At 65.8% G+C, this 115343-nt stretch carries 93 protein-coding genes, 1 tRNA gene and 2 other RNA genes (2 of these 96 running past the window's edge); 52 read left to right on the top strand and 44 right to left on the bottom strand.

Annotated elements, in window-relative coordinates:
• The 3 genes from IEV83_RS06130 to IEV83_RS06120 form a co-directional block, all read right to left on the bottom strand.
• Positions 1 to 883, bottom strand: partial view of a sensor domain-containing phosphodiesterase gene (locus IEV83_RS06130; RefSeq protein WP_181759334.1) — the beginning only. Its footprint begins 1766 nt before the window's first position; the window shows 883 of its 2649 coding nt (coding positions 1-883); the start codon lies at positions 881 to 883; the stop codon falls past the left edge of the window.
• 100 nt (positions 884 to 983) lie between these two features.
• Positions 984 to 1595, bottom strand: a complete 612-nt coding sequence (locus IEV83_RS06125) for a helix-turn-helix transcriptional regulator (protein WP_181759333.1) — start codon at positions 1593 to 1595, stop codon at positions 984 to 986.
• 673 nt (positions 1596 to 2268) lie between these two features.
• Entirely contained in the window at positions 2269 to 3399 is a 1131-nt protein-coding gene (locus IEV83_RS06120) for an MFS transporter (RefSeq protein ID WP_209002997.1), read from the bottom strand.
• A 116-nt stretch (positions 3400 to 3515) separates the two neighbouring features.
• On the opposite strand from IEV83_RS06120, the gene IEV83_RS06115 reads away from it, so the two are divergent.
• The gene (locus IEV83_RS06115; protein WP_181759331.1) at positions 3516 to 4328 is read left to right on the top strand and encodes an AraC family transcriptional regulator; all 813 of its coding nucleotides are present in this window, start codon (positions 3516 to 3518) and stop codon (positions 4326 to 4328) included.
• Positions 4329 to 4399: 71 nt separating this feature from the next.
• Here the strand turns inward: IEV83_RS06115 and IEV83_RS06110 are convergent, their stop codons facing one another.
• Positions 4400 to 5296, bottom strand: a complete 897-nt coding sequence (locus tag IEV83_RS06110; protein ID WP_181759330.1) for a hydrogen peroxide-inducible genes activator — start codon at positions 5294 to 5296, stop codon at positions 4400 to 4402.
• Between the two features lie 134 nt (positions 5297 to 5430).
• Between IEV83_RS06110 and IEV83_RS06105 the strand changes: the two genes are divergently transcribed.
• The 10 genes from IEV83_RS06105 to IEV83_RS06060 all read left to right on the top strand — a co-directional run bounded on the left by IEV83_RS06105 (position 5431) and on the right by IEV83_RS06060 (position 20889).
• Complete coding sequence (locus IEV83_RS06105; protein ID WP_181759329.1) at positions 5431 to 6900, top strand: catalase; 1470 nt, start codon at positions 5431 to 5433, stop codon at positions 6898 to 6900.
• A 148-nt stretch (positions 6901 to 7048) separates the two neighbouring features.
• Positions 7049 to 8137: an acyltransferase family protein gene (locus IEV83_RS06100; protein ID WP_181759328.1), complete on the top strand. Its 1089-nt coding sequence runs from the start codon at positions 7049 to 7051 to the stop codon at positions 8135 to 8137.
• 269 nt (positions 8138 to 8406) lie between these two features.
• Positions 8407 to 9492, top strand: a complete 1086-nt coding sequence (locus tag IEV83_RS06095) for a DUF2336 domain-containing protein (protein ID WP_181759327.1) — start codon at positions 8407 to 8409, stop codon at positions 9490 to 9492.
• A gap of 306 nt (positions 9493 to 9798) precedes the next feature.
• Entirely contained in the window at positions 9799 to 11970 is a 2172-nt protein-coding gene (locus IEV83_RS06090; RefSeq protein WP_181759326.1) for a mechanosensitive ion channel family protein, read from the top strand.
• 76 nt (positions 11971 to 12046) lie between these two features.
• Complete coding sequence (locus IEV83_RS06085; protein WP_181759325.1) at positions 12047 to 12628, top strand: dihydrofolate reductase family protein; 582 nt, start codon at positions 12047 to 12049, stop codon at positions 12626 to 12628.
• Positions 12629 to 12692: 64 nt separating this feature from the next.
• Positions 12693 to 13703, top strand: coding sequence for an ArsR/SmtB family transcription factor (locus IEV83_RS06080; protein WP_181759324.1), 1011 nt, complete (start codon positions 12693 to 12695; stop codon positions 13701 to 13703).
• Position 13704: 1 nt separating this feature from the next.
• Entirely contained in the window at positions 13705 to 14619 is a 915-nt protein-coding gene (gene metF, locus IEV83_RS06075) for a methylenetetrahydrofolate reductase [NAD(P)H] (RefSeq protein WP_181759323.1), read from the top strand.
• Positions 14620 to 14626: 7 nt separating this feature from the next.
• Complete coding sequence (gene metH, locus IEV83_RS06070; protein WP_181759322.1) at positions 14627 to 18358, top strand: methionine synthase; 3732 nt, start codon at positions 14627 to 14629, stop codon at positions 18356 to 18358.
• 160 nt (positions 18359 to 18518) lie between these two features.
• Complete coding sequence (locus tag IEV83_RS06065) at positions 18519 to 19136, top strand: FMN-dependent NADH-azoreductase (protein ID WP_181759321.1); 618 nt, start codon at positions 18519 to 18521, stop codon at positions 19134 to 19136.
• 673 nt (positions 19137 to 19809) lie between these two features.
• Positions 19810 to 20889: a DUF2336 domain-containing protein gene (locus IEV83_RS06060; protein WP_181759320.1), complete on the top strand. Its 1080-nt coding sequence runs from the start codon at positions 19810 to 19812 to the stop codon at positions 20887 to 20889.
• Positions 20890 to 20904: 15 nt separating this feature from the next.
• On the opposite strand, the gene IEV83_RS06055 is transcribed toward IEV83_RS06060, so the two are convergent.
• The 4 genes from IEV83_RS06055 to IEV83_RS20415 all read right to left on the bottom strand — a co-directional run bounded on the left by IEV83_RS06055 (position 20905) and on the right by IEV83_RS20415 (position 24730).
• Complete coding sequence (locus IEV83_RS06055) at positions 20905 to 22164, bottom strand: amidase (RefSeq protein WP_181759319.1); 1260 nt, start codon at positions 22162 to 22164, stop codon at positions 20905 to 20907.
• A 69-nt stretch (positions 22165 to 22233) separates the two neighbouring features.
• Positions 22234 to 23292 carry a polyphosphate kinase 2 gene (ppk2, locus tag IEV83_RS06050; RefSeq protein WP_181759318.1) on the bottom strand — a complete coding sequence of 353 codons (1059 nt, stop codon included), beginning with the start codon at positions 23290 to 23292 and terminating at the stop codon, positions 22234 to 22236.
• A gap of 189 nt (positions 23293 to 23481) precedes the next feature.
• A complete protein-coding gene (locus IEV83_RS06045; RefSeq protein ID WP_181759317.1) occupies positions 23482 to 24018 on the bottom strand; it encodes a BA14K family protein in 537 nt (178 codons plus the stop codon).
• Positions 24019 to 24133: 115 nt separating this feature from the next.
• Entirely contained in the window at positions 24134 to 24730 is a 597-nt protein-coding gene (locus tag IEV83_RS20415) for a BA14K family protein (protein ID WP_244628073.1), read from the bottom strand.
• A gap of 207 nt (positions 24731 to 24937) precedes the next feature.
• On the opposite strand from IEV83_RS20415, the gene IEV83_RS06035 reads away from it, so the two are divergent.
• Together IEV83_RS06035 and IEV83_RS06030 are read left to right on the top strand one after the other, a co-directional pair.
• Positions 24938 to 25702, top strand: coding sequence for a HugZ family pyridoxamine 5'-phosphate oxidase (locus IEV83_RS06035; protein WP_181759316.1), 765 nt, complete (start codon positions 24938 to 24940; stop codon positions 25700 to 25702).
• A 94-nt stretch (positions 25703 to 25796) separates the two neighbouring features.
• On the top strand, positions 25797 to 26693 hold the full coding sequence (locus IEV83_RS06030) for an alpha/beta fold hydrolase (RefSeq protein WP_181759527.1): 897 nt from the start codon (positions 25797 to 25799) through the stop codon (positions 26691 to 26693).
• A gap of 8 nt (positions 26694 to 26701) precedes the next feature.
• Here IEV83_RS06030 and IEV83_RS06025 read toward each other — a convergent pair whose 3' ends face one another.
• From IEV83_RS06025 to IEV83_RS05995, 7 genes are all read right to left on the bottom strand, one after another.
• Complete coding sequence (locus IEV83_RS06025) at positions 26702 to 27181, bottom strand: DUF2269 family protein (RefSeq protein ID WP_181759315.1); 480 nt, start codon at positions 27179 to 27181, stop codon at positions 26702 to 26704.
• Positions 27181 to 28482, bottom strand: coding sequence for an SDR family oxidoreductase (locus IEV83_RS06020; protein ID WP_181759314.1), 1302 nt, complete (start codon positions 28480 to 28482; stop codon positions 27181 to 27183). The genes IEV83_RS06025 and IEV83_RS06020 overlap by 1 nt, the downstream gene beginning before the upstream one ends.
• 173 nt (positions 28483 to 28655) lie before the next feature.
• Complete coding sequence (locus IEV83_RS06015) at positions 28656 to 32258, bottom strand: hydantoinase B/oxoprolinase family protein (RefSeq protein ID WP_181759313.1); 3603 nt, start codon at positions 32256 to 32258, stop codon at positions 28656 to 28658.
• A 196-nt stretch (positions 32259 to 32454) separates the two neighbouring features.
• A complete protein-coding gene (locus IEV83_RS06010) occupies positions 32455 to 33768 on the bottom strand; it encodes a TRAP transporter large permease (RefSeq protein WP_181759312.1) in 1314 nt (437 codons plus the stop codon).
• 6 nt (positions 33769 to 33774) lie between these two features.
• The gene (locus IEV83_RS06005; RefSeq protein WP_181759311.1) at positions 33775 to 34308 is read right to left on the bottom strand and encodes a TRAP transporter small permease; all 534 of its coding nucleotides are present in this window, start codon (positions 34306 to 34308) and stop codon (positions 33775 to 33777) included.
• Between the two features lie 73 nt (positions 34309 to 34381).
• Positions 34382 to 35377, bottom strand: coding sequence for a TRAP transporter substrate-binding protein (locus tag IEV83_RS06000; RefSeq protein ID WP_181759310.1), 996 nt, complete (start codon positions 35375 to 35377; stop codon positions 34382 to 34384).
• Between the two features lie 73 nt (positions 35378 to 35450).
• Positions 35451 to 36710, bottom strand: a complete 1260-nt coding sequence (locus IEV83_RS05995) for an NAD(P)/FAD-dependent oxidoreductase (RefSeq protein ID WP_181759309.1) — start codon at positions 36708 to 36710, stop codon at positions 35451 to 35453.
• A 193-nt stretch (positions 36711 to 36903) separates the two neighbouring features.
• Between IEV83_RS05995 and IEV83_RS05990 the strand changes: the two genes are divergently transcribed.
• Entirely contained in the window at positions 36904 to 37446 is a 543-nt protein-coding gene (locus IEV83_RS05990) for a winged helix DNA-binding protein (protein WP_209002995.1), read from the top strand.
• 22 nt (positions 37447 to 37468) lie between these two features.
• Here IEV83_RS05990 and IEV83_RS05985 read toward each other — a convergent pair whose 3' ends face one another.
• On the bottom strand, positions 37469 to 39535 hold the full coding sequence (locus IEV83_RS05985) for a putative bifunctional diguanylate cyclase/phosphodiesterase (protein ID WP_209002994.1): 2067 nt from the start codon (positions 39533 to 39535) through the stop codon (positions 37469 to 37471).
• 152 nt (positions 39536 to 39687) lie between these two features.
• Here IEV83_RS05985 and fumC point away from each other — a divergent pair, with 152 nt between their 5' ends.
• The 5 genes from fumC to IEV83_RS05960 all read left to right on the top strand — a co-directional run bounded on the left by fumC (position 39688) and on the right by IEV83_RS05960 (position 44158).
• Positions 39688 to 41115 carry a class II fumarate hydratase gene (fumC, locus tag IEV83_RS05980; RefSeq protein ID WP_181759308.1) on the top strand — a complete coding sequence of 476 codons (1428 nt, stop codon included), beginning with the start codon at positions 39688 to 39690 and terminating at the stop codon, positions 41113 to 41115.
• A gap of 93 nt (positions 41116 to 41208) precedes the next feature.
• The gene (locus IEV83_RS05975) at positions 41209 to 41910 is read left to right on the top strand and encodes an SDR family oxidoreductase (RefSeq protein ID WP_181759307.1); all 702 of its coding nucleotides are present in this window, start codon (positions 41209 to 41211) and stop codon (positions 41908 to 41910) included.
• 13 nt (positions 41911 to 41923) lie between these two features.
• Positions 41924 to 42625, top strand: coding sequence for a J domain-containing protein (locus IEV83_RS05970; protein ID WP_181759306.1), 702 nt, complete (start codon positions 41924 to 41926; stop codon positions 42623 to 42625).
• A gap of 9 nt (positions 42626 to 42634) precedes the next feature.
• On the top strand, positions 42635 to 43399 hold the full coding sequence (locus IEV83_RS05965) for a peptidoglycan recognition protein family protein (protein WP_181759305.1): 765 nt from the start codon (positions 42635 to 42637) through the stop codon (positions 43397 to 43399).
• Positions 43400 to 43660: 261 nt separating this feature from the next.
• A complete protein-coding gene (locus tag IEV83_RS05960) occupies positions 43661 to 44158 on the top strand; it encodes a lytic transglycosylase domain-containing protein (RefSeq protein ID WP_181759304.1) in 498 nt (165 codons plus the stop codon).
• Positions 44159 to 44201: 43 nt separating this feature from the next.
• On the opposite strand, the gene IEV83_RS05955 is transcribed toward IEV83_RS05960, so the two are convergent.
• A complete protein-coding gene (locus IEV83_RS05955) occupies positions 44202 to 44912 on the bottom strand; it encodes a pyridoxamine 5'-phosphate oxidase family protein (RefSeq protein WP_181759303.1) in 711 nt (236 codons plus the stop codon).
• 90 nt (positions 44913 to 45002) lie between these two features.
• Between IEV83_RS05955 and pdxR the strand changes: the two genes are divergently transcribed.
• The 24 genes from pdxR (at position 45003) to IEV83_RS05840 (ending at position 78777) form a co-directional block, all read left to right on the top strand.
• A complete protein-coding gene (gene pdxR / locus IEV83_RS05950) occupies positions 45003 to 46463 on the top strand; it encodes a MocR-like pyridoxine biosynthesis transcription factor PdxR (RefSeq protein ID WP_209002993.1) in 1461 nt (486 codons plus the stop codon).
• A gap of 32 nt (positions 46464 to 46495) precedes the next feature.
• Positions 46496 to 46899: RNase P RNA component class A (gene rnpB, locus IEV83_RS05945), an RNA gene on the top strand.
• 368 nt (positions 46900 to 47267) lie between these two features.
• Complete coding sequence (gene mraZ / locus IEV83_RS20030; RefSeq protein ID WP_209002992.1) at positions 47268 to 47729, top strand: division/cell wall cluster transcriptional repressor MraZ; 462 nt, start codon at positions 47268 to 47270, stop codon at positions 47727 to 47729.
• 2 nt (positions 47730 to 47731) lie between these two features.
• The gene (gene rsmH, locus IEV83_RS20025) at positions 47732 to 48751 is read left to right on the top strand and encodes a 16S rRNA (cytosine(1402)-N(4))-methyltransferase RsmH (RefSeq protein WP_209002991.1); all 1020 of its coding nucleotides are present in this window, start codon (positions 47732 to 47734) and stop codon (positions 48749 to 48751) included.
• A complete protein-coding gene (ftsL, locus tag IEV83_RS05935) occupies positions 48738 to 49112 on the top strand; it encodes a cell division protein FtsL (RefSeq protein WP_209002990.1) in 375 nt (124 codons plus the stop codon). The genes rsmH and ftsL overlap by 14 nt, the downstream gene beginning before the upstream one ends.
• A 9-nt stretch (positions 49113 to 49121) precedes the next feature.
• Entirely contained in the window at positions 49122 to 50831 is a 1710-nt protein-coding gene (locus IEV83_RS05930) for a peptidoglycan D,D-transpeptidase FtsI family protein (RefSeq protein WP_181759301.1), read from the top strand.
• A gap of 79 nt (positions 50832 to 50910) precedes the next feature.
• Positions 50911 to 54522: a UDP-N-acetylmuramoylalanyl-D-glutamyl-2,6-diaminopimelate--D-alanyl-D-alanine ligase gene (locus IEV83_RS20395; RefSeq protein WP_181759300.1), complete on the top strand. Its 3612-nt coding sequence runs from the start codon at positions 50911 to 50913 to the stop codon at positions 54520 to 54522.
• A gap of 13 nt (positions 54523 to 54535) precedes the next feature.
• Complete coding sequence (gene mraY / locus IEV83_RS05920; RefSeq protein WP_181759299.1) at positions 54536 to 55621, top strand: phospho-N-acetylmuramoyl-pentapeptide-transferase; 1086 nt, start codon at positions 54536 to 54538, stop codon at positions 55619 to 55621.
• Between the two features lie 4 nt (positions 55622 to 55625).
• Positions 55626 to 57026, top strand: coding sequence for a UDP-N-acetylmuramoyl-L-alanine--D-glutamate ligase (murD, locus tag IEV83_RS05915; RefSeq protein ID WP_181759298.1), 1401 nt, complete (start codon positions 55626 to 55628; stop codon positions 57024 to 57026).
• A 1-nt stretch (position 57027) separates the two neighbouring features.
• Complete coding sequence (locus IEV83_RS05910; RefSeq protein ID WP_181759297.1) at positions 57028 to 58185, top strand: FtsW/RodA/SpoVE family cell cycle protein; 1158 nt, start codon at positions 57028 to 57030, stop codon at positions 58183 to 58185.
• A gap of 2 nt (positions 58186 to 58187) precedes the next feature.
• A complete protein-coding gene (murG, locus tag IEV83_RS05905) occupies positions 58188 to 59348 on the top strand; it encodes an undecaprenyldiphospho-muramoylpentapeptide beta-N-acetylglucosaminyltransferase (RefSeq protein WP_181759296.1) in 1161 nt (386 codons plus the stop codon).
• Positions 59345 to 60763 (top strand): UDP-N-acetylmuramate--L-alanine ligase, encoded by a 1419-nt coding sequence (gene murC, locus IEV83_RS05900; protein ID WP_181759295.1) that lies wholly within the window; start codon positions 59345 to 59347, stop codon positions 60761 to 60763. Before murG ends, murC begins: the two co-directional genes overlap by 4 nt.
• The gene (gene murB / locus IEV83_RS05895; protein WP_181759294.1) at positions 60760 to 61746 is read left to right on the top strand and encodes a UDP-N-acetylmuramate dehydrogenase; all 987 of its coding nucleotides are present in this window, start codon (positions 60760 to 60762) and stop codon (positions 61744 to 61746) included. The genes murC and murB overlap by 4 nt, the downstream gene beginning before the upstream one ends.
• Entirely contained in the window at positions 61739 to 62668 is a 930-nt protein-coding gene (locus IEV83_RS05890; protein ID WP_181759293.1) for a D-alanine--D-alanine ligase, read from the top strand. The genes murB and IEV83_RS05890 overlap by 8 nt, the downstream gene beginning before the upstream one ends.
• Positions 62656 to 63567, top strand: a complete 912-nt coding sequence (locus tag IEV83_RS05885; protein WP_209002989.1) for a cell division protein FtsQ/DivIB — start codon at positions 62656 to 62658, stop codon at positions 63565 to 63567. The genes IEV83_RS05890 and IEV83_RS05885 overlap by 13 nt, the downstream gene beginning before the upstream one ends.
• Complete coding sequence (gene ftsA, locus IEV83_RS05880; protein WP_181759292.1) at positions 63564 to 64886, top strand: cell division protein FtsA; 1323 nt, start codon at positions 63564 to 63566, stop codon at positions 64884 to 64886. Before IEV83_RS05885 ends, ftsA begins: the two co-directional genes overlap by 4 nt.
• A 100-nt stretch (positions 64887 to 64986) precedes the next feature.
• The gene (ftsZ, locus tag IEV83_RS05875) at positions 64987 to 66783 is read left to right on the top strand and encodes a cell division protein FtsZ (protein WP_181759291.1); all 1797 of its coding nucleotides are present in this window, start codon (positions 64987 to 64989) and stop codon (positions 66781 to 66783) included.
• Positions 66784 to 67073: 290 nt separating this feature from the next.
• Complete coding sequence (gene lpxC, locus IEV83_RS05870; RefSeq protein WP_181759290.1) at positions 67074 to 68030, top strand: UDP-3-O-acyl-N-acetylglucosamine deacetylase; 957 nt, start codon at positions 67074 to 67076, stop codon at positions 68028 to 68030.
• Positions 68031 to 68307: 277 nt separating this feature from the next.
• Entirely contained in the window at positions 68308 to 69180 is an 873-nt protein-coding gene (locus IEV83_RS05865; RefSeq protein WP_181759521.1) for an outer membrane protein assembly factor BamD, read from the top strand.
• Positions 69181 to 69282: 102 nt separating this feature from the next.
• Complete coding sequence (gene recN / locus IEV83_RS05860; RefSeq protein WP_181759289.1) at positions 69283 to 70956, top strand: DNA repair protein RecN; 1674 nt, start codon at positions 69283 to 69285, stop codon at positions 70954 to 70956.
• 164 nt (positions 70957 to 71120) lie between these two features.
• Positions 71121 to 73271 (top strand): NAD-dependent DNA ligase LigA, encoded by a 2151-nt coding sequence (gene ligA, locus IEV83_RS05855; RefSeq protein WP_181759288.1) that lies wholly within the window; start codon positions 71121 to 71123, stop codon positions 73269 to 73271.
• Between the two features lie 134 nt (positions 73272 to 73405).
• Positions 73406 to 75871: an ATP-dependent helicase gene (locus tag IEV83_RS05850; RefSeq protein ID WP_181759287.1), complete on the top strand. Its 2466-nt coding sequence runs from the start codon at positions 73406 to 73408 to the stop codon at positions 75869 to 75871.
• 113 nt (positions 75872 to 75984) lie between these two features.
• Positions 75985 to 77811: a cation:proton antiporter gene (locus IEV83_RS05845; protein WP_181759286.1), complete on the top strand. Its 1827-nt coding sequence runs from the start codon at positions 75985 to 75987 to the stop codon at positions 77809 to 77811.
• A gap of 75 nt (positions 77812 to 77886) precedes the next feature.
• Positions 77887 to 78777 carry a 50S ribosomal protein L11 methyltransferase gene (locus tag IEV83_RS05840; protein ID WP_181759285.1) on the top strand — a complete coding sequence of 297 codons (891 nt, stop codon included), beginning with the start codon at positions 77887 to 77889 and terminating at the stop codon, positions 78775 to 78777.
• Between the two features lie 120 nt (positions 78778 to 78897).
• On the opposite strand, the gene IEV83_RS05835 is transcribed toward IEV83_RS05840, so the two are convergent.
• Entirely contained in the window at positions 78898 to 79122 is a 225-nt protein-coding gene (locus IEV83_RS05835) for a hypothetical protein (protein ID WP_181759284.1), read from the bottom strand.
• 243 nt (positions 79123 to 79365) lie between these two features.
• Here IEV83_RS05835 and IEV83_RS05830 point away from each other — a divergent pair, with 243 nt between their 5' ends.
• Positions 79366 to 81180 (top strand): aminopeptidase P family protein, encoded by a 1815-nt coding sequence (locus IEV83_RS05830; RefSeq protein WP_181759283.1) that lies wholly within the window; start codon positions 79366 to 79368, stop codon positions 81178 to 81180.
• 52 nt (positions 81181 to 81232) lie between these two features.
• On the opposite strand, the gene IEV83_RS05825 is transcribed toward IEV83_RS05830, so the two are convergent.
• The 5 genes from IEV83_RS05825 to IEV83_RS05805 all read right to left on the bottom strand — a co-directional run bounded on the left by IEV83_RS05825 (position 81233) and on the right by IEV83_RS05805 (position 85606).
• Entirely contained in the window at positions 81233 to 81535 is a 303-nt protein-coding gene (locus IEV83_RS05825; RefSeq protein ID WP_181759282.1) for an AzlD family protein, read from the bottom strand.
• Positions 81532 to 82263 (bottom strand): AzlC family ABC transporter permease, encoded by a 732-nt coding sequence (locus tag IEV83_RS05820; protein WP_181759281.1) that lies wholly within the window; start codon positions 82261 to 82263, stop codon positions 81532 to 81534. The genes IEV83_RS05825 and IEV83_RS05820 overlap by 4 nt, the downstream gene beginning before the upstream one ends.
• 66 nt (positions 82264 to 82329) lie before the next feature.
• Complete coding sequence (locus IEV83_RS05815) at positions 82330 to 83205, bottom strand: AraC family transcriptional regulator (protein WP_181759280.1); 876 nt, start codon at positions 83203 to 83205, stop codon at positions 82330 to 82332.
• Positions 83206 to 83289: 84 nt separating this feature from the next.
• The gene (locus tag IEV83_RS05810; RefSeq protein ID WP_181759279.1) at positions 83290 to 84933 is read right to left on the bottom strand and encodes a chloride channel protein; all 1644 of its coding nucleotides are present in this window, start codon (positions 84931 to 84933) and stop codon (positions 83290 to 83292) included.
• A 178-nt stretch (positions 84934 to 85111) separates the two neighbouring features.
• A complete protein-coding gene (locus IEV83_RS05805) occupies positions 85112 to 85606 on the bottom strand; it encodes a thioesterase family protein (RefSeq protein ID WP_181759278.1) in 495 nt (164 codons plus the stop codon).
• Between the two features lie 202 nt (positions 85607 to 85808).
• Here IEV83_RS05805 and IEV83_RS05800 point away from each other — a divergent pair, with 202 nt between their 5' ends.
• Together IEV83_RS05800 and IEV83_RS05795 are read left to right on the top strand one after the other, a co-directional pair.
• Positions 85809 to 87221 (top strand): FAD-binding oxidoreductase, encoded by a 1413-nt coding sequence (locus IEV83_RS05800; protein ID WP_181759277.1) that lies wholly within the window; start codon positions 85809 to 85811, stop codon positions 87219 to 87221.
• 46 nt (positions 87222 to 87267) lie between these two features.
• Positions 87268 to 91146 carry an AsmA family protein gene (locus IEV83_RS05795; protein ID WP_308683728.1) on the top strand — a complete coding sequence of 1293 codons (3879 nt, stop codon included), beginning with the start codon at positions 87268 to 87270 and terminating at the stop codon, positions 91144 to 91146.
• A gap of 21 nt (positions 91147 to 91167) precedes the next feature.
• On the opposite strand, the gene IEV83_RS05790 is transcribed toward IEV83_RS05795, so the two are convergent.
• From IEV83_RS05790 to ssrA, 4 genes are all read right to left on the bottom strand, one after another.
• Entirely contained in the window at positions 91168 to 91413 is a 246-nt protein-coding gene (locus IEV83_RS05790) for a ribbon-helix-helix domain-containing protein (protein WP_181759275.1), read from the bottom strand.
• 11 nt (positions 91414 to 91424) lie between these two features.
• Positions 91425 to 91625, bottom strand: coding sequence for a DUF4169 family protein (locus IEV83_RS05785; RefSeq protein ID WP_181759274.1), 201 nt, complete (start codon positions 91623 to 91625; stop codon positions 91425 to 91427).
• A gap of 27 nt (positions 91626 to 91652) precedes the next feature.
• The gene (locus IEV83_RS05780; protein WP_181759273.1) at positions 91653 to 92264 is read right to left on the bottom strand and encodes an SspB family protein; all 612 of its coding nucleotides are present in this window, start codon (positions 92262 to 92264) and stop codon (positions 91653 to 91655) included.
• 185 nt (positions 92265 to 92449) lie between these two features.
• Positions 92450 to 92839, bottom strand: a transfer-messenger RNA (tmRNA) gene (gene ssrA / locus IEV83_RS05775).
• 122 nt (positions 92840 to 92961) lie between these two features.
• On the opposite strand from ssrA, the gene IEV83_RS05770 reads away from it, so the two are divergent.
• Positions 92962 to 93480: a YHS domain-containing (seleno)protein gene (locus tag IEV83_RS05770; RefSeq protein ID WP_181759272.1), complete on the top strand. Its 519-nt coding sequence runs from the start codon at positions 92962 to 92964 to the stop codon at positions 93478 to 93480.
• 95 nt (positions 93481 to 93575) lie between these two features.
• Positions 93576 to 94370 (top strand): thymidylate synthase, encoded by a 795-nt coding sequence (locus IEV83_RS05765; protein ID WP_181759271.1) that lies wholly within the window; start codon positions 93576 to 93578, stop codon positions 94368 to 94370.
• Positions 94371 to 94422: 52 nt separating this feature from the next.
• Here the strand turns inward: IEV83_RS05765 and IEV83_RS05760 are convergent, their stop codons facing one another.
• The 5 genes from IEV83_RS05760 to IEV83_RS05740 form a co-directional block, all read right to left on the bottom strand.
• A complete protein-coding gene (locus IEV83_RS05760) occupies positions 94423 to 95184 on the bottom strand; it encodes an ABC transporter permease (protein ID WP_181759270.1) in 762 nt (253 codons plus the stop codon).
• Positions 95181 to 96107, bottom strand: coding sequence for an ABC transporter ATP-binding protein (locus tag IEV83_RS05755; RefSeq protein WP_181759269.1), 927 nt, complete (start codon positions 96105 to 96107; stop codon positions 95181 to 95183). The genes IEV83_RS05760 and IEV83_RS05755 overlap by 4 nt, the downstream gene beginning before the upstream one ends.
• A gap of 157 nt (positions 96108 to 96264) precedes the next feature.
• Positions 96265 to 98124 (bottom strand): sensor histidine kinase, encoded by a 1860-nt coding sequence (locus IEV83_RS05750; protein ID WP_181759268.1) that lies wholly within the window; start codon positions 98122 to 98124, stop codon positions 96265 to 96267.
• Positions 98125 to 98267: 143 nt separating this feature from the next.
• Positions 98268 to 99041: an extensin-like domain-containing protein gene (locus IEV83_RS05745; RefSeq protein ID WP_181759267.1), complete on the bottom strand. Its 774-nt coding sequence runs from the start codon at positions 99039 to 99041 to the stop codon at positions 98268 to 98270.
• A gap of 115 nt (positions 99042 to 99156) precedes the next feature.
• Positions 99157 to 99232, bottom strand: a tRNA-Lys gene (locus IEV83_RS05740).
• 577 nt (positions 99233 to 99809) lie between these two features.
• Between IEV83_RS05740 and IEV83_RS05735 the strand changes: the two genes are divergently transcribed.
• The 3 genes from IEV83_RS05735 to IEV83_RS05725 all read left to right on the top strand — a co-directional run bounded on the left by IEV83_RS05735 (position 99810) and on the right by IEV83_RS05725 (position 104132).
• The gene (locus IEV83_RS05735) at positions 99810 to 101576 is read left to right on the top strand and encodes an acetolactate synthase 3 large subunit (protein WP_181759266.1); all 1767 of its coding nucleotides are present in this window, start codon (positions 99810 to 99812) and stop codon (positions 101574 to 101576) included.
• A 17-nt stretch (positions 101577 to 101593) separates the two neighbouring features.
• A complete protein-coding gene (gene ilvN / locus IEV83_RS05730; RefSeq protein ID WP_181759265.1) occupies positions 101594 to 102166 on the top strand; it encodes an acetolactate synthase small subunit in 573 nt (190 codons plus the stop codon).
• Positions 102167 to 102584: 418 nt separating this feature from the next.
• Positions 102585 to 104132, top strand: a complete 1548-nt coding sequence (locus IEV83_RS05725; RefSeq protein WP_181759264.1) for a 2-isopropylmalate synthase — start codon at positions 102585 to 102587, stop codon at positions 104130 to 104132.
• Positions 104133 to 104237: 105 nt separating this feature from the next.
• Here the strand turns inward: IEV83_RS05725 and IEV83_RS05720 are convergent, their stop codons facing one another.
• Entirely contained in the window at positions 104238 to 104780 is a 543-nt protein-coding gene (locus IEV83_RS05720) for a GNAT family N-acetyltransferase (protein ID WP_181759263.1), read from the bottom strand.
• Positions 104781 to 104991: 211 nt separating this feature from the next.
• Positions 104992 to 105921 carry a tRNA (adenosine(37)-N6)-dimethylallyltransferase MiaA gene (gene miaA, locus IEV83_RS05715; RefSeq protein WP_181759262.1) on the bottom strand — a complete coding sequence of 310 codons (930 nt, stop codon included), beginning with the start codon at positions 105919 to 105921 and terminating at the stop codon, positions 104992 to 104994.
• 35 nt (positions 105922 to 105956) lie between these two features.
• Between miaA and serB the strand changes: the two genes are divergently transcribed.
• Entirely contained in the window at positions 105957 to 106856 is a 900-nt protein-coding gene (gene serB / locus IEV83_RS05710) for a phosphoserine phosphatase SerB (RefSeq protein WP_181759261.1), read from the top strand.
• Positions 106857 to 106988: 132 nt separating this feature from the next.
• Here serB and IEV83_RS05705 read toward each other — a convergent pair whose 3' ends face one another.
• The 10 genes from IEV83_RS05705 to ilvC form a co-directional block, all read right to left on the bottom strand.
• The gene (locus tag IEV83_RS05705; protein ID WP_181758572.1) at positions 106989 to 108482 is read right to left on the bottom strand and encodes a DegQ family serine endoprotease; all 1494 of its coding nucleotides are present in this window, start codon (positions 108480 to 108482) and stop codon (positions 106989 to 106991) included.
• A 125-nt stretch (positions 108483 to 108607) separates the two neighbouring features.
• On the bottom strand, positions 108608 to 108793 hold the full coding sequence (locus tag IEV83_RS05700; RefSeq protein WP_181758573.1) for a DUF2065 domain-containing protein: 186 nt from the start codon (positions 108791 to 108793) through the stop codon (positions 108608 to 108610).
• Positions 108790 to 109713: a protease modulator HflC gene (hflC, locus tag IEV83_RS05695; RefSeq protein ID WP_181758574.1), complete on the bottom strand. Its 924-nt coding sequence runs from the start codon at positions 109711 to 109713 to the stop codon at positions 108790 to 108792. Before hflC ends, IEV83_RS05700 begins: the two co-directional genes overlap by 4 nt.
• Entirely contained in the window at positions 109713 to 110891 is a 1179-nt protein-coding gene (hflK, locus tag IEV83_RS05690) for an FtsH protease activity modulator HflK (protein WP_181758575.1), read from the bottom strand. Before hflK ends, hflC begins: the two co-directional genes overlap by 1 nt.
• Positions 110892 to 111126: 235 nt before the next feature.
• Entirely contained in the window at positions 111127 to 111969 is an 843-nt protein-coding gene (gene fghA / locus IEV83_RS05685) for an S-formylglutathione hydrolase (RefSeq protein WP_181758576.1), read from the bottom strand.
• Positions 111970 to 111994: 25 nt separating this feature from the next.
• Positions 111995 to 112432: a GNAT family N-acetyltransferase gene (locus IEV83_RS05680; RefSeq protein ID WP_181758930.1), complete on the bottom strand. Its 438-nt coding sequence runs from the start codon at positions 112430 to 112432 to the stop codon at positions 111995 to 111997.
• 77 nt (positions 112433 to 112509) lie between these two features.
• Positions 112510 to 112932 (bottom strand): helix-turn-helix domain-containing protein, encoded by a 423-nt coding sequence (locus IEV83_RS05675; protein WP_181758577.1) that lies wholly within the window; start codon positions 112930 to 112932, stop codon positions 112510 to 112512.
• A 90-nt stretch (positions 112933 to 113022) separates the two neighbouring features.
• Positions 113023 to 114135 carry an S-(hydroxymethyl)glutathione dehydrogenase/class III alcohol dehydrogenase gene (locus IEV83_RS05670; RefSeq protein WP_181758578.1) on the bottom strand — a complete coding sequence of 371 codons (1113 nt, stop codon included), beginning with the start codon at positions 114133 to 114135 and terminating at the stop codon, positions 113023 to 113025.
• Between the two features lie 148 nt (positions 114136 to 114283).
• The gene (locus IEV83_RS05665) at positions 114284 to 114838 is read right to left on the bottom strand and encodes a dihydrofolate reductase (protein WP_181758579.1); all 555 of its coding nucleotides are present in this window, start codon (positions 114836 to 114838) and stop codon (positions 114284 to 114286) included.
• Positions 114839 to 115194: 356 nt separating this feature from the next.
• A protein-coding gene (gene ilvC / locus IEV83_RS05660; RefSeq protein WP_181758580.1) for a ketol-acid reductoisomerase crosses the window boundary here: on the bottom strand, positions 115195 to 115343 show its 3' portion. Its footprint extends 871 nt past the window's final position; the window shows 149 of its 1020 coding nt (coding positions 872-1020); the start codon falls outside the window, past its right edge — the gene reads right to left on this strand; it ends in the stop codon at positions 115195 to 115197.

Below are 115343 nucleotides of genomic sequence, written 5' to 3'. Positions count from 1 at the left end.
CGTCGGAAATCCGGTTCTCGTCGTAGCGCATCCAGCGGCCGTCCTTCAGCCGCTGCTCGAAATGCGTATGCGGAGCCCGGTGATGGGCGAGCCGGCGGCGCAGCCATTCCTCGGGGTCGTCGATCTCCTCCTGATGCAGGCCGCTTTCCACGCAGCGGCGGGTGGCCTCCTCGAAGGAGGTGCCCGGGGTCAGCAGACCTTCGCTTTCGGGATAAAGCTCCTCGAAAACCCGGTTCCACAGCACGACCTTGTCATCGGGATCGCAGAACAGGACCGCGCCGGGCATGATGTCGAGCGCATCCTGAAGCCGCCGCCGTGCCTGCTGCGCCTGTCGTTCCGCCCAGCGGGCCTTGACTTCGGCCTGCCGCAGGATGTGTTCCTTGCGGGTCAGCTCCAGCCGGTCGGTGGCCAGCCGGCCAAGGGCTTCGAAGGCTTCGAGGGTGCGCGCCGGGACCTCCGGCCGGGTCGACCGGTCATTGACGCAAAGCACGCCGATGACATAGCCATCCGGCGCGATCAGCGGAGTGCCGGCGAAGAACTTGAGCTCCGGATGAAGGGTCAGGCAGGCGTTTGCGGAAAAACGCGGGTCCGTGCTGGCGTCGGCAAGAATGAGCGCCCGGCCGCCGGCGATGGCCGCGTCGCAGCGGCTGCCAGCCCTTGGAAACGTGGTAAGGTCGGTCCCCGAGCCCGCCAAGACGCGGTAGGAGCTTGCCTCGGCCATGGCGATGAGGCCGACCGGTGCGTCAAACAGGGTCAGGGCGAGGGCGAGGATATCCTGCAGGCTGTCGCGGAGCCGGTCGCCACCGGAAAGATACGCCTGATGCCGGGAGGAGGTCTCCGCTTCTTGTCGGTTCGCGGCAGCGGGATGTGCCGTTCGTCTCATCGGTGGCAGCCTTCCTCAAAACAGTCAGTTGGCACTATCCTGGGTTGCTCTTAAGAATGTCTTGAGCGATTGGCGGAGGGGCCATCGGTTCGGTTTGCGGTCAGGCGAGGCGGGCCAGGAGCAGGGAAAGTTCATTGCGGCTCGCGACTTCGAGCTTGGCGTAGATGTTCTTGCGATGTGTGCGCAAGGTGTTGACGCTGATCCCCAGGGTTGCGGCCAACTCGGCTTCCCTCAACGGCTGGGTCAACAGGGCCGCTACCGTGCTCTCGCGCCGGGTCAGGTTGAAGGCGGAATGCAGGCGCCGCTCCAGATTGGGCAAGGGGCCGTCGAGACGCGTCAGGATCAACAGCACGTCGGCTCCTCCCGGAGCGGCCGGCGGGTGGCAGTTCAGAAGTTCGCCGAACATTGGCCGGTTGCTGTTGAGGCTCCGCGGCACATGGAATTCGCACGGGGCGATGGAAGCAGGGGGCTCTGGCCGGAGGGCCTTTTCCAGGGCGTCAAGGAATGTGCGCTGGGTGAGGGGATGGGCGAATTCGAGCCGTTCGCACTCGGCGAACAGATTGGTCGCCTGACGCAGGACGTCCCGGGCGGTGTCGTTGACGGCACGCACGGTCGCTTCCGCATCCAGAAGAATGGCGGCGCGTGCCTGGCGGTCCAGGACCTTGAAAAGAACGGCGTATCTCTGGTGGGCAGCGGAGGCTATCCCGGTCATCGGTCGCGCGCCTCCCTCGGCGAGCACAGTGGGGGTGTCGGCAGGTGTCGGGCAAGCGGGGAGACAGGGGCAAGGACGGCGGCGAGCCTATTTCGCCGGCAGTCCGAAGCTGATTGCAGGCGCTGAGGCCGCTGATCACCAGGCATGAAAGATATCCGTCCGTATGGCGCGAAAGCGCCAGTGAGGATCCCCGTGGGGGCCGGCTGGAGGCCGGGGGCTGGCAAAGGCTTGCCCGATGGGAACCAATGAATATTGTCGTTTATACTGAGGGTGATGAGGCCATTGCGCAACCGTTTATGCACGCGCGCAAGGGGCGAAGTGCCGGGCCTTGTCAGCCGGGTGGTAAGGCGACAGTGGTGAGGTCTCAGCCTGAAGCGAAAGGCCGGAAGGGCGACAGGGGGCGGGTAGCGAGGCCAGGGCTCTGGCCTCTTTGGCTGGCACCTCACCGCGAGGGGAGCGAGGTTCCCTGGCGCGGTTTGTCTGCCGCTTGAGAGCGCGCAGCCTGGTTGTACCTGTCGCGCAAATGCCCTGCTTCACGAAAAACTCCAGGTTCGCCCGGAGCCCGTTTGGGACTTTGCCAAGGAACCTTTCCAGATGACCTGGGCGGTAAATGAACAGTGCCGCTTTGGCGGACCAATCCGATTTCGAAGCGCACGGGATGCAGGAGCATTTTTCATGTCACCGTGCGTACAGCAGCCTTTTGCCAGTCACCTGCAGCCAGGGCAAATGCGCAGATACCCGAGACCGTGAATACCGCCCCGAGGTCTTGCACGGCACCTGACACCAACAGCCCTCCGCCGATGAGCAGATAGTAGATCAGTCCGAAAACCGCCCCTGCAGTTCCAAGACAGGTCGAATAGGCCTGCAGTGCCGGTGCAAGAACATTGGGAACGGCAACGGCGAAGGCAAAGGAGACGATTGCGACTGGTGCGACGAACAGAATGCTGTCCTTGAGCCCGGTTACCAGCAACCCGCCGATCACGATCAACAGGCAAGACGCCAGGACCAGGCGCTCTGGCCGCCAACCATACTGCAACAATGCCCGGTTCGACATGGCACCGGCCAGCGTTCCGGCGGTCAAGACCACACCACTGTATCCGATGGTGATGGTGGCATGTCTAAGTTCTTCAAAGTGGAAGGGGGCAAGCTGATAATAGCTGAACAGGCACAGGTTGAGGAGAGCGATCAGACTTGCGGACCGCCAGATGTGCCCGTCGCGGATCATGTCCGCTATCGTCGCCCGTAGAGAGGCGGGAACATGCTCGCGGCGGCGGGTCTCGGGCAAATTCACCGCTGTCCAGATAAAAAGACAGAGAGCCAACGCAGCAAGGCCGATGAAGACACCTTTGTGAGATGCCAGTCCGGTCATCACCGCGCCTGCTGCCATTCCCAGCGCTGGGCTGATAGCGATTGCGATACCAGCAAGGGAGAAAACGCGCGTCAGTTCTGCTCCCTCGAAGCGATCGCGCAAAATGGTCTGGGTTCCGATAGAGCCAACTGCCGCACCAAATGCCGACACGATCCGGGCCGTGAGCAAGGCCGTAAAGCTGGAACTCAGGAGCGCAACCAGCGTGCCCAGGCCGTAGACGGCCAGCCCCAGAAGCATCGAGGGTCGGCGTCCCGCCAGGTCGCACATGCGTCCCCAAAAAACGACGCCTGACGCAAATCCCAGGAAATACAACGAAAGCGTCAGCGTGGCGGTCGATGTGGAAACGCCATATGCCTTTGCGATGCTTGGCAGCGCAGGGCTGTAGATGGTTTCAACCACTTGCGGAAACATGAGGAGTGCGACCGCAAGGAACATGTTCGGTCTTCCGGGCATAATCCCTCCTGGAGGCTTGCAGGAGGTCTCCCCATAGCTTTAACGATGCTGGTTGGTTATAAACATTCAGACAAAAAATTTCTCAAATCGGACAAATCGTGGTGTGGCTCGCTCAGGATTCCCAATTCGACCCTGACAGCGTCTGTCAGCCGGTCTTTGGCATTGCCGCCAGAGATCTATCGCATCATGATTCAGGCTTGCATGCGCATCGGGTGGCGCAACTTCTGTTTGCCCGCAGGGGCTGTATGACGATCACCCTTGAAGCGAAGCTTTGCCTTCTGCCGCCGACCCGTGCAGTCTGGATCCCGGCAGGTTTGGTACACCGCGCTCAGATGAGGACGGCGGTTGATTACCGGTCGGTCTATTTCCGCCCGCCCTTTGCGCAGGATATGCCGTCGCAGATCGAAGTCTTCGAAGTTTCCGATGTTCTGCAGGCAACGCTTGAACGCATCGCGGTGGCTCCTCTGGATGTGGACTGGACCATGGGCGCCGCCAGGAACTTGCTTGCCGTGTGCATGGATGAGATCCGGAGAGCTCCCCGCGTTCCCACGCTTCTGCCATTGCCATCCGATCCCCGGTTGGCGCGACTGGATACCGCCAGCCTGCCACCGTCGCTTGGGCAACTGGCGTCTGACGTGGGAGCGGGGGAGAAGACTATCGGGCGGATATTCCGACGCGAGACAGGTATGTCCTATCAAGAATGGCGGCAGCAGTGGCGCCTGTTGAAAGCCTATGAACTTCTATCGGCCGGCACATCTATTTCATGTGTTTCGCAAGAGTTGGGCTTCGCCGGCGACAGCGCGTTTATTTCCTTCTTCAAACACGCGGCAGGCGTGACGCCGAAGAGATATGTGCGATCCTTGAACCCTGGTGCCAACGCTGCCGCGACGCAAGAGACGGGAGCGTTCTGACCGTTTGGCGCGGGGGAATGGGGCCTTCGTTGTTCCCAGCAACAGCCAGGCGGTTTTCCTCCGAAATGTCTCTAGTTGGCCGGATCGAGCGCGGCCGTCACGCAATCGCCAAGGGCGAGAAAATCCTGCTTGCGGGGCGAGGAGCGGCGCCAGGCAAGGCCCACGGAGCGGCGCGGCTGCGGTTCGGTGAAGCGCAGCAGGGCCACCCGGTCGTCGCGGACTTCAAGCGGGGCGCAGATTTCGGGCAGCAATGTCACCCCATATCCGGCGGCGACCATCTGCATGACGGTCGACAGGCTGGTGGCGCCGAAGGTGGAGCGGGTTGAGGGCCGCAGTCCCTCACAGTAGTTCAGGGCCTGATCGCGCAGGCAATGACCTTCCTCCAGCAAGAGCAGCGAACCGCCGTCGATGGAGGCCGGGTCGACCCGCTGGCGCTCGTCCAGCTCGGGCGTGGCGCGCACGGCCAGAAGGAAGCGGTCGGCAAACAGAAGCCGCGTCTCCAGATCGGGACCGCCGACGGGCAGGGCGGCAAGGATTACGTCCAGGTCTCCCTGCTTCAACTCGGCGACGAGCGCCTCGGTCAGGGTTTCGCGGATCCTCAGATCGACGTTCGGGTAGGTGCGGGTCAGGGCAGGCAGAATGCGTGGCAGCAGATAGGGGGCGATGGAGGGGATGATGCCGAGGCGCAGCGTTCCGGTCAGCACCTCTCCGGCATGGCGGCCATAGTCGATCAGGTCGCGGGTTTCAGACAGGATGCGGCTGGCGCGACGGGCGATCTCCTCTCCCTCGGCGGTGAGCCGCACCGCATTCGGGCGCCGTTCCACCAGGGCGATGCCGAGGGTGGTTTCCAACTCCTTGATCTGCATGGACAGGGCCGGCTGGGACACGGCGACGGCTTCCGCCGCGCGGCCGAAATGGCGGTGGCGGGCAAGTGCCTCGAAATAGCGGAGTTGGCGGAGTGTGATCATGATGATCAGATAAACTTATCAAGGGGCGATTTCAATGCGATTGGTTCTGATCATCATGCCTATGCCATGGTTGTCCTCGCAAGATCAGGGACGCGGCCAACTGGGGGCAGCGCCCGACATGAGGGAGACTGACCATGAGTGACAAGCCCGTTTTGACGACGACGGCCGGTGCGCCGATCTCCGACAACCAGAATTCCCTGTCCGCCGGTCCCCGCGGGCCGCTGCTGATGGAAGACTATCAGCTCTTTGAAAAGTTGGCGCATCAGAACCGGGAGCGCATTCCCGAGCGGGTGGTGCATGCCAAGGGCTGGGGTGCTCATGGCACCTTGACGATCACCAATGACATCACCCGCTACAGCAAGGCGAAGCTGTTCGCCGAGGTGGGCAAGAAGACCGAGATGCTGGCGCGGTTCTCCACGGTTGCCGGCGAGCAGGGGGCTGCGGATGCGGAACGCGACGTGCGCGGCTTTGCGCTGAAATTCTACACCGAGGAAGGCAACTGGGATCTGGTCGGCAACAACACGCCGGTGTTCTTCATCCGCGACGGCTACAAGTTCCCCGACTTCATTCACACCCAGAAGCGTCATCCCAAGACCAACCTGCGCTCGGCAACGGCGATGTGGGACTTCTGGTCGTTGTCGCCGGAAAGCCTGCATCAGGTGACGATCCTGATGTCCGATCGCGGGTTGCCGCCAAGCCCCCGGTTCATGAACGGCTACGGGTCGCACACCTACAGCATGATCAACGCGGACAATGAGCGGTTCTGGGTGAAGTTCCACTTCAAGACCATGCAGGGGCACAAGTTCCTGACCAACGAAGAGGCGGCCCAGGTGGTCGGCTCCAGCCGCGAGAGCTATCAGGAGGACCTGTTCGGCGCCATTGAGGCGGGCGACTATCCGAAGTGGCGCATGTGCATTCAGGTGATGCCGGAGGCGGATGCGGAAAAGACCCCGTACAATCCGTTCGATCTCACCAAGGTCTGGCCGCATGGCGACTATCCGCTGATCGAGGTCGGCATCATGGAGCTGAACCGCAATCCGGAGAACTATTTCGCCGAGATCGAGCAGGCGGCCTTTTCCCCGTCCAACAAGGTGCCGGGGATCGGTTTCTCGCCGGACAAGATGCTGCAGGCGCGGGTGTTCTCCTATGCGGATGCCCATCGCTATCGGCTCGGCACCCACTATGAGGCGCTGCCGGTCAATCGGCCGAAATGCCCGGTGCATCACTACCACAAGGACGGCAGCATGAATTTCTTCGGTCAGCAGACCGGGAATGTCGATGCCTATTACGAGCCGAACTCGATGAACGGTGCGGCCGAGGATCCGGCCTACGCCGAGCCGCCGCTCGCCATCTCCGGCGACGCGGAGCGCTACAATCACCGGGACGGCAATGACGATTACGTCCAGGTGCGGGCGCTGTTCAACCTGTTCGACGAGGGCCAGAAAAGCCGCCTGTTCTCCAATACAGCGGCGGCGATGCAAGGGGTGCCGCAAGCGATCATCGATCGCCAGCTTGGGCATCTGGACAAGGTCGACAAGGCCTATGGAGACGGGGTGCGGGCGGCTTTGGCCGCTGCGGCGGGCGCACGCGACGCGGCCGAATAAGCCTGGGCGAAAGACCCTGTTCCTTCTTCCGAACCGCGGCGGCGCAAGCTGCCGCGGTTTTCGGTTGAGGCGCCTTTAAGTTTTGGCCGCGACACTGGCCGCCATTCGCGACATTGGTTCTTGTCGCGGCAGGCGGGAGGCTGTGTCCATGGCGGTGAGTGAACGGCGACCGGGGCTCGATCTTCTGCGCGTTGCCGCCGTCGCGGCGGTTGCCTGGTTTCACTTCGCCTTCCGGATGCAGGTCACCGGCGAGGCGGGGCCGGCCGATTTCGGCGAACCGGGCGGTTTCGCGCGCTACGGCTATCTCGGTGTCTCCGTCTTCTTTGCCATTTCCGGCTATGTGATCAGCATCTCGACCGAAGGGCGTAGCGCCTATGGGTTCGCGGTCGCTCGCTTCGCGCGGTTGTGGCCGGGCTTCGTCGTCTGCATGAGCCTGACCGCGCTGGTGACGCTCTTGGTGCCCGGGCTCGGTTTTCCGATCACGGCCGCGCAGTACCTCGCCAATCTGACCATGGTGGCGCCGTTTCTCGGCCAGCCGTTCATGGATGGCGCCTATTGGTCGATCGTGGTGGAGATCCTGTTCTACGGCTGGGTGGCGCTGCTGATGGCCTTCGGTCTCTGGCAGCGCTGGCCGGTGGCCATCGCCATCGTCTGGCTGGTGATTGCCGCGCTCGACCAGGCCGCGATCGGCAGTGGCCTTCTGCGCAAGCTGTTCCTGACCGATTTCGCCGGGTTCTTCGTGTTCGGCATGATGTTGCGGGCGGCGGAACGCCAGGTGCCCGGCGCGCGGGTGGTGCTGGCCGCCGCGCTGGTGCAGGCGATCTCCGGCGGTGTGCTGTTCGCGGCGCGGTTGCCTGCCGTTTATGGCGGGGAGCCGTTCGATCCGCTGACGGTTGCCGGCCTCGTTCTGGGGGCGTTGCTGCTGTTGTCCGGATTGTCGCGCCTGCGCTTGCCGGACGGGGTGACGGCGGCCGCTGGCGTGGCCGGGCGGATGACCTATCCGCTCTACCTGCTACATCAGCACATCGGCTATGCGGCGTTTTTCCTGCTTGGGCCGGTGCTGGGCGGCGCGGCAACGGCAATGGCGCTGGCCGTGGCGCTGGGCGGTGCGGCGCTCATCATCACCGGGAGAATCGAAAAGCCGGCGGCCCGCGCGGTGCGGCGCGGCGGCCTGTGGCTGGGAGAGTGGGCACAGGTGCGCGCCGCGCCCCTGCTTGTGGTCAGGCGCCGCCGCTGAGAGCCTGCGCGAGCCCACCGGCGGCGCTCCTTCCGATGCTTTTGGTGCGGGGTGACCTGCCCTGGTTGTTGGTCAGGTGTCTCTCCGTACTTTTCCTTAATTCATTATCATTTTATGCAACTTTAAGAATATCTCTTCTAAGGGTGAGGTCAATTTTAAGTCTGATTTCATTTAAAATGATCGTTAAATTTCAGCTTCTCCTGTGAATTTTCATTCACGTGTTTTATGTAGTAATGACATTGTGATTCTTCGGCTCTCAGGATGATACGATGTCGAACCTACCTAATACGGAGTTGGTGAACTTCGAAGCGCTGGCGCGGGACGGGGATATGTCGCGTCGCAATGAGCTGGCGCAGAACGTTGCGGCATTGTTTTCGCTCACCTCGGAAAGTTGCTCCGACGAGCAGATGAGAATCTACGATTCCGTGTTGCACCGTCTCTCCGAGATGGTCGAGACGCAGGCGCGGGAATTCATGGCCCGGCAACTGGCCTCGCTGCGCCGGGCTCCGGAGCAGACCGTGCGCCGGCTTGCCGATGACGAAATCGGTGTGGCCCGTCCCCTGCTGGAGCGTTCGACTGTTCTGCGCGACCGGGATCTTGTGCAGATTGCCGAAAGCAAGGGCGATGATCACCGGTTGGCGATTGCCGCGCGCGAGGTGCTGTCCAAACTGGTCACCGATGTGCTGGTGAAGACCGGCAGCGCCGGCGTGCAGCGGGCGGTGGCCGCGAACGAAGGGGCGAGCCTGTCCCGCGCGGGTGTGGACCGATTGCTGGAAGCCTCGGGGCTCGATGAGGAGTTGCAGCTTGCGCTGGCCGGGCGCGGGGATCTGGGCGAGGCGGATATCGCTGCCCTGGCCTCCTTCGCCAGTGAGCGGGTGCGCGTGCGTTTGTTTGGGGGCACCGGCAAGGATGGTGAGGATGGCTTGCCGAAGGCGGCGCGGATTGCCGCGCAGCGTCTTTCCAATGACTATTGGCTGAAGCGCTACGATTTCGAGACCGCGATGGGGCGGGTGAAGGCCTTGGCTCGGGGAGAGGGGATCGACGAGGGGACCTTGCTGCGGTTCATTGACGAGGACCGGTTTGCCGAGGTGGTCGCGACCTTCTCGATCCTGGGTGATATCGGTCTTGAAGAGGCGATGCACTGGATGGTGCGGATCGACACCGATCCCTTCCTCATCGTTGCTCGGGCCTGTGGGCTTGCATCGGAAACTGTTCAGAAGCTTCTGGCGATCGGTCCCTGGCGGTATCGGCTGCCGGACGAGCAGCGGGAGCGGGCCGTCACCCGCTACCGGACACTCAACGCCAAGTCGGCCAGGCTGTTGCTCGACCAGTGGCGCGGTCGGATCGCCTGCTAGGGATCCGACTCATTTACGGGTCTGGCCCCGGGGGGCGCCTGCCCGATGTCGTTGAATATTCACACTGAAGAGCGGTCTGATAACCCTTTCTTCAGGCGTTTTTTCTACGCCTGACGCGACGGCGTGTGCAATACTGGATTGCAACGCCGAACGTTGGGGGTCGTCATGACATTTTTTCAGCACGTCTTCAGTGGCTGTCTACGCAAATTGCCGATAGCGGCGGTGGCGTTTACTTGCTCGCTTCTTTTCCTGATGACGACTGGCGGCCCCCTTGTGGCTCAGGAGGCGAAGGGCGCGGGTACCACGATGCCTGCACCCTCCATGCTCCCCGGTGGCGGCGAGCAGATGAAGCTCATTTTTCAGGTTCGGGACGCGCTGGAGGGCACCCTGCGATCCGCCGGGAACTTCTCGGATCTGTCGGCATCCGTTCTCCTTTCCCAGTCTCCCGATGGCACGCTTGGCTGGCTCGGAACGGTCGTTCTGGTGTTGGTCCTGTCGGCGGCCATCGGCCTTGCGGCGCTGCATCTGTGCGAGCGCTGGGCGCGGGCCCGCTTTCTCCGCCTCTATGATGCGGCGCCGCAGCACCGGGCGGGAAAGATCGGCTACCTGCTCAGCCGGGCGCTGAGCATGGGGCTTGGCGTTGCCGCGTTCGCGCTCGTGTCGGTACTGATCGCGCTCCTGCTCGTCTCCGGCCATACGCCGAGCAGGGTCTCGGTGTTTACCGGGCTCGAAGCGGTTCTTATGTTCCTGCTGCTGCGCATCGTCTTTCTCAATGTGCTGGCGCCAGACCGTCCCGCGCATCGAATGGTGGCGATGGGCGACCGGGATGCCCATGGCCTGTATCGCTGGCTGATGGGCGTGTCCTTCATCACCTTCGCCGCCATGGGCGTGTGCAACTGGATGGCGGCAATGGGCCTGGAGGCGAGTGCGCACAAGCTGGCCCTGATCGGCACCGTGACGCTGAGCTGCCTCCTGCTGGCCGTCGTCGTTGTTCTTTATCGCCGTCCGCTGGGGCGGCTCCTGGTGGGAAATCCGCACGCGGAGGCGTCGGTCATGGGTTGGCGCCGGGTGGTGGCGCTGCTCTGGTTGCCTCTGGTGCTGGTGTATTTCCTCGCCGCCCTTGCAATTTCGGTGGTGCGGGTGCTGCTGGACCAGCCGTCCGCGCTCGGGCTGGTCGCCGCGCCGGTGATGGCGGCGCTGCTCGGCAGCGTGCTCTACGGGGTCCTTGTTCTCTTGATCGACCGGTGGCTGCTGCCGCGCCTCGATACCGAGACGGCCCGCCAGAAGTTCGAGGCGGATGTCGCCCGCGCCAGCGAGACCGCGCTGGGCGAGGGGGAGGAGCCGTCAGAGGCGACACAGGCGGAGGCGACACAGGCGCAGGCACAGGCGGAGGCGCTGGATGCGGAAAACGCCCGCTCGCCCTACCGGCATTTGCTCGATCATGGCGCGGCCATTCTTTCCATTGCCGTGGCCGTCGGTTTCCTGTTGATGCGCTGGGGCGTTCCGCTGGCGGATGACCGGTTCCTGGTGGCCAACCTGTTCGAGATTTCGCTGGTGATCTTCGCCAGCTACATGGCCTATCACGCGGTGGCGATCACCATCGACCGGCAGATCGCCCGCGAGACCGGTGGCAGCAATGGAAAGCCGGACGAGGACACGGGGGAAGTCGGTGGCAAGGGCGAGACCCGACTGGCCACCCTGCTGCCGCTGTTTCGCAACTTCCTGCTGATCACCATTGTCGTGATTGCCGCCATGCTGGCCCTGTCGGAGCTGGGAGTGAACATCGCCCCGCTGTTCGCCGGTGCCGGCGTCGTCGGACTGGCGGTTGGCTTCGGCGCGCAGACCCTGATCCGCGACATCTTTTCCGGTGCGTTCTTCCTGTTCGACGATGCGTTCCGCAAGGGCGAATACATCGACATCGGCAGCGTCAAGGGGACCGTCGAGAAGATCTCGATCCGCTCCATGCAGCTGCGCCATCACAATGGGCCGCTCAACACGGTGCCCTTCGGCGAGATCCAGTTCGTCAAAAACTTCTCCCGCGACTGGGCGGTGATGAAGCTGGCCTTCCGGGTGACCTATGACACGGACGTGGAACGGATGCGCAAGCTGATCAAGAAGTTCGGCCAGGAGTTGCTCGAGCACCCCGACTACGGCCCGAAGTTCCTGCAGCCGGTGAAGTCGCAAGGGGTGACGGCGCTTGAGGATTCGGCGATGATCGTCCGGGTCAAGTTCATGACCCGCCCGGGTGACCAGTTCGAACTGCGCAAGGTGGTCTATGCCGGCATTCGCGACCTGTGCGAACGCGAGGGCATCCACTTCGCGCACCGGGAGGTGACCGTGCGCGTGTCGCAGGATCCGGACGATCCACGTCAGTTCTCCGAGGAGGAGAAGAAGGCGATCGGCGGAGCCGCCCTGCCGGTGATCGAACAGCAGCAGGCCGCCGGGCAGGCCAGCGCTGCGAACAACGATGGGCGATGACGGGCGCTGACCCGGCCGGTGGCGTCTCCCCCCGCACCGGTCGGGATGCCGGGGAAAGGGGGGCGGAGGGCTGGAAATGCGCAAGCTTGTCCTGTCGATGGTGATCAGTCTCGACGGGTTTGTCGATGCGCCCGGCGGCGAATTCATCGCACCGGACTGGTCGACGGATCTCGATGGCTGGACCGACAGCATGGTGGCGCGGTTCGATACCCTGCTTTATGGGCGGGCCGCCTGGGAGATGATGGCGGCCCATTGGCCGGCCGCCGCCCGGGAGGCCGCCGCCTCGCCGGCGCAGCAGCGCCTCGCCGCGTTCATGAACGCCTCGCGCAAAATCGTCTTCTCCCGCCGGCTGAAGGATGCTTCTGCCTGGGAAAACTCGTTCATCGCTTCCGCAAACCTCGCCGATACGGTGGCTGCGGAAAGGGTCAGGCCGGGCCGGGACATGGTGATTTTCGCCGGGGCAAAATTCGCCCAGACGGCCATCCGCGCCGGGGTGGTCGACGAATACTGGCTTCTGACCTTGCCCATGCTGTTCGGCGGCGGGTCCCGGCTGTTCGAAGGGCACTGCCAGCGCGAGCGGCTCGCCCTTCTGGAGGCCCGGTCGCTGGATACCGGGGCGGTGTTCACACGTCATGCGGTGGTGCGGCCGGAGAGGTGACGGGGTTGATTTCCCTTCAATTTAGGTATAAAGATATCTTTATATCTTCCTGAGGGGTTCTGAGATGAACACAGCACCGCTGTTGAGCGCGGACCAGTTGCTCGCGGGCCTGCGCACGGTCGGCGAGGAGACCCGGCTTCGCCTGTTGGCCCTGCTGGCCGATGGCGAGTTGACGGTCAAGGACGCGACCGCGATCCTCGGGCAGAGCCAGCCGCGTATCTCCCGCCATTTGAAGCTGCTCACCGAAGCCGGTCTGGTTCAGCGCTTCCCGGAAGGGGCCTGGGTCTACTACCGTCTTGGCGATGGGCCGATGGGCGACCTTGCCCGGTTGCTGCTGACCCGGCTCGATCCGGAGGAGGCGTTGTTTTCCGCCGACCGGGTGCGTCTTGCCGCCACGCGCCGGGCGAAGGCAGAGGAGGCGGCGGCCTATTTCGCCAATCGCGCCAAGACCTGGGATCAGGAGCGCTCGCTGCACGTGCCCGAAGAGGCGGTGGAGAAGGCGATCCGCGAGGCGGTCGGCACGCGCCCGTTCGATGCGATGCTGGATCTGGGCACCGGCACGGGCAGCCTGCTGTCTTTGTTCTCCGACCAGTATGCCCGTGCGCTGGGGCTCGATGCCAGCCATGACATGCTGGCGGTGGCCCGCGCCAATCTGGACCGTCAGGGGTTGCGGCATGCACAGGTGCGCCACGGCGACATCTATGCGCTGAACGTGCCCAAGGAGAGCTTCGACCTGATCGCCATCCATCAGGTGTTGCATTATCTCGATGACCCGGGCCGGGCGATCAGCGAGGCTGCACGGGCATTGCGCCCGGGCGGGCGGATGCTGATCGTCGACTTCGCGCCGCACGGGCTGGAATTCCTGCGCGATACCCATGCGCACCGCCGGCTCGGTTTCGCCCAGGATCAGATGCGCCGCTGGCTGCGGGAGGCGGGGCTCGATCTGGTGATGACCCGCGATCTCGTTCCCGACAGTCACGACAAGGAACACCTTACCGTCACCATCTGGCTGGCGCGCGACCCCAGGGTCGTCAGCGATTTGCCTGTTTTGAACCCAGCCCAAGAGGTTGCCTGACATGACATCCCCGGACAAGATCCGCCGTTTCGAGCTGGGCAACCCCGGCGCCGTATCCGTTTCCTTCGAGTTCTTTCCGCCGAAGAGCGACAAGATGGAGGCCAAGCTGTGGTCCGCCGTGGAGCGGCTGCAACCGCTCGATCCGTCTTTCGTCTCCGTCACCTATGGGGCCGGTGGGTCGACCCGCGAGCGCACCCATCGCACCGTGTCCCGTCTCTTGAAGGAAACGGCGATGGCGCCGGCCGCCCATCTTACCTGTGTCGGCGCCTCGCGCGGCGAGATTGACGAGATCGTGCGCGAGTATGCCGATCTTGGCGTGCGCCACATCGTGGCCCTGCGCGGCGATCCGCTGGAGGGGATCGGGGCGGTCTATCGGCCGCGCGAGGATGGCTATGCCTACGCCTCGGACCTGGTTGAAGGCATTCGCCGGGTCGCCGATTTCGAGGTGTCCGTGTCCGCCTATCCGGAGCGTCATCCGGAAAGCGCCGACTGGAGCGCGGAAATCGACAACCTGAAGCGCAAGGTGGACGCCGGCGCGACCCGCGCGATCACCCAGTATTTCTTCGACAACGACCTGTTCGAGACCTTCCTGGAAAAGGTGCGCGCCGCCGGCATCTCCATCCCGATCGTGCCGGGCATTCTGCCGATCACCAATTTCGAGCAGACCATGGTGTTTTCCGCCAAATGCGGCACCTCGATCCCGCATTGGCTGGCGCGCCGTTTCGCCGGGCTGGAACAGGACAGCGAGACCCGCAAGCTGGTGGCCTCGGCGGTCGCCTGCGAGCAGGTGCTCGATCTGGTCGACCGGGGCATCACCGACTTTCACTTCTACACCATGAACCGGGCGGATCTGACCTTCGCGATCTGCCACATGCTGGGCGTGCGCCCGGCGACTTCCGAACAGCAGGCGGCCTGAGACCATCATGACCAGCAAGACGACTCCCGCGCGCGCACTGACCGATGCCGCCCGCAACCGGATCCTCGTGCTCGATGGGGCGATGGGCACGATGATCCAGGACCTTCGCCTGGACGAGGCGGGCTATCGCGGAGAACGCTTCGCCGACTGGCAACAGGACGTGAAGGGCAACAATGACCTTCTCAACCTGACGCAAGGCCCGAGCATTCGCGATATCCACGTGGCCTATCTGGAGGCCGGGGCGGATATCGTCGAGACCAACACCTTTTCCTCCACCACCATCGCCCAGGCCGACTACGGCATGGAGGCGCTGGCCTATGAGCTGAACCTTGCCGGGGCGCGTCTTGCCCGCGAGGCCTGCGATCTGGTGACCGCCCGCGATCCCTCGCGCCCGCGCTTTGCCGCCGGCGCGCTCGGGCCGACCAACCGCACCCTGTCGATCTCGCCGGATGTGAACAATCCCGGCTTTCGCGCGGTGACCTTCGATGAGTTGAAGACCGCCTATGCGGAAGCGGTGCGCGGGCTGATCGATGGCGGCGCCGACCTTCTGCTGGTGGAGACGATCTTCGACACCCTCAACGCCAAGGCCGCGCTGTTCGCCATCGATGAGGTGCTTGAGGAAAAGGGCGTCGATCTGCCGGTGATGATCTCCGGCACCATCACCGACCTGTCCGGCCGTACCCTGTCGGGTCAGACGCCGGAGGCCTTCTGGTATTCGGTGCGCCATTCCAAGCCGTTCTCCATCGGCCTCAACTGTGCTCTCGGCGCCAAGGAAATGCGGGCGCATGTGGCCGAGCTGTCGCGGATCGCCGACACGCTGGTCTGTGCCTATCCCAATGCCGGTCTGCCGAACGAGTTTGGCGAATATGACGAAAGCCCGGAGGCGATGGCGGAGCTGGTCGGCGAATTCGCGTCGAGCGGTCTGGTCAACATCGTCGGTGGCTGCTGCGGCACCACGCCGGCGCATATCCGGGCGATCGCCGAGGCGGTGGCCAGCCACAAGCCGCGCGTTCCGGCAACGCCGGAGCGGCATATGCGCCTGTCCGGGCTGGAGCCCTTCGTGCTCACGCCGGAGGTGAATTTCGTCAATGTGGGCGAGCGCACCAACGTCACCGGCTCGGCGCGCTTTCGCAAGCTGATCAAGAACGACGACTATCCCACCGCGCTCGACGTTGCCCGCCAGCAGGTGGAGAGCGGCGCGCAGATCATTGACGTCAACATGGATGAGGGGCTGCTCGATTCCAAGGACGCGATGATCACCTTCCTCAACCTGATCGCGGCCGAACCGGATATCGCCCGGGTGCCGGTGATGATCGACAGCTCCAAATGGGAGGTGATCGAGGCCGGCCTGAAATGCGTGCAAGGCAAGGCGGTGGTCAACTCGATCTCGCTGAAGGAGGGGGAAGAGCCCTTCATCCAGCAGGCGCGTCTCGTCAAGCGCTACGGCGCGGCGGTGGTCGTGATGGCCTTCGACGAGACCGGGCAGGCGGATACCCTGCAGCGCAAGACCGAGATCTGCGCCCGCTCCTACGACATCCTGGTCAACAAGGTGGGGTTGGCGCCGGAAGACATCATTTTCGATCCGAACATCTTCGCCGTTGCGACCGGTATCGCCGAACATGACAACTATGGCGTCGATTTTATCAACGCCACCCGGTTCATTCGCGAGAACCTGCCGCATGCCCATGTGTCCGGCGGCGTGTCGAACCTGTCCTTCTCGTTCCGCGGCAACGAGCCGGTGCGTGAAGCGATGCACTCGGTGTTCCTGTACCACGCCATTCAGGCGGGCATGGACATGGGCATCGTCAACGCCGGCCAGCTGGCGATCTATGACGATCTCGATCCGGAACTGCGCGATCTTGCCGAGGACATCGTGCTCAACCGCCGGTCGGATGCCACCGACCGGCTGCTCGATGCCGCCGACCGTTTCAAGGGCAAGGGTGGCAAGCAGAAGGTGGTCGATCTCGCCTGGCGCGACTGGCCGGTGGAAGAGCGGCTGAGCCATGCGCTGGTGAACGGCATCACCGACTACATCGAGGCGGATACCGAAGAGGCCCGGGCCAAGGCGGAACGGCCGCTGCATGTGATCGAAGGGCCGCTGATGGCCGGCATGAACGTCGTTGGCGACCTGTTCGGCGCCGGCAAGATGTTCCTGCCGCAGGTGGTGAAGTCCGCCCGGGTGATGAAACAGGCGGTCGCCTATCTGATGCCCTTCATGGAGGCTGAGAAGAAGGCCAATGGCGGCGAGGGCCGCCAGAGCGCGGGCAAGGTGCTCCTGGCGACCGTCAAGGGCGATGTGCATGACATCGGCAAGAACATCGTCGGCGTCGTGCTTCAGTGCAACAACTTCGAGGTGATCGACCTTGGCGTGATGGTGCCGGCGGCGAAGATCCTGGCAACCGCCAGGGAAGAGCAGGTCGATATCATCGGCCTGTCCGGACTGATCACGCCGTCGCTGGACGAAATGTGCCACGTGGCCGGGGAAATGGAGCGGGAAGGCTTCGATCTGCCGCTTCTCATCGGCGGGGCGACGACCAGCCTGATCCATACGGCGGTGAAGATCCACCCGAACTACCGGCGCTCGCAGGCGATCTATGTCACCGACGCGAGCCGGGCGGTGGGTGTGGTCTCCAAGCTGGTCGGCAAGGAGCAGCGGGTCACCTATATCGATGAGGTGCGGGCCGACTATGCCAAGGTGGCGGAAGGCCATGCGCGCTCGCGCGGTGCCGCGCGCCGCAGCTCGCTGGCCCAGGCGCGGGAGAACCGGTTCCGTCCGTCCTTCGAGGCGTACGCGCCGCACGCCCCGAGCTTCCTCGGCACCAAGACGATTGCGGATGTTTCGCTGGAAGAGCTGGCGGCGGTGATCGACTGGACGCCGTTCTTCTCCACCTGGGAGATCAAGGGCACCTATCCGGCGGTGCTGACCGACAACCGCTACGGCCCGGCGGCCAAGGCGCTTTACGACGATGCTCGGCGGATGCTCGATGAGATCGTCGAAAAGCGGCTCCTGTCGCCGAAGGGCGTGGTCGGGTTCTGGCCGGCGGCGGCTCAGAACGATGATATCCTTGTCTATGCGAATGAGGAGCGGACGGAGCTGCGGGCGACCCTGCACACGCTGCGCCAGCAGATGAGCCGGGACGGCAGCGCCCGCGCCAATGTCGCGATGTCCGATTTCATTGCCGATGCGGAGAGCGGCGTGAAGGACTACGTCGGCGGCTTCGCCGTCACCTCTGGCCACGGCGAGGACGATCTTGTCGCCCGCTATGCAGCGGCTGGCGACGATTACAACAAGATCCTCGCCCAGGCGCTGAGCGACCGGCTGGCCGAAGCCTTTGCCGAGCGGCTGCATCAGATGGTGCGCACCGGTCTTTGGGGCTATGCGGCTGGCGAGGCGCTGTCGGTGGAGGATCTGATCGCCGAGCGCTATCAGGGGATCCGGCCGGCACCGGGCTATCCGGCACAGCCCGACCACACGGAAAAGCGGACGCTGTTCGATCTGCTAGGAGCCACCGAGGCGGCCGGCATCGAACTGACCGAGAGCTACGCCATGTGGCCGGGGTCCTCGGTCTCCGGGCTTTATTTCGCCCATCCGGAAAGCCACTACTTCGGTGTGGGCAAGATCGAGCGGGATCAGGTCGCCGACTACGCGGCGCGCAAGGGCTGGGATCTGGCCACCGCCGAGCGCTGGCTGGCGCCGATCCTCAATTACGAGCCGGCGCGCATGGAAGCGGCGGAGTAATCCACCGGCTCCATGTTTGAGAAAAACTCATGCCGCGCGGCGCGCCCGCGCGGCATGAAAACACCGTTCACGAAAACAGCCCTAATCCTTCGGCTCTTTCCATCATATCTCCATGTTCAGAGAACGGTGCCCGGTGCACCCCCTGATTGGAGATGTTGTGATGTCAAAGCCCCTGTCCATCCTGAAGATCGAATCCTCCGTGCGCGGCGGTGCCTCCGTCACCCGCCGTCTCGCCGATCGTGTCGTCGCCGATCTCTTGCGCGGTGCTCCTGACGCCACGGTGGTCACCCGCGATGTATCCGCCGGCTTGCCGCAAATCGATGAAGCGTGGGTCGGGGCCAACTTCACCGACCCGGCGGAGCGCAGCGCGGCGCAGAAAGAAACCCTGGCGCTTTCCGATGAGTTGGTGGAGGAACTGCGGGCGGCGGACGTTCTCGTCATCGGCGCGCCGGTCTACAATTTCGCCATCGCCTCGACGCTGAAGGCGTGGATCGACCAGATCGCCCGGGCACGGGTCACCTTCCGCTATACGGAGAACGGACCGGAAGGGCTGTTGACCGGCAAGCGGGCCATCATCGCCTTTGCCTCCTCCGGCACCGGGCTTGGCTCGGATGTCGATTTCGCCTCGGGCTATCTGCGCCATATCCTCGGCTTCGTCGGCATCACCGACGTGACCGTCGTGGCGGCGGACCAGATGCTGACGCTTGGAGAAACGCAGGTCGAGGCCGCTGAGCGGCAGGCTGAAGAGGCCGTTGCCCGGCTGCTCGCCGCAGCCTGAAGCCAGGGCGGCAGGGGGGCGAGCCGGGCATTGCCACCCGGCACGGTTCCCCGTACCGAATGGAAAATGCCCGAAGGCGCCTCGCCGCGTAATGCGGCGGGGACGCTTACCAAAGGGATGAAAGCGTTAGCGGGCTGTTGTTCTGGTTGACGCGATGAATTGCGTCTTAAAGAAGCCCGACGACAATTGCGCCCACAAAGACAAACGCGGCGCAGAACGCGATGAGATTCAGATTGCGGACATGTGACATGTGTTAGCCTCCCGCTATCTATCCACGGTGTAACTTTATGTTACCGGCGGCTTTCGTCAAAGCGAAAATAATGCTGCGCTGCGAAAAATGCACTTATTGCGTGTGAGGTGCGGCGGCGAGACTGTTGGTTTTCCGGGGGAAATGCCCCGTGCGTCAGACATGATTTTTTCTGCGGCCGAGGACCGCACGCAGGTCTTCGAAGACAGGGCAGGCCGATGGAATCGGTCAAGGGCGGGCGTTGCACCGGCGTGGCGAGACTCTGCCGCCATCCCGCCCGGCTTGGTTCGACGTTTGCTGGTCTGAAGCTGCGAAACGATGCCAGGCGACTGAAAGTTCTGCCTTATTTTCTTTAGTCATGAATTAACGAGACGGAAACTTACCCTTCGTAACATCGCCTGAAATTGAGAATGCAAGGGTGGCAAGATGAAGGTCAGTGAGCTTTCCGGGCTGGCGAGGGATGGGTCCGCGCAAAGTACGGCCGTTCTGGTTGCGGCACTTACGGATCTGTTTTGCCAGGCAAAAGAGGAAGAGCGGGAGCGGGTCAGCCAGCTGTTTGGTGAGGTGGTCGTCCGGGTGCTGGGTCGCCTGGAGGTTGCGGCGCGGGAAATCCTGTCCAAGCGGATCTGTGCCGATGCGGGGGCGCCCAAGGATCTGGTCTGCGCTCTGGCCATTGATGAGGAACTGACGGTCGCCGCGCCGGTTCTTGAGCAATCCCCCATTCTCGAGGACGATGATTTGGCGAAAATCGCCGGGTCCATTTCCGGCGGTCATCTGCAAGCGTTGTGTCGACGCAGCACGCTCAGTCGTGAGGTCACCCGGGTTGTGGCGCTTGCCGGGGAGCAGGAGGTCCTGCACAGCCTGACGCGCAATCATGCGGCGCATCTCGGCCCCAATTCCTTCGATCTTCTTGTCGCCCGGTCGCGCAAGGATGAGGAACTGCAAATCGCCCTGAGCGAGCGGGCCGACCTGCCGGCTGCCGCTGCGGAGCGGCTGGTGCCGTTTCTGTCCCGCGAGCTGGCGCAGCGGATCAAGGACCTTGGCGACAATGAGGTTCTGGTCAAGGCGATTGCCGAGCGTGCGGCACGCGAAGTCGAGATTCAGCTTCGCGAGTTCAAGGGGGCGAAATCGAAGACGGAACAGCTGATCGACGGGGCGCTCGCCGGCAAGGTGCCGATCGCGCAGATTGTCACGGCTTTTGCCGAGAAGGATCGGGCCTTTGATCTGGGGCAGCTTCTTGCGCGCAAGATCGGCTGGCCGGACAATGCGGTCGTCTCCCTCGTTTTCCGCGAGGATGACCAGCCCTTGATGCTGCTGTGCCGTTTCGCGAAGGTTTCCAATGAGGCCTATGAAAAGGTGGTGCGCATGCGCGCCAAACGCATGCGGCTCTCCTCTTCCGCCTCACGAGAAGCGCTGCATCGCTATAACCTTTTGACGGAGGAGGCGATGCGCCCCGCGCTCAAGGCGCTGGCGCTCAAGATGAAGATGCCCACGCCGAAAGTCTGAGCCCCGCGCGTTTCTTCAGATCCGCCCGCTGCCAAGGCAGGCCTCTAGCCACGCAGCGGCGGCAAGGGCCGCCTTGTCACCGTTCCGGGGGCCAAGCACCTGCACACCGAGCGGTAGGCCGGCACCGTTGTAAAGGCCGGGCACATTGACCGCCGGCACCCCCATTAGCGTCCAGATGCGGTTGAACTCCGAGGAGCCGGTGGAGCCGAGCCCGCGCGGGGCGGCGCCGGGGGCGGAGGGCAGCAGCAGGGCATCGATGCCGGAGAACAGGTCCTGGCAGGCGCGGCGGGCGTCGGCGGCCGTTGTTTGGGCGGCATCGTAGTCGGCGGCGGTGAGGGCCCAGCCTTCGTCGAGGGTCTGGCGCAGATGGTCGCTGAACTGGTCTGCGGCCATGTCCCGCTCCGCCGCCAGCGCGCGCGTCGCCTCATAGTCCTGAATGGTCGTATGGGCCCTGAAGGCGTCCGCGAACACCTCCGGCAGGGTGAGCTCGACGAGCCGGGCGCCGCAGGCCTCGGCGCAGCGGATCGCCGTTTGCAGCGCGGCCTGCATCTGCTCGTCCGCCTGGGCGCCGGGCTGATGGCGCAGGATGCCGAGGGTGGGAGTGGCCGACAGCTCTCCGTCGACACGCCAGTCGCGCCCGGCCAGCGCGCCAGCGGCGAAGGCCGCGTCCCGGACGGTGGCGGCGAACAGGCCGAGTGTGTCGAGGGACCAAGAGAAGATCTTGACGCCCACCATCGGCAGTCGGCCATAGCTGGGCTTGAAGCCGGCAACGCCGCAGAAGGCGGCGGGCCGCACCACCGAACCGCCGGTCTGGGTGCCAAGGGCCAGCGGAAAGAAACCAGCGGCGACGCCGGCGGCCGATCCGGAGGAGGAGCCGCCCGGCGTGTGCTCCAGATCGTGCGGATTGCGGGTCGGGCCGGGGTGGAAGAAGGCGAACTCCGTGGTTACCGTCTTGCCGGGAATGACCGCGCCAAGGCGGCGGGCCAGGGCGACGATGGCGGCATCCACCGCCGGACGATGGCCGGCATGGATCGGCGAGCCGTATTCGGTGACGAGATCGCCGGTGTCGATGTTGTCCTTGACCGCGAGCGGCAAGGCGCGAAGAGGGCCGGTGGCCGTGCGCGCCGCCGCCCGGGCGGCGGCGAGGTCGCGGCAGGCGAAGGCGCGGATCGTGTCTTCGCGCTCGGCGATCGCGGCTTCGATCCGGTCGAACAGGGCGTCGGGCGTCAGGGTCCCCGCTTCCAGCTCCCGCGCAAGGTCAAGTGCAGACAACATTCGACGTTCCTCCCTCTTGTCAGGAAGATGTTGCCCATATCCGCACCGGCCGCAAGCGGCGGTGTGGTTTCAGCCGCTGCGCTTGCGGTCCGGATGCAGGGATTTGCCGAGAATATGGGTGTCGCGTCCGATCACGTGGGAACTGGAGCCGACGATCAGGTTGTCGGGACCGCGCACCAGCGACAGGTTCTTGTTCGGGTAGGGCAGGTTGGCGAGGAAATGCTGCATGCAGTTGATGCGCGCCCGTTTCTTGTCGTCCGACTTGACCACCGTCCAGGGGGCATCGGCGGTGTCGGTGTAGAAGAACATCGCCTCCTTGGCCTCGGTGTAGTCGTCCCACTTGTCCATCGAGGCGCGATCGATCGGCGACAGTTTCCATTGTTTCAGCGGATCGGTCTCGCGGGAGGCAAAGCGCCGGCGCTGTTCTTCGCGTGAGACGGAAAACCAGTATTTGAACAGCCGAATGCCGGACTGGACCAGCATCTGCTCCATTTGCGGGCATTGCCGCATGAAGTCGAGATACTCATTCGGCGAGCAGAAGTTCATCACCCGCTCGACCCCGGCCCGGTTGTACCAGGAGCGGTCGAAGAAGACGATTTCCCCGCCGGCGGGAAGCCACTCGATGTAGCGCTGGAAATACCACTGGCTGCGTTCCCGCTCGGAAGGCTTGGTCAGGGCGACCACCCGCGCGGCGCGCGGATTGAGGTGCTCCATGAAACGCTTGATGGTGCCGCCCTTGCCGGCCGCGTCGCGCCCCTCGAACAAGAGCACCACCTTCTGGCCGGTCTCCTCCACCCAGCGCTGCGCCTTCAGAAGTTCCACCTGGAGCGCCGCTTTCTGCCGCTCATAGACCTTGCGCTGCATCCTGGCGGCATAGGGGTAGGTGCCGCTTTCGAACATCTCGCGCACGGCTTGCGGATCATGGCGCATCTCGGCGAGCGCGTGACGGCGCGCGCCGCCGGTCCGATGCGCATTCTCCGCTTTCGCGTCCGCTTCCCGGGGGAGGGGGCTCTCCACTGGAGTTGCGATATCCGGCGTCTGCGCGCCGCTGGAGGCCGCACGGGGCGTCGTTTGCTCCGTCGTCGTCTCGGTGGCGGCGGTTCCGGTGACCTCGTCGCTCTCGTGCATGTCAGTGCCCCTCGCCCTCAACCTTCGGCGCCAGCCAGGCGGGTGCCGTCAAGGAAGGTGTAGCGCGTAATCGTTGAGAGCACGTTGACCCTCATCAAGCTTGGGGCGACGAGGCGGCGAAGACGACACATGCGCCGCCTGGTGGGGCGGCGCATGTGTCGCGAGGTATCGAAAAAGCGGGGTAGCCGGTCAACGGCAGAGCTTCTTCACGCCGGAATAGGTGGTGAACTGGCCGGTGCGCGGGTTGAAGCTGCGGTATTTTGCCGAGCAGTAGCGGTACCATTCCCGGGTCCAGGGCTCCGGACCGGCGCGGCCAACCACGACCGGGCGAGCGGGCCGATAATTGCGCGGGGCATCGTAGTAATCATCGTAATAGTCATCATAGTAGCGGTCTGCCCGGGCCGGTCCGCCATAGCCGCGGGGGCGGGGCGGCACATAGACCGGCTCCGGGTCGATGGGCTCGGGCGCGCTGAGGGCGGAGCCGATGATCGCCGCTGCGGCGAGGCCGATGACGCCGGCGGCGACGGCCGCTCCGACATCGTTGTTCTTTTTCTTTTTGTGGTGATGGTGGCGTGGGCGATGAGGGCGATGTGCCTGGTGATGTCCGCCATGCTGGCGCCAGTGCTTGCGTCCGCCGCCGGCCTCGGCGCTGGTCAGGGTCGGCAGGACCAGCGCGGTGGACAGGACAAGAGCGAGGCAGGTGGAAGTCACATGCTTGATGGTCATTTGGGCATTCCCTTGGCGGTCAGCTTCGAGTGACGATGTCCCTGTTGTGACATCGCGCCATTGAACCCTTGCTGAGGCCGCTGTTCATCTGGTGTTCAGCTTCGCGCCATCCCTGTCAGCGGCAGAAGCGATAGCGGCCGGAATAGGCCAGGTAGTAGCCGGTATTCGGATTGAAGCTGCGATACTTGCGGCTGCAATAGCGGTACCAGCTCGGCGTCCACGGCTCGTAGCGCCCGCGCCGGACCCGCACCGGCGGGTCGATGTAGCGAGGCTGACCGAGGCCCTGGCCGATGATGATACCGAGGATGCCAGCCGCGGCCGCTCCGCCCCAGTAGTCGTAGCCGTACCCGTATCCGTATTTGTAGCCGTAGTAAGGCCGATAGGACCGGTAGACCGGATAGGGGCGATAGGGCCGGTAGGGTCGGTAGGCATGGTTCCGGCGATATCTGGGGCGATAGTGCCGGGGCGCGCGATAGCCGCGACGATAGCCCCGATAGTAGTGTCGCTTGCCGCGATAGCCCGGGCGGCCATAGCGACGATGTCCGCGGCCCCCGATCAGGACAACGGGTGCATCGCCGGTGGCGAGACGGGCCGGCCCGGCCAGTGCCGGCAGCGGAGCGAACGATGCCGGCAACGCCAGGGTCAGCGCCAGAGCACCACAAACACACCATGCCCTGCCGCGCCGCGTCAGGTCAGCCATTGTGGTTTTCATGATCTTGTCCCCTGTTGTTGGTGAGACACCGCAATTGATGAATGGCCCTCAATATGGCGCGAGCGTGACCCGGCGGGTTTCCGGGGGCGCTTCGCGCATACCTTGCGCCAGGGCGTATTGCAGGGCAAAACGGGTGACAGAGGCGGCAAGGATGGAGCGGATCGCAATCCATCGTGCGGCGATCTTCGCAAATATGACAGGTGGCGGGTGAGCGAAGCAAATCAAACCACGGTGATACGCCCGACCGACGACGAGGCGCGCGCCTTGGCGCGGCGGCTGATACGGCTCGCTCGCCATGGGGCACTGGCAGTGCTCGATCCTCGGGACGGGGCGCCGTTTGCCTCCCGGGTGGCGCTCGCCACCGAGATGGACGGCACCTTGGTGATGCTGGTGTCGCGCCTGTCGCAGCACACCGAGGCCCTGGCGGCGGATGCCCGCTGTTCTCTGCTGGTGGGAGAACCGGGCAAGGGCGACCCGCTGGCCCATCCGCGTCTTACCCTCGTCGGGCGGGCCGAGCGGATCGCGGCGGACAGCGCCGCGTGCGGCCATGTGCGCCGGCGCTTTCTCGCCCGCCATCCGAAGGCGCAGCTCTATGTGGACTTCCCGGATTTCGCGTTCTTCCGCATCTCTCTCGACCGGGCGAGCCTGAACGGCGGTTTCGGCAAGGCGTATCTGCTGGAGCCGGGGGATCTCTTGCTTCCGCGTCAGGGGCTCGATCGGCTCCAGGCGATGGAGGAAGACGCGGTGGCGCATATGAATGCCGATCATGGCGAGGCGGTGGAGCTTTATGGGCGGGTGCTCGCCCGTGCCGGGGCCGGCCCCTGGCGGCTGACCTCGCTCGATCCGGAAGGGCTGGACCTTGCCGCTGGCGACAAGGTGGCCCGTGTTGCCTTCACGCCGCCGCTGGCCGAGGCTGGGGAGCTGCGCTCGCGCCTGGTGGCGCTTGCGAAACAGGCCCGCGCCGCCGCATGATCGGCGGCGATGAGCGGGCCCGATTCGCGATCGCCCGGCGCCGCCATTCATGGAATGCCCCATTCAGGGAACGCACAAGGAGTGCCCGTTCGTGATGCTGTCCATTCGCCGTCTTGCCGTCGGGCTTGCCGCTCTTGTTGTCGCGGTCACCGCCATGGAGGCGGAGGCCGGCTACCGGCTGGCGCCGTTCAAGGACAGCCTGTTCGACTACCCCGGGCTTTTGTCCGGGCGGCCCGAGGATCCGTTCGTCATTGTCGACTATGACAAGCGCCGGGACATTCACCGCCGCGACAAGGTGTGGGAGCGGCAGGTGCACGGAGAATATGTCTCCTTGCGGCCGCGCAGCTCTCAGGAAGATCTGACGCTGAAGGCCAATGGCCGCGCGATCACCTACATGCGGGTGGGGCGTCCGCGTGGTGCCAAGGCCATTGTCCTTTATATTCACGGGCAGGGCGGCAACCGGTTCCAGGGCATGAACGACGTCAGTTTCGGCGGCAATTTCAACCGCATCAAGAACCTGATGGTACGGAACGACGGGCTTTACCTGACCCTTGACGTGAAGAACTTCAAGGATCGGGGCGCCGCCGATGTCACCGCGCTGCTCCGTCATTATTCGGCGGCCTCGCCGGGTGCGCCGGTGTTTGTCGCCTGCGGCTCCATGGGGGGCGCGCTGTGCTGGCGGCTGGCCAAGAGCCCGGCGATGGCGCGGAAGATGGGCGGGATGCTGCTGCTCGGGTCGACCTATGACGAAAGCTTCTTCCGCAGTGCGACCTTTCGCGGTGGCCGGCTGCCGATCTATTTCGGTCATGGCAGCTGGGACAAGGTGTACGATTGGAAGAAGCAGGCTCGCTACTACGAACAGCTCAAGGCGCGAGCCCCTTCCTATCCGGCGAAATTCGTGCTGTTCGAAACCGGAACCCATGGCACGCCGATCCGCATGACCGACTGGCGGCTTATTCTCAACTGGATGCTGGCAGCCGGCGGCCGCTGAGCCCGGCTCTACAGAGACAGCGGGATATCGGGTCGGGCGAGCATCAGCCAGACGATTGCCAGGATCGCGCCGAAAGCGGGAAAGCCGCAGGCGAACCAGATGCGGTACAGGCGATGGTAGCGCGCGGGCAACGGCGCGCCGTTGCTGGCCGCCTCGCGGGCAAGTGCGCGCATCCGCATCTGGATCACGACCACCGGCAGCCAGAACACGCCGATAAAAAGGTAGAGGCCGATGGAGAGCAGCACCCAGCCTTCGGTGAGCTGCCAGCCGACTGAGTTTGCAAGCAACAGGCCGGTGATCGGCTGGACGACGACGGCGGTGGCGGTGAAGAGGAAATCGGCGGTCACCACCGTCCCGGCCACATGGGCGATGGCGCGCGGGTCGCCGCTGCGGTGAGCCATCAGCATGAAGAAGGCGATCCCGGCGCCGGTGCCGATCAGGACGGTTGCGCCGATCACATGCAGGAAACGCCAGACAAGCTCTTCCATCACCGCTCCTCCAGCAGCGCGATGGCGACCAGCGCCAGCGGGATCGACGGCAGCACCTTGACCAGCGGACCGAGCGGGTCGAGCCAAAGCCCCGGTACCACCAGGCTGGCGCTCGCCAGATAGGCGAGAGACAGCAGGATCATGCCCAGTGCCGCCTGCCTGGCACGGCTGCGGATGAGGATCATGAGCCCGAGCAGGATGTCGGCGATGGCGCCGCCGGCAACGGCAAGGGTCGAGACGAGCGGCGGCAGGCCGGCCTCCAGCAGGAGCCGCTGAGCGTCGGCAAACCGGATGAAGCCAATCGTCCCGGAGGCGATCCAGAAGAGACTGAGAACCGCGATCACCACAGGCATCATCAGGGCCATCCGCGCGAACCAGCGCTCCTGCAGCGTGGAGGGAAGACCGGCGAGCGTTTCTTCCAACGAGGACAAGCGACGCCCGGTGGCGGCCTCCAGCGGTGCGGGGTCGGCAAGCACATCTTCGCTCATGACCGTGAGGGCCGTGCTGCGCAAGGGCGAGCGCCAGCCGAGATGGCCGAGCAGATCGGCGCCGCGCGAGACAAGGCCGGCGCACCAGCCGGGCAAAAGGACGGTTCGCCGCGCCGGGGTGAAACCGAGCCAGCGGCGGAAGGCGGCAACCACCTCGGCAAGGCTATGCGGAGTGTCTTCAGCCACGTCGAGATCCTGCCCCGGTGCGAGCTTTCCCTCAATGGCATCAGCGACCAACTCGGTCAGGTCAGACAGGGCGAGGGTCTGGATTTTTCTCTCGGCATGAACGAGCGGCTGGATCAGCGGAACGGCGGCCAGCAACCGCAGCAGCGCCGTGCCGCCATAGGCTGCCGGGGCGATGACCAGCCCGGGCCGCAGGATCAGCCAGTCGAGTGGGCCGGAGGCCTTGAGCCGGGCGTCGGCGGCGGCCTTGGTGCGGTAGAATGCGGTGGAGGACCCTGACGCCGCGCCGGGAGCCGAGATCTGAATGAAACGTTTGGTGCCGGCCGCTTCGCAAGCGGCGATCAGCGACTGGATCGCCTGGTCCTGCACGGCGGCAAGGTCATCGCGGGCACCGTCCTGCAGCGCTCCGGCGGCATTCACCACCGCGTCAACGCCGGCAAGATGCGCGGTCCACTCGTCCGGGCGGGTCATGCGGGCGAGATCGACACCGATCCAGCGGATCGCCGGATAAAGACGCTCGCCCTTTTCGCGGCTGCGCCCGAGGCCGATCACCTCGTGACCGCGCGCGGCAAGCTGCCGGGCGATGCCGAGGCCGATCAGACCGTAGCCGCCAAGAATCAGTATCCGCATTGGCTGTCCCCGATGTTGCGGGGGCGACTGTCGCGGCTGGCGCCGGTTCTGTCCAGTGTCGCCGCGGAGCCTCCCTCGGGAGCGAAAACGCCGAAGGCGGCGAGGGCTTTCGCCATCGCCGCCTTCAGGTTGTTGTTCATCCGCCTGTTGGCGGGGCGTGGTCGGCTCGGGCCTTATGCCTTGCCCCAGCCGCCGGCGGTCGGGGTGATGACGGTGACCGCCTCGCCCGCCTTCAGGATGGTCTGGTCGCAGCCGGCCAGTTCCTCGACCGCGCCGTCGAGACGGCGGACGAGGGTCTTGCCGAGCTGGCCGTCCTCGCCGCCTTCCATGCCCTTGGGCGGCAGGGTGCGGTGAGAGGAGAGAATCGCGCAATCCATTTCCTCAAGGAAGCGGATGGTGCGCTTGGTGCCGTTGCCGGCCGACCATTTGCCCTTGCCGCCGGAGCCTTCGCGGATGTGGAAGTCCTCCAGGAGCACCGGATAGCGGAACTCCAGAACCTCCGGATCGGTCAGGCGCGAGTTGGTCATGTGCACGTGGACGCCATCGGTACCGTTGAAACCCGGACCGGCCGGCGAGCCGGAGCACAGGGTCTCGTAGTACTGGTAGGTGTCGTTGCCGAAGGTCAGGTTGTTCATCGACCCCTGGCTGTTGGCCATGGCCTTCAGCGCGCCGAACAGGGCGTTGGTGACATGCTGGCTGGTTTCCACGTTGCCGGCGACGACGGCGGCCGGATAGGTCGGCTTCAACATGCAGCCATCGGGAATGATGATGTGGATCGGCCGCAGGCAGCCGGCGTTCATCGGGATGTCGCCTTCGACCATCACGCGGAAGCAGTAGAGCACCGCCGCGCGGGTCACCGGTTCCGGCGCGTTGAAGTTGTTCGGCTTCACCTCGCTGGTGCCGGTGAAGTCGACGGTGGCTTCGCGGCTCTCCCGGTCGACGGTGATCTTCACCTTGATCACCGAACCCTGGTCGGTCGGGTACTCGAAGGTGGAATCGGTCAGTGCCTCGATCACCCGGCGTACGCTTTCCTCGGCGTTGTCCTGCACATGGCCCATGTAGGCCTGCACCACGTCGAGGCCGAAATGCGCCACCATCTTGCGCAGTTCCTTGACACCCTTTTCGTTGGCGGCGATCTGCGCCTTCAGGTCGGCGACATTCTGGGTGACGTTGCGCACCGGCCAGGGGTGGTCGGTCAGGAGCTCAATCAGCTCGGTCTCGCGGAAATGCCCCTTGTCGACCAGCTTGAAGTTGTCGATCAGGACGCCTTCCTCGTCGACGCTGGTGGCGCGCGGGGTCATGGAGCCCGGTGCCGAACCGCCGACATCGGCATGGTGACCGCGCGAGGCGGACCAGAACAGGATCTCCTTGCCCGCATCGTCGAACACCGGGGTCACCACGGTGATATCCGGCAGGTGGGTGCCGCCATTGTAAGGCGCGTTGAGGGCGAAGACGTCGCCCGGCGCGATCTTGCCGGCATTGAGCTTGATCACGGTCTCGACCGACCGGTCCATGGAGCCCAGGTGCACCGGCATGTGCGGAGCGTTGGCAACGAGGGCGCCGGAGGCGTCGAACACGGCGCAGGAGAAGTCGAGCCGCTCCTTGACGTTGACCGAATAGGCGGTGTTTTGCAGGGTCACGCCCATCTGTTCGGCGATGGACATGAACAGGTTGTTGAACACCTCCAGCATCACCGGATCGGCTTCGGTGCCGATGGCGGCGGCGCGGTCGAGGGCAACCACCCGGCGCAGCACCACATGATCCTTGGCGGTAACCTCCGCCTGCCAGCCCGGCTCCACGACGATGGTCTGGTGCGGCTCGACGATCAGCGCCGGCCCCATCAGCTTGTGGCCCGGCTTCAGGCTGGCGCGGGCGTAGAAGGCCGCATCGCGCCATTCGCCATCGGCAAAGACCGACCCGGTGTCGGTGGGGGCCGGCGTCTCGGTGGACAGCGGCCGGTCGGTCTCGGCGATGCCGGAGCCGCCGCCAACGGATTCCACTTCGAGTGCCTCCACGACAATCGGCTTGTCCTCATAGACGAAGCCGAACTGGGCGCGGTGGGCATCGGCGAAGGCGTCGGTCATGGCGGCGATGTCGTCGCGGGCATAGGCCACGGCAATCGGCGTGTCGGTGCCGTCGTAGCGCAGCAGTGCGCGCGGCAGGTCGCGGATCTCGCCCTCCGGCACGCCCTGGCCGGCAACTTCCGCCCGGGTTTCGGCCGTGAGCCGGTCGGCCAGCGCGCCGAGATCGGCAAGGGCGGACGGCTCCAGCCGCTTGACCACCGCCTGCTGGCGGGTGGAGCGGATGTCGGCAAGGCCCATGCCATAGGCGGAGAGAATGCCGGACAGCGGATGGACGACCACGGTGGTCATGCCGAGGCTGTCGGCGACCGAGCAGGCATGCTGGCCGCCGGCGCCGCCGAAGCAGGTCAGGGCGTATTCGGTGACGTCATAGCCGCGCTGCACCGAGATCTTCTTGATGGCGTTGGCCATGTTCTCGACGGCGATCTTGAGGAAGCCCTCGGCGACCTCCGCGGCGGTGCGGCCATCGCCGATCTCGGCGGCCATCGCCTCGAACCGGGCCGCGACCGCATCCCGGTCGAGCGGTTCGTCGCGGCCGGGACCGAAGATCTTGGGGAAGAAGTCCGGGCGCAGCTTGCCGACCATGACATTGGCGTCGGTGACGGCGAGCGGACCGCCGCGCCGGTAGCAGGCCGGGCCGGGGTTGGCGCCGGCACTGTCCGGACCGACCTGGAAGCGGCCATCGCGGTAGTGCAGGATCGAGCCGCCACCGGCGGCGACCGTGTGGATCATCATCATCGGCGCGCGCATGCGCACACCGGCGACCTCGGTCTCGAAGGCGCGTTCGTATTCGCCGTTGAAATGGGAGACGTCGGTGGAGGTGCCGCCCATGTCGAAGCCGATCATGGCATCGAAACCGGCCATCTTCGAGGTTTCGACCGCGCCGACGACACCGCCGGCGGGGCCGGAGAGGATCGCGTCCTTGCCCTGGAACAGATCGGCGGCGGTGAGACCGCCGGAGGACTGCATGAACATCAGCCGGCAGCCGGTGCCCTCAAGCTGCAATTCGCCGGCGACCTGCTCCACGTAGCGGCGCAGGATCGGCGACAGATAGGCATCGACCACGGTGGTGTCGCCGCGCCCGACCAGCTTCATCAGCGGCGAGACCTCGTGGCTGACGGACACCTGCGGGAAGCCGACCCGGCGGGCGACCTCGGCGACCTGGCTTTCATGGGCCGGGAAGGCATAGGCGTGCATGAAGACGATGGCGACCGAGCGGATGCCGCTGTCATAGGCGGCCTTCAGGTCTTTCTCGACAGCGGCCAGATCCGGCGTTGCCTCGGTGGTGCCATCGGCACGCACGCGCTCGTCCACCTCGACGACGCGCTCATAAAGGAGTTCGGGTTTGATGATTTCCTTGGCGAAGATCTCGGGCCGGGCCTGATAGCCGATCTCCAGCGCGTCGCGGAAGCCCTTGGTGGTGACCAGAAGGGTGCGGTCGCCCTTGCGCTCCAGAAGAGCGTTGGTGGCAACGGTGGTGCCCATCTTGACGGCGGCGATCTGCTCGGCCGGGATGCGCTCCTGCTGGCTGAGCCCCATCAGGTCACGGATGCCCTGGATGGCGGCATCGCGGTAGGCTTCGGGGTTTTCCGAGAGCACCTTGTGCGCCTTGATGGCGCCTTCGGGATCGCGGGCGACGATGTCGGTGAAGGTGCCGCCACGGTCGATCCAGAAATCCCACTTGCCCGTCGTCATGATGCGTCTCCCGGAATTGTTGTGTCGTGTGACCGGCGCGAGAATGCCGCCGGCCGAAGCTGGTGCTTGATATCAATAATTTATCGACAAAATGTCAATGTGAAACTTGGTAGGTGGGCGACCGGGGCATTCCCCCGCTGAGGGGACGCCCCGGTCAAGCTGCTGGCTTTGCGCCCGTTTTCGGCGCAAAGGCGGACTATCCGGCGGGGCCGGTCCGCATGTTTTCCGGCAGCCAGGTGGCCAGATCGGGCGCGGCGATCAGCACGAACACCATCAAGACCATGATGGCGAACATCGGCAGCGCCGCCTTGGAGATGTAGCTCATCTCGTGCCGGGTCATGCCTTGCAGCACGAACAGGTTGAAGCCGATCGGCGGCGTGATCTGCGCCATCTCGACGACGACGACGATGAAGATGCCGAACCAGATCAGGTCGATGCCGGCGGCGCGCACCATGGGCTCGACCACCGCCATGGTCAGCACCACGGAGGAGATGCCATCGAGGAAACAGCCGATGACGATGTAGAAGACCAGCAGCGCCATCAGCAGCTCGAACCGGCTCAGTTCCAGATGGGCGATCCATTCGGCGAGCGCGCGCGGCAGGCCGGTGAAGCCCATCGACAGCGACAGGAAGGCGGCGCCGGCCAGAATCAGCGCGATCATCGCCGAGGTGCGGGTGGCGCCCATCAGGCTCTCGGTGAAGGTGCGCCAGCTCAGCGAGCCCTGGGCGGCGGCGAGCACCAGCGAGCCGATCACGCCGATGGCCGAGGCTTCGGTGGCCGTGGCGATGCCGGTGTACATGGAGCCGATCACGGCGGTGATCAGCAAGAGCACCGGGATCAGGAAGCGGGCGTTCCAGAGCTTTTCGCCAAAGCTCATGGGCGGCTCCGGCGTCGGATTGTAGCTGTCCGATAGGCGGGCATGGATTGCCGCATAGCCCATGAACATCAACGCCAGCACCAGACCGGGCAGGATGCCGGCCATGAACAGCTTGGAAATGGATTCGTTGATGGTCACCCCGTAGACGATCAGGGTGAGCGAGGGCGGAATCATCAGCCCCAGGGTCGCCGCGCCGGCCAGGGTGCCGATCACCATGTGTTCGGGGTAGTTGCGCTTGCGCAGCTCGGGCACCGACATCTTGCCGACGGTGGTGAGCGTCGCCGCCGAGGAGCCGGAGACGGCGGCGAACACGGTGCAGCCGACGATGTTGGTATGAAGAAGCCCGCCGGGCAATCGCGCCATGAAGGGGGACAGCCCCTTGAACATGTCTTCCGACAGACGGGTGCGGAAGAGGATCTCGCCCATCCAGATGAACATCGGCAGGGCGGTGAGCGTCCAGGAGGAGGAGGCGGACCAGATCGTCGTGATCATGGTGTCGCCGGCCGGGCGCGAGGTGAAAAGCTCCATGCCGACGAAGGCGACGCCGAGCAGGGCGAGGCCGACCCAGACACCGGTGCCGAGCAGCAGGAAGAGAATGAACAGGAAGATCGCGATGAGCTGGAATTCCTCCATGCGGGGTCAGTCTCCGTGGCTCTGTTCGACGAGGTCGGGTTTGATGCGGTGGGTGCCGCTGATCAGCACATGCAGCAGATGGTCGGTGAGGGCGATGGCGAAGATGCCGGCGCCGATCACCATGGCCATCTGCGGGATCCACAAGGGGGTGGCGTCCTGCCCCTGGCTGATGTCCTTGAACTTCCACGACCAGTAGGCGGCGCGGCCCGCGTACCAGGCGAAGTACCAGGCGAGCGCTGCACCGATGCCGAAACACCAGGTCTCCAGCAGCCGGCGCGGCAGGCCCTCAAGCATGTTGAGCACCAGGCTGACGCGAATGTGCGAGCCGTGGTTCAGCGCATGGGCGAAGGCGAAGAACGAGGCGGCGGCCATGCAGTAGCCGGCATAGTCGGGCGCGCCGGGGAACACTTCGCCGGTCCAGCGGGCCAGCATCTGCACCACGATCAGCGCCAGGATGGCCACCAGAAAGACTGCCGCGACAACGCCGCTTGCAAAATACAGTTTGTCGAGCCCCGACCGCAAAAGCCGTGGTGCCGTCATCGCCGATCCTCCGCGCCGGTTCGGGAAAAGGGATGCGGAAGGCTTTGGGCGCCTCCCGCATCGGTGTTTTTTGTTACTGCATGCCCTTGTAGGCATCGACGATGGCCTTGCCATCCTCGCCGGCGGCGTCCAGCCATTCGGTGGTCATGGTCTCGCCGATGATCTGCAGCTCGCCGGCCAGTTTCTCGCCCGGGCGCTGGACGGTCATGCCGTTCTCACGCAGACCGTTGACGGTCACCTGGGTGTATTCCACCGCGCGCCAGGTGCCGGCGTACTCGGCCAGCTCGGCGCAGCCGCGAATGACATTGCGGTTGGCGTCGCTGAGACCCTGCCAGACATCCTTGTTGACCATCACCGTGTTGCGCGGCAGCCAGGCGTCGACCTCGTAGAAATGGGTCAGGCTTTCCCAGACCTTGCGGTCATAGCCGGTGGAACCGGAGGAGATCATGGAATCGGCAACGCCGGTGGCGAAGGCCTGGGAGATTTCCGCCGCCTCGATGGTCACCGGCAGCATGCCGGTCAGCTCGGCGATGCGGGCGGTGGCATTGTTGTAGGAGCGGAACTTGACGCCCTTCATATCCTCGACGGAGTTGACTTCCTTCTTGAAGTACAGCCCCTGCGGCGGCCACGGCACGGAGTAGAGCATGACAAGATTCTGCTCATCCAGCACCTTCTCCATGGTCGGCTTGGCCGCCTTCCACAGCTTGGCCGCATCCTCGAACGAGGTGGCGAGGAAGGGAATGGAATCGATGCCGAAGATCGGGTTCTCGTTCTGGTGGGCGGAGAGGAGACGCTCGCCGATCGGCGCCTGACCGGTCTGCACCGCGCGCTTGATGTCCGCGCCCTTGAACAACGAGCCGGAGGGATGAGTGACGATCTCGATATCGCCGCCGGTGCCGGTGGTGACGCATTTGGCGAATTCCGCCCCGGTCGCCGAATGGAAGTTGCTGGGGGAATAGGCCATCGGCATATCCCATTTCTCGCCCGCCAGCGCCGGGACGGCGAAGCTCAGGGTGAAGGCAGCCAGTGAGGCAAGGCCCGTGGTGGTTTTCAGAAAGCGCGACGTCATGATGTTCTCCTCCAGTTGATGGCTCGCGTTTCGTGGTTGGTGAGGTTCCGTGTCCGGTCCGCCCCTTGCAGTTTTAACGGGCATAGCGGCCGGGCGCATAGGGGCGCATGTCGATATTGGGAGTTCGCCCGGAGACCAGATCGGCGATCAGGCGCCCGGTGCGCGGGCCCCCGGTCAGGCCGACGTGATGGTGACCGAAGGCCATCAGCACATCGGCGTGGCGCGGAGACGGCCCGATCAGGGGGACGGAATCGGCCGGTGCGGGGCGGTGGCCCATCCATTTCGTCGTCGCCCGCCAGGTCAGCCCCGGCATTGCCTTGCGCAGCTCCGCTTCCAGAACGCGGAAGGGCGCTTCGCTGGGCGGAGCCGTCAGCCCGCCGAACTCGACAATGCCGGCAAGCCGGATGCGCCCGTCCATCGGCGTGATGACGAATTTGCCCGAGGCGATCATGCAAGGGGCGTTGGGGTAGGCGCTCGGCTCCTCCAGCTCCAGATGATAGCCGCGCTCGCTTTCCAGCGGCACATCGACCCCGAGACGGCGGGCGAGATCCTTCGACCAGACCCCGCCGGCCAGCACCGCCCTTGCGCAGGGCAGCGGCCCCTGGTCCGTCTCCAGCGCCGAAAGCCGGCCATTCTCGAAGCAGAAATCGCGAACGTCGGCGCGGTGGATCTTGCCGCCCAGCGTTTCGAAATGGGCGGCCAGATCCTTCACATAGCGGCCGGGATCACGGATATGGCCATGATCGGGGAGGCGGACGGCGAAGCTGTTCTGCGGGCTGAGCAGCGGGTCGTACCGGGTGAGCGCCTCGGCCTCCAGCTCTTCCCACCCGAAGCCGGCGGCACGGCGGATATCCCAGGCGAAGGCATCGGCGCGGAAGGCGGCGCGGTCCTTGTAGACATAGAGATAGTCGGAAGGGCGCAGCCATTTCTCCGCTGGGGTGCCGCTGGCGAGCGCCTGATGCTGCTCCAGACTGTCACCGATGATCGGCGTGAGCGCGGCGGCGATCCGCCGGGTTTCCTCAGGGCTGCAATGCGCAAGATAGCGGGCCAGCCACGGCAGGAGCCTCGGCAGGTAGGACCAGCGCAGGAACAAGGGGCTCGACGGGTTGGCGAGCATGCCCGGGGCCTTGAGCATCAGCCCGGGAACGGTCACCGGGACGACGGCGCAGGAAGCAAGCACCCCGCCATTTCCGTGTGAGGTAGCCTCGCCTGGGGGCAAACGGTCGACCAGCACCACGTCATGGCCGTCGCGGGCGAGCCAGATGGCCGCCGAGACGCCGACGATGCCAGCGCCGATCACCGCGATCGTCGTGTTGTTCCGTTCCCTTCGCACGCACCCCTCCCAAGGCGATAGGCCGGCAGTTTCCGTTGGCGGTCTCCGTAAGTCAATGATTTATCGATAAAATCTGAATGTTTATCGCGGGTTGCATTGATCGCGTGAATGCTACCCGCGTTCGGCGTGTTGCTCTTGCCGGCGCTCCCGGCGTAGCTTGGAGCGCATGGTTCACGTTCAGGACGAGTTGCATATGAGCGATACATCCGGCCCCGCCGGGGAAACCCGTGGCGGCATTGGACCGGTGGTGTCCGCCGCGCATCTGGCATCCGGCGCCATGCCGGCGCTGTCGGAGGTCGAGTTCGCGGTGACCATGATGGTCAACGCCTATCACCGCTGGATGGTGCGCTGCATGGCGGCGGCGGGCAGCCCGGGCATGAGCCCGCTGGATACCCTGGTGCTGCACACGGTGAACCATCGCGACCGGCCGAAGTCGCTGGCCGACATCTGCCTTGTCCTCAACATCGAGGACACGCATGTGGTCACCTATGCGCTGAAGAAGCTGGAAAAATCCGGGCTGATCGTCACCGGAAAGCGCGGCAAGGAGAAGATGGTGGAGATCACCACGGCGGGTGAGGCGATCTGCCTTGAGTACCGCCGTTTGCGCGAGGCGCTGCTGGTCGGTCCGGTGAAGGCGCTGGGCATGGACGAACAGGAGCTGTCGCGTCTGGCGGCCACCTTGCGCTCGGTGTCCGGTCACTACGATCAGGCCGCGCGGGCGGCGGCGGCGATGTAGTCCTACCTAGCTCTGGTTGGCCCTAGCTCTGGCTGGTCTGGCTTGTCCGCAGGGAGGGGGCCGGATCGGCGAAGGCGGGCGATCCGTCGGCGGGCAGGGTCATCGGCCGCCCGAAGAGGAAGCCTTGCACCTTGTCGCAACCGGCGGCGCGCAGAAGAGCGACCTGGTCCGCGTTCTCGACCCCCTCGGCGGTGATCGTCACATCGAGCGAGCGTCCCAGGCCGACAATCGAGGCGACAATCGCATCGGTGGTCGGGTTCTTGCCGAGGGTGGCGACGAAGGAGCGGTCGATCTTGATGGTGTCGAAGGGAAAGCGCGACAGGTAGCTGAGGCTGGAATAGCCGGTGCCGAAATCGTCCATGGCGACCGAAACGCCCATCTCGCGGATCGTACCCAGGGTGGAGACCACCGCGTCGGTGTCGGAGATGAGCAGGCTCTCGGTGATTTCGATTTCCAGGCGCTGGGGCGCCAGTCCGCTGGCCTCAAGCGCCTCGCTGACCCGCTGTTCGGTCTTGCCGGGCCGGAACTGTGCCGGGGAAACATTGACGGAGATGGTCAGGTGATCCTCATGCCAGGCGGCGGCCTCCTGGCAGGCGCGCAGCAGCACCCATGAGCCGATTTCCTCGATCAGGCCGGCATCCTCGGCGATGGGGATGAAGACCGTGGGCGAGATCGTGCCCTTTTCCGGATGTTCCCAGCGCAACAGCGTCTCGTACCCGGTCAGGCTGCGGTCGCGCAGGGAGAATTGCGGCTGGTACAACAGCCGGAACTGATCCTGCTTCAACGCCTTGCGCAGGTCCATTTCCAGCGCCTTGCGCCGCTTCGCATCGGCATCCATGTCGGCGGTGTACCAGATGAAGGTGCCGCGCCCGCTGTGCTTGGCCCGGTAGAGCGCCAGATCCGCGCAATGCAACAGCCGCGAGGCGCGCCAGGAGGCATCCCTGGCCTGGGCGACGCCGATCGACAGGGAAATCGGCAACTCGCGGCCGTCGATCTGCGTCGGTGTCCGGGTCGCGGCGATCATCGCGGCGGCATAGCGGGTCACTTCGTCCTGGGTGTCGCCGTTCGCCAGCAGCACGGCGAATTCGTCGCCGGAGAGCCGCGCCACCAGATGGCTGCCGAAGGTCGCCGTGAGGCGGTCGGCGATGACCTGCAGGAACAGATCGCCAACCGCATGGCCATGGGTGTCGTTGACTTCCTTGAACTTGTCGACATCGACCAGCATGACGGCGATGTCGGTTGCCTTCGACTGGGAGATCCGCAAGGCCTCGTTCAGCTTGGTGCTGAACACGGTGCGGTTCGGCAGGCCGGTCAAGGCGTCATGATGGGCGAGGAACTGGATCGTCTGGCTGGCCTCGAGCCGGTCGCGAAAGCGGATCCAGACGAACAGCCCTGCCAGCAGCATTGCGATGAAGCACATGGCCAGCACGATGAGGATGCCGCTCTTGACCACATCTCCAAGGAACTCTCCGGTGGTCGCCTGATTGTAGGACAGCAGCATCGCGCCGGCAGGTCCGTTTTCACCCGGCAGCGGCAAAGCCAGCAATGTCGGCTCGGCCTGGTCGGTGAAGAGATCGGCGGAGATGAACACCTGCGGTTTGCCGGAGGCCTGGAGCTCACGCAACAGCGATGCAAGCCGGTCGGCCGGAACGGCGTCCATGACCTGCGGCTCGGCAGGAACTATGGTGTTGCTCGCGAGCGCGGCATCGGTCGGCCCCTCCCCGAACCAGATCACCGCAAGGGTGCGCACGGTTTCATGCATCTCCAAGTGTCGCATGAAACCGGCGAGATCGCTGTTCGGCATGTCTTGTGTGAACAGCGGCTTGTGGTCCTGGGTGGAAAGCGCGCCTGCGTCGAGTGTCTTGCGCAGGCCATTTTCGGAGAGCGGGCGGGGGGCGCCTGTTTGCGCGTCCTGAAGGACCTGTTCGAGGTGTCCCAGTTCTTCGGTCAGGCGTGCGGCGGCCTCCCGTGCATCGCGGGTGTACAGGGCATGGGAGAAGAAATAATTGGTCGCCTGGATTGCCGCAGCGAAAAGGGCGACGATCAGGATGCCAATTGCTATGCCGTAGATCGGCTTGAGGGTCCGCAAGATAGGCCTGTTCCGCGAAGAGGTTGCATTTCCTGTAGAGTTGCAAGGCACAATGACAGGGCAAGGTTTCCAGACCGTGAAACGGCTTCGAATGGGGAAAAACGGCGATCAGTCGGGTTCGCAGGGCTTGGCTGCGGGAAAGCGAGGACAGGATGAGCGACGGACGGAAAACGCGGATCGAAACCGACTCCATGGGCGAGGTCGCGGTTCCCGCCGACCGCTACTGGGGCGCGCAGACCCAGCGGTCGTTGCATCACTTTTCCATTGGCGGCGAGAAGATCCCGCTGGAAGTCATTCATGCACTGGCACAGGTGAAGCGGGCGGCAGCGGTCGCCAACCGCGCGCTTGGCGTGTTGCCCGCGCGGGTCGCCGACCTGATCGCGGCGGCGGCGGATGAGGTGATCGATGGCCGGCTCGACGATCATTTCCCCTTGCATGTGTGGATGACCGGCTCCGGCACCCAGGCGAACATGAATGTCAACGAGGTGATCGCCAACCGGGCGATCGAACTGGCTGGCGGCACCATCGGTTCCAAGGACCCTGTGCACCCCAACGATCACGTCAACCGCTCGCAATCGTCCAACGATGTGTTCCCGACCGCGCTGAATGTCTCGGCGGCGCTGATGATCGAGACCCGGCTGCGCCCGGCGCTGGTCGGCCTGCGCGATGCGCTGGAGGAAAAGGCGGTGGCCTGGCGCGACCTGGTGAAGATCGGCCGCACCCATATGCAGGATGCGGTGCCGGTGACCTTAGGTCAGGAGTTTTCCGGCTATGTCGGCATGCTGGACGACAATCTGGAGCGGCTCGCCTTCGCCCGGCAGGGCTTGATGCGGCTGGCGCTGGGCGGCACGGCGGTCGGCACCGGTCTCAACGCACCGAAGGGCTTTGCCGTGGCCGCCACCGCCGCGCTGGCCCGGAGGACGGGGCTGGCGTTCGAGCCGGCGCCGAACTTCTTCACGGTGATGGGCGCCCATGATGCGGCGGTGATGGCCTCCGGCGTGCTGCGGACGCTGGCGGTGTCGCTCTACAAAATCGCCAGCGACATTCGCCTTCTGGCCTGCGGCCCGCGCGCCGGGTTCGGCGAATTGCGCCTGCCGGAGAACGAGCCGGGTTCCTCGATCATGCCGGGCAAGGTCAACCCGACCCAGTGCGAGGCGCTGACGATGCTGGCGACCCAGGTGATGGGGATGGATGTGGCGACCGGCTTTGCCGGCGCTGGCGGCGCGCTGGAGATGAATGTCTACAAGCCGATGATGGCCTACAACCTGATCGAAGCCTGCCGGATGATGGCCGACGGGATGACCAATTTCAGCGAATTCGCCATCCGCGGCATGGAGGCGGATGAGGCGCGCCTTGCCGAGATGGTGGAGCGGTCCTTGATGCTGGTCACGCCGCTCGCCCCGGTGATCGGTTACGACAAGGCGGCGGAAATCGCCCATCGCGCCCATCATGGCGGCGGCACCTTGCGCGAGGCGGCGCTGGAGCTGGGCTATGTCACGGCCGAGGAGTTCGACCGGATCGTCGATCCGGCGGCGATGACCGGCCAGCGCAAGGGCGGGGCTGATCAGCGGAAGGTCTGACTGTGGCAAATCGTTCCGGTTCGGCGGGCTGATTGCCAGCGGTAAAATCTGCTAGGAAGGCGATGAGTGCGGCGCGCGAATCGGGAGGGACCCATGGACGGAAAGGTGGTGTTGCTGACGGCAGCCGGCAGCGGGATGGGGGCGGCGATTGCCCGGCATCTGGCGGACGAGGGCGCGCGGGTCGCGATCCTTTCCTCATCCGGGCGCGGCGCGGAGCTTGCCTCCGCGCTTGGCGGCTACGGCCATACCGGTTCGAACCTCGATCCTGCGGACCTTGCCGCCTTCGTCAACGGCGCCAAGGCGCATTTCGGCCGGATCGATGCGGTGGTGAACAGCGCCGGGCATGGACCGAAGGGCGATCTTCTGTCGATCTCCGACGAAGACTGGCACCTGGGTATGGACTATTACCTGCTCAACGTGGTGCGCATGTGCCGGCTGGTGACGCCGGTGTTTGAGGAAAACGGCGGTGGGGCGATCGTCAACATCTCCACCTTCGCCGCATTCGAGCCAGAGGAGAGCTTCCCCACATCCGGCGTGTTCCGGGCCGGGCTTGCCGCTTTCACCAAGCTTTATTGCGACCGCTATGCCAAGGTCGGCATCCGCATGAACAACGTGCTGCCAGGCTTCATCGATAGCCTGCCGGAAAAGGAAGACCGGCGCGCCCGCATCCCGATGGGACGCTATGGCACGGTGGGCGAGATCGCGGCCACGACCGCGTTCCTGCTGTCGGAGGGCGCCGGGTATATCACCGGGCAGAACCTCAGGGTCGACGGTGGCGTCACCCGGTCGGTGTAGGTCGGAAACGGACATGACCATCTGGGACAGGATCAGCGCCGTGGTATCGGCGATCGGCGCGGGCGGCGTGCAGGTGGTCGACCGGCTGGTGCAGTTCATCGTCAATGCGGGGGACGGGCGTACTGGCGATCGCTCGGTCGCCTTCACGGTGGCGATGATCGCGCTGTCGGCGAAGATGGCCAAGGCGGATGGCGTCGTGACTGGCGATGAGGAGATCGCCTTCCTCGACGTGTTCGACATTCCCGCCGGCGAGGAGCGCAATGTGGCGCGCCTGTTCAACCTGGCCAAGCAGGATGTGGCCGGGTTCGAGACCTATGCCCAGCGGCTCGCGGCGTTGTTTCCCGACGACCCGGAAACCCGCGTCGACATTCTCGATGTGCTGTTCCATATCGCCAAGGCCGACGGGGTGGTGCACGAACACGAATTGGCCTATCTGCGCCGGGTCGGGGAGATCTTCGGTCTCGATGCCCGTGCCTTCAACCAGCTTCTGGCCCGGCACACACGCGGTGGCGGCGATCCCTACCGGGTGCTCGGCCTTGATGAGACCGTTCCGACGGAGGAGCTGCGCCGCCACTATCGCCGTCTGGTGGGGGAAACCCATCCGGATCGGCTGATCGCGCGCGGGGTGCCGGAGGAATTCGTGAAGATTGCCAATGACCGGCTGGCGGCGCTGAATGCCGCCTATGCCCAGATCGCGGCGGAACGCCGCCTGTAAGGACTGTCCATGGGACTGAAGAGCGATACCGGAGTGAACGGCGTGCGGATGCGGCCGTCGTCGAACCACAATGAACGCCCGGCCGGATCGGCCATCGACATGCTGCTCCTGCATTATACCGGCATGAAGAGCGCGGAAGAGGCGTTGCAGCGGCTGTGCGATCCGCGCGCCGAAGTCTCGAGCCACTATCTGGTGGAGGAGGACGGGACAATCTGGCAATTGGTGCCGGAGGCGCGCCGCGCCTGGCACGCGGGGGCATCCTTCTGGAAGGGCGAACGGGATGTCAACGGCTGCTCGATCGGCATCGAGATCGTCAATCCCGGTCATGAGTTTGGCTACCGGCCGTTCCCGGAAGCGCAGATCGAGGCCGTGGTCGCGCTGTGCCGGGACATCGTCACCCGGCACACGATCCCGGCGGAGCGGGTGCTCGCTCATTCGGACGTGGCGCCCTCGCGCAAGGAAGATCCGGGCGAGCTGTTTCCCTGGGCCCGGCTTGCCGCCGAAGGGGTCGGGCTTTGGGACGAGCCGTCGCCTATCTCCGGCGGGCGGTTCTTTCAGGCCGGGGACGCGGGCCAGCCGGTCGAGGCGCTGCAATCCATGCTCGCGCTGTTTGGCTATGATGTATCCGTCGACGGTCGGTTCGAGGCGCGCACGCACGCGGCGGTTGTCGCGTTTCAGCGCCATTTCCGGCCGGAGAAGGTCGATGGCGTCGCGGATATGTCGACCATCGAGACATTGCACCGGTTGCTGACGAAGCTGCCCTCGTTGACCTAGGCGTGTGGCCGGGCGTTGTCCGGCCTCATCTGCCGGCACGACGGCGTGGCGTTGTGCCGTAGCGGCACCGGGCTTTGGTCACAGGATCGCGCGCATCCCGCCCCATTGTTGCCATATGCAGGGGGAATGGCGGATTTTCGCCGTTTTTTCCTGAGTTTTTCGTAACATTTCGTGATTTGCAGGGTCGGATTTTCGACCCATCCCCCCGTCATATCCCCCGGCCTATCCACAGACGGACGAAAAAGGTCAGGCTATATGACGATGAAACGACACGCGCCGCGTGCCGCTGCACTCCTTCTTGCGCTTGGGCTCGGCGCCTGCCAAACAGTGAATGTCGCAACCACGACGGTGGATCCGGCGATCCTCTCGGGCGGCGGTGGGGCGAAGGCCTATGATGCGCTGATCCGCAAGGAAGCTCGCAGCCACGGAATTCCGGTCAAGCTCGCTCATGCGATCGTCAAGGTCGAGAGCAACTACAATCCGAAGGCCCGGGGCCGCGCCGGTGAAATCGGGCTGATGCAGATCAAGCCGGCGACGGCGCGCGGCGAAGGCTTCCGCGGCAAGACGTCCAAGCTGTACGACCCGAAGGTCAACATCAAATACGGCATGAAGTACCTGGCCGGTGCCCACAAGCGGGCGGGCGGCGATGTTTGCGGTACGGTGCTGCGCTACAACGCCGGGCACTACGCCAAGCGGATGAACCCGATCAGCAAGCGCTACTGCAGCAAGGTTCGCCGCATCCTCAAGGGCAAATCCTGAACATGAGTGGGGGCGATGCCGCCGGTGAGCCCGGCGGCGGCTGTCAGGTCGGCCGGTTCGGCACGGTCTCCGCGCCCGGCGTTTCCTGCAGGCCCTCAAGCGAGGCCGGCCGTTCGATGCCCGCGCCAAGGCGGGGGTCGTCATCGACGGCGGTCACTGTTTCCGCGAGGCGGACAACCCCGGCCCAGACTGGCAGGGCATAGTCCTCCTCGTCATCGATTGGCGGTCCATCGCGCATCTTCATGGTGAGATGCTCGATATCGAGCGCAAGCACGCCGGTGGACCGGCGTTCCTTTTCGCTCATGGGCCGCACTTCACCCCATCGTCCCGGCAGCATGTGATCCGTCAGGGCGATGAGCGCATCTTCCTTTTCCCGCGCATCGGTCACATGCCGCGCCTGGCCGTGAGCCACCACTGAACGATAGTTCATGGAATGGTGGAAGGCCGAGCGGGCGACCACCAGCCCGTCGAGCAAGGTCACGCTCAGACAGATCGGGGCGCTCTCTTCCATACCCTTGATGATCCGTGTCGCCTTTGCACCATGCAGGTAGAGCCGCTCGCCGATGCGGGTGTAGATCATCGGGATGACCATCGGCCGCCCCTCGGCCACGAACCCCACATGACCGACCCTGCCGGCGTCGAGCACCGCATGGGCCGCTTCCCGTTCGCTGACCGCGCGCTTGCCGACGCGGACCTTGGCGAAGGCCGGTGCGGCGGGGGCGCGGGCCGTGGCCGCCTTTCTCTTGTCTGACATGATGCGTTCCCTTTTTTGGTTTCGGGGAACTATGCCAAGGAACTGGTTCCGTGTTAGGTCCACTTTTGGGAAATAATCGGGGTCCGGTTTATGTTGGGTGGTCTTCTGGAGCTGGAGCGCGACGGCACTTTGCCGTTGCCGGAGCAGATCTATCGCGGCTTGCGGGCGGCGATTTCCGCCGGACGGGTGGCGTCCGGCGACCGGTTGCCCTCCAGCCGCGCCCTTGCGGCCTCGCTCGACGTTTCGCGCAACACGGTCAATGCCGCCTATGAGCTTCTGGCGGCGGAAGGGGTGGTGACTGTTCGCTCCGGGGCGGCGCCACGGGTTGTCGCCTTCGATGCGCCGGAACAGGACGGGTTGAGCGTGCTGGCAGAGGCGGAGGGGCCCGGGCTGTCCCGGCGCGGGCTGGAGATCGCCGCGACCCGCAGGGCGTCGGAAGGGCGACGGGTCGAGGGGCGGTTGCAGCCCGGCGTTCCGGCGCTGGACTGCTACCCGGTCGACGGCTGGGCGCGGACCTTGCGCCGGGCGGCGCGAACCTTGCGCGGCGGCGCGCTCTACTATGAAGAACTCGCCGGATATGCGCCGCTGCGCAGGACCCTGGCCGCCTATCTGTCGCGGGAACGGGGCTTGCGGGTGCGGGCGGAGCAGATCCTGGTCACGCCATCCACCCAGGCGAGCCTTTATCTGTTGGCGAATGCCCTGGCCGATCCGGGAGATGTCGCCTGGCTGGAGGACCCGGGGTACCTGGGCGCGCGCGCGGCCTTCACGGCGGCCGGGTTGGCGATCCGGGCGATGCCGGTCGACGACCAGGGGGCGGATCCGGGCGCCATGGCAGCGACGCCCCGTCCGCGCCTGATCTACGTTACGCCCTCGCATCAGTACCCGCTCGGGCTGCGCATGCCGTTGCCACGCCGGCTGCGGCTTCTTGAGGTGGCGCGCAGTGCCGGGGCGGTGGTGCTGGAGGATGATTACGACAGCGAGTTCCTGTTCACCGGTCGGCCAATCGCGGCTCTGCAGGGGCTGAGTTCGGCGGCGCAAACCGTCTATCTCGGCACCTTCGCCAAGAGCATGATGCCGAGCTTGCGGGTCGCCTATATCGTGGTGCCGCCGCAGTTGGTCGCGCCCCTGCGGTCAGTCCAGCACAACACCGGTGCCTTCGCCAATGTGGCGACCCAGGCGGCGCTGGCCGATTTCATCGAGCGCGGGCACTACCGGGCGCACCTGAAGCGCATCCGCGCGGTGTATCAGCAGCGGGGCGATGCGCTGGTGGAAGCGCTGCGGGCCGAGCTTGGCAACGCCATTTCGGTATCGTTGCCGGCGGGCGGCATTCAGCTCTCCTTGCGCTTTGCACCGGAGGTGGACGACGCGGCGATCGCCGCCGATCTCAACGGACGGGGGTACGCTGTCTCGCCCTTGTCGCGTTACACCCTGGAGGCGCCGCTCTCCGGCCTGGTGGTGGGGTTCGCCGCCGCGACGCTGCAGGATGTGCACGGCGGCGCGGCGGCCATCGCCGATGCGCTGCGCCGGGCTGGCGTCGTGGACAAGGCTTGACCGGCGCCCCGGCGCGGCCTACCTGTCGCGGGTCAGCCGGCCGGACGGCCGCTCCCGCAAGCGCGGAAACGCCGCGGGGGAGGAAAGTCCGGGCTCCACGGAAACACGGTGCCGGGTAACACCCGGCGGGGGCGACCCCAGGGAAAGTGCCACAGAAAGCAAACCGCCCCGGGCGACAAGCCAAGGGGTAAGGGTGAAAGGGTGGGGTAAGAGCCCACCGCGCGACCGGTAACGGAAGCGGCACGGTAAACCCCACCGGGAGCAAGACCGAATAGGGGCGGCATGGGATCCTCGCGATCCCGGTCGGTTTCCAGGCCAGCCGCCCGGGTTGGTTGCGTGAGGCGCCCGGCAACGGGCGTCCCAGATGAATGGTCGTCACGTACGGCGGGTTTCCCGCCGTGCCATACAAAACCCGGCTTACAGGCCGGCTGACATTTTCCCCTTCTTATTCAGCATGTTCGCGAAACTCCCCGGTTTTCCGGGGCGTTCGCGCGCGCGGTTTTCGCGGTGGAACGGGCATGGAAACCCAATCTTAAGGTTAACAGTGGATAACTTTCTGGTGGTGCGAGCTGCATCGCGGGGAGGGGGGCGAATCCATTGGATTCCATTGACGCCCATGAGGTCCCATGCTATCCCAAATCATCCCGTTTCGAGCTGCTGCGTCCCAGCTAGTTTGGTCCTCCGGGCCATGGTGTTGGCAGAGCGTCCGGCGGGATTTTGCCGTGTATCGCATCAGTCTGTCCGTTGATCGGGAGATTTGCAGGAGCCGGGCCGGGTGTGCCCGGACGTGGGGCGAGGGGTTTTATGGCCGGCTTCGTGTCGCACTACACAAATCGGCTCGATGCCAAGGGGCGGGTCTCCGTTCCCGCGCCATTTCGGCAGGCACTGGCACGCGATGGCTACGAAGGGCTCTACTGCTTCCCCTCCCTGCATCAGCCGGCGGTGGACGCAGGCGGGCATCAGCTGGTGGCGGAAATCCAGAAGCGGCTCGATGGTCTGGCAACTCTGACCGAGGATCACGATGCGCTGTCGACGGCGCTGTTCGGCGCGAGCGAAACCTTGAAGATAGATGGGGACGGGCGGATCATGCTCTCCGAAATGATCCGTGCGCATGCCGGGATCGCCGATCAGGTGACCTTTGTCGGTCAGGGCTACAAATTCCAGATATGGCATCCGGACGGGTTCCGCGCGCATCGCGCGGAGGCGATGAAGCGCGCCATGTCCCTGTTGTCGTCGGCGGGCAAATCCGCCGGCGAGGGGGCGTGACGATGTCCGCCGTCCACGGCGAGGGGGCGCAGCCGCATGTTCCGGTGATGCTTGCGGAGGTTCTGGAGGCGACACAGCCCGGGCCGGGCTGTGTCGTCGTCGATGGAACCTTCGGTGCTGGTGGCTATACCCGGGCGATCCTTCAGGCCGGGGCGGAGGTAATCGCCATCGACCGGGATCCCAATGCGATTGCCGCCGGGCAGGAGCTTGTTGCCGCCGAGGCCGGCCGGCTGACCCTGGTTGCCGGTCGATTTTCGCAGATGGATGCGCATGTGGTCGCGCTCGGCCGTCCGTCCGTGGATGCGGTGGTTCTCGATCTCGGGGTTTCCTCGATGCAACTCGATCAGGCCGAGCGGGGGTTTTCCTTCCGCAGCGACGGGCCGCTCGACATGCGGATGGAGCAGGCCGGGCCGTCGGCCGCCGATGTGGTCAATCATCTGCCGCAGAAGGACCTGACCCGCGTCATCGGCCTCCTTGGCGAGGAAAAGCGGGCGTCCGCCGTCTCGCGGGCCATTGCCGAGCGGCGCAAGGAGCGTCCGTTCACCCGAACCGCCGATCTGGCGGCGCTGGTGGAAAAGGTGGTCAAGCGCCCGCCGCGCGGCCGTCAGATCCATCCTGCGACGCGTACCTTCCAGGCCTTGCGGATCTATGTGAATGGCGAGTTGAACGAGGTTGCCGAGGCGCTTGGCGCCGCCGAGCGGGTGTTGCGCCCCGGCGGACGGCTGGTGGTGGTGACCTTCCACAGCCTTGAGGACCGCATCGTCAAGCGCTTCTTCGCCGACCGCAGCCGGACCCGGGCGGGTGGTTCGCGCCATCTGCCGGAGGAGGAGGTGCCGCCGGCGACCTTCGAGCTGATCGGGCGCGGTGCGCGCGATCCGAGTGAGGCGGAGGTGGAAGCCAATCCGCGGGCGCGGTCGGCCAAGCTGCGGGCGGGGGCGCGTACCGAAGCGCCGGCGCGCGATCTTGATTTGTCCATGCTCGGGGTGCCGCGCCTGGCGCCTCTCGGCGATGCGGGGGAATGACATGATGGGCCGCTACATGAACCTGTTGCTCGTCATCGGAGTCCTGATTGCGGCGGCGATGGTCTACGACATGAAGCACGATGCCGAGCGCTCGGCCGAGCGGGTGGCGGAGCTTCAGCGTCAGATCGAGGAGGAGCGGGAGCGGTTGCAGCTCCTGCGGGCCGAGTGGAGTCTGCTCAACGATCCGAGCCGCCTGCAGACGCTGGTCGAGCGCTACAACGACCGCCTGCAACTCGTTCCTCTCGAAGTCGATCAGATCACGCCGATCGAGAATGTGCCGGCACGGCCGGTGCAGCTGGCGCCGGTCAACGGATCGGCGACGTTGGGTGGATATGCCGGTACCACGCCGGTGGTGAGGTAGGAGGGCGATATGGCAGACGCTCGTCCGGTGTCCTTTCTTCAGCGCCGCACCCATCGTGAGCGCCGCGCACCCCGTCCGCCGTCGGCCCGGGCGGGGAAGTCGCGCGTCATCATGGCCATGGGGATGTTCGCGCTGGTGTATCTGGCCATTGGCGGCCGGCTCGTGCTGCTTGGCATGAGCGAGCCGACCGAGGCGGCCCATTACATCTCGGCCAAGGAGAGCGTTGCCGCCTCGCGGCCCGATCTCGTCGACCGCAACGGCCAGATCCTCGCCACCGACATCAAGACCGCCTCGCTTTATGCCGAACCGCGCAAGATCCTCGACGTCGATGAGGCGATGGAGGGCATCGCCAGCGTTCTGCCGGAGCTGAACAACGACACGGTGCGCCGCCGGCTGGCGAGCAAGGCGGGTTTCGTTTGGCTGAAGCGGGAACTGACACCGCGTCAGCGGGTGGCGCTGCATGATCTCGGCATTCCGGGGCTTGGGTTCCTTGAGGAGAACAGTCGTTTCTACCCGGGCGGTCCCACCGCCAGCCACATCGTCGGTTCGGTGAACATCGACAACCAGGGCATCTCCGGCATGGAACTGGCCGTTGATCGTTCCGGTCTGTCGGACCTTCAGGCGCTCGGCTTTGCCCGCGACCGGCCGATGGAGCCGGTGGCGCTGTCGATCGACCTGCGGGCGCAGCATGTGGTGCGCGACGAGTTGTCCAAGGCGCTGGAACGGTACCATGCGATTGCCGGCGTCGGCATCGTGCTCGACGTGGACACCGGCGAGGTGATCGCCATGTCGTCCCTGCCCGATTTCGATCCCAATGATCGCAGCCAGGCGCTGGACAGCAACCGGTTCAACCGGGCGTCGGGCGGTGTGTTCGAAATGGGGTCGGTGTTCAAGGGCTTTACCGTTGCCATGGCGCTCGACAGCGGCAAGGTGACGATGGACGATAGCTTCGATGCCACCCGTCCGCTCAGGGTCGGGCGTCGGACGATCAATGATTTCTACGGCAAACGGCGGATCCTGTCGGTGGCCGAGACCTTCATCTACTCCTCCAACATCGGCACGGCGAAGATGATGCTTGCCGCCGGTGTGGAGACGCAGAAGGCGTTTATGAAACGGCTCGGTCTCACCAGCCGGCTGAAGACGGAACTGCCGGAAGTGGCAACGCCGTTGCTGCCGCCGAAGTGGAACGAACTTGCGGCGATCACCATTTCCTTCGGTCACGGCATTTCCGTCACGCCGCTGCAAACGGCAGTGGCCACGGCCGCGTTGGTCAATGGCGGGCGGCTGATCCCGGCGACCTTCAAGCCGCGCAGCCGCGAAGAGGCCAAGGCGCTGGAGACCCGGGTGATCGATGAGCGGACCAGCGCGATCATGCGCTATCTGTTCCGGCTCAACGTGATGTCCGGGTCCGGGCGGCGGGCCAAGGTTCCCGGCTATGTGGTCGGCGGAAAGACCGGGACAGCGGAAAAGATCGAGAATGGACGCTATGTATCCAACAAGCGCCGCAATTCTTTCCTTTCTGCCTTTCCGATGGATAAGCCGCGCTACGTGGTTCTCGTCGTGCTCGACGAACCCAAGCCAGAGCGGGAGGGGATCGGAGCCACGGCGGGGCGCAATACCGCGCCGGTGACCTCGGCGATCATTCGCCGGATCGCCCCGATGCTGGGTGTGTTGCCGAAGTTCGGAGACGAAAGCGAGACGATCTCGATAGCCTATTGACCGGATCCGCGCGGAACGGGGTCGCACCAAAGTTCCAGCGGGTTCAGATGACGATGCACAACGGATATTGGCATAGACCATGCTGCTCAAGGATCTAACGGGCGAACAGGTGCTCGCCGCCGCTGAGGGCGAAACCGAGATCGCCGGCCTTTGCGCCGACAGCCGGGCGGTGTCCGGCAATCAGCTCTTCGCGGCGCTAAAGGGCGCGCGCGTCGATGGCACCAGCTTCATCGGGGATGCCTGCGAGGCTGGGGCCGGGGCGATCCTCGTGGGCTCCGATGTGCCCTACGAGGCGCTGGAGACCGTCGGCGGGCGCTGCCCGGTGATCGTCAGCGACGATCCGCGCCGCACCCTGGCGCTGATGGCGGCCCGCTTCTACCAGCGACAGCCGGAGAGCATCGTCGCGGTGACGGGCACCAGCGGCAAGACCTCGGTCGCGGTCTTCGTTCGCCAGATCCTCGCCGCCGCCGGTCACGCGGCCGCCAGCCTCGGCACCATCGGCACGGTCACCTCGCATGGCGCGCAATATGGCAGCCTGACGACCCCCGATCCGATTTCCCTGCACGAGACCCTGGCGCAGCTTGCCGATGACGGCATCACCCACGCGGCGCTGGAAGCATCGAGCCATGGGCTCGACCAGCGGCGCCTTGATGGGGTGCGCATTCGCGCCGCCGCCTTCACCAACCTGGGCCGGGATCATCTCGACTACCATCCGGACGTGGAGCACTACCTCGCGGCCAAGCTGCGTCTGTTCGATACCCTGCTTGAGCCGGGCGGGGCGGTGGTGCTGGAGCCGTCCGCCCCTTACGCGGATCGTGTGGCGGCCTGTGCCGCAGAGCATGGGCATCCGGTTTTCACCGTCGGCGAGGGCGGAAAGGACATCGCCCTTCTCGATATTCGCCACGATGGCTTCGTCCAGGTGCTGACCCTGGAAACGGCGGAGGGCACCCGGGAGGTGCGGCTGCCGCTGGCCGGGCGCTTCCAGGTTTCGAACGCGCTGATCGCCGCCGGGTTGGCGATTGCCGCCGGTGTTCCCACCAGCCAGGCGCTCGATGCGCTGGAGCATCTGGAAGGGGCGCCGGGGCGGCTGGAACTGGTTGGCCAGACCTCCGGCGGTGCCATGGTCTTTGTCGACTATGCCCACAAGCCCGATGCCCTTGACACGGCGCTGGCGGCGCTGCGCCCCTTCGCCTCGGGCCGGCTGCTGGTGGTGTTCGGCGCTGGCGGCGACCGGGATGCGGGCAAGCGTCCCTTGATGGGTGCTGCGGCCGCACGGCAGGCCGATCTGGTGATCGTCACCGACGACAATCCGCGTTCCGAAGACCCCGAGGCCATTCGCGCGGCCATCCTCGAGGCGGCGCCGGAGGCGGTGGAGATCGGTGACCGCAAGGCGGCGATCGAGGCGGCGGTGGACATGCTGCAGCCGGGCGACGTGCTGTGCATCGCCGGCAAGGGGCATGAACCGGGCCAGATCGTCGGCGACCGGGTGTTGCCCTTCTCCGATCACGAGGTGGCGCGGGCGGCCCTTGCCCAGAACGAGACGGTCGACGATGACCTGTTCCTGTCGGAGATGGTCGACGCCATGCTGGCCGGCAGGGGGGGCGGCAGCGGTAGTGGGGCGCTGGAACTGCTCGAAGACCTTGACGCCCCCGAGGCGCAGGAAGCCTCCGACACGGCCACGACGCCCCCGGTGCAGGATGCATCCGATGCCTCCGAAGCGGCGATGGAGTCGGAGGAGGGCGCGGACGATCTGCTGGACGTGGCGCAGGACGATGGCCTGTTCGCCGATGAGGCGGGGCTTGCCGAGACGCAGGCCCCTGATAGCCTTTCCGAGCCCGAGCCCGAGCCCGAGCCCGAGCCCGAGCCCGAGCCCGAGCCCGAGCCCGAGCCCGAGCCCGAGCCCGAGCCCGAGCCCGAGCCCGAGCCCGAGCCCGAGCCCGAGCCCGAGCCCGAGCCGGTATTGGAAGAGGTCGAAGAACCCGAAGTCGTGCCTGCGGCGGACAGCGCGCAAGTGGAGGCGACCGCGGATCATGCGGATGAGGCGCTGGCCGACGACCTGCCGGCCCATGAGGAGGCCGCTCCTGAAGTGTCCGTCCCTGAGGAGGTCGCCCCTGAGGTAATCGAAGAGGCGTCCGCCGAGGCGCGTGACGAGACCCATCCTGCGGCCGAGGCAGAAGACGAAGTCACCGAGGACGTGGCTGCGGTCGCGCCCATCACCGCGCCGGAAGAGGCCGAGGTGGAGCCATTGGAGCCGCGCCCGTTGTGGTGGCTGCGTGAGATGATCGAGGCCACCGGGGGGCGCTGCGTCGGCATTCCCGCCGCCGAGATCGACGGCACCGAGATCGGTGGAATTTCCATCGACAGCCGCACGCTGGAGCCGGGCGACGCCTTTGTCGCCATCCTTGGCGACCGGTTCGATGGCCATGACTTTGTTGCGGCGGCGCTGGCAGCCGGGGCGGCGGTTGCCATCGTGGCGGAAGACCGGCTGGGCGATCTGGCCCCGGACGGACGCTATCTGGTCGTCGCCGACCCGCTGGAGGCGCTGCGAGACCTCGGCCGGGCGGCGCGGGCGCGCAGTCATGCCCGGATTGTCGCGGTAACCGGATCGGTCGGCAAGACCAGCACCAAGGACATGTTGGCGCTGGCACTGGCTCCCTCCGGGCAGACCCATGCGGCGGTGTCCTCCTTCAACAATCACTGGGGTGTGCCGCTGACCCTGGCGCGCATGCCCGTGGAGGCCAGGTACGGCATCTTCGAGATCGGCATGAACCATGCCGGCGAGATCACGCCGCTGGTCCAGATGGTCCGCCCGCATGTGGCGATCATCACCACGGTGCAGCCGGTGCATCTGGAGTTCTTCGGCTCGCTGGAGCGGATTGCCCAGGCCAAGGCCGAGATCTTCACCGGGATCGAGCCGGGTGGGCTGGCCCTTCTGAACGACGACAACAGTCAGTTCGACCTTCTGACGTTTCTGGCAAAGACAGCGGGCGTTCGCCGCATCGCCACCTTCGGGCGCGAGGGGCAGGCCGATGCCCAGGCGTTGATGGTCAAGGCAAAAACCGGGTGCACGTCGATTTCCGCACGGATCTTCGATCGCGACATCACCTACAAGGTGGGCGCGCCGGGCACGCATCTGGTGACCAACAGTCTGGCAGTGCTGGCTGCTGTTGCGGAACTGGGCGGCGATCTGGCGCTGGCCGGTCTGGAGCTGGCGAACTTCCGAGCCCCGAAAGGGCGCGGCGCGCAGGTCCAGCTTCGTCTCGCCGAGGGGCGGGCCACGCTGATCGATGAGAGCTACAATGCCAATCCGGCCTCGATGCGCGCGGCGCTGAACCTTCTGGGGGAAACGCCGATCAGTCGCCCCGGCCGCAGAATTGCCGTTCTTGGCGACATGTTGGAGCTGGGCAAGGCGGAACGAGCAATGCATGCGGACCTTTTGGCGCCGCTGGAGGCGTCCGGCGTTGATCTCGTTTATTGCGTCGGCACGCGCATCCACGCGCTGTGGGACGTTTTGCCCAAACCGATGCGCGGGGCCTACTCGGAGGACGCGGCGAGCCTGCGTCCGCTGCTGCTTGAGGACGTGCGCCCCGGGGACGTGATCATGATCAAGGGGTCGCTTGGAACCCGTATGGGGCCACTGGTTGAGGCGCTGCGGCGCGAATTTCCCGTCGAAGACGACGGCGCCGAATAGGAACGCCTGACAGATGCTGTATTTTCTCGTCGAATTCTCCGATCAGTTCTCCGCGCTGAACGTGTTTCGTTACATCACGTTCCGCACCGGCGGCGCGATCATGACGGCGCTCCTGTTCATCTTTCTGTTCGGCCCGGCAATCATCTCCTCGCTGCGGGTGCGGCAGGGCCACGGCCAGCCGATCCGCGCGGACGGCCCGCAGAGCCACCTTCTGACCAAGAAGGGCACGCCGACCATGGGCGGGCTGATGATCCTGTCGGGGATGATCGTCGCCACGCTGCTCTGGGCCAACCTGCTCAACCCCTATACCTGGATCGTGCTGGGGGTGACCGTCGGCTTCGGTCTGATCGGATTTTACGACGACTATCTGAAGGTGACCAAGGCGTCGGATCGCGGTTTCAGCGGCCGGCACCGGCTGCTGCTTGAGTTCCTGATCGCCGGCACCGCGGCCTGGTGCGTCACCCTGTTGGAGGGCGATTCCTATGGCACCTCCATCGCCTTTCCGGTGTTCAAGGATCTGGCGCTGAACCTTGGCATTTTCTTCATTCCCTTCGCCGCCTTCGTCATGGTGGGCGCCGGCAATGCGGTCAATCTGACCGACGGTCTCGACGGGCTGGCGATCGTGCCGGTGATGATCGCCTCGGCGTCCTTTGCGCTGATTGCCTATCTGTCGGGCAATGCGGTGTTTTCCGAGTATCTGCAGATCCACCATGTGCCCGGCTCCGGCGAACTGGCGGTGCTGTGCGGCGCGGTGATCGGTGCGGGGCTCGGGTTTTTGTGGTTCAATGCTCCTCCGGCGGCAATCTTCATGGGCGACACCGGTTCGCTCGGCCTTGGCGGCATGATCGGCGCCATCGCCGTGGCCACCAAGCATGAGGTGGTGCTGGCGATCATCGGCGGCCTGTTCGTGCTGGAGGCGGTGTCGGTGATCGTTCAGGTCGCCTCGTTCAAGCTGACCGGCAAGCGCGTCTTCAAGATGGCGCCGATTCATCATCACTTCGAACATCTCGGCTGGACCGAAAGCCAGGTGGTGATCCGCTTCTGGATTATCGCGGTCGTGCTGGCGCTGATCGGCCTTGCCACGCTGAAGCTGAGGTAACGAGATGAGCGCAGCCTATGGTTTTTCCGGAAAGACAGTCGCGGTCTTCGGGCTAGGAGCATCGGGACTTTCGGTGGCGCGGGCGCTGGTCGCCGGCGGCGCCCATGTGCTGGCCTATGATGACAACCGGTCCCGGGTCGCCGATGCCCATGCGGCGGGATTGGAAAGCTCCGACCTGACCAGCGCCGACTGGACCAGGATCGACGCCCTGGTGCTCTCCCCGGGGGTGCCGCTCACCCATCCCGAGCCGCATTGGAGCGTGCGTCTCGCCCGGCAGCATGGGGTCGAGGTGATCGGCGATGTGGAGCTTTTCTGCCGGGACCGGCAGCGGCTCGCGCCCACCGCGCCGCTGGTCGCCGTCACCGGGACCAATGGCAAGTCGACGACGACGGCGCTGATCGCCCATTGCCTCGATCATGCGGGCCGCGACGTCCAGATGGGTGGGAACATTGGCGTGCCGATCCTCGACCTTGCACCGCCGGCGTCGAACCGGGTGCATGTGATCGAGTGTTCCTCCTATCAGATCGACCTTGCGCCCAGCCTCGCGCCGTCGATCGGCGTGCATCTCAACCTCTCGCCGGACCATATCGACCGGCACGGCACCTTCGAGCACTACGCCTCCGTCAAGGAACGGCTGAGCGCGGCCAGCGATGTGGCGGTGATCGGCATCGATGACCCGAAGAGTGCGGAGATCGCGGATCGGGTCGAGACCACGGGGCGGAAGGTGGTGCGCATCTCCGTTCATCAGCCAGTCGAGGACGGGGTCCATGCCGAGGGCAGCCAACTGATGCTGGCCCGAGGCGGGGAGCGGGTGCCGTTCTTCGATTTGACCGGAGCCCGCGCCTTGCGCGGCGCGCACAATGCCCAGAACGCGGCGGCGGCGGTGGCGGTTTGCCTCGAACTCGGCGTCGATCCAGACAAGCTGCGGACGGGGCTTGCCTCCTTTGGCGGTCTCGATCACCGCATGGCTGAGGTGGTGCAGGCGGGCCGGGTGCTGTTCGTCAACGACAGCAAGGCGACCAATGCGGATGCGGCCGAACGGGCGCTTCGGAGCTTTGATCGGATCTACTGGATTGCCGGCGGCCGGCCCAAGGCCGGGGGCATCGACAGCCTGCGGCCGCTGTTTGGCCGGATCGCCCGGGCCTACCTCATCGGTGAGGCGGCCAGCGATTTCGCCCATGCGCTGGAAGGCGCGGTCGATGCCGTGCAATGCGATACACTGGAGGTGGCGGTTGCCGCAGCGGCCCGGGACGCGGCCGCCGACCCGCACTCCGAACCGGTGGTGCTGTTGTCGCCGGCCTGCTCTTCCTTCGATCAGTTTCCCAATTTCGAGGCGCGTGGGCATGCCTTTGCCGAAGCGGCCCGTCTGGCAGCCGATGAACTGAACGGGCAGGAGGGTTCCTGAGATGGTCAGCCGCGCGGATCGCAGCCCCTTCGCCGAATGGCTCTGGACGGTGGATCGGTATCTGTTTGCCGGGTTCGTCCTCTTGATGGTCGGCGGCATTGTCCTGTCCTTCGCCGCCAGTCCGGCCGTGGCCGAACGGCTCGGCATCGACAGCTACCACTTCATCAAGCGTCAGGCGCTGTTCCTGCTGCCGGCGTTGGGGCTGATGCTCGGGGTCTCGGCCCTCAGCCCGCGCATGGTGCGGCGGACGGCACTGGTGGTCTTCGCCGTGTCGCTGGTGCTGATGGTGGTGACCCTGTTCGTCGGGCTGGAGGCCAAGGGTGCTCGCCGCTGGATCAACATTCTCGGCTTTTCGGTACAGCCTTCGGAATTCCTCAAGCCGTCGCTGATCGTGCTGGTGGCATTTCTGATGTCGGAGTCCGGGCGGCGCAATGATATTCCGGGCTCGCTGTTCTCGATCCTGCTGTTCATGATGTCGGCGGCGCTCCTGGTGGCGCAGCCGGACTTCGGCCAGACCATGCTCCTGGCGCTGGTATTCGGGGCGCTGTTCTTCCTCAACGGGCTGCCCTGGATCGCCATCGTGCCGATCGGCGCGCTTGGCTTTGGCGGGCTGGTTGCCGCCTATGCGTTCCTGCCGCATGTGCAAAGCCGCGTGGACCGGTTTCTCGATCCCAGCTCGGGCGATACGTTCAACGTCGACCGGGCGCTGGAGGCGTTCATCTCCGGGAGCTGGTTCGGGCGTGGGCCCGGCGAGGGCACGATCAAACGGATCCTGCCGGAAAGCCATACGGACTTCATCTTCGCTGTGGCGGCGGAGGAGTTCGGCATCGTCGTCTGCCTGATCCTGGTGCTGGTCTTTACCTTCGTCGTGCTGCGCGGCCTCGGCCATGCGGCGCGTGACAGCGATGCCTTCGGCCGGCTGGCGACCGCCGGGCTGATGGTGCTGTTCGGCATCCAGTCCTGCATCAACATGGCGGTCAATCTCAATCTCATGCCGGCCAAGGGCATGACCCTGCCGTTTATTTCCTATGGTGGCTCCTCGCTGCTTGCGACCGCCTTGTCGATGGGCTTCGTCCTTGCCCTCACCCGGCGCCGGCCCCAGGCGACCGGAACCGACAGCGTTGTCGTCACCCGGTTGTCGCCAGCGAGCCTTGTCTGATCATGACCTCACACAGCATTCTTCTCACCGCCGGGGGAACCGGCGGTCATCTTTTTCCCGCGCAAGCGCTGGCCGATGAACTGGTCCGGCGTGGGCATGTGGTGGATCTGGCGACCGACGAGCGGGTCGGCGCTCTCGGTGACGACTTCCCCGCACGCAAGGTGCATCTGATCGCCTCGGCCACCGTGAAGGGCCGTTCTCCCCTTGGCCTGGCGCGCACGGGCTGGCGCCTGCTGCGCGGGACTTGGCAGGCGCGCGGCATTCTCAAGACCACCCGGCCGGATGTGGTTGTCGGCTTTGGCGGATACCCGACCTTCCCGCCGATGTTCGCCGCCTTCCTGTCGAAGGTGCCGAGCGTCCTGCATGAGGCCAACGCGGTGATGGGCCGGGCCAACCGGATGCTGGCGTCCCGGGTCGATGCGATTGCCACCAGCTTTCCGCTGACCGGCGACGGGGCGAGCGGCCATGAGGGCAAACTGGTGCAGACCGGCAACCCGGTGCGCGAGGCGGTGATTGCCGCTGCGAAGGTGGATTACGTTCGTCCAGAGGCCGATGGACCGTTTCGCTTGCTGGTGTTCGGCGGCTCGCAAGGAGCCCGCTTCTTCTCCGATGCCGTGCCGCCGGCCCTGGCGCTGATGGAGCCGGAGGTCCGCGCGCGGCTGCGCGTGGTGCAGCAGTGCCGCCCGGAGGACCTTGAGCAGGTGCGGGCGGCCTATGACCGGCTGGAGGTGCGCTGCGAGCTGGCGCCGTTCTTTTCCGACATGGCCGATCGGATCGCGGGCGCGCATCTGGTGGTGTGCCGGTCGGGCGCTTCGAGCGTTAGCGAACTGGCGGCGATCGGGCGCCCGGCGGTGCTGGTGCCGCTGCCTCATGCGCTCGACAATGACCAGGGGCGCAATGCCGAGGTGCTGGCCGAGGCCGGCGGAGCCTGGCCGGTCGCCCAGAGCGAGCTTCAGCCGGGGCGCCTGACGGCGCTGCTCACGGAGCTGATGGGCGCGCCGGACCGGCTTGCGACTGCTGCGGCCGCCGCACGCTCGGCCGGCCGGCCAGATGCGGTGCTGCGGCTCGCCGATCTGGTGGAACACATCGCTGGCGGCGGGCGCGTCGCCGATTTTTCCCAAGGCCGTTCCCGGAACGGTGAGAGTAATGGAGACGCATCATGAAGATGCCCCAGGATATCGGGCCGGTGCATTTCGTCGGCATTGGCGGCATCGGCATGAGCGGCATTGCCGAGGTTCTGCACATGCTCGGCTACACCGTGCAGGGTTCTGACGTGAGCGAAAGCGCGAATGTCAAACGTCTGCGTGACAAGGGCATTCCGGTGAAGGTCGGTCACAGCGCCGATAATCTCGCCGACGCCCGGGTGGTGGTGGTCTCCTCGGCGATCAAGCGGGACAATCCGGAGCTGATCGCCGCCCGTGAGAAGCTGCTGCCGGTGGTGCGCCGGGCCGAGATGCTGGCCGAGCTGATGCGCTTCAAGCAGGCGATTGCCGTCGGCGGCACCCATGGCAAGACCACGACCACCTCGATCATTTCCGCGCTGCTGGATGCGGGCGGGCTCGACCCGACCGTGATCAACGGCGGCATCATCAACGCCTATGGCACCAATGCGCGCATGGGGCAGGGCGACTGGATGGTGGTGGAGGCCGATGAATCCGATGGCACCTTCGTCAAGCTGCCAGCCGATATCGCCGTGGTCACCAACATCGACCCGGAACACCTCGACCATTACGGCGACTTTGACGGGGTGCGCTCGGCGTTCCTGCAGTTCGTCGAGAACGTGCCGTTCTACGGCTTTGCCGTGATGTGCCTCGATCATCCGGAAGTGCAGGCCATGGTCGGGCGCATCGAGGACCGGCAGGTGGTCACCTATGGCCAGAACCGGCAGGCGGATGTGCGCTTCTACGATCTGCAGACCAGCGGCGGAAACTCGATCTTCTCCATCGAGATGCGCGACCGTCTGGGCGGCACCAGCGAGACCATCGAGAGCCTGTCCCTGCCGATGCCGGGGCTGCACAACGTCTCCAACGCGGTGGCGGCGGTGGCTGTTGCCTGGAAGCTGGGCCTCGACGCGGCGCAGATCCGCCAAGGGTTGGCGGGCTTTCGCGGGGTCAAGCGCCGCTTCACCCATACCGGTCAGTCGGGCGGTATCGACGTGTTCGACGACTATGCCCATCACCCGGTGGAAATTCGTGCGGTGCTCCAAGCGGCGCGCGGGGCCGCGCCGGGCAAGGTCATCGCCGTGGTGCAGCCGCATCGTTATTCGCGTCTCGCCAGCCTGTTCGATGAGTTCTCCACCTGCTTCAACGACGCCGATCATGTGATTTGCGCGCCGGTGTTTGCCGCCGGCGAGACGCCGGTCGATGGTATCGATCACCAGGCGCTGGCCAATGGCATCCGCTCCAGCGGTCATCGCGGCGTGCACACCATCGAGGGTGAGGGCGAACTGGCAACGCGGGTCGCCGAAATCGCAGCGGCCGGCGACTATGTCGTCTGTCTGGGTGCGGGCAGCATCAGCCAGTGGGCCAATACCTTGCCGGACAATCTGGCGATGGCAATCGGCGGAGGGGAAGCATGAGCTTTCCCGATCTCATCCACGATCTGGGGCTGGACACGGCGGGCTTGCGCGGCCGGCTGACGGCGAACCAACCGCTTTCGGCGGTGACCTGGTTCCGCGTCGGCGGACCGGCGCAACTCCTGTTCCAGCCGGCGGATGTGGAGGATCTGGCGTTGTTTCTCAGCCGGTTGCCGCGAGAGGTGCCGGTACTGCCCATTGGGCTCGGCTCGAACCTTCTGGTGCGCGACGGCGGCATTCCCGGCGTGGTCATCCGGCTGGGGGCACGCGGTTTCGGCACCATCACGCGCGGCGAGGATGGGGTGAGCCTTCATGCCGGCGCGGCGGTGCCGGACAAGAAGCTGGCCGAGGCGGCGGCGGAAGCTGGGCTCGGCGGTTTTGCCTTTTATGCCGGCATTCCCGGCGCCATCGGCGGCGCTCTGCGGATGAACGCGGGCGCTCATGGGGCGGAGACCCGTGAGGTGGTCGTCTCGGTGGAGGCGGTGACCCGGGACGGCAAGGTCATCCGCATTCCGCTGGAGGAGATGGGCTACAGCTATCGCCATTCGCAGCAGCCAGGCGACCTGATCTTCACCGGGGCGGTGTTTCGCGGCTCTCCCCGCGCGGAAGCGGAGATCCGCGAGGAAATGGCCGGGGTGGCGGCACATCGCGAGGCGGCCCAACCGATCCGCGAGAAGACCGGCGGCTCGACCTTCAAGAACCCGCCGGGGCATTCGGCCTGGAAGCTGGTCGACGCGGCCGGTTGCCGGGGCTTGCAGATCGGCGGCGCGCGCATGTCCGACATGCATTGCAATTTCATGATCAACACCGGCACGGCGACGGCGGACGACCTGGAGCGGCTCGGCGAGACCGTACGCGCGCGGGTGTTGAAGCACAGCGGCATCTCCCTTGACTGGGAAATCAAGCGGCTGGGCCTGCCGGGACCGGCGGGCGCGATCGCGCCATTCCTGGGCACCGAGGCAACCGAAGAGGCATCCAATGGCTGACAGCAAACACGTCGCGGTCCTGATGGGCGGCTGGTCCGCCGAGCGCCCGGTCAGTCTGGCAAGCGGCAAGGATTGCGCCGCCGCGCTGGAGCGGTCCGGCTATCGGGTGACCCTGGTCGACGTGCAGCGGGACATTTCCGCCGTTTTGCAGAAGCTGAAGCCGGATGTGGTGTTCAACGCCCTGCATGGCCCGTTCGGCGAGGATGGCTGCATCCAGGGATTGCTGGAGATCCTTGGAATTCCCTACACCCATTCCGGCGTCGCGGCTTCCGCGCTGGCCATGGACAAGCAGAAGGCCAAGGCGGTGATGAAGGCGGCGGGCATTCCGGTCGCCGAGCACAAGGTGTTGCACCGTCTGGAGGCGGCCAAGGCGCATGCGCTGCCGCCGCCCTATGTGGCCAAGCCGGTGCGCGAGGGCTCGTCCTTCGGCGTTCTGATCGTCAAGGAGAACTCGGAACACCCGCCGCAGGAGCTCTACCGGGACGACTGGCCCTATGGCGATACGGTGATGGTGGAGCGGTACATCCCCGGTCGGGAGTTGACCTGCGCGGTGATGGGGAACGTTGCCCTTGGGGTTACCGAAGTGATGCCGCTGGGCCACGGATTTTACGATTTCGATGCAAAATACAAGCCCGGCGGTTCACAACACACGCTTCCTGCGAAAATTTCACCATTTGTTTACCAAGAAGTACAGAAACTTAGTCTCAGGGCGCATCAGGCTCTCGGGTGCCAGGGCGTCTCGCGGGCGGACTTCCGTTTCGATGAGCAGCCGTCGGGTGGCGGCGAGCTGATCTGCCTGGAAGTGAATACCCAGCCCGGCATGACGCCGACCTCGCTGGTGCCGGAAATCGCGGCCCATGCGGGGCATACGTTCGAAGAATTGACCAGTTGGATGGTGGAGAACGCAAGTTGCGGACGGTAAAGGCAAAACGAGATGAGGACGTCGTCCTGCCGATCGAGGTGGCGCTTGCGCCGCGCGGTCGCGGCGTCGCTCGTTTGCATCGGCGTCCGCTCTGGCGTGCCATGGGCGCGCTTGAGATGCTGCCGCGCTGGACCGGCACGGCCGGAGCCTTGCTGTTTCTCTCCGCCACCCTTGGCTATGCGCTGGTCCTCGGCGGTCATGGCCGGATGGTCAGCGAATCACTGACCTCGGCGGCGGGTTTCGAGATCGCGGCGGTTAAGCTTTCCGGTCAGCGCGAAACCAGCGAGTTCGAGATCCTGGAAGCCCTGGAAATCCAGCGCGGCTCCTCGCTGGCCCTGTTCGACGCAGGCGCGGCGCGCGAGCGCCTGGCGCGTATTCCGTGGATCGAGACCGTTTCGGTGCAGAAGCTCTATCCGGGCACGCTGCAGGTCAGCATCGCCGAGCGTGAGGCCTATGCCCTGTGGCAGCGCGGCGACCGGCTGTCGGTGATCGACGCCACCGGCCAGGTGATCAGCGACGAGGTGGACGGGCGCTACGCCAACCTCCTGATGCTGATCGGTCATGGCGCGCAAAAGCGCGGTGTGGAAATCATCGATGAACTGGCGGCGGTGCCACAGCTCAGGCCGCGTGTGCGGGCCGCCCGGCTGGTGTCCAGCCGGCGCTGGGACCTGCTGCTGGAAAACGGGGTGACCGTGCGTCTGCCCGAAGACGACGTGGCGCGGGCGCTGGCCGATGTGGCCCAGATGGATGCGGAGACCGGATTGCTGTCGCGGGATATCACGGCGGTCGATGTGCGCCTGCCCGACCGGGTGGTGGTGCGCCTGACCGACGAGGCGGCGATGCGGCGCAACGCCAAGGCCGGTCGTGCCGGCCGACGTCGTTCGGGGGCACGCACATGACCAATCGCGCAACGCCGATCTACCTGCCGCGCATGCGACCGCTGCCGAGCCGCCGCGCCGTTGTGGTGTCGGTGCTCGATATCGGCTCCACCAAGGTCTGCTGCCTGATCGCCAAGTTGACACCCTCTGCCGAGGATGCGGTGCTGCCGGGCCGGACCCATTCCATCGAAGTCCTGGGATACGGCTACCAGCGCTCGCGCGGCCTGAAGTCTGGCGTGGTCGTCGACATGGACGCGGCGGAACAGGCGATCCGCCTGTCGGTTGACGCGGCCGAGCGCATGGCCGGGGTGACGGTGGAGTCCCTGATCACCAACGTGACCTGCGGCCGGCTGCACAGCGAAATCATCAGCGCCAGCGTTGGCGTTGCCACCGATGCGGTGAGCGAGGCGGATATCCAGCGGGTGCTGGCCGCCGGCAGCGCGCATAACGTTGCCGAGGGGCGGGCGTCCATGCACGCCCTGCCGATCGGCTACACGCTGGATGGCAATCGCGGCATGCGCGATCCGCGCGGCATGATCGGCCGGCGCCTTGGCGTCGACATGCAGGTGGTGACCGCCGAGGTCGCCCCGGTGCGCAATCTGGAGCTTTGCATCAACCGTGGCCATCTGTCGGTGGAAACGATGGTGGCAACGCCCTACGCCAGCGGTCTGTCGACGCTGGTCGAGGACGAGGCGGAGCTGGGGGTTGCCTGTGTCGACATGGGCGGCGGCACCACGTCGATCTCGGTCTTCGTCGAGGGGCGGATGGTGCATCTCGATGCCATTGCCGTCGGCGGGCATCATGTGACCATGGACATTGCCCGGGCCTTGTCGACCCGGCTGGTGGACGCGGAGCGGATCAAGACCCTGCAAGGGTCGGCGCTGCCGAGCCAGTCGGACGAGCGGGACTTCATCTCCGTGCCGCCAGTCGATGCGGAAAGCGACCTGCCGAACCAGGTGCCGCGGGCCATGCTGACTCGGGTAATCCTGCCGCGGGTCGAGGAAATTCTGGAATTGGTGCGCGACCGCCTGACCGCCTCCGGCTTTGCCGGGCGGGTGGGCAAGCGCATCGTGCTGACCGGCGGAGCCAGTCAGTTGACCGGTTTGGGCGATGTCGCCCGGCGGGTGCTGGGGCGCAATGTGCGCCTTGGCCGGCCGCTCGGCGTCGCCGGATTGCCGGAAGCGGCGAAAGGCCCGGCCTTCTCCGCTGCGGTCGGCCTGCTGATTTATCCGCAGGTGGCCCAGATCGAGCAGTTCGAACCAGGGACCATCCGCAGTCGCTGGAGCCTTGGCTCCAGCACGCTGGCGCGGGTCGGGAACTGGCTCAGAGAGAGCTTCTGAGGCGGGGAGCCGCCTCGGGAACCGCCGGGTTTCCGGTGAAACGAGGGAATTGAGGGAAGTGGGCATCCAGGACCGGTGCCCGAGGGGTCGCGAGGAAACTATGACCATCAATCTGAAAATGCCTGATCTTCAGGAACTGAAGCCAAGGATCACGGTCTTTGGCGTCGGCGGTGCCGGCGGCAACGCCGTGAACAACATGATCCAGGCCGGCCTGCAGGGCTGCGACTTCGTCGTTGCCAACACCGATGCCCAGGCGCTGGCCAGCAACCACGCCGAGCGGGTGGTGCAGATGGGCGTCGCCGTGACCGAGGGTCTCGGCGCCGGATCGCAGCCCGATGTCGGTGCGGCGGCCGCCGAGGAAGTGATCGACGAGATCAATGACCACCTGTCCGGCTCGCATATGGTGTTCATCACCGCCGGCATGGGCGGTGGCACCGGCACCGGTGCCGCGCCGGTGATTGCCCGCGCCGCGCGCGAGATGGGCATTCTCACGGTCGGTGTCGTCACCAAGCCGTTCCAGTTCGAGGGCGTGCGCCGGATGCGCATCGCCGAGTCCGGCATTCTGGAGCTTCAGAAGGCGGTCGATACCCTGATCGTCATTCCGAACCAGAACCTGTTCCGCATCGCCAATGCGCAGACCACCTTCGCCGATGCCTTCGCAATGGCCGACCAGGTGCTCTATTCCGGCGTTGCCTGCATCACCGACCTGATGGTCAAGGAAGGCCTGATCAACCTCGACTTCGCCGATGTGCGCTCGATCATGCGCGGCATGGGCAAGGCGATGATGGGCACGGGCGAGGCCTCCGGCGAGAAGCGCGCCATGCAGGCGGCGGAGGCGGCGATCGCCAATCCGCTGCTCGACGAGACCTCGATGAAGGGCGCGCGCGGCCTTCTGATCTCGATCACCGGTGGCAACGACCTGACCCTGTTCGAGCTCGACGAGGCGGCGACCCGCATCCGCGAGGAGATCGATTCCGACGCCAACATTATACTGGGCGCGACCTTCGATGAGAGCCTTGACGGCATCATCCGGGTTTCCGTCGTTGCAACTGGCATCGACAAGGAGCTCCAAGGCGAGGAAGCGTCTCCCGCCGAGACGCGCATGGCGGAACTGACCGAGCGGCTGAAGACCATCTCCGAGCCGGAGAGCCGTCCGGCTCGCCCCGCGGCTCCGGCCCGTCCGGCGCCCGCGCCGGCCCCGCGTCCGGTCGCCGCCGCCAAGGCGGAGCGGATCGAACGCGAGCTGGAGATTGCCGAGCCGGTCCAGGCCTCGACCGACCCGGAGGTCGAGATCGCCCCTTTTTCGCCGTCGCCGGACATGATGCCGGCGGATCGGCTGGAGGATCTGGACGCTGATCGTCCCGCCGCGACCGTTGCCGAGACGCCGGCGGTCGAACCTTACATTCCGCCGGTGGCGGAGCAGACCAGCCAGCCGACGCGGATGCCGACCATCGAGGACTTTCCCCCGGTCGCGCAGCGCGAAATGCGGGCCCAGACCCGTCCCCAGGTGGAAGAGGATCATGGCGATGATCGTCGGCCGATGAGCCTTCTGCGTCGTCTCGCCAGCGGTCTGACCCGCCGTGAGGACGAGGACGAGGGCCATCATCATGCCGCTGCCGCGGAAGCCGCCCCGGCCCCGCGTCCGGCCCAGCCGCAGCCGGCACCGCGTCCGGTTCAGGCTCCGGCCCAGGCCCAGGCTCCGGCGCAGGCACCGCAGCAGGCGGCTCCGGCCCGTCCGGCGGCGCCCCGTCCGGCCCAGCCCCGGCAGGTGCACCCGCAGCAGGCAGGCGCTGCCGGCCAGCTCGACCTGACCGGCCGCAGCGCTCCGGCGCAGCGTCCCGTCTCCGACGACGAGCAGCTGGAGATTCCGGCGTTCCTCCGGCGCCAGGCCAACTAGGCGCCGGTACGGGCCTCGCTCCCGCTTCCCAAGGCGACCCGGCCCCTCACCGGGTCGCCTCCCTCGGGGGTGAGCGGATTTCGATATTTTTCAAAGCCTTATCGTTAGCCTTTCCGTTACATATCGTAACAAAGCTTTATTTCTGAACCCTCCCCCTCAACCTGTATGTTTGCGCTGCATTCAAGGCCTGATGGTGATTCTTTCGAATCACTCGCGGTCTTGGCAGATACCGGGTGTTGCGGCGTCCTCCCGTGCCGCTTTCCGGATTTCGCATACAGGTCAGGTTCGTAATGAAAAAGTATTCCGATCGGCAGACGACGCTCGCCGGATCCGTTCCCCTCAAGGGTATTGGCGTGCATTCGGGCGACCCGGCAATGGTCACTCTGCACCCGGCGGACGCCGGTTCTGGCATCGTCTTCGTCGGTCAGGATCCTGAGAGCCGCGCCGAGGTGGAAATGCCGGCCCATTGGCAGGCGGTGTCGGCAACGGCGCTGTGCACCGTGCTGGGCGATCCCAAGGCGGGCGGCGTGTCGACCGTCGAGCATCTGATGGCGGCGCTGCGCGGCCTCGGTGTCGACAATGCCATCGTTGAGATGGACGGACCGGAAATGCCGATCATGGATGGCAGCGCGGCGGAGTTCGTCGATGCCATCGATCAGGTTGGCTTGCGCCAGCTTGCCGTGCCGCGCCGGTATGTGCGGGTGAAGTCGACGGTCCGGGTCGATCAGGGCAGCGCCTGGTGCGAGCTGCGCCCCTATGACGGGTGCCGCTTTGACGTGACCATCGATTTCGACACGCCGGTGATCGGCCGGCAGAACCTTGTCATGGATCTGACCCCGGACCGGTTCCGCCGCGATCTTGCCCGGGCGCGCACCTTTGGTTCGGTCCAGGATGTGGAGAAGCTGTGGTCGATGGGCTTTGCCCTGGGGTCCTCGCTGGAAAACTCCGTGGCGATCTCGGAAGACCGGATCCTCAATCCGGAAGGCACGCGCTGGCCGGATGAGTTCGTACGCCACAAGATGCTCGATGCGGTGGGCGATCTTGCGCTTGCCGGCCTGCCGATCCTGGGCGAATACCGCTCCTACAAGGGCGGACACCGGATGAACCATTCCATTCTGGTCGAGCTGTTCGAGCGGGCCGGGGCGGATGCCTTCGAGATTGTCGAAGCGCCGTTCGAGCGTGAGGCCGGTGCGGTCAAGGCGCCGGTGAAGGCCATGGCCGCCGCCGTGGGGCAGTCGCCGTCCTGAGTGATGGCGGCGCAAGCGTCAGTACGGCCATAAAAAAGCACCAAATCTCTTTCACATGGCGTGACGGGCAGGGGGGTTATCCGCTAAGACACCTCCCGTGAAACTGCGCATCGCCAGAAAAAGCGATGCGCGGCATGGTGATCCGCCAGGTCGGCGTGCGGCTTCGGGGAGTGCGTTGCGCATCCCGAACCGGGCCTTGGTCTGTCGCCGTAGCCTCTGCCAAGGGGCGTGGCGCCGGTCCGAAACGACCGCGATGAAGGGGGGAGTGAAGGAGAGTATGGACGTGAAGCCGGCACAGCGCAGACATCGCCCGACGACAGCCAAGGCGCGGGGCAGCCGCATTTTCACGGCGCTTGCGCTGAGCGCGTCGCTGCTCGTCGGCGCCTGCTCGACCTCCTCGGAGGAGGAGGACTTCGCCTCCAACGATACCCCGGCCGGCGTGCTCTTCAACGAAGGGTTGGCGCTGCGCAACGAGGGCCGGCTGAAGGATGCCCGGGTCAAGTTCGCCGAGGTGGACAAACTCCATCCTTATTCGGAGTACTCCCGCAAGGCGCTGATCAACCTGGCCTTCATCAACTATTCCCTCGGCAAGTTCACCGAGGCGATTTCGGCCGCCAAGCGCTTCGCGACGCTCTATCCGGGCAACGAGGACACCGCCTACGCGCTCTACATCATCGGCCAGTCCTACCATAAGCAGATCCCGGACGTGCAGCGCGACCAGGACATGACGCGCCGGGCGCTGAATGCCTATAGCGAGCTGGTGCAGCGCTACCCCGATTCGGAATATGCCGAGGATGCGCGCACCAAGATCCGCATCGCCGAGGATCAGCTCGCCGGCAAGGAAATGGAAGTGGGCCGCTATTATCTCAAGCGTGGCCTGCAGATCGCGGCGATCAATCGCTTCAAGGTGGTCGTCCTCAAGTACCAGACCACGCGGCATGTGGAAGAGGCGCTGTTTCGCCTGACGGAGAGCTATTATTCGCTCGGCGTCATCAACGAGGCGCAGACGGCGGCGGCGGTGCTGGGGCACAATTTCCCCGACAGCCGGTGGTACAAGGACGCCTACAGCCTGCTGAAGACCGGTGGCTATTCGCCGGACGAGGATAAAGGAAGCTGGATCAGCCGGGCATTCGCGGGTATCAACCTTTAGGCGGCGATGCCGACCAGCGTGTCTCATTCGCCGCTTTCGTCTCGCTTGTGCCCATCCGCGCGCTCCCGCGCGCGGCTTCGAAACGATCCGGTTCACGACTGAATGCTCGCCGCGCTCGCCATTCGCGATATCGTCCTGATCGACCGGCTGGACCTGGCCTTCGATGATGGCATGTCCGTGCTGACCGGTGAAACGGGCGCGGGCAAGTCGATCCTGCTCGATGCCCTGGCCCTCGCGCTTGGCGGCAGGGGTGACGCCGGGCTCGTGCGCCATGGTCAGCCACAGGGACAGGTGACCGCCGTCTTCGACGTGCCGATGTCCCACCCGGTCCGGACGCTGCTTTCCCAAAACGATCTTGAGGCGGATGGCGATATCATCCTGCGCCGCGTCCAGTCCGAGGATGGCCGCAGCCGCGCCTTCATCAATGACAGCCCGGTGAGCGTCACCTTGCTGCGGCAGGTTGGCGGCCTGCTTGTCGAAATCCACGGTCAGAACGAGGCGCGCGCCTATACCGATCCGGGCGAGCACCGACGGCTGCTTGACAGCTTCGGCGGCTGCGACGCGGCGCGGGAGGCGGTTGCCTCAGCGTTCAAGGAATTGCGCCGGGCGGAAAAGGACCTTGCCGGCCAGCAGGCGCGCATCGAGGCGGCACGGCGCGAGGCCGATTATCTGCGTGCCTCGGCGGAGGAGCTGGCAAGCCTCGATCCACGGCCGGGCGAAGAAGAGGAACTTGCGAGCCAGCGTCAGGCAATGATGCAGGTGGAGAAGGTCGCCGGCGATCTTGGCGAGGCATTCGATTTGCTCAACGGCACCGCCTCGCCGATTGGCGAGGTGGCCTCCCTGTGGCGCCGGCTGGAGCGCAAGGTGGAGCAGGCGGGGGCGCTGCTGGAAGGGCCGGTGGCGGCACTGGCCGAGGCACTCGACCGGCTGGAGGATGCGCGCGCCGGGCTGGAAGCCGGGGTGCGGGAAACCGAATTCGACCCGCGCGTGCTGGAACAGACCGAAGAGCGGCTGTTTGCCTTGCGCGCGGCGGCACGCAAATACCAGGTGCCGGTCGATGATCTGGCGGATTTGCGCGCCCGTTTTGACGCGGATCTGGCGGCACTCGATGCTGGCGAAGAGGCGCTGTCGGGGCTCGAGGACGCAGCCCGGGTAGCGGCAGAGCGCTATGACGCCGGGGCGGCGGCCCTGGCCGAGCAACGCGAACAGGCGGCGCGGGCGCTGGAGCAGGCGGTGGCGCGGGAATTGCCCGATCTGAAGCTGGAGCGCGCCCGGTTCATCGTTCAGCAGAGCGCCGATCCGGCGAGCCGCACGGCGGAGGGCATCGACCAGATCGAGTTTTGGGTGCAGACCAACCCGGGCACCCGGCCGGGCGCGATGATGAAGGTGGCCTCCGGCGGCGAGCTGTCGCGTTTCCTGCTGGCGCTGAAGGTGTCGCTGGCCGACAAGGGCTCGGCGCCGACGCTTGTCTTCGATGAGATCGACACCGGGGTCGGCGGCGCGGTGGCCGAGGCCATCGGCACGCGGCTTGCCCGGCTCGCCGGACAGGTGCAGGTGCTGACCGTGACCCATGCGCCGCAGGTGGCGGCGCGCGCCGGCGGGCATTTCCTGATCAGCAAGGAAGACACCGAGGATGCCCGGGTCGCGACCCGCGTCACCCGGATCGGCGAGGACCACCGGCGCGAGGAAATCGCCCGGATGCTCGCCGGCGCGCGGATCACCGACGAGGCGCGGGCCGCTGCTGACCGCCTGATGCTGGATGTGCCCGGCGCCTGATCGCCAGACCACTCGGCCACATGACGCCCTGATTGACCGACCGCCGGAGCGGGGAAAACGCCGCCTTGGCGTTTTACGCAAGGCCCGGACCGCCGCATAATGGTCACCGCTATTCTCAGTGTCCATCGCGGCTTCATGCCGCCAAGCCGCGTCGCCCCGAGCCCATGTCCGATCAAGATCTTTCCACCTGTCCCGTTGACGCGCTGAGCCCGGAGGCGGCCGCCACCGAGCTGGCGCGGCTGGCGCAGGAGATCGCCGCTCATGACCGGCGCTATCACGGCGAGGATGCGCCGACGATCTCGGACGCGGCGTATGACGCGCTGAAGCGGCGCAACGATGCCATTGAGGCCCGGTTTCCCGAGCTGCGGCGCGCCGACAGTCCGTCCCTCAGGGTGGGCACGGCGCCCTCGGAAGGCTTCGGCAAGATCACCCATGCGATCCCGATGCTGTCGCTGGACAATGCGTTCAGCGATGCGGATGTGCGGGACTTTCTCGGGCGGGTGCGGCGGTTTTTGAAGATCGACCCGCTGGCCGGCGCCATCGTGCTGACGGCGGAACCGAAGATCGACGGCCTGTCCCTGTCCTTGCGCTATGAGAACCGGCGGCTGGTGAGCGCGGCGACGCGCGGCGATGGCACGGTCGGTGAGAATGTCACCGCCAATGCCCGCACCATCGCCGAGATCCCTGAGACCCTGCCGGAGGATGCGCCGGATGTGGTGGAGGTGCGCGGCGAGGTCTACATGGCTCATGAGGCGTTCGCCGCGCTGAACGCGCGGATGGAGGCACAGGGCGGCAAGGTCTTCGCCAATCCGCGCAACGCGGCGGCCGGATCGCTGCGCCAGCTCAATCCGGAGGTTACCCGCAACCGGCCCTTGCGCTATTTCGCCTATGCCTGGGGCGAGATGAGCGCCATTCCCTGCGACACCCAGTACGAGATGGTGCAGCGGCTCGGCGCGTGGGGGTTTTCGGTCAACGAGCGAATGCGCCGCTGCGACAGCGTTGAGGAGGCTTTGGCCGCCTATCATGCCATCGAGGAAGAACGGGCGCTGCTCGGCTATGACATCGACGGCATGGTCTACAAGGTGGATCGGCTCGATCTACAGGCGCGGCTCGGTTTCGTCTCGCGTGCGCCGCGATGGGCGATCGCCCACAAGTTTCCGGCCGAACGGGCCTTTACCGTGCTGCGGGATATCGAGGTTCAGGTCGGGCGCACCGGCGCGCTGACCCCGGTGGCGAAGCTGGAGCCGGTGACGGTCGGCGGGGTGGTCGTCTCCAATGCCACCTTGCACAACGAGGATTACATCAAGGGCATCGGCCAGAGCGGTGAGCCGATCCGTGGCGGCAAGGATATCCGCATCGGCGACACGGTGGAGATCCAGCGCGCCGGCGACGTGATCCCGCAGATCGTCGATGTGGACCTGAAAAAGCGGCCGACCGACGCCGAAGCCTTCGTCTTTCCGACCGTGTGCCCGGCCTGTGGCAGCCACGCGGTGCGGGAGGACGGGGAAGCGGTGCGGCGCTGCACCGGCGGTCTGATCTGTCCGGCGCAGGCGAAGGAAAAGCTCAAGCACTTCGTCTCCCGCAACGCCTTCGATATCGACGGGCTCGGCGACAAGCAGGTGGAGTTCTTCTACGAGCTGCCGCGTGAGGATGGCGGTATCCATCAGCCGGCGGATATTTTCACCCTGGAGGCGCGCGACGCGGCGTCCGAATTGAAAAAGCTCCGGAACCGGGACGGCTGGGGCGAGACCAGCGCCGCCAATCTCTTCAAGGCCATCGATGCGCGGCGCCAGGTGCCACTCAATCGCTTCATTTACGCCCTTGGCATCCGCCATGTGGGGGAGGGCAATGCCAAGCTGCTGGCGCGGCACTATCTCACCTGGGACGCTTTCGCCGCGGCAATGAAGGCGGCCAGCGATCCGGCAAGCGAGGCTTACGCGGAACTTCTGGATATCGACGGCATTGGCGAGATCGTGGCCCGCGCCGTGATCGACTTCTTCGCCGAGGCGCATAACCGTGAGGCGCTGGCGCTGCTGCTCAAGGAAGTGACGCCGCAGGACCTGGAAAAGGCGGAGGCGGGCGACAGTCCGGTCGCCGGCAAGACGCTGGTCTTCACCGGAACGCTGGAGCGGATGAGCCGGGACGAGGCCAAGGCCCGGGCCGAGGCGCTCGGTGCCAAGGTGTCTGGCTCCGTGTCGAAGAAGACCGATCTGGTGATCGCCGGTCCCGGCGCTGGTTCCAAGCTGAAGAAGGCGACGGATCTGGGCGTCGAGGTGATCAGCGAGGATGACTGGATCGCGCTTTCCGGCGGATAGGCGGCTGTCGCTGAGCAGGCGATTTCCGCCGATGTCGGGGGTGCCCCTGCAATTGGCGGGCCGAGTTGCTATATTGGACCAAAGAGCGAACAGATTCGCGCCCGAAACGCCGAGCAATCGAGATCCGACAGGCAATGCCCCATTCTTCCGGCGATCACCCGCCGTTCCCGACCCGTGCTGATGCGGATACCCGGATGGGGGCGGCTGCCGTGCCGGCCCGTGGCGGCGGCAGCGGCATTGCCGCGCGCGCTCAGGCTGCGATGCGCCCGGCGGCGGCGCCGGCCCCCTATCTTAACGGGCTCAATCCGGAACAGCGGCTGGCGGTGGAAAGCCTTGACGGACCGGTGCTGGTGCTGGCCGGGGCGGGCACCGGCAAGACCCGGGTTCTGACCACCCGCATCGGCCATATTCTCGCATCCGGGCGCGCCTATCCCAGCCAGATCCTGGCGGTGACCTTCACCAACAAGGCGGCGCGGGAGATGAAGGAGCGGGTCGGCCAGTTGATCGGCGAGGGGGCGGAGGGGATGCCCTGGCTCGGCACCTTCCACTCGATCTGCGTCAAGATCCTGCGCCGGCACGCGGAGCTGGTCGGGCTGAAGTCGGGCTTCTCGATCCTCGACACCGACGATCAGATCCGGCTGATCAAGCAGATCATCCAGGCGGAGGGGCTCGACGACAAGCGCTGGACCGCGCGGGCCTTTGCCAGCCTGCTCGATGGCTGGAAGAACCGGGGCCTCACCCCCGATCAGGTGCCTGAGGGCGAGGCGCGCGCCTTCGCCAATGGCCGGGGGCGGAGCCTTTACGAGCAATACCAGGAGCGCCTGTCGATCCTGAACGCCGCCGATTTCGGCGATCTGTTGCTGCATGTGATCACCCTGTTCAAGCAGCACGGGGATATCCTGAAGGAGTATCAGCGCCGGTTCGCCTACATGCTGGTGGATGAGTATCAGGACACCAACATCGCCCAGTACCTGTTCCTGCGGCTTCTCGCCCAGGGCAACACCAACATCTGCTGCGTCGGCGACGACGACCAGTCGATCTATGGCTGGCGCGGGGCGGAAGTCGACAACATCCTGCGGTTCGAGCATGACTTCCCCGGCGCGCGGGTGATCCGGCTGGAGCGCAACTACCGCTCCACCCGGCATATCCTCGCCGCCGCCTCCCATCTGATCGCCCATAACGAAGGGCGGCTCGGCAAGACCCTTTTCACCGATGTGGTCGATGAGGCGGAAGAGGACATGCCGGTCACCGTGGCCGCGGTCTGGGACTCGGAAGAAGAGGCGCGGGCGATCGGCGATGAGGTCGAAGCGCTGCAGGCCAAGGGCCACAGCCTTGAAAGCATGGCGATCCTGGTGCGCGCCTCGTTCCAGATGCGCGAGTTCGAGGACCGGTTCGTCACCCTTGGAGTCAACTACCGGGTCATCGGCGGTCCGCGCTTTTACGAGCGCATGGAGATCCGTGATGCGATGGCCTATTTCCGCTGCGTGGTGCAGCCGGCCGACGATCTGGCCTTCGAGCGGATCGTCAATACGCCGAAGCGCGGGCTTGGCGATGCCAGCCTGAAGCTGGTGCATGCCTATGCGCGGGCCAACCGCATTCCGCTGATGCAGGCGGCGCAGGACTTGTGCCACACCGAGGAGCTGCGGCCGAAGGCGCGCAACACCTTGCGCAACCTTCTGGCGGATTTCGACCGCTGGCGCGACCAGCTCGCCAGTGGCATGTCCCACACGGATTTGGCGGAAATCGTCCTTGATGAAAGCGGCTACACGGAAATGTGGCGCGCGGACCGTTCCGCCGAGGCGCCGGGCCGGCTCGACAACCTGAAGGAGCTGATCCGCTCCATGGATGAGTTCGAATCCATGACCGGATTCCTGGAGCATGTCTCGCTGGTGATGGACCGGGACGGGCAGGCGGAGGGCGAGAAGATCTCGCTGATGACCCTGCATTCGGCCAAGGGGCTGGAGTTTGACACCGTGTTCCTGCCCGGCTGGGAAGAGGGGCTGTTTCCGCACCAGCGGGCGGTGGATGAAAGCGGCCGGGCGGGGCTGGAGGAGGAGCGCCGGCTTGCCTATGTGGGCATCACCCGCGCGCGCCGCCGCGCCAAGATTTGGTTCGCCTCCAACCGGCGTATCCACGGCATGTGGCAATCGACGATCCCTTCGCGCTTTTTGGATGAGCTGCCGGCCGATCATGTGGAGGTGCAGGAGCCCTCGCGCAGCTATGGTGGCTACGGTGGGAGCGGCTATGGTGCCAGCCGGTTCGACACCAGCGATCCGTTCCAGTCGAGCTATTCCACTCCGGGCTGGAAGCGGGCGCAGCGCGCCGCCGGCAGCGGGGCGGCAGGTGGTTCGGGCGGCGGCTTCGCCGGCCGGATGGGCAGCGACGAGCGCCGGAAGACAGGCGGTCCGCGCACCATTGAGGGCGAGCTTGTCGCCAAGTCGGTGGCGGATGAACCTTCGGCCTTCAATATCGGCGAGCGGGTCTTCCACCTGAAGTTCGGCTATGGCGCGATCACCGGGATCGAGGGCAACAAGCTGACCATCCAGTTCGAGAAGGCGGGACGCAAGAAGGTGCTCGATAGTTTCGTCGAACGGCACTGACGGCGGCTTCGCCGGCAAAACCCCATTGGCACCCGCTTCCCATCTGTGCCAAGTGAAGGACGGGCGCGAGAACGCGCCTTGCGCGAAACAGCAGGGTATGGGGACCGTCCTTCATGGATCCAGTGGTGATCGGCGTTGCCGTGGTGGCAATGGCAGGCGTGGCCGCCCAGTGGCTCGCCTGGCGGTTTCAGCTTCCGGCGATCGTGCTTCTGCTGGTCGCCGGCGCTGTCGTCGGACCGATCAGTGGCATCATCGAGCCGACCGCTGAATTTGACACGCTGGTCAAGCCGGTGGTGGCCATCGCGGTGGCGATCATCCTGTTCGAAGGCGGACTGACCCTCAATTTTCACCAGATCTCGGAAACCTCCAAGGCTGTGCGGCGGCTGGTGGTGCTTGGCGCCCCGACTGCCTTTGTCCTTGGTGCGCTCAACGCCTACTACGTCGCCGGGCTGAGCCTGTGGCCGGCATTGGTGTTTGGTGGCATCCTGGTGGTGACCGGTCCGACCGTGATCATCCCCCTGCTGCGCCAGGCGCAACTGGCGAAACGTCCGGCCTCGCTGCTGCGCTGGGAGGCGATCCTTGCCGATCCGCTCGGCGCGCTGATTGCCGTCTTTGTCTATGAGACGTTTCTGGTCCTCTCCGGCCAGCACCATGTGGATACCTTGGTGCTGCGCATCGTGTTTGCCTTGGCGCTTGGCGCCGGCGGCGGCTGGCTGCTCGGCCGGGCGCTGGTCTGGGCCTTCGTGCGCGGCCATGTGCCGGAGTTCCTGAAAACCCCGCTGATCCTCGCCAGCGTGCTGGCCGCCTATGCCGGCTCCAATGTGGTGCTGGAGGAAAGCGGCTTGCTGACCGTCACCGTATTCGGTCTGGCGCTCGGCAATTCGCGGATCGCCTCGCTTGGCGAGGTGAAGCGCTTCAAGGAGATCATGACGATCCTCCTGGTCTCGGCGGTGTTCATCGTGCTCACCGCTTCGCTGAAACCTGAGGAACTGGTGTCGGCGCTGGAGCCGCGCACCCTGGCCTTTGTCGCGGTGTTGCTGCTGGTCGTGCGTCCGGCCTCGGTGTGGCTGTCGACGCTTGGCACCGGGCTCAGCGTCAATGAGCGGCTGCTGGTTGGCTGGATCGCGCCGCGCGGCGTGGTGGCGGTCGCCGTCTCCGGCCTGTTCGCCGGGCTCTTGGCAGCGCGCGGCATCGCCGATGGCGAGCGGTTGGTGCCGCTGGCCTTTGCGGTGGTGGTGGTGACCGTGGTCGCGCACGGCTTTTCGATCGGTCCGCTGGCGCGCCGTCTCGGCCTCTCCTCCGGCGGTGCCGGTGGGCTCTTCATCGTCGGCGCCAACCGCTTCACGGTGGCTCTGGCGGAAAAGCTGAAGAGCCTTGAGGTGCCGGTGCTGGTCGCTGACCGCAACTGGGGCCGGCTGCGCTCCGCCCGTCAGGCGGGGGTGGCGACCCACTACGGTGAGGTGCTGTCGGAAGTGGCCGAGCATACCCTGTCGCTGGGGTCTTACAGCCACTTGCTCGCGGCTTCAGACAATGACGACTACAACGCACTGGTCTGCACCAACTTCGGCCCTGAAATCGGCCGTTCGCAGGTGTTGCAGATCGGTCGGTCGGACGATGAGGCGGCGCACCAGCAACTGATGGTGACGCTCGGTGGCCGGCCGTTCCTGCCCGATGCGGGCGGGCTCTGGGCGCTGGAGACGAAGATTGCCCAGGGCTGGCGGATCAGCGCCACGGCGCTGCGCGAGGAGTTTGACTTCGCGGCGATGAAGGCCGCACGCGCGGAAGGCGCGTTCACGGTGCTGGTGGTGACCGGCGGTGGACGGCTCTTGGTCGGCCCGTTCGAGGAGGCGCGGACGCCGAAGCCGGGCGATACGGTGCTGAACATGGTGCCGCCGGAGGAGCCGCCCCGCGCTGCGCGCAATGGTGCCGTGCCGCAATAACTCAGGCCGGTGGCTGGCGCGCGGGCGCCAGAGGCGCTATAGGCGAGCCCGCGTTTCAAAAAGTCCGGAGCCTTCATGTCCACCATTCGCGTCCGTATCGTTGCCGAGGAAATCGAGGCCAAGCGCATCGCCGAGCTGCTCGCGCTCGACTTCGAGGACGAGGGCAATCCGGTGACCGTGTTCGAATCGAGCGCGGATGGCGTAGAGTGGACGGCGGAGATCCTTTTGTTCGACATGACGCCGGACGAGGCGGCGGCGCTGGTGCGCGACCGGCTCGGCGCCGATGCCTTCGCCGCGCCGGTGGAAGCGGTGGAGCTGGAGGACACCAACTGGGTGGCCAAGAGCCTGGAAGGCCTGTCACCGGTCAAGGCCGGCCGGTTCTTTGTCCATGGCGCGCATGACCGTGAGCGGCGGCCCTTCAACGGGGTGCCGCTGGAGATCGAGGCGGCGCTGGCCTTCGGCACCGGTCATCACGGCACCACCGCCGGCTGCCTGATCGAGCTGGACCGGCTGTTGTCGCGGCGGCGCTATTCGCGGATGCTCGATCTGGGCACCGGCACCGGCGTTCTGGCCATCGCCATGGCGCGGATGACCCGGCAGCAGGTGATGGCCAGCGACATCGACCCGGTGGCGGTGACGACCGCGCGAGAGAACGCGCGCCACAACCAGGCGGGCCCCTTGCTGCGCATGGTCACGGCAGCGGGCGTCGATCGCGGTGTTTTCGCCGAGCAGGGGCGGTTCGATCTGGTGGTCGCCAATATTCTGGCGCGGCCGTTGATGCAGATGGCGGCCGGGCTGTCGCGGCGGATGACACGCAAGGCGACGCTGATCCTCTCCGGCCTTCGGGTCGAGGACGGGCCGCGCATCCTGTTTGCCTATGGCACGCAAGGGTTCCATCTTGCCCGCCGGCAGGAGCGCGACGGCTGGTTGACGCTGACGCTGGTGCGGGGGCGGCGCGAGCCCTGAAGCCGGGGCGCTGTCGGCCGCTCCATCGGAAAGTTCTCAGGTCCAGATACGCAAAAAGCCAGGGCTCGGCCCTGGCTTTTGGTGCATTCCTGAAAGCCGATCCGGGGATCGGCCGTTCAATCAGAAAATGCTGGTCAGCGCGCCCTGACGCTCAAGCTCGTTGCGATCGTAGCCGTAGGCGGCAAGGGTCGCATCGTCGAGCGAGAGAAGGTAGCCGTTGACGTAGCGGCGAGCCTGACGCTCACGGGCGGAAACCATCGAGTCGAATGCCTTGCGGACGAAGCTCTTGGAGGAGCTGCGCGAGGCGCCGGCAATGGCGGTAGAGGTGGTGGTGGCAATGGCCATGGTCTTTACTCCGGTGCTTGGGTTCGAAGGAAAGTCTGTCTTCCCTCAACCTGTTGAAGCGGAATATGGGCACATCGAGCCATGCGGAAAAGCGCAATAAGCGCATGGCAGTGCTGCGATTGCTGCATGTGCGAATTCATCGTTTTGCAATGCAACATATTCATGCCGTAATTTGCGCAAGCTTCCGCCTGAAAGCGACAAAACGGCTTTTCCCGAACCGGGTTTGCCGCTAGCGTTCGGCGCATGTTTCAGTCCTTCGACAGCACAGTCGACCCGTCCGTCGGTTCCGCGCGTTGCGCGGCATTGCGGCAAGAACTGGCCCGGCTCGGGCTTGATGGTTTCCTCGTGCCGCGCGGCGATGCCCATCAGGGCGAATATGTCCCGCCGGCGGACAGCCGTCTGGAGTGGCTGACCGGGTTCGCCGGCTCGGCCGGCATGGCGGTGGTGCTGGCGGATGAGGCCGCCATCTTTGTCGATGGCCGCTACACCATTCAGGTGCGCGAGCAGGTCGACACCAGCGTCTTTGCGCCCATGCATCTCATCGAAACGCCGCCGGCGGAGTGGCTGGAAGGCGCTCTGAAGCCCGGCCAGCGGCTGGGCTTCGATCCGATGCTGCACACGGTCGCCGCCACGCGCCGCCTGCAGACGGCCTGCAAGGCGGCCGGTGCGGAACTGGTGGCCGTTGCCGCCAATCCGGTCGATACGGTCTGGACCGACCGACCGGAGCCGCCACTGGGCGCGGTGACCCTGCATCCGGAGACCTTCGCCGGCGAGCCGGCCAAGGCGAAGATCGCGCGGATCGCCGGGGAGGTGGCCCGCGCCCAGGCCGATGCGCTGGTGATGACCCAGCCGGATGCAATTGCCTGGCTGTTCAACATTCGCGGCGCCGACGTGCCGCATGTGCCGCTGCCGCTGTCCTTCGCGGTGCTCGGCGCCAATGAGACCGCGCGGATCTTCATTGACGGTCGCAAGCTGTCGAACGCGGTGCGCGACGACCTGTCCAAGCTGGCCGACATCCACGAGCCGGCGGAGTTGCTGCCCGCTCTTACCGCACTTGGCAAGACCGGTGCGCGGGTGATGCTCGACCCGGACTGGGCCGGCGCGGCGCTTGAGACGGCAATTACCGGCGCTGGTGGCAGCATCGTGGAAGGGCCGGATCCGGTGGTGCGGGCCAAGGCGGTGAAGAACGCCGCCGAGCTTGAAGGCGCACGCCAGGCGCATCTGCGCGACGGAGCGGCCTTTGCCGCGTTCCTCGCCTGGTTCGATACGGCCATCGCCGCCGGACCGCTCGACGAGATCACTGTGGCGGAGCGGCTTGAGGCCTTCCGGGCCGACACCGGCAAGCTGAAGGATATTTCCTTCGATACGATTTCCGCCGCCGGACCGAACGCGGCGATCTGTCACTACCGGGTCGACCGGCACAGCAACCTGACCATTCCGCAAGACAGCCTGTTCCTGATCGATTCCGGTGCCCAGTATGAAGATGGCACCACCGACATCACCCGCACCCTTGCCGTGGGCGATGTGGCGGAGGAGGCGCGGCGCCACTTCACGCTGGTGCTGAAGGGGCATATCGGCATTGCCACGGCGCGGTTCCCCATTGGTACCAGCGGGGCGCAGATCGACGCGCTGGCGCGGTTGCCGCTGTGGCAGGCCGGGCTCGACTTCGACCATGGCACCGGCCACGGGGTCGGCTCCTATCTGTCCGTGCATGAGGGGCCGCAACGTCTCGCCAAGACCGGCCATGTGCCGTTGCAGCCGGGGATGATCGTCTCCAACGAGCCGGGCTATTACCGCACCGATGGCTATGGCATCCGCATCGAGAATCTGGAGATCGTCACGCCGGCCCGGGAGATCGCCGGCGGCGACCGGCCGATGCTCGGGTTCGAAACCCTGACGCTGGCGCCGATCGACCGGCGGCTGGTGGTGCTGGAGCTGCTCAGCCCGGCGGAGCGGGACTGGCTCAATGCCTATCATCACCGGGTGCTGGCGGAGATCGGCCCGCTGGTTTCCGAAGACGTGCGCGGCTGGCTGGAGCAGGCGACCGCACCGCTTTGAGGCCTTTGGAGTTGACGGCGCGGCGGATCTTCGCCGCGCCTTCGCCTCGGCGTCAGCCCAGCATCGCGCGGAACAGGGCGGCCGCAGTGACCCCAAGCGCCACCACGGCAAGCATCGGCAGGCGCAGGGCGGCGATGGCGGCGACCCCGGCAGCCAGGGTTTCCGCCGGTCCGGTGGCCAATGCCGCTGGGGTGATCACCGCCATCAGCACGGCGGCGGGCACCGCGTCGAGCGCGGTGGCAAGGCGCCGGGGCAGGGTGACCCGCGACATCAGGAACAGGCCGGAAATGCGGGTCAGGTAGGTGACCACCGCCATGCCGAGAATGGCAAGCAAGGTGAAGGGATCGACGGTCATTGGCCTGGCGCTCCCGTCTCATCTGTCTCCGTCGCGGTGACATAGGCGACCAGCACGCCAGCCAGCGCGCCGGCGATCACATACCAGGCACCGCCGAGGGTGAGGTAGGTGCCGGTCGCGGCCAGGGCGCTGGCGGCCAGCACGGCCCCGGTCCGCGGGCCTTTCCAGAAGCTCATGATCAGCGCGATGAAAAGAGCCGGGAAGGCGAAGTCGAGCCCGAAGCGGGTGGTATCGCCGAGCACTGTGCCGGTGATCGCACCGGCCGTCGCGGCGATCACCCAGTTCAGATAGAACGGGATGACCATGCCGGCATACCAGGCCGGTGTCAGCACCCGCGTTGCCGCGCGCTGTTCCGCCAGCGCCCAGATCTCGTCCGTCAGCACGAAGAAGCCGAGCGCCCGTTGCCAGGGGCGAAAACCGCGCGCGACCTTCGGGGCGAGCGAGGCGCTCATCAGCACATGGCGCAGATTGACCAGCAGGGCGGAGACGGTCAGCGTTAGCCAGGGCGCCGGATGGGTCCAGATTTCCAGGGCGACGAACTGGGCGCCGCCGGCAAAGACGCCGGCACTCATCAAAAACACCTCTAGCGGCGACAGGCCTTTCTGGGCGGAAAGCGCGCCGAAGATCAGTCCGATGGGCAGGGCGGCAATGATCATCGGCACGATGGTGATCATGCCATCGCGGAACTCATCGGCCGGTGCGGCGGGAAATTTCGGGGAAACGGTCATGAAAGCATCCGAAAACAGAGCCATGGCCAGCCTGAGGACCGGGCGGCGGAAAACAAACGCGAGAGGTTAGCTGTGTGTCGTGGGACGCTGGCCGCGATAAACGGCCGGGGTCACGCCGGTGCGGGCCTTGAAGGCGCGGGTCAGGTGGCTCTGGTCGGCAAAGCCGCAAGCAAGGGCCACATCGAGCGGGCGCGCCCCCGCCTCCAGCGCGCGGCGCGCTGCGCGCACGCGCAGATCGGTCAGAAAGGCATGGGGCGTCTGGCCGCAACTGCGCTTGAACGAGCGGATCAGATGGGCGCGGCTGAGGTTCGCCACCTGCGCCAGCGTTTCCAGATCGACGTTCTCCGCATAGTGAGCGGCAAGATAGTCGCGCACCCGGCCGATCGGTCCCGGCTCGCGGGTGCCGGTGGCCGGCCCGGGCAGGTCGGCATAGCGGATCAGCAACCGCGCCAGCACGGTGTACATGCGCTCGTCGCTCTCCAGCGCCCGGCCTTCCGCCTGCATCGCCTGGTGGGCGGCGATCAGCGCGCGGGCCATCAGCGGGTCATGGGCGGAGGGGGTGCGAAAGGTCGGCGTGCCGCCGCGTGTCCGGCCGGTGAGATCCTGCTGGATCGCCCGCAGCAGGCCGACGCTCGGGTAGGTCATGCGGTAGCGGTAGCCGCTGTCGCAAGGGGCGCCGTCATGCAGCACGTCCGGGTTGAGCATGTAGAGATCGCCCGGCCCGCAGTGGGCACGGGTACCGCGAATGGCATGGGCCTGAACCCCCGCCTCCATGGCGCCGACCACATAGGTTTCATGGGTGTGCGGGGTGAAGGCATGGGTGACGAAGGTGGCGGCCAGGCACTCCAGATTGTCGAAGCCGGGTGCGCGCCAGAAATGGGCCCTGTCGCGTGCGCCAAGCGCCGTGCCGTCCGTTGCGGTGGATTGGGTGATGCCGTGCATGAGAAGAGTTTATCGCGGCCCGGACCGGGTTTCTTGAACAAAATTGCTCACTCGTCACGGAAGGCGCGGCTGTGACAGCCCCGCTCAGCGGTGCTCCTCGACTTGCGCGTTGATTAGCTCGGAATTGAAGAAGCGCAAGGCGCGTACATGGGTGGCGTAGCCGATGATCCGTGTCGGATCGGCCTGATCCAGAACCGGCAGGCGGGCGGTGCCACTCTCATCGAAGGTCTTGAGCGCCGCTTCCAGCGTATCGGTTGCCTTCAGCGACGGGGCGCCGCTGTCCGGATCGAACGGGGGCGGGGGCGCCTCCGGCGAGACCGGTTCGAGGAAGTCGGAGACATGGACGATGCGCACCAGCCATTTGTGTGCGCCTTCCTGCAGCATCACCCCGCGCATTTCCAGTTGCCAGTGGAAGTAGGAACGGCCGTGCACCGCCTGGGTCAGGCCGGTGGCGATGGAAACGGCGATCAAAAGGGCAATCGACAGGGCATAGCCGCCGGTCAGCTCGAAGACGATCATGGTGGTGGAGAAGGGCGCGCCGAGCACGGCGGCGGCGACCGCGCCCATGCCGAGAATGGCGTAGAGCCCGTGCGAGGAGGCAAGCTCGGGAAAGACCGAGGCGGCGATCAGGCCGAAGGCGCCGCCGCACATGGCGCCAAGATAAAGGGCGGGGGAGAAGATGCCGCCGCCGAAGCGCGAGGCCAGGGTGATGGAGGTGGCGGCGGTCTTGGCGACCAGAAGCGCCAGCATGGTGGTCAGCGGCAACTGGGTCTTCAGCGCCGCGTCGGTCGCCTCGTAGCCGACGCCGAGAACTTCCGGGAAAAGCAGGGCGATTGCGCCGACGGCAAGACCGCCGGTCACCGGCCGGATCCACAGCGGCATGGAAATGTTGCGGGCGATCCAGTCCGTTCCGATCAGTGCGAACTGGAAGATGACGGCCACGGCGGCGCAGGTCAGACCCAGCAGGGCGAAGGCCGGCACCTCCAGCAGCGAGGTGATCTGGTAATCGGGGATGACGAAGGCGACGTCCGTGCCGAACCACAGGCGCGCCAGCAGCGTGCCCATCACCGAGGAAATGACGATGGGGACGAAGGCGGTCATCGCGTAGTGGCCGAGAATCACCTCATGGGCGAACAGAACCCCGGCGATCGGTGCGTTGAACGAAGCGGAGACGGCGCTGGCGACCCCGCAGGCAAGCAGGATGCGGCGAGCGGCGTTGGGCAGGCGGAAGGTCTGGCAGATCGCCGTGCCGATGGTGGCGCCGAGGTGAACCACCGGGCCTTCACGGCCGGCACTGGCGCCGCAGCCGAGCGACATCACGGTCAGCCAGGCGGAGGAAATGCCCTGCCAGAGCGGGAGGCCGCGCCCGCCTTGCGCCCGGGCCTCGATCACATCGGCAACGCCGCCGGCGCGCTGCTTGGGCTGGATCAGTTGCAGATAAAGACCGACGACGAGGCCGCCGGCGGTCGGCGCCAGCAACACCATCCACCAGGGAATATGCGCGGTGGCACTGGCAACCGCTTCGCTGGCCGTGCCGAGCCAGGTCCACTGCACCGCGCCGATGCCGAGGCGAAACAGGATCGCGGCAACGGCGGTCAAAAGGCCGATGATGATCGACAGCAGCCAGACCAGCGGCAGCCGGGTGGTGCGAAACAGCCGGAAATTGGGTTCGATCCACCGGCTGACGATGGCCGGAAGACGTTTGAACTGGGCAAGGAGCTGCCGCATGGGTCGCTGGTCCGTGTCGTGCACGTCGGGCTTCGGCCTGGGCCGGAAGCAGGATGTCGATAGGCAGGGTGGAAGGACGGTCTACCGGGCCACGGGGGAATCATCCCGTGAAACCGCTGCGTTGGCAACGCGCTGAGGGTTGCCGGCGGCAACGTCCATGGCCCATGTGCAGGAATTGTCAGCCTGATGGCAGGGCGATCCGCCGTCCGGACCGCGCCGGTTGGCCAAGCTCCGCATGCGCCTTGTGGGCCTCGGCGAGCCGGGTAGCGATGTCTTCCGGCCAGGGCGACACTTTGCGCGCCCCCATGTCCACGTGAAGAGCCATCTGTTCGGAGGTGGCGGACAAGAACCCGTCCTCCGCGTGGTGGAGCTCCTGATAGATGTGCACGCGCTTGTCGTCGAAGCCGAGGATCCGCACGGTGGTGCGTACCGGATCGCCTTCCTTCAGCTCGCGCAGGTAGCACACATGCACCTCGGCGGTGAAATAGGAGGCGTTGCGGCTGGCCACATAGTCCGGGCCGAGGCCGAGAAGGGTGCAGGTCTCGTCCAGCGCGGTGTCGAACAGCACGTTGTAGTAGGCCATGTTGAGGTGGCCGTTGTAGTCGAGCCACTCCCGCTTCACGGTCTGGATGGAGCTTTCGAAGGGAGCGGGAAGCACTGTCTGGTCCGGCATGGAAGGAACTCGTTCGGAAGGGGCGGGACGGGGACGGGTGGCATGTGCGGCGGAAATCGCGCCGATGTGCCGAAGTCTTTGGCCGCGATGGCGGATTTTGCTACTGTGCATACAACCCTAGTCCGGCTGCGGCGGCAAACGCAAACGTCCTTGCCGTTTGGCTGGCGCCGGATTGCACGGACATTCGTTCCAGGAGCGCCTCATGACCCTCGTATCCCTGCAAATGCCGGTGGAGCGCAACGAAACCGGCATCGAACTGGCGGTGGCGATCCTCGCCCAGCGGTTCGGAGACCGGTTCTCAGCGGCTGCGGCGCTGCGCGAGCAGCATGGCCACACCACCACCTGGCTGCCGAATCAGGCGCCCGACGGGGTGGTGTTCGCCGAGAGCACCGAGGAAGTGGCCGAGGTGGTGAAGGTCTGCGCCGAGCACAAGGTGCCGGTGATCGCCTTCGGCACCGGCTCGTCGCTGGAGGGCCACGTCAACGCGCCGGCCGGCGGCATCTCGGTCGACATGTCACGGATGAACCGGGTGCTGCAGGTCAATGCCGAAGATCTCGACTGCGTGGTCGAGGCCGGGGTGACGCGCAAGCAGCTCAACGAATACCTGCGCGACACCGGCCTGTTCTTCCCGATCGACCCGGGCGCCGATGCCAGCCTCGGCGGCATGGCGGCGACCCGCGCTTCTGGCACCAACGCGGTGCGCTACGGCACCATGAAGGATGCGGTGCTGGCGCTGACGGTGGTGATGGCCGACGGCACGGTGGTGCATACCGGCGGCCGGGCGCGCAAATCCTCCGCCGGTTACGATCTCACCCGGTTGATGGTCGGCTCGGAAGGCACCCTCGGGATCATCACCGAGGTCACCTTGCGCCTGCATGGCATTCCCGAGGCGGTTTCCGGCGGCGTTTGCCCCTTCCCGGATCTGGAAAGCGCCTGCAACACGGTGATCACCACCATCCAGTGCGGGCTGCCGGTGGCGCGGATCGAGTTGCTCGACGCGCTGCAGATCCGCGCCTGCAACGCCTATTCGAAGCTCGATCTGGTCGAAACGCCGACCCTGTTCGTCGAGTTTCACGGCTCGGAGGCCGGGGTGCGTGAACAGAGCGAATTGTTCGGCGAGATCGCCAGGGACAATGGCGGCGGCGAGTTCACCTGGGCGACCAAGGCGGAAGAGCGCAGCCGGCTGTGGAGCGCGCGTCACGACGCCTATTGGGCGGCGCTGGGGCTTCGGCCCGGGGCCAAGGGGGTCTCGACCGATGTCTGCGTGCCGATTTCCCGGCTGGCCGATTGCATCAAGGCCACCATGGCCGATCTCAACGAGGCCGGTCTGATCGGCCCGCTGGTCGGCCATGTGGGCGACGGCAACTTTCATACGCTTGTGCTGGTGGATGTGGACAATCCGCAGGAAATCGCTGCGGCCGAAGGGTTCATCGAGCGGCTCAACTGGCGGGCGATCGAGATGGGCGGCACCTGCACCGGCGAACATGGCGTCGGCCAGGGCAAGATGAAATACCTGACGCGCGAGCATGGCGCCGGCCTCGATGTCATGCGAGCGGTGAAGGCGGCGCTCGACCCGGACGGGATCCTCAACCCGGGCAAGGTCGTGCCGATGTGAGACACCGGCGGTCGCCAATTGCGGGCACGGTCAATTCTGGAGAGAGATCCTGAACTCGATCTACATCACCATTGGTGTCGCGTTGATCCTGGCGCTGCTGGCGGCGCTGGTCGGGCCGTTCTTCATCGACTGGACCGCCTATCGCACCACCTTCGAGACCTACGGCGAGCAGATGCTCGGCCACAAGGTGGCGGTGATGGGCGAGGCGCAGATGCGCCTGTTGCCGACGCCGACGCTGACCTTCTCCGATGTCAGGGTGGGTGCGCCGGAAGATCCGCTGTTGGCGGTGTCGCGTTTCGAGGTGCGGATCGAGCTGCCGCCGCTCCTCAAGGGTGAATTGCGCATCATCGACATGCATCTGGACAAGCCGGAGCTCACGCTGTCGCTGGATGAGCAGGGGCGGCTGGACTGGTTTACCGGGTTGGAGCGTCAGAGCATGCTGTCCTCGCTCGATCCGGATCAGGTGATGCTGGAACAGGTGGACATCACCGATGGCAGTGTGACGGTGATCGATGCCCGCTCCGGCCGCAGCCACCAGGTCGATGATATCGACATTCTGGTGGCGGCGCGCTCTCTGCTCGGCCCCTACAAGATCGATGGCACCGCCCGGTTCGCCGGCGAGCGGGCCACGGTGATGATGGCGACCGGCCGGCGGGACGAGACGGGGGCGGTGCGGCTGCGCACCCGGCTGACGCCGATTGCCGTGCCGCTCGATCTGATCATGGATGGACGGCTGAGCCAGGATGGGGGGCGTCCGGCTTATGAAGGCAGCTATTCCCTGACCTCGGTGACGCCGGAGGAGGAGCGGACGCACGCTTGGAAGAGCGAGGGGACCTTCACGCTCGATGTCGCCGCGCTGGACCTGACCGAAGCCTCCTTGCGCTACGGCCCGCAAGAGCGGCCGATGACCCTGGAAGGGCGGCTGGAGGTGGCCCTGACCGCGCCTTATGGCTTCGATTTGCAGGCGCGGGCCAAGCAGGTCGACCTTGACCGCATGGCCGGGCGCGGGCCGCAGGAGCCGCTGGCGGTGCCGGAGGCCGGTCAGCTCTTGCTGTCCGCCCTGCGCGCCCTGCCGCATCCTTCGATCCCGGGCCGCGTGCGGCTCGATGTGCCGGCGCTGGTCGCTGGCGGCGGTCTTGCCCAGACCCTGCGGATCGACGCGGAGCGGCTGGCCAGCGGCTGGCGGCTGCGGGAGCTGTCGGGCCGGCTGCCGGGCCGAAGCGAGGTGCTGTTGCGCGGCGATCTGGAATTGCAGCCGGCGCCGGCCTTCCGCGGCAGCTTTGCCGCCGCGGTGGCGCAGCCCAATGGTTTTGCCGACTGGTGGCGCCACGGAGTGGCGCTCGATGCCGCCGTCGATCCCTTTGCGCTGGAAAGCCGGATCTCGGCCTCCGAAGCCGGTTTCGCGCTGACCGATTTGACGGTCGAGCTGGGCGAGGATGCGCTGCGGGGCGCGGTCTCCTATACGGCGGCTGACACGGGCGCAACGGCCAAAGGGGCGGCGAGGCTGGAGGCCGATTTCGATGCAGATCGGCTGAACACGGATCAGGTGGTGCTGCTCGCCCGGGTGTTCCTGGGCGGTGAGGACGGCATTCTGGAGAGCTTGCGCGGTGCGGCAACGCAGTTCGCGCTGCGCCTGTTCGCGCAGGAAGTCCGGATCCAGGACTTCACCGCGAAGGCGGTGGCGCTGAGGGCTGCCTATGAGGATGATCGGCTGACGATTGACGAATTGACGGTCTCTGATCTTGCCGGTGCGAACCTCACCGCCAGCGGTGCGGTGGAGGCTCTGTCGCAGGCGCCCTCCGGCCAGATCAAGGCAACCGTGGACGCGCGGCGGATGTCCGGCGTGGCCGCCCTCCTCGAAACCCTCTTCCCCGAGGCGCGCGCCTTGCGCCGCTTCACCCGCCGGGCGGCGGAGTTCTCCCCGGCGAAGCTGGAGCTGGATTTCACCGGGGAGGCGAGCGGCAGCGGTGGCGGTGCACAGTCGCGGGTGACATTGACCGCGCGCGGTGATGCGGGCGGTACCGAGGTCGATGTCAGCGCCGGGCTGACCGGACGGATCGACCGCTGGGACGAGGCGAAGGCGGATTTCGAGGCCGGGTTCACGGCGGCCGATGGTGGCCGGCTGCTCGCCCAGACCGGGGTGACGGTGCTGCCGGTTGCCAGCCTCGGCGAGGCACGGCTGGAATTGGGCGCCGGCGGCATCCCCGAAGACGGGCTCGACGGCTATGCTCGGCTCTATCTCGGCGGGGCTTCGCTGGAGGCGGTGGGCCGTGTTGTCTTGCCCCGGGCGGGCGCCGCGCGCTACAGCGCCGACGTGATCGCCCGGGCGGAGGATCTGTTGCCGCTGACGCTGGTGACCGGCCGGTTGCCCTCGCTGTCGAGCAGCGCCGGGACGGTCGATCTTGCCATGAGCCTGAAGGGCGCGGGCGATACCTTTGAGCTGACCGGGATCGGCGGATCGCTGGCTGGTGTGCGGGTCGATGGCGCGTTGCAACTCGACCTGCGCCGGGGTGTTTCCAGCGCCGAGCCGAGAGTGCGGGGGCGGCTCGACCTGTCGGATCTGGATCTTGCCGGCCTCAGCGACCTGGTGCTTGGCGCGGATCAATTCTCCGCTGCCACAAGCGGAGCCTGGCCGGAGGCGGCGTTCACCGCGCCGATCCTGCCGGCGGTCGATGTCGCGGTCGACGTCACCGCAGTGGCCGCCGATTTGGGCGTTGGACCGGAGGCCTCACAGCTGGTCGGGCGCCTGTCGCTGAAGAACGAGGCGCTGACGCTGGATGTCAGCGAGGCCGGTTTCGCTGGTGGCCAGTTGACCGGCAGCTATGGGCTGACCCGCTCTGGCGGACAGGCCGGCCTTTCGGCCTCCTTGCGGCTGGACGGGGCGGCGCTGGAGGATCTGATCTGGCGGCGTGGCGGGCGTCCGGTGGCGACCGGTCGGTTCGATCTGGCACTCGACCTTGAAGGCACCGGACGGTCGGTTGCCGGGATTGTCGCCAGCCTGTCGGGGGGCGGCACGGTGAAGGTCGGCGCCGGCGAGATCCGGGGGCTCAATCCGGAGGCCTTCGGGCTGGTGATCCGGGCGGTGGACGCGGGGCTCGATGTGGATGACGCGACCGTGCGCGAGGCCTTCGCCAGCCATCTCGATACCGGGCGGCTCAGGTTCGACACGCTGGAGGCCAGCTTCTCCGTGGCCGGCGGCGTGGCGCGGGTCAGCAACGTCACCCTCGACAATGCCGACGGCGATACTGGCGCCAGTGTCTTTGGCAGCGCTCAGGTCGATCTGGAGGAGAAGACCCTGCAAAGCGACTTCGCGCTCAAGGTGGAAGCGGGCGAGGAAGCGGTGACCGGGGCGGAGCCGGAGGTCGGGCTGGTGTTCTCCGGCGATCTGGCCGCGCCGTCGCGGACCATCGACATCACCCCCTTCACCGCCTTCCTGACCTTGCGCGCCTTCGAACAGGAGGTGCGGCGGGTGGAGGAGTTGCAGGCGGAAATCACCGAGCGGGACCGGTTGATGCGCGAGATGCGGCGCGCCCGGGAGGAAAAGCGGCGGCGCGAGCGGGAAGAGGCGGAGGCGAAAGCTGAGGCAGAGGCGAAAGCGAGGGCGGTGCCTCAGCCAGCGGACCGCGACGCGGAGCAAGCCGTGCCGCCAGCAGACGCCGACGCTGCGGTGGAGACGGAAAAGCCCGAGGCGCGGCAACCGGAGGCGGGCGCGGCGCCACGGCTGCCGCCCAAGCCGATCGCCGCCGATCGTGGGCGCGCGCCGACCACCCCGCGGCAACCAGATTTCGGTAATCGGATCCGCCGGGCGCTTGAAGCGGTCGACGGTGCGGCAAGTGCCCGGCCTGATCCGAATACGGGTCAGCCGCCGCAATTGCTGCCGCCACTGGAGCCACCGGTGTTCATCGACGTGACGCCGGATCGCTGAAACCGGTTCTGTCGCGTGAGGTCAGGGTGCCGGGTCGCTGCGATTTTTTCGGAAGTGATTGAGCGCGGCGACGCGCAAGGCCGAGGAGAGCGAGGGCGGCAGGGTCGCCGGGTCGAGCTGGCGGCCATCGTCGATCCGCGCCACCAGCATCGGCAGGCTGATCCGCTCGCTTGCGGCGATGTCTTCCAGCGCCGACCAGAACTCCGGCTCAAGCGCCAGGCTGGTGCGATGGCCATGCAAGGTCAGGGAACGTTTGCTGAGGGACATATGGGGTGCCCTCAGGCCTCGTCGGGTGCGTCCGGGCGTTCGCGGCGCAGCCCGTCGAGCCGGGCGGTGGCCCGGCCCTCTTCCAGTGCGTCGCGGGCGCGTTCGGCCCTGGTGCGGCCGAAGCGGGTGCGGTTTTCCGCAGCCTTCGCGGTCTTCTCCGCCCGCTTGCGGGTCTTGCGAGCCTGCCGAAGATTGACAATGTCACCTGTCATCCCGCCGCTCCTAGCCGACCCGTCTGATCAGGTCTTCTTGCGGAAAGCGTCGAGCGAGACCACATCGGCGCCGCTGGTGTCGCTTTTTTCCGCGCCGTCGTCCGTGTCCGCCGCGTTTTCCGACTTGGTGGCCTTGCTGGCCTTGGCTGGCGTGGCCGGTTCGGCGGCGGTATCGGCCTCCGCCTCCGTGGTTGTCGCCTGCTCGACCTCGGTCAGGGTCGCCTCGGCACGGGCCTGGGCGCGGGCCGCATCGACCAGATCCTCGGGCAGCTCCTCGGCGGTCTTGCCGGGCTCGAATTCCAGCGCGAACTGCACGGAAGGGTCAAAGAAGCCCTTGATCGAGGAGAATGGCACGAACAGCTTTTCCGGGATGCCGCCGAAGGACAGGCCCACTTCAAAGGCGTGCTCGGTGACGTTGAGGTCCCAGAACTGATGCTGAAGCACCACTGTCATTTCCTTCGGGTACCGCTCGTGAAGGCGCGAGGAGATCCGCACGCCCGGGGCATTGGTATCGAAGGCAATGTAGAAATGGTGCTCGCCGGGCAAGCCGATCCGGGCGACCTCGGTGAGGATCTTCCGGACGGCGCCGCGCAGCGCGTCCTGAATGACGATATCGTATCGGATGAGATCTTCGGCCATCGCTCGCAACTGCCGGGGGTTGAGTCGGTGTTTCGCCAAACATGGCGCGACATGGGGCAAATGAAAAGGCTTCGATCACGCCTTTGCCGGTCTTCCGGGTTGGCGCACCGGCGACCTCAGTGTGATTTTGGGTGAAGTTCCTGAATTTTCATGGGTTTCACCGGTCCGGCACGCCGGAGGAAAGAAGTGGAGGCTTCTGTTGCCAGGTGCCTCCGGACCCCGCCTGAAGGGGCTAACCAACAGGACTTAAAGGACTACCGGCACCGCATTACGCGGCGACAGCGTTGTCCATAGCAGTGTTGTCATTTGCAACTACTGATTCGGCCCGATAACGGCGGTACCATGCCGAACGAAGAAATTACCTTTACACCCTCGTCGATCCTATTTCGCCCCCGCCAAAACCCGCCATTCCGGGCTATCCGCCCTGGCAACACGCCATGACATGACGGGCTTTGGTGGAGGCGCCGGGTACCGCCCCCGGGTCCGATAGGCTTATTACGTAACTCGTTTATCGTCATAGCCAGCTTGCACCGGCACTACGCAATATAAGGACTTGTCGGGGCGGAGAAAAGGGGCGGCGTGACGAATTTCCATCACCCGGGGTGCCGGCCTTGTGACTTGACGTCATTGGGCGGTGTCGGTCGCCGGCGCTATGGTGACGGCGCGTGCAGGGGGCGAGGCGTGGAAAGGGAGCATCATGCGGCAGCGGACACGGCGCGGGGTCTTGATCGGCGTCGGCGGGGTCGTTCTTCTGGCGGGTCTGGCGGCGTTCGCGGGGCGGGACTGGTTCGGGTTTGGCGGCGCGGTGGACACCGGGCCGGTGTTCACCGGCATCATCGATGGGGTGGCGGTGGGCGGCTACGATCCGGTCTCCTACTTCACCGATGGCGGGCCACGGCGAGGGTCGCCGGAGATTGCCACCTCCTATCGCGGCGCGAACTGGTATTTCGCCACCGAGGATAACCGCGACCGGTTCCTGGCCGATCCGCAAGCCTATGCCCCGGCCTATGGCGGCTACTGTGCCTGGGCGGTGGCGCAGGGAAACCTGGCCAAGGGCGATCCGGCCTATTGGGATATCGTCGAGGGGCGGCTTTATCTCAACTACGACCGGGCGGTGCAGATCCGTTGGCGCAAGGATATTCCCGGCTTCATCGTCAAGTCGGAGGAGAAGTGGCCGGGTCTGGTTAAACGGGCTGGTGGCGGCGCGGATCGTTGAAAACGCCGCGCCGCTCTATTGCGCTGCTTGCCTGATGCGGGCCGGCGGGTCACCATCGCGCAACGAGTCGATCAATCAAGGCGTGGCGATATCCCGTGCAGCAATATCTCGATCTGATGCAGCGGATCCTCGATGAGGGCAGCGAAAAAAGCGACCGGACAGGCACCGGCACCCGGTCCGTGTTCGGCCATCAGATGCGGTTCGATCTGTCGAAGGGATTTCCGCTCGTCACCACCAAGAAGCTGCATCTGAAGTCGATCATTCACGAGCTTCTGTGGTTTCTCGCCGGCGATACCAACATCCGCTATCTCAAGGAAAACGGGGTGCGGATCTGGGACGACTGGGCCGATGAGAACGGCGATCTCGGCCCGGTCTACGGCTACCAGTGGCGCTCCTGGCCGGCCCCGGGCGGGGAGAGCATCGACCAGATCGCCAATCTGCTTGAGCAGATCCGCCGCAATCCGGACAGCCGCCGGCTGATCGTCTCGGCCTGGAACCCGGCTCTGGTCGACGAGATGGCCCTGCCGCCCTGTCATGCACTGTTTCAGTTTCACATTGCCGACGGGCGCCTGTCCTGCCAGCTCTACCAGCGCTCCGCCGACGTCTTCCTCGGCGTGCCGTTCAACATCGCCTCCTATGCGCTCCTGACCATGATGGTGGCGCAGGTCACCGGCTATGAGCCCGGCGATTTCGTGCATAGCCTGGGCGATGCGCACCTTTACCTCAACCATCTGGATCAGGCGCGCACGCAAGTGGCGCGCGAGCCCCGGCCCCTGCCGAGGATGGCACTCAATCCGAATGTGACGGACCTCTTCGCCTTCCGCTTCGAGGACTTCACCCTCGAAGGCTACGATCCGCATCCGCATATCAGCGCGCCGATCGCCGTTTGAAGACGGTGGGGCGCCGCCGGTCCGTCGTGTCGGCGGGAGCGCCCGGTCAGGGTCAGGATTTCAGCCGGTAGCCGGTCTTGAAGATCCAGGCGACGATGGCGATGCAGATGGCGAGGAACAGCAGCGTCATGGCCAGGCTGACACCGACGCCTACATCCGCCATGCCATAGAAGCTCCAGCGAAAGCCGCTGATCAGGTAGACCACCGGATTGAACAGGGTCACCGTCTGCCACGCCGGGGGCAGCATGGAAATCGAATAGAAACTGCCGCCCAGGAAGGCGAGCGGGGTGACGATCAGGAGCGGCACCAGTTGCAGCTGTTCGAAATTGCCGGCCCAGATGCCGATGATGAAGCCGAACAGGGCGAAGGTGACCGAGGTCAGCACCAGGAACAGCAGCATCCAGAGCGGATGCTGGATTTCCAGCGGCACGAACAGCCCGGCGGTGGCCAGGATGATCAGCCCGACAATGATCGATTTGGTCGCGGCCGCGCCCACATAGGCGATGACGATTTCCAGATAGGAGACCGGCGCCGACAGCACCTCGTAGATGGTGCCGGTGAAGCGCGGGAAATAGATGCCGAAGGAGGCGTTCGACAGGCTCTGGGTCAGCAGCGACAGCATGATCAGCCCCGGCACGATGAAGGCGCCATAGCTGACCCCGTCGACCTCGCTGATGCGCGAGCCGATGGCCGCGCCGAAGACGACGAAATAGAGCGATGTGGAGATCACCGGCGAAATGATGCTCTGGAACAGGGTGCGGCCGGTGCGGGCCATCTCGAAGCGGTAGATGGCGCTGATGGCATAAAGGTTCATGACGGAGCCTTCACGAGATCGACGAAAATCTCTTCGAGCGAACTCTGTTTGGTGTTGAGATCGCGGAAGCGGATGCCCGCCGCGTGGATGTCCTGCAAAAGCGCGGTGATGCCGGTGCGTTCGCCCCGTGTGTCATAGGTGTAGACGAGGGCCTCGCCGCTGGCGTTCAGCTCCAACTGGTGCTCGGCCAGGGCATCGGGGATCGCGGTGATCGGCTCGGCCAGGTGCAGGGTCAGTTGCTTGCGGCCCAGCTTGTGCATCAGCTCGGCCTTGTTCTCCACCAGGATGATCTCGCCCTTGTTGATCACGCCGACCCGGTCGGCAAGGTCCTCCGCTTCCTCGATGTAGTGGGTGGTGAGGATGATCGTCACCCCGGTTTCCTGCAGCCGCCGGACCACACGCCACATGTCGCGGCGCAGCTCCACATCGACCCCGGCGGTCGGCTCGTCGAGGAACAACAGGCGCGGTTCATGGGCCAGCGCCTTGGCGATCAGCACCCGGCGCTTCATGCCGCCGGAGAGCGTCATCAGCCGGTTGTCTTTCTTGTCCCACAGGCTGAGGTCCCTGAGGACCCGTTCCACCAGATCGGGGTTCTTGCCCTTGCCGAACAGGCCACGGCTGAAATTGACCGTGTCCCAGACGGTCTCGAACGCATCGGTGGTCAGTTCCTGCGGCACGAGGCCGATCATCGACCGGGCGGCGCGGAAATCACGCACGATGTCATGACCGTCGACCGTCACCTTGCCGGAGGAGGCGGTGACGATGCCGCAGATGATGCTGATCAAGGTGGTCTTGCCGGCGCCATTGGGGCCGAGCAGGGCGAACAGCTCGCCGCGTTCGATCTCCAGATTGACCGCCTTCAGGGCCTGGAAGCCGCTGTCATAGGTCTTGGACAGGTTGGATATGGAGAGGATCGAGGACATCTGCGCAAGGAACCCGTGCGGTGAGGGGGCGTGTTCATGAGGCCGCAGCACAATCGGCGAAGGGTGGTGGGCCGGCGTTCGCCGCAGCATATAGGGCTTGCCGCCGGCATCAACCGGCAATAGGCGGGCGCGGGCTGTCCTGCGCCTGCTGGCGGGGTTATCCGCCGACCAGCCGGTCCGCGGGGAAGGTGATCGTGCAGGACAGGCCGTCCGCGGTGCCTGTCGCGTCGATTGTGCCGGCAAGGGCGGTCTTGACCCGTTGCCGCCAAAGCTCTGCGGTGAAGCACGCGGGCTGCCGCATCTCCTGCCCTTGAGACGGCTGCGGGCCGTTCCGTTCCTGCCAGGTGAGGCTGACGGCGGTCTCCTGAAGCTCCCAGTGCACATCGACCGAGCCGGTTGTCACGGAAAGGCTTCCGTGCTGCACCGCATGGGCGAGAAGGTCATGAAAGAGCAGGCCCAGTTCCTGCGCGGTGTCGGTGTTGACATGCAGGGGCGGGCCGTCGATCCGCACCATCCGTCTTGCCGTATCGCTGATCTCGCCCAGATGGGCGCGCAGCAACTGGGCAAGCTCCGCTCCATACCAGGATCGGGAGGCCAGAAGTTCCTGGGAGACGGCCAGAGCCCTGAGCCGGGCGGAAAACCCGCGCATGAAGGCGTCGAGCGTTGCGGCGCTGGCGGCGGATTGCTCCGCCAGGGAGCGGACGGTCGCCAGCATGGTCTCGGAGAGGTGGTTCAGCTCGCGCATGGTCAGGCGCAGCCGGTCCTCCATCTTGCGCCGGGAGGTCAGATCCTCGGAGGTGCCGATGATGCCGGTGATGGTGCCGTCGGCGTCCCGGCAAGGGTCGATGGTGATGCGGATGGTCCGGCGGTCAAGGCCGCTGTTGATGTCGAGTTCGACCCGCTGGCGCTCACCGGTCTGCAAGGCATTGGTCTTGACGGGAAGAATGTTGAAACAATCGGCCTCGCTGAACAGCTCCGCATCCGTCTTGCCGAGATAGTCGTCGGGCGCGTGCCCGCGCTGGGTATTGTGGACATAGCGATAGCGCAGGTTCGTGTCCTGCTCGAAGACGGTGATGCGGGCGCTTTCCAGTGCCAGGTCGTAGCGGTGTTCCAATTGTTTCAGCCGGCTGTTGCAGTCGGCAAGGGTGGCCTCCCGCGCACTCTCGCGGGACATGTCCCGCAAGGTGCAAAAAACGCCGTCCGGTTCGCCGGTCATGTCGGTGGTGGGGCGCACCCGCAGGTTCCAGACCCGCTGCTCGCCGTTCTTCCCCTCCCGATGCGGTCCCAGCCGGGCGATCTCGCTGCGCCCGCTTTCCAGAACCCGGCGCTTGACCGCATCGGCGGCGGCGGCAAGCGGTTCGGGCAACAGCTCGCGGTCGGTGGGTGTCCTGTGCTCCGGCAGCGCCCCGCCTTCCGGCGAGGGATGGTGGGTCCAGGTGTAGTCGAGGCGTGTGTTCTGAGCGAAGGCGGTGACATTGCCACTGGCGGCAATGTCCTTGATCCGGTCGGCGGCAACGGTCAGGTCGAAGCGCCGGTAGGCAATGGTTTCCTCCAGCCCGCGGTTGATCCTCGCCAACTGGTCGTTGGCCTTGCGTAGTTGCGCCGGGGTCGGCAATGCCAGCAAGGCAGGGATCTGTCGCCAGAAGACCACCATGGTGAAGATCGAGATCGCGGCGGTGACGGCCTTGAGGAGGCCCTGCGCGCCATAGGCCGGCACCCAGAGGGTGATCAGCCCGGTCGTATGGGTCACGCCGCAGGCGAAGATGAACAGCGAAAACAGCATGATGACCCGACGCGAGCCTTCGTCCAGGTCCCGCCGCCGCCTGAGGAAACGCCACAGGCCGACCGGAATGGCGAAATAGGCCAGCGCGATCAGCGCATCGGACACCGCGTGCATGGCGACCAGGTCCGGCCGCCACAACAGGCACACCCCATGCGGAACAAAGGAAGCGGCACCGAAAAGGTAATCGATCAGGGAGGTCATGGGCGATCCGGTGAAGGCGTCGATGGCGGTCATGCGGTCGGGCCGCAAGGAGGCGGGCCATGGCGAACCTGAATCGCCTCGCCGTCACGGTCGCCCCCTGTTCGCCACGTTACTCCTTCCGGTGCCCGAGGCAATATCGTTGCTCCGGGGAAGGGGCGGCTTGCGCAGACCCGTCGCTATTTGCAGTAGGTGCTGCGCCGATGCGCCAGATCCATATGAATATGGTCGTCGTGGTATTTGTCCGAGCCCGGTCCGAGGACGGTGGTAAAGGGGCCGCAGACCCTGGCGCGCAAGCGCCGTTGCAGGCGCGCGGTCCAGCGCGGATTGAGGCGGGAACGCGGCTCCACCGCCCAGCTCGTGCCGTCATCCAGCGTCAGCGCGCGCACGTCGATCGCGCGTCCAAAGGCATGTTCGCTGAGTTTGGCGCCCTTCTGACGGTTGCGGCCGCGGCAGGCGTAGGAAGCGGCGACATGGATCGTTGCGATGGACCGGCCCTTCAGGTCCTGCACCAGCGGGGCGAAGATGTCGCGCGAGACCTCGGCGAAGCGCAGGGCGGTTTCGCAGGCAAGGGTCGCGGGCGGTGAGAGGGTGGTGTTGCCGACGCGGGACAGGGAAACCGGCACATCGATGCGGCACCCTTTTGCCGTGGCGATCGGCGGTAGCGGGCGAAACGCGGCGCCAAGAGCCGTGAGCCGGGCGAAGCAGCTTTGATCCGTGGGGGCGAGCGCTTTCGGCGGGCTGATGCCGGCCGGGGAGGCGGCGACCATGGCGGGCTTGACCGGCGGCAGCGGAACGGGGCCGGGCGCGGCCTTGGCGGCGGCGAGACCGAATGCCAGGAATCCGAACGCCCAAAACAACGAGGCAAGAAAACCCAAGGTCAGCAATCCGGTACCAGAGCCGGGGCAGCGGACAGGGGGCGACCCGCGCGCGTGGTCAGACATGCGGTCCATCGGTCCTCCTTCCGGGGCAGTGTCCATGGGCGGGAGGTGCGAACAAACATATCCCGCGCTGCGCCTTGCCGCGCGTGTCCGGTGATCTTGTCCGTGTCTTTTGAAAGGGGAAGAGTGGTGGGTGCACGGGGATTCGAACCCAGGACCGGCTGATTAAGAGTCAGCTGCTCTACCAACTGAGCTATACACCCACTCGCCGTTTCGGCGTCGCCGGGCGGTGGTGCGTTCCGCGCCGCCCGTCTGGATCGGGTATATACAAAGCTGGCCCGGCGCTTTCAAGCGAAACCTGAAATAAAATCGCTGTGATCGCGTCAGGGCTGGGGAAAACTTCGCGGCGTCGCGGGAATTTGCCGGGTTCCGGCGCTTTGGAAAAAAGCGCGGCGTGACCGGGGGCACGGGCACGAAAAGGCCGTCCCGAAACTTTCGGTAAGCTCGGGTGCATTTTTACGAAATTTCCTGACAAGTGCGCTTGACCCTCCCCCGGGGGGCGTCTACCTTGCGCCGCACCAAGAGCAGATGTCGCGGAATTGTGTTGCGGCCCTGCCAGGGTGACACCTGTTCGAAAGGCTATGGCGATGATGGGCATCGGGCTCATTCTTGTAGTAGGGAAGCGCGCTGCCGGGGGGATGTGATCCCCTTCCCGGAACGACAGCGCGCGTCAAGGCCTCCTCGGGGGCCTTTTTTATTGCCCGAAGCCACTGCACAGGGCATGGCCATGAACGAAGACATGAAGCGAACCGCACGTTGCGATAATCGAGGACTTTAGACATGAAGCGCGAGATGACCGGCGCCGAGATGGTGCTCCAGGCACTCAAGGACCAAGGGGTTGAGCATGTTTTTGGCTATCCCGGTGGCGCCGTGCTTCCGATTTACGACGAGATTATCCAGCAGGACGCGGTTCGGCACGTTCTGGTAAGGCACGAGCAGGGCGCCGGGCACGCGGCGGAGGGCTATGCCCGCTCCACCGGCAAGCCGGGTGTCGTCCTGGTGACCTCCGGCCCCGGTGCCACCAACATGGTCACCGCCCTGGCGGACGCGATGCTCGATTCCATTCCCATGGTCTGCATCACCGGCCAGGTCCCGACCAACCTGATCGGCAATGACGCCTTCCAGGAATGCGACACGGTGGGCATCACCCGCCCTTGCACCAAGCACAACTGGCTGGTGCGCCGGGTGGAGGATCTGCCGCGCATTCTGCATGAGGCCTTCTATGTCGCCACCACCGGCCGGCCCGGCCCGGTCGTGATCGACATTCCCAAGGATGTCCAGTTCGCCACTGGCGAATACGAAGGGCCGCGACATGTGGCGCACAAGAGCTACCGGCCGCGCGTGAAGGGCGACATGGATGCGATCCGTCGGGCGGTGGAGCTGCTCTCCCGCGCGCGCCGGCCGATCTTCTATACCGGCGGCGGCGTGATCAACTCTGGCCCGGCCGCCTGCCAGCTGCTGCGCGAGCTCATCGAACTGACCGGAGCGCCGATCACCTCGACACTGATGGGCCTGGGCGCCTTTCCCGCGTCCGGCAAGCAGTGGCTCGGCATGCTGGGCATGCACGGCACCTATGAAGCCAACATGGCGATGCATGACTGCGATGTCATGATCAACATCGGCGCCCGGTTCGACGACCGCATCACCGGACGGCTCGATGCGTTCTCGCCGAATTCGCTGAAGGTGCATGTCGATATCGACCCGTCTTCGATCAACAAGACGGTGACCGTCGATATTCCGATCGTCGGCGATGTTGCCCATGTGCTGGAGGACATGGTGCGGCTGTGGCGCACCGGGTCGCACCAGATCGACAAGGCGGCGCTCGATGGCTGGTGGTCGCAGATCGACGGCTGGCGCGCGCGCAACTCGCTCGCCTATCGCCCGTCGGAAGACATCATCATGCCGCAATACGCGATCCAGCGGCTCTATGAGAAGACCAAGGGGCGGGAGACCTATGTGTCGACCGAGGTCGGCCAGCATCAGATGTGGGCGGCGCAGTTCTTCGGCTTCGAGGAGCCGAACCACTGGCTCACCTCCGGCGGCCTCGGCACCATGGGCTATGGCCTGCCGGCGGCGATCGGCGCCCAGGTGGCCCATCCGGAGGCCTTGTGCGTCGACATTGCCGGCGATGCGTCGATCCTTATGAACATTCAGGAGATGTCGACCGCCGTGCAGTTCGGGCTGCCGGTGAAGATCTTCATTCTCAACAACCAGTACATGGGCATGGTGCGCCAGTGGCAGCAGCTCTTGCACGGCAACCGGCTGTCTCATTCGTACATGGAGAGCCTGCCCGATTTCGTGAAGCTGGCCGAGGCCTATGGCGGACATGGCATCCGGGTCGACAAGCCGGCGGATCTCGACGCGGCGCTCGATGAGATGATCGCCACGCCCAAGCCGGTGATCTTCGATTGCCGCGTGGCCAATCTCACCAATTGCTTCCCGATGATTCCGTCCGGGAAGGCGCATAACGAGATGTTGTTGCCGGACGAGGCCAATGACGAAGCGATCGCCAATGCGATTTCCGCGGATGGCAAGGCACTGGTGTGAACGGGAAAGACAGACTGATGAACGCGCAGAACCTTAACGCACCGTCCGCCTATTTCATGGCAGCGGTCACCGAAACGCCCGAAAGCCACACGCTATCGGTGCTCGTCGACAACGAACCGGGCGTTCTTGCCCGGGTGATCGGCCTGTTCTCCGGTCGGGGCTACAACATCGACAGCCTGACCGTGTCGGAGACCGAGCACGAAAAGCACCTGTCGCGGATCACCATCGTCACCACCGGCACGCCGCTGGTGATCGAGCAGATCCACCATCAGCTTGAGCGGCTGGTGCCGATCCACCGGGTGACCAACCTGACGGTGGAGGCGCGCGGGCGCAATTTCGAAAAGCCGCTGGAGCGGGAACTGGCGCTGATCAAGGTGGCTGGGGTCGGCGAAAAGCGGCTGGAAGCCTTGCGTCTGGCCGATGCCTTCCGGGCAACGGTGATCGACGCCACGGCCGAGCATTTCGTGTTCGAGATCACCGGCCGGACCAACAAGGTGGATCAGTTCATCTCGATCCTGAAACCGCTCGGTCTGGTCGAGGTGTCGCGCTCCGGCGTCGCCGCCCTGCAGCGCGGGCCGGAAGGGCTCTGAGAAACTTGGCGCGGACCCGTGGGGGCGGCCCGCGCCAATCAGCGGCCTTGCAACAGCGGGGCCGATCGGGTACCAAAGAGCCCCGTTAACGCTTCGTTCACATGTGGGACGCAACGTTGTCGAGGTTTCCTCCGTCGCAGTGACGGTGGGTGAGACAGGATCTGGACGAGACGCATGATCGCCGCTGGCACCATCGCCGCTTTTGCGATCGACGCGCGGGCAACGCGCGGCGGATGCCTTCGTCATGGCGGTCTCCTTCTCCTTACCAGCCCCTGAGCGTCGGCTGCCCCGGATCAACGTGGGCGGGCACTCAGGGGATATGACGACACCCTCCCAAAGTATCTGATGATCGCTCCCGCGTGACAGGCTCGCACTGCGACAGCCGGCGGAGAGCTGCAAAACGGAAGGCACCGAACCCATGTCTGGCCAGGATCACGTAGTAATTTTCGACACCACCTTGCGCGATGGCGAGCAATCCCCCGGCGCGTCGATGACGCTGGAGGAGAAGCTGCAGGTCGCCGAGATTCTCGATGACATGGGCGTCGATATCATCGAGGCCGGGTTCCCGATCGCCTCCAACGGCGATTTCGAGGCGGTGTGCGAGATCGCCAAGCGCGCCGACAAGGCGGTGATCGCCGGTCTGGCGCGGGCGATCAATGCCGATATCGACCGGGCTGGCGATGCGGTGCGCCATGCGCGCCGCGGCCGGATCCATACCTTCGTGTCCACCTCGCCGATCCATCTGGAGTTCCAGATGAAGAAGACCGAGGAAGAGGTTCTGGAGATCATCACCTCGACGGTGACCCGGGCGCGCAACCTGATTGACGATGTGGAATGGTCGGCGATGGATGCCACCCGCACGCCGATCGAATATCTCAGCCGCTGCGTCGAGGCGGCGATCCGCGCCGGCGCCACCACCATCAATCTGCCCGACACGGTGGGCTATGCCACGCCGGACGAATACCGGGCGATGTTCGAGGCGATCCGCAACACGGTGCCGGATGCGGACAAGGCGATCTTCTCCGTGCATTGCCACAACGACCTGGGGCTGGCGGTTGCCAACTCGCTGGCCGGTGTCGCCGGCGGCGCGCGGCAGATCGAATGCACCATCAACGGTCTGGGCGAGCGTGCCGGCAACGCGGCGCTGGAAGAGGTGGTGATGGCGCTCCGGACCCGGTCCGACGTGCTGCCTTATGAGTGTTCGGTCGATCCGAAATTCGTGACGCGGGCCTCCAAGCTGGTGTCGGCGGTCTCCGGTTTCCCGGTGCAGTACAACAAGGCCATCGTCGGCAAGAACGCCTTCGCCCATGAGAGCGGCATCCACCAGGACGGGATGCTGAAGAACGCCGAGACCTATGAGATCATGCGCCCGGAAGACGTCGGGGTGAAGGAAACCTCGCTGGTGATGGGCAAGCATTCCGGCCGTCACGCCTTCCGCCAGAAGCTGGAGGAGCTGGGCTACGAAATCGGCGACAATGCCTTCGAGGAGGCCTTCCGCCGCTTCAAGGAACTGGCCGACCGCAAGAAGCACATCTACGACGAGGATATCGAAGCGCTCGTGGAGAACGAGATCGCCACCCAGGGCGAGCAGATCAAGGTGATCGCCCTGACGGTGATCGCCGGAACCGGCGGGCCGCAGAAGGCGATCCTGACCATGGATGTGAATGGCCGGCACGAGACCCGGGAGTGCTCCGGCGACGGGCCGGTAGATGCGACCTTCAACGCCATCAAGGAAATCCTGCCGCATGAAGCGAACCTGTCGCTCTATCAGGTTCATGCGGTGACCGAGGGCACGGACGCGCAGGCGGAAGTGTCGGTGCGGCTGGAGCAAAATGGCCGCATGGCGACCGGCAAGGGCGCGGATACCGATACGCTGGTGGCCTCGGCCCGGGCCTATGTTTCGGCGCTCAACCGGTTGATGGCACGGCAGAACCGCCCCGATCATCACGAGTTGCGTGCGGTCTGACGGCCGAGGCAGTCGTAGTCCGATCAACGAGAAAGCCCCCGGTCCTGCCGGGGGCTTTTTGTTTCGCGGGGAAGGGGGGGCCGTCGCCCTTGGGAATGCGTGAGGTCAGCCGGCGTTGGCGAAACGGCGTTCCAGCGCGGGCGAGAGGATCTGCAGGCAATCGAAGGCGTCGTCGTCGATCCGGGTGCGCTGGCGCAGACGGAAGCCGATGCCCTCCATCATCCGCCGTGCCGGTTCGTTGCCGCTGGCAACAAAGGCGATGAGATGGGTGAAGTAGGTGCGCTCGAAAAACCAGTCGACCAGCGCGGCAGCCAGTTCGGAGGCATAGCCGCGTCCCCAGTACTTCGCGATCAGGCAGATGCTGAGCGCGACCTCGGAGGTTTCCGGATAGACCGAAAAGCCGGCCCGGCCGACAAAGGTGCCATCGTGCAGGATCACCTTCCACTGGCTGAAGCCGCGCCGTTCCTGACCGGTGATGTAATCGGTGAGGTGGCGCTGGGCATCGGCTCGGCTGCGGATGATCTCATGCGATCCAAGATGGAGGTTCACATTGGGATCGGCGTGCAATGCGTGCAAATCGTCCAGATCCCGCGCGTTGAACGTGCGCAGCATCATTCGGTCCGTTGCAAGGATGGGGGTATCCACCATGCCGTCCTCCCTGTTGTGTGTCTTTTTTGTCAGCGCAGCGACCGGTGTCTCCTCCCGCGCGCGCTACAGGCAATGTTACAGCCAAATCACGACAGATGTCCGACGATGCGGAGATTTTATCGGGCTGGGTAACGCTCTCCACAAGCTGGCAAGAGGGATAGCCGAGGATTGTGCTAAAATCAGGGCGTTTCAACCGAAAGGCGATTTTTCGTTAATTTCCAGTCACCAACTGTTCGGCCAGAGGAGCGGCGAGCTGCTCCGGGCTGCTGCTGCTTGGATCGGCGCGTGGCCAGTCGCCCAATTGGCCGCGAAAAAAGGTCTCCTGCCGCTTGGCAAAGCGGCGGGTCTCCGTCTTTGCCCGCTCGCATGCATGATCCAGCCCGGCAAGGTCGGCGGGCAGTGCCCCGAGTTCGCGCAGGCCGATGGCCTTCATCGCCGGAAGGGCGGGGTCAAGCTGGCGCGCGCAAAGCTGGCGGGCTTCCTCCACCGCGCCGGCGGCGATCATCGCATCGAAACGCTCGGCGATCCGCGCATGCAGCCAGGGGCGGGGCGGGGCCAGCACCAGACGCGGCGCCTCCGGGCCGACCCGCGCGGGGCCGGCGGTCTGCTGCCAGTGCAGCAGCGACTTCCCGGTGCCCTCGATGACTTCCAGCGCGCGGATCAGCCGCTGGGTATCGCCCGGTTTCAGACGCTGGGCCATCGCGGGATCCCGCTCGGCCAGATTGGCGTGCAGCCAGCCGGCCGGGGCTTCGGCCTTGGCGCGCCATTTCTCGCGGATCTGAGGTGGAATCGGCGGCACACTGGAGAGCCCTTGCGTCAGCGCCGTGAAGTACAGCCCGGTGCCGCCGACAACGATTGCCGGCTGGTGCCGTTCAGCGGCTTCGTCCAGCATCGCGCCGACCTCTTCGAGCCACTGGGCGACGGAGTAGCGCCGGGCCGGGTCCACATGGCCGTAGAGGCGGTGCTCGGCCCGTGCCAAATCCTCCGCGCCGGGGCGAGCGGTGAGGATGTCGAGGTCGGCGTAGACCTGCATGGAGTCGGCGTTGACGATCATCGCGCCGAGCCGCTCGGCCAGCGCCAATGCCAGCGCCGACTTGCCGCTTGCCGTTGGCCCGGCTATCAACACCACCTGTTCCGCCAATTCTCTTTCCCCTCTTTCAAGGACCCTGCCGCACGATGACCCAGGTCGCAACGATCCTTGCCGATCCGAAGACGCCGGTGCTCACGGACGATCTTGCCGCCCGGCTTGCCCGGGAACTGCCCGATGTGGCCGGCATCGAGACACTCAATCCCGGCGTTGCGGTTGATATTGCATTCGCCAGCGGCGCTGTCGATCCGGGTGTGCATGAACAGGCGCTACGCGCCGCGATCGGCGATGCGCCGCTCGATGTGTTTGTGCAAAACAGAGAAGGTCGGCGCAAGCGCCTGCTGATCGCCGATATGGATTCCACCATGATCGGCCAGGAATGCATCGACGAGCTGGCGGCGATGGTCGGTCGCAAGGCGGAAATCGCCGCGATCACCGAACGGGCGATGCGCGGTGAGCTGGAGTTCGAGCCGGCCTTGCGCGAGCGCGCCGCGATGCTGGCCGGGCTCGATGCCTCGGTGATCGACAAGGTGATCGCGGAGAACATCACCCTCACGCCCGGCGCGCGCACGCTGGTGTGCACCATGCGTGCCAACGGTGCCTATTGCGCGCTTGTCTCCGGCGGGTTTACCGCCTTTACCGACCGCATCGCCAGGGCCGTGGGGTTTCATGAGCATCGCGCCAATACGCTGATCATCGAAGACGACAAGCTGACCGGCAAGGTCGGCGAGCCGATCCTGGGGCGGGAAGCCAAGCGGCAACGGCTGAAGGAGCTTCTGTCGGAACAGGGGCTTGCCGCCGAGGCAGCCCTCGCGGTGGGTGATGGCGCCAATGACCTGTCGATGATCGAGCTGGCCGGGCTGGGCGTTGCCTATCATGCCAAGCCGGCGGTCGGTGCTGCGGCGGATGCACGGATCGAACATGGCGATCTGACGGCGCTGCTTTACCTGCAGGGCTATGGGGTCGAGGAGTTCGCCGAGGTCGCCTGACGGCGCATTGCGGTCAAACTGCCGGGGCCATGCAAAAGGCCGCCGCGCCAGGGGCGCGGCGGCCTTTTTTGTGTCTTGCGTCTGAAGGTGTTTGCCCCGGTCCGGCGGGCAGGGGCCCGCAGGGGGCCGCGATCACTTGTCGATCGGAAGCGGGATGAAGCGGACCTCGCCTTGGGCATTCGACAGCAGCAGCAGGGCGAGCCGGCGGCCGTCTTCCTCAAGCGTCTTCAGGCGGGCGGTGACATCGGCCGGCTTGCTGACCGGCTCCTGGGCCACCTCAACGATCACGTCGCCGGCGCGAATGCGCTTTTCCTCGGCGTCCGAACCGCCTTCGACCTCGGTGATGACGACGCCCTTCACATTCTCGGCGATGCTGAATTTCTCGCGCATCTCGTCGGTGAGGGAGGAAAGGGTCATGCCGAGCACTTCGGGCATTTCCGCGGGCTTGTCGCCGGGCTTCTTGGTGCCGCCATTCGCGCTGGCCTCGCCATCGGCCTCTTCGAGACGGCCAAGGGTGACGGTCAGCATCACTTCCTTGCCCTTGCGCAGAACGGTGACCTCAACCTCCTTGCCGACCGGCGTATCGGCCACCATGCGCGGCAGATCGCGCATGGTCGGCACCTCTTCGCCGTTGAAGTCGAGGATCACATCGCCCGCCTCAAGTCCGGCGGTCTCGGCCGGACCGCCCTCGGTGATGCCGGCGACCAGAGCGCCCTCGGCCTTGTCCATGCCAAGGCTTTCGGCGATCTCGTCGGTGACTTCCTGAATGCGCACGCCGAGCCAGCCGCGCCGGGTCTCGCCGAACTCGCGCAACTGGGCAATCACCCGGGTCGCGGTCTCGGAGGGGATGGCGAAGCCGATGCCGATCGAACCGCCCGAGGGGGAGATGATCGCCGTGTTGATGCCGATCACCTCACCGGCCGCGTTGAACAGCGGACCACCGGAGTTGCCGCGATTGATCGAGGCATCGGTCTGGATGTAGTTGTCATAGGGGCCGGAATTGATGTCTCGGTTGCGGGCGGAAACGATGCCGGTGGTGACCGTGCCGCCAAGGCCGAAGGGGTTGCCGATGGCCATCACCCATTCGCCGACCCGCATCTTTTCCGAATCGCCGAAGGACACGGACTTGAGCGGCTTGGTCGGGGTGACCTTCAGGACCGCAAGATCGGTCTTCGGGTCGGTGCCGATCACTTCAGCGGGCAGCTTGCTGCCATCGTTGAAGTTGACGGTGATCTCGTCGGCGCCCTCGATCACGTGATTGTTGGTGATGATGATGCCGTCCTCGCCGGCCAGCACGAAGCCGGAGCCGAGGGACTGCACCCGCCGGGGGCGACCGTTGTCCCGGTTCTGCCGGTTGAAGAATTCATCGAAGAATTCCTGGAACGGAGAGCCTTCGGGAACCTGTGGCAGCGGCACGGAGCGCTGTGCCTTGACGTTCTGGGCGGTGGAAATGTTCACAACCGCGTCAAGCAGGGATTCGGCCAGGTCCGGCACGCTGTCCGGGCCCTGGGCGACGGCAGGTCGCATGTCGGCCACGCTCAGGGCGAGCCCGACCACGCCCGCCATTGCCGCGACGGTGGCGCGGCGGGAGACGTTGCGAATGAAATCGGCGTTCAACAGGGCCATCGGCCGTCGTCCTCCACTTTGCGGCGCCGGGGCCGTGCGAGGGGGCCGGTGCCGCGGATCGTTCAGGGGCAGGCGAGGGCGGCAAGAGAGCCGCCACGCGCCCGACCGTCTGTCAGTGTGTCATCTTAGCCTCGAACCGCCCAGACCACGAGAACGCCGATCACCAGGGCCGCCAATCCTCCGGCGCGGAGGACGTTATCCGGCAGATCGAGCATCTGCCGGATGGCCTGTTTCATGGCGCCCGGAGCCAGGGCGTAGAGGGTGCCTTCCAGCGCCAGGACCAATCCCAGCGCGACCCACAGGTCGGTCACTGCGCGATAGCGCCTGCCGGCGAGGGGGACTGGCCGGGAGCCGCCGGTTCCGCCACGCCGCGCGGGTCGCGGAAGTAACGGAAGAACTCCGAGTTCGGCGACAGCACCATGGAGGTGTCGCCGGACTTCAGGCCGGCCGCATAGGCCTGCATGGAGCGGTAGAAGGAGAAGAACTCCGGATTCTGGCCGAAGGCCTCGGCGAAGATCCGGTTCCGCTCCGCGTCACCGTCACCACGCACGATTTCCGAATCCCGCTTTGCCTCGGCGATCAGCACCGTTGCATCGCGATCGGCGCGCGAGCGGATGCGGCGGGCCTGCTCCTCACCCTGGGCGCGGATCTCGGTCGCCTCGCGCTGACGCTCGGTCTGCATCCGGCGGAAGATCGCGTCGGAGTTGGTCTGCGGCAGGTCGGCGCGGCGGATCTTCACGTCGATCACCTCGATGCCGATCGGGGCGGCGCGCGAGGCGACGTCCACGCGGATCTGCTCCATCAGCTCGGCGCGCTCGTCGCGCACCACCTGCACGAAGGTGGCGCGGGCCAGCACCGCACGCAGGCTGGACTGAAGGAAGGTCGACAGACGCTGGTTCGCCTCGTTGATGTTGTTCACCGTCTGGTAGAACAGCACCGGATTGGTGATGCGGTAGCGGGCGAAGGCGTCGACGATCAGGCGCTTCTTGTCCGCGGCGATCGCTTCGATCGGCGGCATGTTGAGATCCAGCACGCGCTTGTCGAAGTAATGGACGTTCTGGATGAACGGCGTCTTGAACTTGAGGCCCGGCTCACGCTCGCTCTTCTTGATCTCACCGAACTGCAGCACCAGCGCCTGCTGGGCCGGGTCGACGATGTAGATCGACAGATAGGCGGCCAGCGCGACAACCGCGACAATGACCGCACCGATACCGAGAAAACCGTTTTTCATTACTGGTTGCCTCCACTGCGGGCGGCGCCCTGAGACTTGTTGAGCTGATCAAGCGGCAGGTAGGGGACAACGCCGCCGGCACCGCTCGCGCTCTCGTCGATGATGATCTTGTTGTTGGCGCCGAGCACCTGCTCAAGGGTCTCCAGGTAGAGACGTTCGCGGGTGACGTCCGGGGCCTTGGTGTATTCCTCAAGCACCTTGGTGAAGCGCTGTGCCTGACCGTTCGCCTCGGCGATGGTCTGGTCGCGGTAGGCGTTGGCCGCCTCAAGCACGCGGGCCGCTTCGCCTCGGGCTTCCGGGACCACCCGGTTGGCATAGGTCTGGGCTTCGTTCTGGATGCGCTCCTGGTCGGCGCGGGCCGCCTGCACGTCGCGGAAGGCCTCGATCACCTGCTGCGGCGGATCAACCTTCTGCATCTGCACCTCGGTCACCTCGACGCCGGCGCCATAGCTGTCGAGCGCTTCCTGCATCAGGCTCTGCACCGCCACCTGGATCGGCGTACGGTTTTCACCAAGGATGGAATCGATCTTGCTCTCGCCGACCACCTCACGCATGGAGCTTTCGGCAACGGCCTTCACCGTGGCTTCCGGGTCCTGGATGTTGAACAGGTAGTTGGAGACCCCTTCCGGGGTGTTGCGGATGCGCCATTGCACCTTGAAGTCGACGTCGACGATGTTCTCGTCGCCGGTCAGCATCAGGCTTTCCTCGACCACATCCTGGGTGCTGACCCGCGAGCCGCGCACGGTTTCGCGCATGCCGACGGTCAGCTCGCGAATGCGCAGCACTTCCGGGGTGTAGACCGTTCCCAGCGGGTAGGGCCAGTTGTAGTTAAGGCCCGGCGCGGTCTGGTTGGTCACCTCGCCAAGCACCAGCTCGACGCCGACCTGGCCCTGTTCCACCCGGTAGAAGCCGGTTGCCAGCCAGATGCCGATCACCAGCACGATGGCCAGAAGGATGCCCTTGAAGCCCAGGTTGCCGCCGCTGGGCAGCACGGTCTTCAGCGTGTTCTGGCTGCGCTTCAGCAGCTCTTCCAGGTCGGGCGGATTGCCGCCGCCGCCACGCTGCGGGCCGCCGCCCCACGGGCCGCCGCCGCCACCACCGCCGGAGCCGCTCCCCCATGGGCCGCCGCTACCGCCACCTTTCCAGCCGCCGCCGCCGTTCTGGTTGCTCCAAGGCATCAACACATCCTTCTTCGTGAATCTCCGGCCACCGGGAGGCCAGCCAGTTGTATCTACCACGCCAACACAGGCTTCGTCGGGTTATAGGAACAATAGCCTGTGCTTTCAATGAAACCTGTCGACGCAAGGTGGCGTCTCGACCGGGGCATTTCAATGCGGCAGCGGCGGTTTGCGGCGAGAAAACGGCGCCAGGCGGTGATTTGCCGCTCTCGCGCCGCCGTCGGTCATGCCCTCGTCAGCCGGTGAGGCGTTCCGCGTGCCATTCCAGATGGTCGGCCAGGAAGGTCGAGACGAAATAGTAGGAATGGTCGTAGCCGCCCTGCATGCGCAGGGTCAGCGGCACGCCGGCCTTGCGGCACGCTTCATCGAAGGCCCAGGGGCGGAGCTGTTCGTCAAGGAAACCGTCCGCGCTTCCCTGATCGATCAGGATGTCGCCCTGCCAGCCGCGGCTTTCCACCAGCGCGCAGGCGTCGTGATGCCGCCAGGCGGCGCGGTCGGTGCCCAGGTAGGCACTCAGCGCCTTTTCGCCCCAGGGGCAGGTGCTCGGATTGACGATCGGGGCGAAGGCGGAGACGGTGCGGAACAGCTCCGGATGCTTCATCGCCAGGGTGAGGGCGCCGTGCCCGCCCATGGAATGACCGGTGATGCCGATGGCCGTGTCCCAGACCGGCAGGGTGTCGAGGAGCAGGGAGGGCAGTTCCTCGGCGATGTAGCTTTCCATGCGGAAATGCGGTGCCCAGGGCTTTTCCGTGGCATCGAGGTAAAAGCCTGCGCCCTGGCCCAGATCATAGGCCGCATCGTCGGCGACGCCCTCGCCGCGCGGGCTGGTGTCCGGGGCGATGACGATCAGGCCGCAGTCGGCGGCCATGCGCTGATAGCCGCCCTTGGTGGTGACGTTTTCCCAGGTGCAGGTGAGGCCGGAGAGATAGACCAGCGTCGGGCAGGCCTCGCCGCGCAGTGCCTGGCCGGGCAGGAAGGCGGAGAACTCCATCGGCGTTCCGGTGGCGCTTGAGGCGTGGCGGTAGACGCGCTGTTCGCCGCCAAAGGCGCGGGCGCTGGAAATCAGGTCAAGGGTCATGGTGTCGGCTTACTCCGGTCGAACGTCAGGCGGCAGCGCGGCGCATGTCCACATGCGCGATGCCATCCTCGTCATATACCGGGGACACCGGTAAGAAACCATGCCGCGCGTAAAAGCGTTGCAGATGCGCCTGTGCGGAGAGCATCAGCGGGTGGCCGGGGTAGCGTTGTCCGGCCCGGTCGATGGCCTCCAGCATCAGCCGGTCGCCGAGGCGCGCGCCGCGCCAGGCGGGGGCGACCACGATCCTGCCGATGCGCACAGGCGTGTCCGGTCCGTCGCCCTCCGGCGGCAACAGCCGCAGGCAGCCGGCAATCGCCCCGCCTTGCTCTTCGTCTGCCGCCCGCAACACCAGATGCTCGGCGATGGCGTCGGCCGCGTCGATTTCCTGATAGGCGCAGGCCTGCTCCACCACGAAAACCGAGACCCGCAGCATGAACAGGGCGTGCAGCGTCGCCGGCGTCATGTCGTCGAGGCCGGCCCAATGGGCGGTCAGCGCAGCGGGCTGGCCGGGAGCGGTGTCGTGCGGTACTGCGGCGACGGTCACGCGGTGTCGCCCGCGTCGCCGGCGCGGGCCTGATCGGCGAGCCGGGCGATCTGCGCTTCCAGCCGTTCGATGGTCTCGCCGGTGCGGTCGTGGGTCTCGCGCAAGGCCTTCAGGCTGGCGGCGATCAGCGACAATTCGCTGGAAAGGGTTTCATCGGCGGGTTTGTCGCCAAGGCCGTAGAGCAGCCATGTGGGGCTGACGGCAAGGAAACCGGCGAGCATGGTCAACCGGTTGGCGCGGGGCTCCGAGCGGCCGGTTTCCCAGGCGTTGACGGTGGCGCTCTTCACGCCGAGCCGGCGGGCAAGCTGGGCGCCGGACAGGCCGACCGCCTCGCGCGCACGGCGGATGCGCCCGCCGATGCTGTCCCTGTCCCGCGTTTCCGACCAGATCGTTTCCGGTTCGCTGATGGTGCTGCTCATGGATGCTGCTCCTCGGTCGGCGGTTGTGTGGGACTGTGCGCCCCCGCCGCCCGGAAGCAGGCGGCAGGGGCAATCGTCAAGCCGTCTGGATCAATAAAGGACGACGGACCGGATCGACTTGCCCTGATGCATCAGGTCGAAGCCGGTGTTGATCTCGTCCAGCGGCATGGTGTGGGTAATCATCGGGTCGATCTCGATCTTGCCGTCCATGTACCAGTCGACGATCTTCGGCACGTCGGTGCGGCCCCGGGCGCCGCCGAAGGCGGTGCCGCGCCAGGACCGGCCGGTGACCAGCTGGAACGGGCGGGTGGAGATCTCCTGACCGGCGCCGGCAACGCCGATGATGATCGATTCGCCCCAGCCCTTGTGGGCCGATTCCAGCGCGGTGCGCATGACGCCGACATTGCCGGTGGCATCGAAGGTGTAGTCCGCGCCGCCCTTGGTCAGGTTGACCAGATAGGCGACCAGATCGCCTTCCACCTCGGCCGGGTTGACGAAATGGGTCATGCCAAAGCGTTCCGCCATCTCCTTCTTGGCCGGGTTGAGATCGACACCGACGATCATGTCGGCGCCAACCAGCCGGGCGCCCTGAAGGACGTTGAGGCCGATGCCGCCGAGGCCGAAGACGATGACCTTGGAGCCCGGCTCGACCTTGGCGGTGTTGATCACCGCGCCGATGCCGGTGGTCACGCCGCAGCCGATGTAGCAGATCTTGTCGAAGGGGGCGTCCTCACGCACCTTGGCAAGCGCAATCTCCGGCACCACCGTGAAATTGGCGAAGGTGGAGGTGCCCATGTAGTGGAAGATCGGGTCGCCATCCTTGGTGGTGAAGCGCGAGGAGCCATCCGGCATCAGACCGGCGCCCTGGGTGGTGCGGATCTTCTGGCACAGGTTGGTCTTGGGGTTGAGGCAGTACTCGCACTCACGGCACTCGGGCGTGTAGAGCGGGATCACGTGATCGCCCGGCTTCAGGCTGGTCACGCCCTTGCCGACCTCGCGCACGATGCCCGCGCCCTCATGGCCGAGGATTGCCGGGAAGATGCCTTCCGGGTCGGCGCCGGAGCGGGTGAATTCATCCGTGTGGCAGATGCCGGTGGCCTTGATCTCGACCAGCACCTCGAAGGCGCGCGGACCTTCCAGATTGACGGTTTCGATGCTGAGGGGTTCACCGGCCTTCCAGGCCACTGCCGCGCGTACGTCCATGAACAGCGTTCCTTCTCGTGAAAAAGCGGGCGGGGCGCGATGATGCGCGCCGCCGTTGGGGTGATTCTAGGAAATCGGGATGCGGTGCGAAAGGCCCAAGGCGACGCAAACAGGCGTGAAGGCGACGCGGGTGGGCTCGCCCGGTGGTTCAGCCAACCCGGCGATAGGTGAGGAAGGTCATGGCCGCGCTGTCCTTCGGGCCGGGATCGGGTGTCTCCCGCGCCACCTCGACCCACCGGGCCGGGTCGATGTCGGGAAAGCGGGTGTCGCCCTTAGGGCTGACATGCACCCGGGTGATTTCCAGCCGGTCGGCTTGGTCGATGGTGGCGGCGTAGATCTGGCCGCCGCCGATCACCATCACCGCGCTGGCACCGGCGCGCCGGGCGCTGTCGGTCGCGGCGGCGAGCCCGTCTTCCAGCGATGAGACCAGGGTGATCCCGGCGATGTCGCGGGCCCAGTCGCCATCGCGGCTGACGACGATGTTCTCGCGGCCGGGCAGCGGCCGTCCGATCGACTGGAAGGTCTTGCGGCCCATCACCACCGGGCAGCCGAGGGTGATCCGCTTGAACCGTTTCAGGTCGCTGGACAGATGCCAGGGCATGGCGCCGTCGACACCAATGACGCCGTTTTCGCCAACCGCCGCGACCAGAACCAGTTCGGGCTGCGTCGTCTCGGTGGCTGCATCGCTCGGCTTGTCGGGCATGGCCTGTCCTTCCTGTCGTTCAACGAAAGCGGCCCGCCGGGGGCGGGCCGCTTCCTTGTTTGGATAGCTCTAGCGCTTCGACACGCTTCTTGTCGACAGGAGCGCCTGAGTTGCGGTCCTTGTCGACCAGGGCGTTGGACTTGATCCCCCCCGGCGACCTGCCGGAGGCAGGCGCAAACCGGAATGCAACCTGCCGGAGGCAGGCGCAAGAGGAAAAAGGCCGTGGATCGCGTCAGGCGAAAGGCGCCTTAGTTGCGGTCCTTGTCGACAAGGGCGTTGGACTTGATCCCCCCGCGACCTGCCGAAGGCAGGCGCAAGAGGAAAAAGGCCGTGGATCGCGTCAGGCGAAAGGCGCCTTAGTTGCGGTCCTTGTCGACCAGCGCGTTGGACTTGATCCACGGCATCATGCCGCGCAGCTTCTCGCCGACTTCCTCAATCTGATGGCGGTCGTTGAGGCGGCGGGTGGCCTTGAAGCGTGCCTGGCCGGCCTTGCATTCCTGCATCC

The organism is Stappia taiwanensis, assembly GCF_014635285.1.
In the GTDB taxonomy this organism is placed as follows: Bacteria; Pseudomonadota; Alphaproteobacteria; order Rhizobiales; family Stappiaceae; genus Stappia; species Stappia taiwanensis.
This window is presented reverse-complemented; position numbering and strand designations above follow the sequence as displayed.

Coding starts and splice junctions, on each gene's coding strand:
- ilvN (WP_181759265.1), top strand. CDS start 101,594: ATGAACGCGCAGAACCTTAACGCACCGTCCGCCTATTTCATGGCAGCG.
- murG (WP_181759296.1), top strand. CDS start 58,188: ATGACCTCACACAGCATTCTTCTCACCGCCGGGGGAACCGGCGGTCAT.
- IEV83_RS06125 (WP_181759333.1), bottom strand. CDS start 1,595: ATGACCGGGATAGCCTCCGCTGCCCACCAGAGATACGCCGTTCTTTTC.
- IEV83_RS05735 (WP_181759266.1), top strand. CDS start 99,810: ATGAAGCGCGAGATGACCGGCGCCGAGATGGTGCTCCAGGCACTCAAG.
- IEV83_RS06080 (WP_181759324.1), top strand. CDS start 12,693: ATGAACACAGCACCGCTGTTGAGCGCGGACCAGTTGCTCGCGGGCCTG.
- serB (WP_181759261.1), top strand. CDS start 105,957: ATGACCCAGGTCGCAACGATCCTTGCCGATCCGAAGACGCCGGTGCTC.
- murD (WP_181759298.1), top strand. CDS start 55,626: ATGAGCGCAGCCTATGGTTTTTCCGGAAAGACAGTCGCGGTCTTCGGG.
- IEV83_RS05975 (WP_181759307.1), top strand. CDS start 41,209: ATGGACGGAAAGGTGGTGTTGCTGACGGCAGCCGGCAGCGGGATGGGG.
- IEV83_RS05845 (WP_181759286.1), top strand. CDS start 75,985: ATGGATCCAGTGGTGATCGGCGTTGCCGTGGTGGCAATGGCAGGCGTG.
- IEV83_RS05960 (WP_181759304.1), top strand. CDS start 43,661: ATGAAACGACACGCGCCGCGTGCCGCTGCACTCCTTCTTGCGCTTGGG.
- hflC (WP_181758574.1), bottom strand. CDS start 109,713: ATGAAAAACGGTTTTCTCGGTATCGGTGCGGTCATTGTCGCGGTTGTC.
- ppk2 (WP_181759318.1), bottom strand. CDS start 23,292: ATGCACGAGAGCGACGAGGTCACCGGAACCGCCGCCACCGAGACGACG.
- pdxR (WP_209002993.1), top strand. CDS start 45,003: ATGTTGGGTGGTCTTCTGGAGCTGGAGCGCGACGGCACTTTGCCGTTG.
- hflK (WP_181758575.1), bottom strand. CDS start 110,891: ATGCCTTGGAGCAACCAGAACGGCGGCGGCGGCTGGAAAGGTGGCGGT.
- IEV83_RS05970 (WP_181759306.1), top strand. CDS start 41,924: ATGACCATCTGGGACAGGATCAGCGCCGTGGTATCGGCGATCGGCGCG.
- ftsL (WP_209002990.1), top strand. CDS start 48,738: ATGCGGGGGAATGACATGATGGGCCGCTACATGAACCTGTTGCTCGTC.
- IEV83_RS06060 (WP_181759320.1), top strand. CDS start 19,810: ATGAAGGTCAGTGAGCTTTCCGGGCTGGCGAGGGATGGGTCCGCGCAA.
- IEV83_RS05755 (WP_181759269.1), bottom strand. CDS start 96,107: ATGTCCTCGATCCTCTCCATATCCAACCTGTCCAAGACCTATGACAGC.
- IEV83_RS06110 (WP_181759330.1), bottom strand. CDS start 5,296: ATGATCACACTCCGCCAACTCCGCTATTTCGAGGCACTTGCCCGCCAC.
- IEV83_RS05790 (WP_181759275.1), bottom strand. CDS start 91,413: ATGTCCCTCAGCAAACGTTCCCTGACCTTGCATGGCCATCGCACCAGC.
- IEV83_RS06005 (WP_181759311.1), bottom strand. CDS start 34,308: ATGACGGCACCACGGCTTTTGCGGTCGGGGCTCGACAAACTGTATTTT.
- rsmH (WP_209002991.1), top strand. CDS start 47,732: ATGTCCGCCGTCCACGGCGAGGGGGCGCAGCCGCATGTTCCGGTGATG.
- IEV83_RS05825 (WP_181759282.1), bottom strand. CDS start 81,535: ATGACCGTCGATCCCTTCACCTTGCTTGCCATTCTCGGCATGGCGGTG.
- IEV83_RS05910 (WP_181759297.1), top strand. CDS start 57,028: ATGGTCAGCCGCGCGGATCGCAGCCCCTTCGCCGAATGGCTCTGGACG.
- IEV83_RS05850 (WP_181759287.1), top strand. CDS start 73,406: ATGCCCCATTCTTCCGGCGATCACCCGCCGTTCCCGACCCGTGCTGAT.
- IEV83_RS05675 (WP_181758577.1), bottom strand. CDS start 112,932: ATGAGCAGCACCATCAGCGAACCGGAAACGATCTGGTCGGAAACGCGG.
- IEV83_RS06065 (WP_181759321.1), top strand. CDS start 18,519: ATGTCAAAGCCCCTGTCCATCCTGAAGATCGAATCCTCCGTGCGCGGC.
- IEV83_RS05705 (WP_181758572.1), bottom strand. CDS start 108,482: ATGGCCCTGTTGAACGCCGATTTCATTCGCAACGTCTCCCGCCGCGCC.
- IEV83_RS06025 (WP_181759315.1), bottom strand. CDS start 27,181: ATGGAAGAGCTTGTCTGGCGTTTCCTGCATGTGATCGGCGCAACCGTC.
- IEV83_RS05665 (WP_181758579.1), bottom strand. CDS start 114,838: ATGCCCGACAAGCCGAGCGATGCAGCCACCGAGACGACGCAGCCCGAA.
- IEV83_RS05680 (WP_181758930.1), bottom strand. CDS start 112,432: ATGACGCCGGCGACGCTGCACGCCCTGTTCATGCTGCGGGTCTCGGTT.
- IEV83_RS05810 (WP_181759279.1), bottom strand. CDS start 84,933: ATGCGGCAGCTCCTTGCCCAGTTCAAACGTCTTCCGGCCATCGTCAGC.
- ligA (WP_181759288.1), top strand. CDS start 71,121: ATGTCCGATCAAGATCTTTCCACCTGTCCCGTTGACGCGCTGAGCCCG.
- IEV83_RS20395 (WP_181759300.1), top strand. CDS start 50,911: ATGCTGCTCAAGGATCTAACGGGCGAACAGGTGCTCGCCGCCGCTGAG.
- IEV83_RS06045 (WP_181759317.1), bottom strand. CDS start 24,018: ATGACCATCAAGCATGTGACTTCCACCTGCCTCGCTCTTGTCCTGTCC.
- IEV83_RS06055 (WP_181759319.1), bottom strand. CDS start 22,164: ATGTTGTCTGCACTTGACCTTGCGCGGGAGCTGGAAGCGGGGACCCTG.
- IEV83_RS06000 (WP_181759310.1), bottom strand. CDS start 35,377: ATGACGTCGCGCTTTCTGAAAACCACCACGGGCCTTGCCTCACTGGCT.
- recN (WP_181759289.1), top strand. CDS start 69,283: ATGCTCGCCGCGCTCGCCATTCGCGATATCGTCCTGATCGACCGGCTG.
- IEV83_RS06100 (WP_181759328.1), top strand. CDS start 7,049: ATGGCGGTGAGTGAACGGCGACCGGGGCTCGATCTTCTGCGCGTTGCC.
- IEV83_RS05670 (WP_181758578.1), bottom strand. CDS start 114,135: ATGGACGTACGCGCGGCAGTGGCCTGGAAGGCCGGTGAACCCCTCAGC.
- IEV83_RS05830 (WP_181759283.1), top strand. CDS start 79,366: ATGTTTCAGTCCTTCGACAGCACAGTCGACCCGTCCGTCGGTTCCGCG.
- IEV83_RS05725 (WP_181759264.1), top strand. CDS start 102,585: ATGTCTGGCCAGGATCACGTAGTAATTTTCGACACCACCTTGCGCGAT.
- IEV83_RS05750 (WP_181759268.1), bottom strand. CDS start 98,124: ATGACCGCCATCGACGCCTTCACCGGATCGCCCATGACCTCCCTGATC.
- IEV83_RS05835 (WP_181759284.1), bottom strand. CDS start 79,122: ATGGCCATTGCCACCACCACCTCTACCGCCATTGCCGGCGCCTCGCGC.
- IEV83_RS05760 (WP_181759270.1), bottom strand. CDS start 95,184: ATGAACCTTTATGCCATCAGCGCCATCTACCGCTTCGAGATGGCCCGC.
- IEV83_RS05865 (WP_181759521.1), top strand. CDS start 68,308: ATGGACGTGAAGCCGGCACAGCGCAGACATCGCCCGACGACAGCCAAG.
- murC (WP_181759295.1), top strand. CDS start 59,345: ATGAAGATGCCCCAGGATATCGGGCCGGTGCATTTCGTCGGCATTGGC.
- IEV83_RS05815 (WP_181759280.1), bottom strand. CDS start 83,205: ATGCACGGCATCACCCAATCCACCGCAACGGACGGCACGGCGCTTGGC.
- lpxC (WP_181759290.1), top strand. CDS start 67,074: ATGAAAAAGTATTCCGATCGGCAGACGACGCTCGCCGGATCCGTTCCC.
- IEV83_RS06095 (WP_181759327.1), top strand. CDS start 8,407: ATGTCGAACCTACCTAATACGGAGTTGGTGAACTTCGAAGCGCTGGCG.
- IEV83_RS05965 (WP_181759305.1), top strand. CDS start 42,635: ATGGGACTGAAGAGCGATACCGGAGTGAACGGCGTGCGGATGCGGCCG.
- ftsZ (WP_181759291.1), top strand. CDS start 64,987: ATGACCATCAATCTGAAAATGCCTGATCTTCAGGAACTGAAGCCAAGG.
- IEV83_RS05745 (WP_181759267.1), bottom strand. CDS start 99,041: ATGGACCGCATGTCTGACCACGCGCGCGGGTCGCCCCCTGTCCGCTGC.
- IEV83_RS06090 (WP_181759326.1), top strand. CDS start 9,799: ATGCCTGCACCCTCCATGCTCCCCGGTGGCGGCGAGCAGATGAAGCTC.
- IEV83_RS05770 (WP_181759272.1), top strand. CDS start 92,962: ATGCGGCAGCGGACACGGCGCGGGGTCTTGATCGGCGTCGGCGGGGTC.
- IEV83_RS06020 (WP_181759314.1), bottom strand. CDS start 28,482: ATGCGGATACTGATTCTTGGCGGCTACGGTCTGATCGGCCTCGGCATC.
- IEV83_RS06015 (WP_181759313.1), bottom strand. CDS start 32,258: ATGACGACGGGCAAGTGGGATTTCTGGATCGACCGTGGCGGCACCTTC.
- IEV83_RS05820 (WP_181759281.1), bottom strand. CDS start 82,263: ATGACCGTTTCCCCGAAATTTCCCGCCGCACCGGCCGATGAGTTCCGC.
- IEV83_RS05840 (WP_181759285.1), top strand. CDS start 77,887: ATGTCCACCATTCGCGTCCGTATCGTTGCCGAGGAAATCGAGGCCAAG.
- murB (WP_181759294.1), top strand. CDS start 60,760: ATGAGCTTTCCCGATCTCATCCACGATCTGGGGCTGGACACGGCGGGC.
- metH (WP_181759322.1), top strand. CDS start 14,627: ATGACCAGCAAGACGACTCCCGCGCGCGCACTGACCGATGCCGCCCGC.
- IEV83_RS06105 (WP_181759329.1), top strand. CDS start 5,431: ATGAGTGACAAGCCCGTTTTGACGACGACGGCCGGTGCGCCGATCTCC.
- IEV83_RS06120 (WP_209002997.1), bottom strand. CDS start 3,399: ATGTTCCTTGCGGTCGCACTCCTCATGTTTCCGCAAGTGGTTGAAACC.
- IEV83_RS06085 (WP_181759325.1), top strand. CDS start 12,047: ATGCGCAAGCTTGTCCTGTCGATGGTGATCAGTCTCGACGGGTTTGTC.
- IEV83_RS05720 (WP_181759263.1), bottom strand. CDS start 104,780: ATGGTGGATACCCCCATCCTTGCAACGGACCGAATGATGCTGCGCACG.
- IEV83_RS06010 (WP_181759312.1), bottom strand. CDS start 33,768: ATGGAGGAATTCCAGCTCATCGCGATCTTCCTGTTCATTCTCTTCCTG.
- IEV83_RS05800 (WP_181759277.1), top strand. CDS start 85,809: ATGACCCTCGTATCCCTGCAAATGCCGGTGGAGCGCAACGAAACCGGC.
- mraY (WP_181759299.1), top strand. CDS start 54,536: ATGCTGTATTTTCTCGTCGAATTCTCCGATCAGTTCTCCGCGCTGAAC.
- IEV83_RS05930 (WP_181759301.1), top strand. CDS start 49,122: ATGGCAGACGCTCGTCCGGTGTCCTTTCTTCAGCGCCGCACCCATCGT.
- fghA (WP_181758576.1), bottom strand. CDS start 111,969: ATGACCCTTGACCTGATTTCCAGCGCCCGCGCCTTTGGCGGCGAACAG.
- IEV83_RS05955 (WP_181759303.1), bottom strand. CDS start 44,912: ATGTCAGACAAGAGAAAGGCGGCCACGGCCCGCGCCCCCGCCGCACCG.
- fumC (WP_181759308.1), top strand. CDS start 39,688: ATGAGCGACGGACGGAAAACGCGGATCGAAACCGACTCCATGGGCGAG.
- IEV83_RS05780 (WP_181759273.1), bottom strand. CDS start 92,264: ATGGCCGAAGATCTCATCCGATACGATATCGTCATTCAGGACGCGCTG.
- IEV83_RS06030 (WP_181759527.1), top strand. CDS start 25,797: ATGCTGTCCATTCGCCGTCTTGCCGTCGGGCTTGCCGCTCTTGTTGTC.
- IEV83_RS05890 (WP_181759293.1), top strand. CDS start 61,739: ATGGCTGACAGCAAACACGTCGCGGTCCTGATGGGCGGCTGGTCCGCC.
- mraZ (WP_209002992.1), top strand. CDS start 47,268: ATGGCCGGCTTCGTGTCGCACTACACAAATCGGCTCGATGCCAAGGGG.
- ftsA (WP_181759292.1), top strand. CDS start 63,564: ATGACCAATCGCGCAACGCCGATCTACCTGCCGCGCATGCGACCGCTG.
- IEV83_RS05785 (WP_181759274.1), bottom strand. CDS start 91,625: ATGACAGGTGACATTGTCAATCTTCGGCAGGCTCGCAAGACCCGCAAG.
- IEV83_RS20415 (WP_244628073.1), bottom strand. CDS start 24,730: ATGAAAACCACAATGGCTGACCTGACGCGGCGCGGCAGGGCATGGTGT.
- metF (WP_181759323.1), top strand. CDS start 13,705: ATGACATCCCCGGACAAGATCCGCCGTTTCGAGCTGGGCAACCCCGGC.
- IEV83_RS05805 (WP_181759278.1), bottom strand. CDS start 85,606: ATGCCGGACCAGACAGTGCTTCCCGCTCCCTTCGAAAGCTCCATCCAG.
- IEV83_RS05990 (WP_209002995.1), top strand. CDS start 36,904: ATGAGCGATACATCCGGCCCCGCCGGGGAAACCCGTGGCGGCATTGGA.